Raw genomic sequence first — 114,946 nt, forward strand, 5'->3', positions numbered from 1 at the left:
TCTTAAGGCCTGTTTATTTCCCATCAATAATGAGAGACAAACAGACCCTAGTGCGTGAATCTGTCAACATACTTGTGTCCTCAAGACACATGGCAGGTTCGTGTCATTCGCTAGAATGGCATTGGCAAGACCTGAGGCAAATAACAACTCCATAGGCGGGTAGTTGTTATTTGCCTTTGGTTTTTATCCCGCCTGAGTACCCAAATCATGGAAGCTTTTTTTGTCTCAACCACCACCGTTGCTCTGGCGGAAATCGGTGATAAAACCCAACTCCTTTCGTTATTCCTGGCCGCACGTTTCCGTGCCCCCATTCCCATCATTTTCGGCATCTTAGTCGCTACCCTGCTTAATCACGGTCTCTCAGCCTGGCTGGGTGTCTGGATCACTGAGTTTATTTCTCCGCAAACTGGACAACTCCTGATCGGCATCAGTTTTATCGCTGTCGCGTTATGGATATTAATTCCAGATAAAGAAGAAGATGCTTCTTCAAACCTGAATCGTTATGGGGCATTTGTTGCGACGCTGGTATTATTTTTTCTGGCCGAGATTGGTGACAAAACGCAAATCGCCACCGTTATTCTGGCCGCCCAATACCAGCAGTTCTTTCTTGTTACATTGGGCACAACCATTGGCATGATGCTGGCAAATGTGCCAGTTGTATTATTCGGTAACCAGTTGATGCAAAAGTTACCACTAAATGCAGCTCGCTATGCGGCCAGTTCTGTCTTTATGGTTTTGGGGTTGCTTACTTTCATGTTTTGACAGTTTCACTGATAAATTCTTACAGTAAATATTTTTGAATCAACTTGATGGAGAATCCATGAGCCAGACTATCAGCTCGCCAGTCACTGAATTATTAACTCAGCACGCTGTTACCTTCGAAGTGGTTGAAATACCGCTAAGTGAAGATAAAAAACCAATCCGTAATCTGGAAGAGTTACTGTCAGGTCAGGGTCGCGATCCCAATTCCGTGGTACGCAGTCTGTTATTTAAAACTGGTTCGGGTCAGTTTTGCCTGCTGGCAGTAGCCGGTGGTGGACGTGCCGATTGGGCAGCTTTAAGAAAACAGCTTGGTGAGAAAAAACTGCGTATGGCCGAATTTGATGAAGTCTCAGAAGCCACTGGTTATGTAGTCGGTGCAGTGCCCCCCATTGCGTTGCCTGAAACAGTTATGGTTTTAGCTGATAACAGTGCATTCCAGTTTGATCAGGTGATTATTGGCAGTGGTGTTTTAGGCTATGCGCTGGCATTAAGCGGCAATGATCTACAAAAAGTCATGTCAGACGTACCCGTCAGCGAATTCGTAAAAATAGAGTAAAGCATTAACAGCTGGCGCCTTACACGCCAGCTTCCTCTCATCTTGTCCAATAATTGTTTATTCTGCAGCCCTAAACATCACCCCTGCTAATTTAGATTTATCTAATTTAGATAACACTGATATACTTGCTTCATATTTTTTGCAAGGACACACCATGAGCACAGCTCCCCAATCTTTTCCTGATATGCACGAGATGCAAACTCATGCAAAAAAAGCGGCTTATTTGCTGAAGCAAATGAGCAACGAGCACCGGCTGATGATCTTATGTGCATTGGGAAACCAGGAGCTGGCCGTCAGTGAAATAAATCATCTGGTACCGCTCAGTCAGTCAGCATTATCACAGCACCTTGCCAGTCTGCGTCATGCTGAATTAGTCAAAACACGCAAAGATTCGCAAACCGTCTATTACCGGCTTAATGGCGATGCCGCGCTGCGCATCATCGCCGTTTTGCAATCTCTGTACTGTCCTGAATATCAAACTTCTTCATGTGGAGAAAAATCATGAGTTATTCCATCGAAAAACCAAAAACTGTGTTTTTAAGTAAAACACCCGCCGATCTATGCATTGTCGATGTCAGAACCACTGCCGAGCTAAAGGCAAAAGCTTTACCCAGCGCCATTCATTTGCCATTGCAGAGCTTCACCACGGAATCATTCCAACAGGTAATTAACCAGCAAACAACACAACCGGAAAAGATCTACCTGTTATGTCATTCAGGACGACGTGCCGAAACTGCCGCCAAACAGATTGATGGCAAGTTTCCCAATCGTTAGTGGTGATTGAGGGCGGTATTCAGGCCGTTGAGAAGATGAATGCTGACTGGGTGATCACACAGGGAAAAGCTATTTCTATCGAACGCCAAGTTCGCATTGCTGCGGGAGGTTTGGTATTAGGCGGCGTAATTCTTGGATTTGCTGTGCATTCAGCCTGGTTTGCCTTGTCAGGATTTGTCGGCGCTGGTCTGATGTTTTCTGGTATTACCGATAGCTGTGCAATGGGCTTAATCATCGCAAAAATGCCCTGGAATAAATAATCTCGATGTTGCTGATAATTGGCATTGTGATTGGTTTATTGCTTGGCCTTACCGGGGCTGGTGGTTCAGTGTTTGCTGTGCCATTACTGATTATGCTGGGCGGCGTTTCAATCCATCAGGCCGTAACGTTATCGTTAGCTGCCGTTGCTGCGGTTACCTTGTATGGCAGTGCCCGAAATTTCAGTAATCAAACGATTTTATGGAAACCAGCTGCTTTATTAGCCGTTAGCGGAATGTTGGGGGCTCCGTTAGGACAAATGTTAGCCATCAGGTTAAGTGAGACGGTTCTGGTGACTGGATTTAGCCTGTTGGCAGTCATTATCGCTATTCGCATGTGGGTTTCAGCAACAACAATGCCGGAAGCCAGCAAAGTAGTTCGAAGCAGCCATCTATCATTGCAAAACGCCACCGGCGTGCTGTGTAAGTTTAGTCCGACCGGAGAATTTCAATTACGCCCACGCTGCATGAGTGGATTATTGCTGGGCGGCTTTTTGGTTGGCTTGTTATCCGGTTTATTTGGTGTGGGAGGCGGTTTTTTAATTATTCCGTTACTGCTGTTACTGAGCCAGGTCAGCATGATACAGGCCGTCAGTACATCTTTGATTGTTATCGCTGTGATCAGCAGTACAGGGTTTATTTCACATCTCACGTTTGGACAGATCAATTATCTCCCATTTGAATCACTGGCCTGGCTGATTACCGGAGGACTGGCCGGTATGTACGCGGGTCAACTTATCAGTCACAAAATAGCCAATGCCCTTTTACAAAAAATCTTTGCCATCGCCCTATTAATAATGGCCATAACGCTGTTTTTTCTGCATACAACATAGGAGCAAATCATCAGTATGTTATTCAGACAACTTTTTGAAAAAAACTCATCTACCTACAGTTATTTGATTGCAGATACCGATACCAAACAAGCTGTATTAATTGATCCGGTGATTGACGAAACGGAAAGCTATATACGCTTATTAAACGAATTTGGTTTAACGCTCAAAGTGGCGATGGATACGCATACTCATGCTGATCACATTACGGCGCTTGGCAAACTGCGTGAACTTACCGGGTGTGAAACCTATATGGGACAACAGGCAAATTCTTCGTGTGCCAATGATAGTTTTCATGATGGCAGTGAAGTCGTGGTGGGGAAAATTGTGCTCACCGCCTTACACACGCCTGGACATACTGATGATTCTTACAGCTTTGTATTGAACCATGAAGGGCAACAATATCTGTTCACTGGCGATACCTTATTGATACGCGGCACAGGCCGTACTGATTTTCAAAATGGCAGCGCCGCAGATCAATACAACAGTCTGTTCGACAAGTTATTGAAATTTCCAGAGGAAACCTGGGTCTATCCGGCGCATGATTATAAAGGCTGGATGGTCAGCACCATCGGTGAAGAACGCCAACATAACCCGCGCTTACAAGTGAAAGATGTTATTGAATACAAAAAAATCATGGATAACCTGAATTTGCCCAATCCGAAAATGATGGATGTTGCTGTGCCAGCGAATCGCGCCTGCGGCAATCTTTGATTCGTTAAGCAGACTGAATGCAGTTACGCCCTTTCTGCTTGGCTTGATAAAGCTGTTTATCTGCTCTTTCGATTAATTCAATATGATCGCCATTTTGCGAGGGAATCATGGTGCTAACACCGAGACTAATGGTAAGTAACTGACTTACTTTTGAATGCTCATGCGGAATTTGTTTTTTAAATAACGACTGCCGACAGCGTTCTGCCACAGCCCAAGCGGCATTTTCATCGGTTTCAGGTAACAACATAACAAATTCTTCACCGCCAAACCGGCCGAAGAAATCACGTGACCGTGCGGCGACGCCATTTAAGGTTGATGCCACCTGCTTCAGACAATCATCACCCTGCAAATGACCATAACAATCGTTATATTCTTTGAAAAAGTCGATATCCATAATGATCAATGACAAAGGCTGTTTATTCTGCCGGCCCTTAAGCCATTCGGTTTCAATAACATTATCAAACATCCGGCGATTCGCGACTCCGGTCAAGCCATCTTTGAAAGACAGTTCTTCCAACTCTTTTTGCAGCTTGAACAGTTCCTGTTCGGTTTTTTTACGCTCGGTGATATCAAACATAAACCCGATTAAGGAATCGACTTCACCATTTTGTTTTCGCACAACATGGACTACATCACGGATCCACACATAGTCCCCGTTTTTGTTCAGGGCCCGATAATCTGCTTCGTGATCGATACCGGATTGAGACTGCGAAACACAATAATCGACTACCCACTGCCGATCTTCCGGATGCATTCGAGTTGCCCAGTCTTCAACTGTTTGCCAGCTAGCCGGTTCCCAGCCAAGCAATGCCTCAATCTGCGGACCGATATAGGTAAATTGCAATGTTGACCAATCTATCTTCCACGGAATCGCTTTGGTCGATTCCAGTAGAGTTTTGTAAACATCGTTTACGGTGGGTACATCATTGATCAAATCAGTCATGGCAAAACTCGTTAAGATTTAACCCAAAGGATAGCTTTTTCCAACATTACATCAAGCACTGCTAACCTAATATTTACGTAAATTATCGAATCTTGCGTGCGCGAATTGCACGGCCTTTAACTTTGCCATCCGCCAGATAATTCATTGCCTGACGCAAGGCTGATTTGCTTACGGCTACATAACTCGACATATCAAAGATATCGATTTTGCCAATATCTGCTCCGTCTAAACCCGCATCGCCAGTCAAGGCACCCAGAATATCCCCGGGACGAAGTTTGTTTTTACGGCCTGCATCCAGCTGTATGGTCACCATATCTGCTTCAAGGGTAAAACTATCATCACGATCCAGCGAAGCTGGCACATCACAGCGACAAGGTTTCTTTTGATATTTCTCAATTGCCAGCATGCGTGGCACTTCAGCTTCGGCCACCAGACTCATTGCCAAGCCAGACTCCCCTGCCCGACCAGTTCGACCAATACGATGGATATACACTTCCGGATCACGTGGTAATTCATAATTGATCACCATTTCAATCGCTTTGATATCCAGACCGCGTGCGGCCACATCAGTAGCAACTAATACCGGACAGCTCTGATTGGCGAAGCGAACTAAAACCTGATCCCGTTCACGCTGTTCCAAATCACCATGAATCGGCTGAGCATCGATTTTTTTATTTCTTAGCATCTCAGCAACTTCATCACATTGTATTTTGGTGTGGCAGAACACAATGGCGTTCTTAGGTTTATAGTGCTGAAATAACATGATCAATGCATTGTTACGTTCATTTTTTTTGATTTCATAAAACAGCTGATCAATAACCGTTTGCTGGTGTTGTGACTCAACAGTAATTCTTGTCGGATCCCGCTGAATAGTACGACTGATCTGTTTGATACCGTCGGGAAACGTCGCGGAAAACAGTAAGGTTTGTCTGGAGTTTGGCGTCTGACCAATGATTTCCTGCATCGCATCAACAAAGCCCATATCCAACATGCGATCGGCTTCATCCAGCACCACGGTTTTGACTTTATTCAATTTGAGTGTGGATTTTTTAAGATGATCCTGAATTCGCCCCGGTGTACCAACGACGATATGAGCACCGTATTCCAATGACGCAATTTGTGGACCCAGCGGTTTACCACCACATAACATCACCAGTTTAAGATTCGGTATACCACGACCCAGACGACGTAATTCTTTACCGACCTGATCGGCTAACTCTCGGGTTGGACAAATAATCAGCGCTTGAACAGCAAAGAAATCCGGTTGGATGTTTTGTAACAGACCAATACCAAAGGCAGCCGTTTTACCACTGCCGGTTTTGGCTTGAGCAATGACATCCTTGCCTTGCAGAATTAACGGCAGGCTTTGTGCCTGGACAGCAGTCATTTGCTTATAGCCAAGAGAATCGAGTACGGCCAGTTGTTCAGCAGGTAAATTTAACGATGAAAAATCAGTAGCAGACATGGGGAGCTTTAAAGAAGGAAAGAAAGCGAGCATGATACCAAAAAGCTCGCTGAAACATTGCTTTACCTGAGTTTCGATCTCTGGCATTGAACCAACTATCTGACGGATAGTCTGATTTGCATCAGCCAGCCAATTGCGAGGTAATGGCTATGTCATTATTAAAAACTCTGTTTATCCCTCTATTTACCACCATACTGCTGGCCGGTTTAATGGTTTTAATGCCAAGTCAAACCAGTTATGCAGATGTGTCGGTCAATGTGCAACTCGGCCAGAATCTGCATCATCGACCTCATCCTGGTTTTTCCGGGCACCGCCATTATCGCCATCCCTCAGCTGGTATTACGGGCCATCGTTCTTTTGGACTGGATCCGCGACTGAATCGTCATCGCTACCCCATGTACAAACCTCACTATCGGCATTACGACACCACCCGGCCACGCCATCGCTCAGGTTATTACGGCTATCGAGGCAGTAACATCACCATCGTAGCGCCACTAATTTACTCACAAAGTTATCAAACCGTTGCTCCAGTCAGAAGCTATGCCAGTAGTCGACCTAATATGGTGACACAAACGAACGCTCTACCCCGTCATGCCATTGCGGATGGTTGGGAAGCTTTATCACGTTATGAATCTGGCAATGCCATCAACGCTTTTAAAGCCCAATCGAGTAAAGATCCCCAGGCTTCTCTGCCACAAGTTGGCTTCGCCTTGGCGACGGCATTACAAGGCGAACCGGAGAAGGCTGTTTGGGCATTAGATTTAGCTTTAAAGGCTGATACTCGTGAATTGCGTTATTTCAGCGCCGACCCCGGTTTGCAATTGGTGATCGATGATCTGTTGGATAATTATCAAAATGCCCCGTTGATGACCGCCACGCTGCTGTATTTAAAACAGGATTACCAGGCAGCTGATTCCGCTTTGCAAAAGGCTCTGAATGAATGTGATAACTGTACCGGTCCAAGGAATATGCAACACCTGATTCGGCAACGCATCAGTGGTTAGATAAAAAAACACCCTGCTGCTCTCAGCAGGGTGTTTCAATTAAAGCCTAATGCTCTTCGTCAAAATCTTCTTTATCTTTGGGATTGGCTTTTGAAGATTTTGAGTTATCTGTTTTTTCAGGTTTCTGTTCAAGCTGAATAGCTTGGTCAGAACCACCCACCATTTTTAATGGGGCCGGCGGTGCCGAACCATCTTTATCCTGACCGAAGTAAATAGTCATATGCGGGAATGGGATTTCGATTCCTGCCGCATCCAGATGCTGCTTGACCAAGCGGTTATAAGCACGGCCAACACCCCATTGGGTGCCCGGCAATGTTTTGATTCTTACCCGAATATTCACCGAGCTATCCGCCAAGGCTGTCACGCCATGCACTTCCAGTTCATCCACCAGAATTTTTTCACGCTGCTCCGGATCCGCCATCAACTCTGCAAATGCTTCGCGCAGATGCACAATCACTTGATCAGTATCCTCACGATAGGCAACACCGTACTCACCCACATGGTAGGCAAATTCACGCATAAAGTTGGACACGGTATCAACTGATGAAAACGGAATCATGTGATAAGTACCGGACAAATCACGTAAGCCTAACGAACGAATAGTGAGTTTTTCAGCGGTACCGGTAATACCACTAGCAGTGACAATATCACCTGTATTAATGGCATTTTCCATTTGAATAAACACACCAGTAATCACATCCTGCACCAGTTTCTGGGCACCAAAACCTATTGCCAGACCCAGTACACCGGCACCAGCCAATAACGGTCCGATATTGACGCCGATCTCTGCCAGCACAATCATCACCGTCATGATAATCAAGGCTATTGCCGCTGCATTACGGAAAATCGTCAGTAAGGTCTTGGCTCTGGCCGTAGGCAATTGGGTTTCATCATTAGGATTAAGACGATGTTCAATCCAGCTGGCTAAGCCGATCCAGATTGCCATTGCACCAAGCAGGATCGCCGCAACACTAATGACTGTGCCGATAGTATGCATCCCCGCATCGGAAGCCAGCCATGCCGAAAGACTGAAAATACCCCAGGCATCCAGAATCACGGCTGCAACAATAATGACTAACAAAATTCGCAGAGTTTTATAAATGTTTGGCACGAAACCATTGACCCGCTCTTCCAGCAAAGGAAAACGCATCCGTAAATCATCGGAAACATGCACTGGACGGCCAATGGTTTTGGCCATGAATTTTGCCACTACACCACCAATGACTAATGCCAGAATGGTCTGGAACGTAGCTTTTAGCATCATCGGCAAAGCATCTTCCGGACGCAATAGCAAGGTGGTAGCTAACACGGCAAAATACACAATACCCAAAACATGCCAGCTTCGCGCCAGGATGCCAAGACTGACACGGGAAAAACTAAACGTAGCCTGTTGGGCATGGAATAACAATCGCTGTTTAACTGAAATGCGGTTTTGCATGATGACCACAACCGCATAAATAAAGGCACTTAATACCACCAGCACGCTTACTAATTGCCCCACCACAGGGTTAATGTTCAGGTTAACTAATGGCACTACCAGTAACATGCCATAACCAATGAAGTTGGTCAGACGTGTCAACCAGATATGCCAGTAGGTTGCACTTTCTGCTGAGATTGGCAACAAACGTAAAGCATCATCACGACCGGCAAATACCGTGCGTAATATCACTTTGAAAATTTCAATTGCTAAAAACGCATTTAGAAACAACGACTGACTGACATTCATCTCACCGTTGCTGCCAATGGCAAACAATGCCACGGCATAACCGGCTACCCAGGCCAAAGCAACCGTCAATAAATCAACTACGGCTGCTAATAAGATGGCACTGATTTTCGAAAACCGGATACTCTCCATCCGCTTCCGCCCAGTTATTGGCTCGTCGAAAGGCGTGACGAGCTAAACTACGCAGCACATAAAACATTAATAATGTGCTGGCAATGACCATTAACAGCATGAAAATCTCATCCAGCATCTGCTGCAGGTCAAATGTACTTTCGTCTCCTGAACCAATAGAAGATAAGGCTGAAAATCCTGCGCCAATTGTCGAAACAATCTCCTGAGCAATTGATTGGGTTTTATTAGCAATCTGCCTGGCAAAAGTAGGTTGAGCCACTAAGTTGACTGATTCAGCATCTTGCTCCATTGTTCCAGCTGCCGCAGCCAAATCACGTAATTCAGCAATGAGTTTTTCTCTCGACTGCTCGTTTTCCAGTGTATCGGCCAATGCCGAATAATGTGCCTGGTTATTAGGTGTGGCAGCAGGTTCAGCAACAACGATTTCAGTCACACTGAAGCTTAATAACAATGTTGTCAGCAGAAATAAGCTGAACTTCCATTTCAAATCAAAAATCCTCACGATGCCGAGATCTCCTCTATTTGATTGTTTATATCTGATTGTCGGCCATACAGGCTTGAAGATAATGCAGGTAGTTTTTTACAGAATAGCGATGATTTCAGAGACTAGACTGATAATGGTGTCCCTTTTAGTGACTCTAACAGGCCTGAAGGGTTCATTGCAAAATTGATATGACCTCAATATCTCCAGTCTCATTGACTCCAACTATCAAACCTTCACCGGAAGACATGAATGTGTCTAACAGGCCAGAAATATTGACTTGATGAGTGATATAGATGCGCGGCTTATCGGTTTTATGCTCCACAATATGTGCCTGCCAGTCTTGCAGAAACTGGTCTTTCAAACCTCGATTGATTGGATGAAAAAATGAATTCAAAGCCTGCAGTTTTTGTGGTGGACCAAAGCCTAATAATTCAGCTGTTTCAAGACAACGACACCATTCACTGGAAAACACTTCTGCCTCTTTAACACCCATTTGCCGCAGTTTATTGCCCATCTCGATGGCTTGCTGACGACCTTGCTCAGACAAATTTCGTTGGGTCTGACAATTTTTCAGTTCAAACCCTTCAGGGTCGCCTACACCAGGCGCAAGTGCATGCCGGAAAATAATGATTTGATCGGCAATAACCTGCGTAGGCAAAAACATCATAAGAAAAATTAACCGCTGAAAAGTCGAAAACATCCTGCAGGGCACCTGTCATTTGATTGCCAAATTGAGATTATTGCTGAACAACCTTAAGTTATAGGAATCTCAATGTCTGATTCCTGTCAGACCTAGGGTATATTGACCTTTTAGAGTTGCCTCTTTCGTGCTTTGAAAGATCAATAAAACCTAGACAGTTGATAACTGAATTAATTGCGAATACTCCGGAGCCTCTATGCCCAGTAAATCCATGCCACGAAGACTCACACTGGTATTACAGTTTCTGTTATTTGTCGGGCTTGCCGGGGCAATTTGGGAACAACAATGGCTAAATGCCGTTATTACCACTGGCATCATTATCATTACCCTATTTCCCATATTGTTAGCCAAAAAGTTTAATGTGCATGTACCTTCGGTATTTCAGTTAATGGCCATTGGCTTTATCTTTGCGTCGATTTTTTTAGGCGAAGTTCATGGTTATTACACCAAGTTTTGGTGGTGGGATATTGCCTTACATACTACTTCCGGATTTTTGCTTGGCATCACCGGTTTTCTTTTAGTCTATTTGATGAATGAAAATGACAGTATCCATATGCATATGCAACCGGGTTTCGTGGCATTTTTTGCTTTCATGTTTGCTCTGGGTATGGGGGCATTATGGGAAATATTTGAATTCTCAATGGATCAGATTTTCGGCACTAATATGCAAAAGCCCATGTTCAGTGATGACTCCGGATTAACTGACACAATGTATGACCTAATCGTTGATGCAATTGGAGCTTTGATTATTTCCGTACTTGGATATGGTTATTTAAAAAAGGCTGAGGCTAAATCTTTTCTCGAACGCTGGATCTGGGCATTTATTGTTAGAAATCCACGATTCTTCAATAAAAATAAAAAATCAAAGCATGAATCCAATTTACCAGACTAAATTCACTATCTGGGACATCTTCCTTAATAAATCAGGACGAACTCTGATGTGCTTTTAGCCATAGGGATCTACTATGCCCAATGGTTGCCGTTCTCCGGCAAAACACTATTGGAGTCTTTATGTTTGTTCGAACCGTCTCATTTTCATCTTTAAAGTTAATCTTCTGTTTATCTTTTATATTCTTACTGGCGGGATGTGACCAAGAGAATGCCCCACAAATGGATGCCGTGGCGGTTGTTGATGAATCAAAGATTCCCTTATGGCTGGATGGACAGGTTGAAATGTCGCCACAGGAATGGTTAGTGAAACGCAGCCATGCTGAAGTGACCGATGAAAAAGCGGAAATTGAACGTACCGCAGAATTGCTGGTTATCGCGGCTGACCGGTTTGATGAAAGTCACCGGATGATCGCCAATCGGGCCGCCCAACTGGAAGATATGCTGCTCGAACATCGCATTAATGAAACCGCGGTAGATCGATTGGAATGGTTCACCAAACTTCCAACGCTACAAACTCCACATAGCTTCTCGGCTCTTTGTCAGTACTATTACAACTTGCGCACCCAAGGTAAAACTGAAGACGAAATTATTCAAAATCTGCTGCGTATTTAAATCACAAATTACTCTGAGATAAAGATGATTGGTAAATAACTAAGCCTCAGCCAGATAGTCGGACATCAGAATTGATGCCCGACTATTTTTATTTGAAGCTTAGTATGTCCAGGTCACCGAGCCTAGAGCACTTCTAGATGCACCATAAATTGCCTGTCCCCATTGTGGGCTTTCAAGATATTTTTCATTGCCGACGTTATACAGATTTAAGGCAAGCGAAACATTTTTGTTCAGTTGATACTGAGCAAACATGTCTACCAACGTGTAACTTCCCTGCACTTCAACATCGCCAACGTAAATTTCATTTTGCCATCTTACCCCGCCACCGACATTGAGTCCGACAACTTGAGGTACATGATAACTTGCGGCTACTTTGAATTGATTAGTGGGTATAAAGGTTCGAGTTTTATCACCGTTTTCATCCTCTATATCCAAGTGTGTGTAACCCATACTCAGATTTAATCGCTCTATGACTTCGCCAGATAACTCAATTTCATAACCTTTGCTCTCCATGTCAACACCACGGTAAATATTTAGTCCCGAGGCTGTATCACGATCAATCCATTCACCAAAATTTTCCTGTCTGGACTCAAAACGGGCTATGGTTAATACGGCGCGTCCATCATTAAATTCCTGTTTGATACCAATTTCTTTGCTTTCGCCTTTCACCGAACCTAACGGCGATAAATCTGCACCAACCCAGGTCTGGGCTTTGAATACTTCACTGTAGCTACCATAGAGCATGGTTCCGTCGATAATTTCATAGGTTACACCTGCATAAGGCACCGTCTCTGAATCAGATACTTTTTGTGGGGCTCCATAACTGAATCCATCCTGTTCAATCTTGACCGTTCTAGCACCTAGTAAAAAGGAAAGCCTGTCAGTGGCACGAAGTCTGGTTGAGAAATAGGCCGAGTCTTGGTCTTGATCAATATTGGTTGATTGGGTTGCTGCATCATAAACATCAAATGCTGGTCGAGGGGTGTAGCCTGCAGCCCAATTAGAACCAACCGGGGCATAATTCCATTCACTAGAGTAAATAGATCGTCCTGTAAGTTTAATATCAGCTTTATTGATGCCTACCACCAGATCATGTTCCCTGCCGGCTAATTCAAACTGACCACTAAGATAAAGATCGAATATTTTTTCTTTGTCTTGTGCATCATAATGACTGGCATGGGCTGTTAAACCTTCTTCAGTAAAGGCATCTGGGCTACCTGAAAGATAGAATGAATCCCACTGTTTTTCTTGCTTATTCTGGGTATAAATACCCTTTACGGACCAGTTCTGGCCTAACTCTTGTTCAAGTTCGATAAAACTTCGTGTCTGTTTTATATCCTGATAAGCCCAATCAGGTGCAGTGTTGGTAGAAACATCGTAATTGGTTAAAGAGCCATCACTATAAAAAAGTGGCAATGCACCAGATGAATTACCTTTGCTGTAGGTATCATTAACACTGTGGGCAAAAGTCAGTTCCGTTTTGTCTGTCAGATCGGCTGACACGATTCCATAAAACACATCCCGATCCGTCGTATAACGGTCCAAATAAGAGTCACCTTTTTCTTTTGCAACGACTAAACGTCCACGCACCCTATCATTAATTGGTCCTGAAATATCAGCATCGACTCGACGGGTATTCCATGAGCCATAAGATGCTTTCGCCGAAGCCTGGAATTCATCAGTGGGCCGTTTGCGAACGAAGTTAATCGTGGCTGAAGGATTAGCCAGACCGGTAATCAATCCACTCGCGCCCTTAATGACTTCCACTTTTTCATACATTGCCGTGTCATCATGACCTTGTGTTAAACCAAAGGAAAAAGGCAACCCGATACCATCGTATTGAAAGTTCACAATATCAAAACCACGTGCGGTGTAATAAGTTCTTCCGGTTTCAACCTGTTCAACCGTTACACCCGGCGCATATTTCAATAATGTATTTACATCCCGTAATGCAAAATCCTGTATTTGATCATTCGAAATAACCGATACGATTTGAGGTGTTTCAAAAACGGTCAAATTCAGCTTTGTAGCCGATTTAGTCTCATCTGGTTCACCATAGACATGAAGAGAATCCAGACTGACATTGTCAGACGTTTCTTGCTGTTGTAGCTCTGTAATTGGTTGCTGCTCAGTATCTGCAATTGCCATTCCGCAGCAAAGTGATGCTAGAGAAAATGTGAGGACTCGTCGTGTACCAATTTTCATAAATTTACCTGAAATAAATTTAAAAAAGTTTACACACTGATAATTGCTAATACAAATCATTTGCATTTGTATTAATGTAAATCATTGTAAGCAAGCACTCTTTGGAATTTCTCAGCCATAATTCAATGACTAACAAGTAATTTAATCAGGCGGGATGGTCATTTAAAGCTGAATGATGTTATCAAAATAATTTTGTCGATTTGAGCTATAAAGATTCTGGATTATGCATTTACCAAGCTAATAATGTTCGACAGAAACGGATTTAACCCGTGCCTAGAATTTAAGTAGTTTTATCACCAGGCTAGGTTTAAGTTGATTAGCCTGTACTTGGTTCAGTGCTTTATAATTTTCCAACCATAGACTTTCCCATCCTATGGAACACGTCACTCTGCTTATCTATAACAAACGGAATCTATGAATTCTCCTCAAGCAAACAGTTATTTCAGTTTGATCCGCAATCAATTTGGTCTGTTGGCCATTGGCTTTGTAGCACTGTTTACCGGCAACCTTGGGCAAAGCTTTTTTATTGGCCTGTTTCAGTCTGACATTGCCAACTCATTAAATTTATCTTCTGGTGAATTCGGTGCGGTGTATGCCGCGCTTACTATGGCAAGTGGCTTTTTGGTATTACATTACGGCCAGAAATTGGATTGGATTGCTCCTCGCCGCTATGCCTTATTAGTACTGACTGCATTACTGACTGGTGTAATTTTGTTGACCACCTCGCCATGGTTAATTCCAGCTGTTATCGGCTTAGGTTTGGTTCGCTTATGTGGCCAGGGTTTGATGACCCATTTTGGTAGCACCTTGGCTGGGCGAGAATTTACCCTTAATCGTGGCAGGGCTCTCGGCTTGGTCAGTCTGGGTATGCCATTGGGTGAAATTATCTTAGCGCCAATAATCGCTTTATTGATTGGCTGGTTGAGCTGGCAACAAATCTGGTGGGCAGTAGCAGCAGTTATTTTGCTGATTTGGTTGTTGTTATTGTTTATGGCGCCCTGGCCCGAGGCACCTGAAATAAAGCGGGATAGTAGTGGCAACAAAATTAAAGGCCCCAACCCCATGCTGGAAAAAAGGTTTTGGCTGATTATTCCACTGACCATGGCTTTGCCCGTAACGCTGACCGGTATTTTTATTTTCCAAGCACAAATGACCATGGATTTAAATGCCTCCACCACAGCCTATGCTCTTGGTCTGACGGCGATGGGCATTGCCCGCTTTCCTGGTTCTTTATTGGGTGGTCGTTGGGTGGATGAATGGGGAGTGGCAGTGTTAGCAAGACTTTATCTTATTCCTTTTGCGTTAACGATCATCCTGGCAGTTTTGATCGGCGGCAATGCTGGCATTCTAATTTTAATGATTGGTGCCGGTATTTCTCTTGGCATGTCTTCACCAGTGGTAGATAGCTTACTGGTGGTACTGTGGGGACGAGAACATCTGGGCCGGGTTCGCAGTGTCAAATCAGCTTTTATGGTGTTTTCAACGGGTCTGGCACCTGCAGTTTTAGGCTTCTTAATTGATGGTGGTGTGCAATTTGAAGCCATCCTGATGGGAATGCTGGTATTTATGGCTATTGGCTGGTGCTTGGCCTTGGCACCGATACGTGAAGCAGAGAAAGCTTTCAGCGATGCTGCGAATTAAAATTAAAGTCCATATTTAACGGGCCGCTAACCTTAGCGTAGTTCCATTTGAGGACAATAATATGACTATTAATACTGCCCCGTTCGGCCAAACCGTCAGCTCAATGGCAAAGGATCCCGTCAATAAGCAGGATGTTCCTTTGGGCCAGCAGATTTCAGCTATGGCGCAGGAAAAAAAGTTTTCTGTTGCCGATTCCAACAGTGAGCTAAACCTGTCTATTCTGAAAGTGTCGTTCAACATCAGTGAAGCTAATGGTGACGGCGCGATGGCTTTGCTTTACAAAACGGCTTTAGAAGGTATCAATGATTCTTTAAAAGCTGAGTTTGGTGATAATGCTATTCAAAAAGCCTACGACCAAGGTATTGATGTATCACCGGAAGCCACCTCGGAACGTATCGTGCAGATGAGCACGGCGTTTTTTGATGCTTATTACAGCACCCGGCAGAATATGTCGCTGGATGAAGCGCTGGAATCATTTGTTAAAGTGATTGGCGGTGGAATCGATCAGGGCTTTAAAGAAGCTCGTGACATTCTCGGTGGATTGAATGTGTTGCAAGGTGATATCGCCAGCAATATCGATAAAACCTACGATTTAGTGCAGCAAGGTTTACAGTCCTTTTTGCAAAATTACCAGTCTTCACGCGAAGCTTAAAAAGCTTTTTACCGCCATCCATTATGGGTGGCGGTATATCCCCGTCCCCGTTTTCCCCCTCTTGAGTTCTGCCTGATACTCGTCATACTCTGTTTTATTAATTTGCTAGTTCATTCCTTGTCTTAGACAAAGGAGTTAGAGATGGATAAAACACTTGTGATCGGTGCTAATGGTCAAATCGGCAAGCTATTAATTCAAATGATGACTGAGCAAAAACTGCCCGTTAAAGCTATGCTCCGCAAAGCAGAACAAGCTGCCGAATTTGAAAAGATGGGTGCTGAAGTTGTGATTGCAGATCTGGAAGCCGACTTGCCAGATGCAGCATTTGCCGATTGTGACAAGGTTGTATTTACAGCTGGTTCAGGTGGCAAAACCGGTGCCGATAAAACCATACTGGTGGATTTATGGGGAGCCTGTAAAGCCATTGATAAGGCAAAACAACATAACATTATGCAATTTGTTATGGTCAGTTCCCGCGATGCAGGCGATCCCGAACACGGCACACCAGCCATCAAGCATTACAACATCTGCAAACATTTCGCCGATAAACACCTTATTGAAAGCCATCTGCCCTATACCATTCTGCGCCCCGGCAGATTAACCGATGGTCCATTAACCGGCACAATCACCACCACTCGCCCAACAGATCAAGAACAACAATTTATCTCTCGTGCAAATGTTGCAGCCTGCATTTTGCAATGTCTGGATCATTCAGAAACGGTTAATCAGATTGAAGAGTTATATCAGGGTGACATGCCGATTCAGCAAGCTTTTATAAAATCTGTAAAAGGACGGTTGGGTTAATTAAGACCCGCTTTCAAGTGCACATATGAAACCGTTGCTCGATCAAATTTATCACACAGAGTCACGGCAGATTCTTAGTACCTTAATCCGCTTGCTGGGTGATTTTGATCTGGCCGAAGAAGCCATGCATGAAGCCTTTGCAATTGCACTGCAGAAATGGGAAGTCGATGGCGTTCCAGATAATCCACGTGCATGGCTGATTTCCACAGCGCGCTTTAAAGCGATAGATCATCTGCGCCGACAGGCACGTTTTGATTATTCCCTTGATACCATCACTGACGAACTGGCTGCAGAAGATATTTTGCTCGAAGAGCAGCAGATTGAAGATGATCAGTTACGACTGATATTCACCTGCTGTCATCCGGCATTGGCCGAAGAAGCTCGATTGGCACTGACACTACGAGAAATATGCGGCATGACCACCGAAGAAGTCGCCCGGCTTTTCTGCAGAAACCAACCACAATTGCCCAACGCATTGTCCGCGCCAAAAATAAAATCCGCGAAGCCGGTATTCCTTATGAAGTCCCTGATGCAGACCAGTTAGCAGAACGTCTGCAATCGGTGCTACAGGTCATTTATCTGATCTTTAATGAAGGTTATTCTGCCAGCAATGGCGAATTATTGGTTAAACATGATTTAGCCAGTGAAGCGATTCGACTTTGCAGATTATTAGCACAATTATTGCCCGAACCAGAAGTAAACGGTTTGCTGGCGTTAATGTTGTTACAAGACTCAAGGCGTCATGCCAGAGTGAATGCCCATGGCGAACTGGTTACGCTGGAAGATCAGGATCGCAGCCTGTGGGATCAGCAGCAGATTCAGCATGGCTGTGAGCTGGTTATTCAGACTTTGCAAACTCAGCGTTTTGGCCCCTTTACTCTGCAAGCCGCTATTGCTGCAGTTCATGCTGAGGCCAGATCATTCGACCAGACTGATTGGCAGCAGATCGTTGGTTTATATGATGCATTGATACAACACGTCGACTCACCCGTTGTACGGTTAAATCAAGCTGTCGCAATTGCCATGTTGGATAGTCTAGAGGCAGGACTGGCTATCATTGAGCAATTGTTTGCTCAAGGTGAACTGAATCACTATCACCTGATTTATGCTGCCAAGGCGGATCTATGTCGCCGTCTGCAGGACTTTGATACTGCTCGCCTTTGTTACTTAAAAGCACTTGCATTAACTCAACAAGGCCCTGAACAGCGTTTTTTACAAAAACGTTTAGATGAATTGCCAATGTTGTCGATTTAGCGGTTTCCCATTCGACTAGTTAATAAGGCCAGATATTCGAGCCTTTCAATATGGAGAAAGTTATGAATGTGAAAACTGAAGTTGAACAACAACTAGAAAACTGGAAACAGGCCGTAATCAGTCAGAATGTCGAAAATATCATGCCTTTTTATGCTGAAGACATCCGGGCATTTGATGCGATTGCCGAATTGCAATTTACTGGTCGCAATCAATATAAGGCGCATTGGCAACGTTGCCTGCAGACGTGCAAGATGACTCACTTTGAAATCGGCCAGATTGATATCAAGGTTGATGGGGAACTGGCGGTGTGTTTCTTCCTTAATCAGTGTGGTGGTATTGATGAAAAAACCGGAGAAGAACAAGTCGGTTGGGTTCGCGGCACTCAGGTATATCAAAAGAATCACGGAAAATGGTTGATTATTCATGAGCACTTTTCCTTGCCGTTTGATATGGCAACAGGCTCAGCGTTGTTTCAGCTTACCCCTGAAACTGAATCTGCCTGGTAAGGAGCACACAATGAAATTCATGATTTTACGTAAAGCCGATACCGATACTGAAAAAGGTGTAATGCCCAGCGAACAATTATTATCAGCCATGGGTGACTACAACATGCAAATGGCTCAGGCAGGAATATTAAGAACAGGTGAAGGCTTGAAACCAACCCGTGATGGGACCCGCATTAAATTTCAGCAAGGTAAGCCAATTATTACTGATGGCCCGTTCACTGAAACCAAGGAATTACTCGCCGGGTACACCATTATTGAAGTCAATTCCAGACAGGAAGCACTGGATTGGGCCAAACGCTGGCCGGTTGAAGATGCTGATGGCAATGCTGAACTGGAACTCAGACAGCTATATGAAATGTGTGATTTTGCTGATGGACCGGGTTTGCAGAAACATATCGAGCTTGATCAAAAACTCCGTAAACAACCGCTTTCCACCAGCTCTTATTTGTTATTTGATGGCAACTGCCGTGAAGCTTTTGCGTTTTATGCCGAGGTGTTGGGTGGCGATATAGTCATGATGATGATCGGAGGCGAATCCCCGATGGCGGATGAGATGCCTGCCGAGTTCGCTGACAAAGTCATGCATGTCTCTCTTCAAGTCGGCAATTGGATGATAATGGGATCGGATTGCCCTCCCGGCATGTTTGAAAAACCGCAGGGTTTTAATGTGCAGATAGCCTTTGAAGATGAGCAGCAGGCAGAGACCACTTTTAATCAACTAGCCGAAGGTGGCATGGTGCAAACGCCGTTTGAGCCCACATTTTGGGCAAAACGGTTTGGCATGCTGGTGGATCGTTTTGGCACGCCATGGATGATTAATTGCGGTCAATGTATTGAAGGAGCTTGAGATGAAATATCTGGCTTTGGTGTATTACCAAGAACAAATCATGAATCAAATGTCCCAGCAGGAATGGGACAGTCTGAATCAGGAATGCATGGCCTGTGGTGAAAAACTGCAAAGCAGTGGCCATATGCTGGATGGTTCAGCGTTGCAGTCGGTCGAGACGGCCACTACTGTTCGGGTTCGCAATGGCAAAGTGACAGTGACCGATGGGCCTTTTGCCGAAACCAAAGAACAGCTGGCCGGGTTTTATCTATTGGAAGCGCGGGATATTAACGAAGCCATTCAATTGGCCGGCAATATTCCCCCCGCCAGATACGGCAGTATTGAAATTCGCCCCGTGCGTGAATTGCAGACTGAACACAATAGCAGCGGTGGCAAAGGAAACTGATATGCAAAAGATCAGGCCCTGTTTATGGTTTAACGACAATGCTCAGCAAGCCGTTGAGTTTTATCTTTCGGTTTTTGGTGGTGAAGAAATTGATCGCCTGTATTACAACACTGCTGGACCTGGTCCGGCTGGCTCTGTGCTTTCGATTACCTTTCAGATCGAGGAACAGCAATTTATTGCTTTGAATGGTGGCACTGATGTGGCATTTAATCATGCGATGTCATTGTTAGTCAGCTGCGTGAGTCAGGCTGAAATCGACCTTCTTTGGGATAGATTGCTGGTCAATGGCGGCAGGACATTGCAATGCGGTTGGGTTCAGGATCAATTTGGTGTGTGCTGGCAGATTGTACCGACGATGCTGGATAAAATGTTGCAGGATAAACAGCGTGCTCCGGCAGTCATGTCTGCATTACTGACAATGAATAAGTTGAACGTTTTTCAGCTGGAACAGGCTTACAAGCAAGCCAAATAACATTTTTTTGTAATGACCTGACAACCTTTACTTAGAGAATGGTTTTAATGTTTTATAGCTCATTTATCAGCAAAAAACTGCCTGCTGGCGTACTATAGCGCGCTATGTCAACGCAGTCTGAGGTTTGAAATGAGCAATTTACCCAATTGTCCGAAGTGTGATTCCGAATATACCTACAAAGATGGAAGTATCCTGATTTGTCCGGAATGTTCTTATGAATGGTCGGCAGTTACGGCGACAGACAATGGTGAAAGTTCAGATGAGATTCATGATGCCAATGGCAATGTTTTACAGGATGGCGATACCGTAACAGTTATCAAAGATCTGAAAGTGAAAGGTTCTTCGCTAGTGGTAAAAGTCGGAACCAAGGTCAAAAACATTCGTCTGGTTGACGGCGATCACGATATTGATTGCAAGATTGATGGCATTGGTGCGATGAAACTTAAATCGCAGTTTGTTAAGAAAGTCTAAGAAGTCGACACTCGCATTAGTCAAAAAGGGCTCTAAACGAGCCCTTTTTTGTGGGAATTATTTATCCGCTACTTTTTTCATGTTTTCATTGATTTTGAATAGTACGATTAGCAGTTCACACCAGATACGTGCACCCACAGCACCTGCAAGCATGGTAAATATTCCCATAATGAAACTACCAAAACCACCAGAGAACATCATTCCGATGCCTGAAACCACTACCGCTACTAACAACAACCAGTAAACCAACGTAATGATTTTTGGCGTTAACATCGAATCAAAAAACAGAATATCTCTCACTTCTTTCTCTCCTAGATAAATCAGTGGATGCAGTATTAGGGCTTGTTTATCTTTCATCTCCGCCTCTGTTGTGGGCTGAAAAAGTATCAATCAAGGCACGAAGAGCGCCTTTTAGTTGTTCTAAATAAGCGACGAGCAACGCAGACCGGCGCGCGCCTCCCTGGCGCGCCGGCATACAGTCCATCCGTGGACATAAGTGATACTTTTTCAGTCACAACCCGTAGGGCTGGGACTATTTTTGCGGCCGACTGTGTTGTCAATCACTTATGTAGGAAGAACTACACGGCGTGCTTTCCGCCTTGTCGGACACAAAAATAGCCGCCAGCAGTGGTGGATATGAAAGATAAACAAGCCCTAGTTAACTAACATCCATTTCAGTTTTTCAGTGTATGAATACACCCCAAACAGGCAATAAATGAACATCGTTTTTAATTAAAGGTCATATCAACAGAGCTGAATTTCCTATCTGTCTACTGATGCCCAACATATCTATTGCCAATGCGTATAATGCCAGCTATCGCCTTTCCTTACATGAACGACGTCACGGAAAACTGATTTGAAGCAACCCGCTACAATCGAAAACATACCTGCTGATATTGCTCCGTATTCACCGGAAAGCCGTATTTCACTACGCAGAATGCGTGCCTGTCATGAGTGTGACTGGGTAGTGGTTTTGCCTGCATTACGGGGCGGCGAACACGCTACCTGTCCCCGTTGTGGTCATATATTGGTACGCCGACATTTCCGCCCGGCACAACGCAGCATGGCATTAGCGATAAGTGCCTTGATTGCACTGATTCTGGCGATATCGTTTCCGTTTGTCAGCTTTGAAGCCAGAGGTATTGGTAACAATATCGAGCTCACCCAAACTGCCACCAGCATGATTGGTTTTCATCAACCACTGGTGGCGATCATTGTTGCGTTAACCATAATTGTGTTGCCAGCAGTCTATCTATGCGGAGTAATCTGGTTACAACTGGGGCTATTACGTGGCGTACCATTTCCGTTCAGTCGAGGCATTGCCCGTTCACTCACGCATCTGAATCCCTGGATGATGGCGGATGTATTTATTATCGCGGCACTGGTCAGCCTGATTAAAATTGCCGGTATGGCGCAGATTGTATTAGGCGTGTCATTCTGGGCATTTTGTGCTTTTGCCATTCTGTTATTAATGACAACCCGCTCCATTGATGCTGACTGGATGTGGTTTTCACTGGCGGGTGAACCGCAGGCTCCGAAGGGTATACGTACAGCGGAAACAGCAGCTTCACAAGGTCTGGCAGGATGTTCCACCTGTGGCTTGATTAACGAAGTGGATGAGTCGGGCCACGGTCATTGCCGCCGCTGCGGCGAACCATTACATCTTCGTTTACCGCATAGTCTGCAACGGACCTGGGCGCTGTTAGCTGCGGCAATCGTGATGTATATTCCAGCAAATGTGTATCCCATCATGACCACGACCCTGCTCGGGCAAAGTAATCCTGCCACCATTATTGGCGGAGTGATAGAGTTGATAGAAAAGGGCTCATGGCCCATTGCCGCTGTAATATTGTTTGCCAGCATTATCGTCCCGGTGGGCAAAATACTTGCGTTAATCTGGTTATCGCTGGTGGTACGGAGAAGTAACGAACTGGGAGCCAGCACCCGAACCAAGTTATATCGCGTTACGGAATTTATTGGCCGTTGGTCCATGGTAGATTTATTTGTTGTGGCTATACTGGTGGCATTGATTAGAGCCGGCAATTTAATGTCGATCACTCCCGGTCCAGCAGCATTGGCGTTTGGTGCGGTGGTGATTCTAACCATGTTAGCCGCAATGACTTTTGACCCACGGTTGATTTGGGATTCCCCCCAAACATCAATCAAAAAGCAGTCCAAGGAAACCATTAATGAGTGATGAACTATCACCGCTGAAGAAAAAGTCGTCGATCCACATCGAGCCAAATCCGGAAAACAATCCCGATTTTCGCCGATTTGGATTGTGCCGATTGTGGCTCTGCTGATCGGCTTATGGCTGATATACGACAATTACACTCGCATTGGGCCGAGAATCACCTTAACCATGGCCAATGCAGAAGGTATCGAGGCCGGTAAAACCATGATCAAAACACGTAATGTGGATATTGGCCAGGTAGAACAGGTTCGTTTATCCGATGATTTAACCCATACCTTGATTATTGCCCGTATTAATCCAGAAGCAGAGCCGATGCTGGTCGAGGATTCTCGCTTCTGGGTAGTCAAACCGCGAATTGGTCGTGAAGGCATAAGCGGACTTAATACGGTACTTTCAGGAGCCTATATTCAACTTCAACCCGGAGAAAGTAACATCGAAGAACGTGAGTTTATGGTGTTGGAACAACCACCCATTTCCACGCTCGGTATACAAGGTTTACGTATCAAACTTATCAGCCAATTGGGTAACTCATTGCGTGTTGGTGATCCCGTCACCTACCAGGGATTCAATGTGGGCCGTGTTGAAAGCGCTGAATTCGATAGTGAACGCCGTGAAATGCGTCATCAGTTATTTATTGAAAGTCCTTATGATGTTCTGGTTACCGAAGGCACACGTTTCTGGTCCGCCAGTGGTGTAGATTTAAAACTGGATTCTGAAGGCTTCAAGGTCAATATCGCATCGCTGGAAGCTTTATTAGGCGGTGGTGTGACCTTTGGCGTGCTGGAAGATTTACCGGTGGGTTCACCAGCACAGGCTGACAGTGTTTATACCTTATATGGCGACGAAGAAAGTGCACGTCAAGAAGCCTATACCCAATATCTGGAATACGTATTGTTAATTGAAGATACGGTTCGTGGGCTTTCCAAAGGCGCGCCAGTGGAGTTTCGTGGCATTCGTATTGGTACCGTTTCCAGTGTGCCGTGGAAATTTACTTCGCCGGAGCGTAATGCCCAGAGTGGCTTTGCTATACCAGTTTTGATTCGTCTGGAACCTCAACGCCTTGGTGGCAAAGAAAAAGTAAATATTGAGGAATGGGAGGCGCGGTTTGATCGCATGCTGAATGCCGGATTAAGAGCCACACTCAAATCAGGCAATCTGCTGACCGGTTCTTTATTTATTGATCTTAACTTCCAGCGTGATGGTACCTATGAATTCGTTGCCAGAACCTTCGAAGGCCATCAGGTTCTGCCAACCAGTTCAACAGGCTTGGCGCAAATTGAACTGAAGGTGTCGAATTTGCTGGATAAACTCAATCAACTGGAAGTCGAGCCGATTTTAACCGGCATGGATCGTAATCTGGAAAGCTCTGAAACCATGCTGAAAGAAATTCGTGATCTGACAGCCAGCATTCAGACATTGGTCAATGCTTCAGAAACCCAGGAAATTCCTGCCAATATCAATCAGACATTGGCAGAAATTCGTACCACGCTGCAAGGCTTGTCACCTGACTCATCAGCCTATCAGGAGATGACCGGCACCCTGCAACGACTGGAAAAATTACTGCGTGATATTCAACCCGTTGCCCGCACTTTGGGCGAACAACCCAATGCATTGATTTTTGATCGTCGTAACAGCAGCGATCCTTTACCTAGAGCCCCGACTGAATAATCAGGATGCCCCATGTTATTAACATTCTTTAAATCGTTATTGAGCGCTCTGCTTCTGCTAATTTTGGTGGCTTGCGCCACCAAAACTGTTAATACAGAGCGTTATAACCTGCCAGAAACTACGCAAGCCACAACACAGATTTCAACCAGTGCTGAGCAGGTTTTAGTCATCGGCTCGATCCGTTTGGCAGAATTTCTTGATAGTGATCGCATTGTGTTGCAACTGGATGATATTACTTTGCATCAGGCACGAGAAAATCTTTGGGCGGAAAATCTGGCCCAACAAATTCGCCGTGGTCTGCGTAACCGTTTGAGTTCACGGCTCCCGGATAGGCTGGTGGTTTCGGACAGTCGGGGATTGAAGCAAGACGCATTAACTTTACAGTTGGAGATTGAGCAATTTCAGGGGCATTTTAATGGCAATGCCGTGACCAGTGGACAATGGCAACTGCAAGACAGTCAGGGAAAACTAATCGTTATTGCCCATTCAATATTGAAACTACCCTGGCTTCCGATGGTTACCCCGCACTGGTTCGGGCATTGGGCAGCAATTTGGATAAGCTGGCAGAACAACTCGCATCGCAAATTCAGCAACGCTAAATTAAAGGGGGTGAACACCGTTGTGTCACCCCTTTTTATCAAATTATTTAATCCACACCTGTTTGGCGTTTACAAACTCACGAATCCCGTGTGGTCCCAGTTCGCGTCCATAGCCAGAACCTTTGATGCCTCCGCTAGGCAAGCGAGGATCGGTTTTGACGATGCCATTGATCGCGACTTGTCCTGATTGCAGTTGCATCGCCAAATGGGTGGCTAACTCAGCATTTTTAGTCCAGACACTGGCGCCCAATCCATATTCGGTGTCATTAGCCATTTCCAGTGCATGTTCGTGATCTTCTGCTTTTATTAACGCCATAACCGGACCAAAAGTTTCTTCTCGAAACGCACACATGGTTGGCGTAACATCAGTCAATAAAGTGACCGGATAGAAAAACCCGTTAGTATCCGGCAGTTCGCCTCCCAATAGACATTTGGCACCTGCGGCTACCGTGTCTTCAACCTGCCGATGTAAATTCAATTGCAGATCTTTACGGGCAATCGGGCCGATATCGGTATTTGGCTGCAATGGGTCACCCAATTGCAATTTGCTCAATCGCGCTGAAAGCAATTCAACAAAATGATCATAAATTTCTGCTTCGACAATAATGCGTTTGGCGGCGATACAGGATTGACCGGCATTAATCACACGTGAAAGACAGACCACATCGGCCGCTGTTTCCAGATCTGCATCTGCCAGAATAATGCTTGGATCCGAACCACCCAATTCCAATACACAGGGCTTTATTTCACTGCCCGCCATTTCAGCGACTTTTCTGCCAGCACCACCAGAACCGGTAAATGAAATAGCCATAATCCGTGGATCACCAATTGCTAATTCCACTTCAGGGGTTTCCAATGGCAGATTCACCATAATATTTTCCGGTACACCGGCTTTTAAAAAGGCATTGGCAATTGCCTGTGCCGTTTGCGGTACATTTGGATCATGTTTCATTACACAGGTATTACCCGCCATCAACGCCGGTGCCAGATAACGAAATGCCAGCCATAAGGGCGCATTCCACGGCAGGATCCCCAGTAAGGTTCCCAAGGGTTGATAACAAACATAACTGAGTGATGCATCCGATTCGATGGTTTCCCGACTCAGGAATTTTTCGGCATTATCGGCATAAAATTCCGCGCAGAACGCCGCTTTTTCAACTTCTGGTACACCTTCTTTAATGGGCTTGCCCATTTCTAATGCCATCAGTTGGGCCAGATCATGTTTTTCTGCACGTAATTGTTTGGCAACTGCTCGGAGCACCTCACCCCGTTCAGCAAAACTGCGATCACTCCAATCGGCAAAAGCCATATTAGCCTCACCAATGCGAGCATACATTTCATTTTTATCCAGGGTCGGGAAACTACCGATTTTTTCTCCGCTATATGGATTTGTTGCTATTAGCATGTGAACCTCAATAGATTAGCTGGCTGAATTCTGGGCGCGCTCTATTTGCTTGTCTGCCTTCGCTTCAATTTTTGCGCTTTTATCAACAGAAATGAGCTTTTGTTTGCCCTGATCGGCTTTCACCACAAAATCCCGATCCATAGTAAAAAAGGACTCGCAGCCATCTTCAGTTATGTGAATGGTGTCAGAAATACCGCAGGTTTTATCGCCATCAACACCCCACATCCACGGAATAATATGAAACGTCATGCCGGGTTTGAGTACCGCTGATTCACCTTGTTTAAGACTAACGATATAGCCCTCATCCCAGCTCGGTGGAAAAGCGATACCGATTGAATAACCAGAACGTGTCACTAACCGCGCACCGATATCATTTTTGGTAATGATATTGCGGATCATATTGTCGGCATCCGACACGGTCATTCCTGGCTGGAAATTGTTATGCACCGCATCCAGGGCCATTTTCATAATTTCCTGAGCCTTGTACATCGATGGACTAAGCTTTCCTAGAACTACAGTACGCATCATGGCGGTGTGATAACGCCGATAACAGCCGCCAACTTCCAGAAAAACATGCTCACCGGGTTGTACAATCCGTCCCTCCCAGGTGGCATGCCCAATCATGGTCCGTGGGCCGGAAGTCACATACGGCATTACGGCGGGCGGTTCACCACCAGCGCGAAACATCGCTGCACTGATAGCGGCGCCGATTTCATTCTCGGTGGCATCCGCCTGAACCGCATCAATACCGGCTTGCATACCGGCTTCGGTGGCTCTGGCTGCATTTTGCATCAAGGCAATTTCCATCGAGGATTTGCAGACCCGCCCTTCTTCAACGATGCCAAAACAATCCAGCAATTTGCCATCGGTCAGCGTGTTATGAATGCAATCCTGATGATAAGCCGGGAAGAAATAACTGTTACGTTCATAGCCAATGCGTTTTTTATCCAGACCAAACTCGCGCAGCGCATCGACCAGCATCTGAATCGCATCACCGGTATCCGGATAGGGCCGAGTAATTTCCACCCAGGTACGATGAATCACATTAGACTCTTCCAGCTTACGGGTGATCATAAATGGTTCGGCTTCCAGCGGCACGACCAGCGCCTGAAAGAATGAGTAACCGGTGGTCTGATAATCCGTCAGATACATAATGTTTTCCGGGTCAGAAATCACCACGGCGTCCATATGCCGTTCTTCAATACGTTCCCGCAACTCGCTTAGTCGTCGCTCGTATTCTTCAAACGGAAAAGTCATATCATCACGATGTCTCATGCGGCTTCCTCCATCTGCATGACTTTATCAGTCACTTCAACCAGAATATCCAAACCCGTCTTTAAGTCAGACTGAGGTGTGGTTAATGGCGGAATCAATTTGACTACCCGTCCACCAGTGCCGCAGCTGGCAATCATTAAGCCGGCATCAAAACACTGATTCACAATGGCTTTGGCTCTGTCACCGGTGCCAACATCCAGCCCGAGAATCATGCCTTTACCCGTCACATTCACATCCGGATATCGCTGCGCCAGCGGGGACAGTGCTGCAGCCATTTGTTGACCATTGGCTTTAACTTCTTTCATCAACTCATCGTCGTCAAAATAAGTCAGTGCCTGATCACCAGCGACAAAGGAAATATCCTGGCCTCTGAACGTACCGGTATGCTCACCGGGCGACCAGTGTTCATCGAGTTCCGGTTTCACCAGATTCATCGCCATCGGGGTACCCATGCCACCAATGCCTTTGGCAAGACAGATAATGTCTGGATCAATGCCCAAATCATCGAAACTGAAAAAGGAACCAGTACGGCCAACGCCAACCTGAATATCATCGACGATAAGTAATGCGCCCACTTCTTTGGCTAATTTCTCCAGTGCCTGCAGCCATTCTTTGGAAGCGACCTTAACGCCGCCTTCGGCCTGAATGGTTTCCAGCAAAAATGCCGCTGGTGGCGCAATCCCACTGGAACTGTCCTGATAAATTGCGGTTAACTGGTCAATGCTGTTCATTCCACAGCCTAAATCACAGCCAGGACAGACTTCCTCACAGCCAAAGGCAAAATGTTTGACGTGGTTGAGCGGCACACCGGCTGCATTGCGGAAATATTGATTGGCCGTTGCACTTAGAGCGCCCAGCGTCATGCCATGAAACCCATGGCTAAAAGCCACGATATCCTGACGACCGGTGACGCGTCTGGCCAGTTTCATCGCAGCTTCTACGGCATTGGTACCCGTTGGCCCCATGAACTGCATTTTATGCGGCATATTGCGAGGTTTAAGGATGGTATCGGTGAAGTGCTGCATAAACTGCCGCTTGGCCGTGGTATGCATATCAAGGCTGTGCGTTACACCATTGGATTGAATGTAATCGACGACCGCTTTAGTCATGCGTTGATTGTTATGACCGAAATTCAATACGCCGGCACCAGCAAAGAAATCGATATATTCCTTGCCGTTTTCATCGGTCTGCCTTGCATTGATCGCTGTATCAAACACTACCGGATACACCCGGCAATAGGCGCGGATCGCAGACTCTCTTTCTTCAAATATGCTCATTTAATTCTCCTCTTGAACACGTCACTGGGACGATTTAGGGCAGTTCCTCCGGAACAGGTACGCCAACTCCAACCAGGCGTGAAAACAATCGTGTGACCGCCGGTATCAGGCGATCGTTAAAGTCGTAATAAGGGCTATGGCATGGCACTTGATGATCCGGACCGTCATCACTGCCAATCAAAGCAAAGGCCCCGGGAATATGTTGCAGGTAATAACTGAAATCTTCGGAGGCCATAATCGGTGTTGCGGTGACAAAGTCCAGAGAGTCAGCACCGTTAAGTTCCTGCCATAAACTGCGCATTTGAGTAGCTTGCGCCGGGTGATTGATGGTCGCGTCATAGCGCGGGAAATTTTCAACTTCGGCAACAACGCCATAACTTGCTGCAGTTTGCTGGCTGATTTCAGTAATCAGTCGATAAATTTCATCACGGGTTTTTCTGTCAGGAACCTGATACTGCCGCCAAGCACTGCATTCTGCGGAATAACCGTCGGCGCACTTGGTGCTTCAATAGATGTCACGCTGATCACTGCAGCTTGTTGAGGAGCCAGTCTACGACTGATGATTTGTTGCAGATTTAAGGTAATTGCGCTGGCTGCTAACACCGGGTCACGGCATAGTTCTGGTTGACTGGCATGACCACCTTGTCCGTGTATGGTGATTTTAAAAGTGCCGTTCCCACACATCACCAAGCCATCCGGACACAGCATTTGACCAAAAGGAATGGCTGGCCAGTTATGCCAGCCATAAATTTCGTCAACACCATCAAGCGCGCCGTCATTGATCATTTCTCTTGCGCCATGACCACCTTCTTCAGCAGGCTGAAAAATCAAACTGACTGGTCCAGTTAGCTGAGCTTCATGATATTTAAGCCATTTGGCCGCAGCTAATAAGGTTGCGGTGTGGCCGTCATGACCACAGGCATGCATGCAGCCTTCATTCATCGAACTCCAGGCTTTTAACGTGGCTTCGTGAATAGGCAATGCATCCATATCACCGCGCAGGGCAATATGTGGTGCCGCAGTGCCATTGGGATTAAGTATGCCAACCGTGCCAGTACCGGCGCAGCTGCGCCATACAATATTCAGTGAGCTAAGGATCTCACGAACACGTTGCGCGGTGCGATGTTCCTGCCAGCCCATTTCCGGATGAGCATGAAATTCACGGCGTATTGTTTCAGCTGTGGTGATGGTGTCTTGCCAGACATCAGACATGAGCCCTCCCCTGTTTTGGATCTTGCAACACGATTGTTGGGTGATCCGTTGATAAACATATGCAGGTCACAATGTGACTCTATGGTGCAATTAAAAATTGATTTGATGGTATTACAGAATAGTTATCTCGCTTTAAAACCAACGAGCTGGTGCTATGCAATTTGTGACCGTTTATGACCTGTTTGGTTCAAATGACCTCGTTATCACCGTAGTTCGACCATAACAAGCGTTGAGATGAATTACCAATATTTTTCAATACTGATATGGCCGGGCTCACGTCGGCTGTGCTTTTTTAATCCACGCTCAATCAATACATCCATGGTGTCCTGCACCATATCCGGATTGCCGCATAACATCACATGGCAGTCAGAGTCAATTAGCGCACCAGCACGCAATTCCAGTTGTTTATCCATAATGGCTGCGGGGATCCGCCCAGGAATCGCATAATCACTAGGTTCTCTGCTAACCATCGGGATGTAACTGAATTGATGACTATGGTTTTCGGCAATGGAGCGAATCGTTTGCTGATAGGTCAGTTCTTTCGTAAAACGAACGGCATGTACCAAGCTTATCCGTTCAAATTGTTGCCAGACATCTGAAGTCTTAATGATTGATAAAAACGGTCCAATCCCAGTGCCGGTGGCCAGCAAGAATAATTTTTTGGCCGGCGGGAGCTGTTTCAGTGTTAATAAACCAGTGGCCTTGGTAGCCACTTGAATACTGTCTCCAGCTTTAAGTTTAGCCAGCTTGGTTGAAAATACCCCGCCAGGAACTTCGATAAAGTAAAAGTCCAAGATTTTTTCAGCGGGTGCATTGACCAATGAGAATGGACGACTCACTTCTTCACCATCAATTTCCATTGCCAGACGAGTAAACTGGCCGGCATCAAATGCATCAATTGCCGCATCAACTCTTATTGAATGTAAATTTTCTGTCCATTGCTTGTTTTCTATTACGCGGCCTTCACTCCACTTTGTCATTACTTACTCCTGCCCGCTAATTCAAGTTAATTTCTAAAAGACCATATCAGTAAGTTATAGCAAACAACAAAATAGATCTAAGCTCTTATCGGTTGCCGTTAACTGGCAATCTGATTGATAGGCTGTTTTGTATTATCATATGATGCTGTTTACTCTAAACTCCAAGCAGTATCGAGAACCTCATATGAATTCAGTACTGGATATGCAGGCCCTTAAGGCCGCCCCCGTCAATCGTATTCCTTTTCCTTTTTTTAAGGTGGAACGCTCGATCCGTTCGGATGTATTAGACCGTGTTATCGGTGACTTTCCGGCTATCGACGATGGTGGCAGTTTTAATGTTGATGATGTGCCGGTTAATGATGATTTCAAAGCTTTTTTGAATGCGATAGACAGTACTGAATTTCGGCAGATCATTTGCGATAAATTCGATGTGCAGGTCATGGATCTGCCGATGATGATGACCTTACGTGGTTATTCAAGACAAAAAGACGGCCGCATCCATACTGATTCGAAAACCAAGTTGGTGACCATTTTGATTTATCTCAATGAAAGTTGGGATGCAGCAACGGGGCGTTTACGAATTTTAAATAATGCTCACGACATGGAAGATTATGTGGATGAAATCATTCCTGGCCCAGGTTCACTGGTGGCATTTAAAGTGACGGATAATTGCTGGCATGGCTATCCGAGTTATGAAGGTACTCGCCGTTCTATACAGATAAACTTTCTGACCAGTGAAGCGGCTAGCAACAAACATCGTTTTTTTCACAAACTTAGTGCCAAACTTAAAAGCTGGTTACGCAAGCGAAAAGTGAAGGCGGCTTAGCTGATGTCTTATCTCCAAGACCCTCGTGTTTTATTTGCTGCAGAACGTACTTTGCTGGCTTGGAATCGCACGGGTTTGACCTTCATCATGTTTGGTTTTTTAATTGAACGCTCGGGACTATTAATTGAGATATTAGCCAACGGGCAGGAACTCCTGAATACCACCATGACCTTTGTCATTGGTTTAGCCTTTATTTTGTTAGGCAGTTTTACAACCGTTTATGCAGCCCGACAATTTCAGCGCGTATTAAAAACGTTAGGGGAATCAGAATTCCCCGAAGGTTATCGGACGCAATGGGGCGTCGTTGTAAGTTTAATCGTAGCTCTGCTTGGTAGCTTATTGGCTATCAGCTTATTTCTCACCTACAACTGAGTCCTCATCATGTCTAAATGGTTATTGCTAAGTATGGCAATTATTGCTGAAGTTTTTGGTACGAGCTTTCTTAAAGCTGCTGATGGTTTTACCAAATTCTGGCCATCGGTAGCAGTTGTGTTGGGGTATGTTGTTGCTTTTTATTTTTTATCCTTGTCGTTAAAAGTCATCCCTGTTGGTATCGCCTATGCTATTTGGGCGGGACTCGGCGTGGTACTGATTGCTTTGATAGGTTGGGTCGTTTTTAGTCAAAAACTCGATATGGCCGCCATCATCGGCATATCAATGATCTTGGGTGGCGTGATAGTGTTAAATGTATTTTCCAGCAGCGTTACACACTAGACTTACCTACTTAATCAAGCTTTTTTGCTTCAAATCGTCCACTGCAGGGCGAAATAACTTTCGGATTTTTTTATGAGCTCGTCGGACAAAACACACAACAAAATTGAAAATGGCCCATTAATGGATGCAAATTCCTTGGGTAATGCCATGCGTTATGTGTTTTCCGGTCGTTTAGCACTTCCAGATGGTCATTTACCCAAAGCTAAGCACCTTGTGCCAGAGGATTTTGTAGGTGTTGGCGTGACCACATCAGATGATCCTGCTGTTGATGATTACATCCTGCAACAACTTGAAGCATTAAAAATTAAACAGGTTCGTCTTGATTTTACCTATGGTGATGAAGGCGGACCGGTCACTCGTTTGTTGGAACGTTTACTAGCAACCGACATTCAAGTGCTTTTGCATTTAGTGCAACCGTTTACCGAAGCCCAGCAAATGAAAACCGGAAGTGCGCAATTACGCTGGCGTGAATTTGTGCAGACGGCTGCCAGTCGATTTGGATCTCGCGTCAGTGCGATTGAAATCGGTTCAACCAGTAACCGTCGTCGTTGGGCGGGTTATGATACTGAGAGTTTTTTTAATACTTGGCGCATCGCGTTTGAAGAAATCAAATCGCGTCATATCAAGATTGCTGGGCCAAACATTTCTGATTTCGAACCGCTGCACAATATTGCGGTTTTGACACGGTTACGGCGTGACAATCAACTGCCGGATATTCATACCAATAATTTATTCAGTGAACGTGTTACCGAACCCGAACGCTTTGACCATCGTATCTTCGGCACCAAACTGGCGATGCGGCTGAAAGTAAATCTGGTTAAAAAAGCCCGTATTCTGAAAAAAATAACTGACGATTTTGGTGTCAAAGAATTTATTTCACCAGCCGCGTTCTGGACTTTGCCACGGATCCGCCGGGTGTTAGTCAATGGTGAAGAAAAACAGGCTGATTACTTAAGTCGTTATATGACCTTACTGGCAGTCTCAGGTGCCATGCAGCAAGCTTATTGGGGTCCGTTCATCTGTCATCGTGAAGGTCTGATTGATGATGGTTACGAAACCTACCCTGAACTAGAAAGAATCACTCATTACCGTTCAGTATTGGGCCAACGTGAAGATTTCAGACTGCGTCCGGCTTTTTATGCGATGCAAAACTTTATCCAGCTGATTCCTGGCAGTTTATATGAGGGACCGTTGGCCACTGCAGAAGCCATTGAAGTACATGCATTTCGCAGTAAAGATAAACTCATTCATGTGTTGTGGACGGCTAATGGGCAGGCAATGCCAATGCATGCTTTATATGCTCCATCACAACTGGACGATGTTGAAACCATCACTCGGGATGGCGCTATTGCCGTTGAACAACCTGAATTTGTCACTGAATCTCCTATTTTTCTTTGCTGGCCCGCAAATGCAAAAATTGACCTCAAAGCCAGTCCAAAAGCACGGGAAAGGGTGTCGGTTTATCGCCATGCTCCCGGTAAGAATTTGTACGAGTTTGAACAAGATGGCTGGAAAGGCTTGTTGATTGCCGAAAACGCCGAGCAAGCGGATGAGTTTAAGCAGAAACTGCATCCGGCCTATTTACCAAAGGCTACCGAAGAAACCACTTTACGCAAGGCGCGTAATGTTATTTGGCGGATAGACGGGTTGATGGATAAAACCATTGTCGCCAAAAAACCTTTGCGTATGCCAGCTCATAAGCGACTGCTTGATAAATTCAAGCCATGTAAATCAAAACGTAGTTGGAACGCTGCAGCTGAATTATTACGTCGTGGTATTCCAACAGGTTTACCTATCGCCTATTTTGAACGGACCGATGATAAAACGCTGACTGAAAATTTTTATCTGTGTGACTTGGTTGATCATGATTTCTCCGCCAGAGAAATTCTCACCGCCTTTAATGACGGTGCGACCGAATACCAAGGTGTCAGTGAAGATCAGTTATATCAACAACTCAGTCAATTTTTGCTGGAAATGCATGGTCGCGGTGTGTTTTTCCGTGATCTGGCTGGCGGCAATATTCTGATCAAAAAGCAAGCGGATGAGAAACTGGAGTTCACCCTGATCGATATCAACCGGGCTCGCTTTTTCAACCGCAATGCAACCCTTTCAGAGCGTTTGTCTGATCTGACACGTATCTGCAATAAATTGCATTGGCAAGGCAGAGAAAAACTGGTCGGACTTTATCTACAGCAAACCAAATACAAAATACCATTCAACTTCCGTTGCCGTTTGCCGTTTTATCTTTATGATTTTAAAGTCAAATTCAAACGCCGTTATGGTCGCAAGGCTATCAAACGACTTTTCAACCGCTTAAAAAGCAGTAGTTAAAACTAACTGGCTTTTATTCCCCAGCTACTCGGCGTAAATTAGAGCTCTACTGTAAAGGGAGAGCCTGCAATGACGCTGGAGAATCTTACTTTTGTTTTGGGCTGGGCCACTGTTCTTAATTATCTGGTATTGACGCTGTGGTTCATCGTCTATGCTTTTGGCAATAAAAGCATATACCGGCTACATAGTCGGTGGTTCGTCCTAAGTCGCGAGCAATTTTCGCAATTACATTATTGCGGAATGATGTTTTACAAGCTCGCCATATTTTTGTTTTTGCTGGCACCTTATATTGGTTTGAAATTTGTGCCATCATAGGTCTGCCTGTTTTATTCCCACTATGACCCGAAAATGATGCTGTCAACTTTTGACGGTAGTTTTTGTGCGTCTTTAAATTTGTTGAATGGAGTTTATTGTGAATACGCAACCTGACATTATTATTTCCGAACTCGATTACACGCGTATCGAAAGTTTGCTGCAGTCTTCTACTGGCATTCCGGCGAATATTAAAGCGGCTTTGGAGACTGAATTGGAACGTGCTGAGCTGGTTGCACCGGAAAAGATGCCAGCCAATATCGTAACGATGAATTCGCAGGTTAAATTTTCTGTTATCTCCAGCGGGGTAACTTTTACGCTGAAATTGGTCTATCCAAAAGATATGGATGATTCTGGTAATACGATTTCCATTTTAGCGCCGGTTGGCAGTGCCATGCTTGGCCTGAGAGAAGGAGATGAAATCGACTGGCCGGATGGTAAAGGCGGCATGTTACAAGTCAGAATCGAAGCCATAGAATATCAACCGGAGCGAGCAGGTGAATTTCACCGATAGTTCCGGTGAACTAAAACCGGAGTTCGATATGTTAAAAAAATGCTTGTTTCTGATGTCGATTTTGTTTTTAAGTGCTTGTAGCTCTGAACAATCAGAAGAACGGCGTTTGATTATCGAAGATTTCCCAGTCAGTTACAGTGGCACATTGCCCTGTGCTGACTGCCCCGGTATTGATTATCGTCTCAATTTATTTGCCGATCAAAGCTATTATCTGCAGTTGCATTACCAAGAGTCGGGCGAGAATTCGACGTTTTATCAGCTTGGACAATGGCAGCAACAAACCGGCCAACTCAGACTGTTATCCGATCATCCTCAGCAAACTGCATTTCAAATCGAAAGAGATGGCAGTATCAGTTTGCTGGATCAGGAATATACGATCATCAACAGCTCGTTAAATTATCAATTGCAACGTGATGCCGAGTTTCATGCCGTATATCCCGCCATGCAATTTAATGGTAAGTACAGTTATGTGGCTGATAGTGGCATCTTTAAAGAATGTCTGACTGGTCAACGTTGGTTTGTTGCCCATGAAGCTGATAATGCTGCACTTGAATCGCTTTATCTGGAATATGTAGATGAGGTAAATCAGCCTATCTTGGTCGAATTGACCGGCTATATGGAACCTCGTCCAAATAGTGATACGGGTGAAATGCAGCCAACATTGATTGTTACTCAGGCCCGAGATATCTGGCCGGGAGAAACCTGTGGCGAGCTGGGTTATAACGAAAATTTAATCAATACCTACTGGAAACTGACTCGCTTAAATGACGAGCCAATTGAAGTTTATGAACAACAACGTGAACCCTCTTTAATATTAGCCAGTGAAGAAAACCGGCTATCCGGATCTGATGGCTGCAATAGCATCATGGGCAGCTTCCAGCTGCGGGAAGACAAACTTAAATTCAACCGGATCGCCAGCACTATGATGGCTTGTGCCCAAGGAATGGAAACGGCACAGGCAATGCATTTTATGCTGGAAAAAGTGCGTTATTGGAAGATTGAAGGCCAACATCTTGAGCTAGCAGATGTGAATGGCAACGTTATGGCAAGGTTTGAAGCAGTACATCTGCAATAGTTATGCAGTTAATCTTTCGCGGTTCTAATATCCTGGAAGCCCACATAGTAGCGGGATTGCTAGACACTCATGGCATTGAAACCTATGTTGGCGGGCATTATCTGCAAGGCGCGGTCGGTGATTTGCCAGCCAGTGATTTTGCTCATGTATTTGTAAACGATGATGATGTGTCTGCGGCAGAACAACTGATTGCGGATTATGAAGCTGGCAAGTTCAGCAGAACAGACGACTATTCAGAAAAATAGTGCCTAGCTTGGGCGGAATCAATATGAATCTGCGATATCAATTGATCCAGATCAGCAAATTTATGTTCATCGCGCAGTTTCTTCAGAAAATATACCTGCACATGCTCCCCGTAAATATCGCGTTCAAAATCAAACAAATGTACTTCAAGCAACGCCTTATCACTTCCTGATACTGTCGGTCTGACTCCGATATTGGCCACCCCATTGACCGGTTCTTCATCAATGCCATACAACTGCACAGCATAAACACCTTGCAACGGCACTTTGGCGCGATGCAAATGAATATTGGCGGTCGGATAACCCATTTTACGGCCGCGTTTATCGCCATGCGCTACTCGTCCGCTCATCCGGTAAGGACGTCCTAACAGCCTCTCTGCCACCGCTAAATCTCCCTCTCGCAAAGCTTCTCGAATGCGGGTACTACTTACTCGCATCTCATCAATGGCAAAAGTATGCATATTGACCACTTGAAACCCGCGCTGTTTGCCAACTTTCTGTAACAAGGCAAAGTCACCCTGACGATCCTTGCCAAAACGAAAATCGTCACCCACCACCAAATAGCGTACGTTCAATCCCTCTATCAATAACTTCTGAATAAAGGTTTCGGCCTGCATTTCGGCAAGCTGACGATTGAAACGCAATACACAAAGCTTTTGAATTGAATAAGCGCGCAATGCTTCAACTTTTTCACGAAACCGCGACAATCTGGCCGGGGCTTTTTCCGGGACAAAATATTCATAAGGCTGAGGTTCAAAGGTGATTACCACGGCTGGTAAATTCAGTATGTCCGCTTTCATTGCTAACTGAGACAATACGGCCTGGTGACCGAGATGTACTCCATCAAAGTTACCAATTGTCGCCACACAACCTTGAGCGGGGTCAGGTAAATTGTATAAGCCGCGAATGATTTTCGGCATGGACAAGTTCAGTGTTAGAAGAAAACGCAACAGACTAACGGGAAATCAGCAAACATTCCAGCGGGCATGTCTGCTTCGATTCACTTATAATGTGTCGTTAACGCGAGATTTGTACAGAGGCCAATATGGTGGCAAAACGCAAAAAACTGGATTACGAGGCAGCAGTCAGTGAATTGGAGTCACTGGTCGAGCGTCTGGAAAAAGGTGATATCAGCCTTGAAGAATCTTTAAAACTCTATGAACGCGGAGTATTGCTTACTCGCGATTGTCAGGAAGCTTTGCAAGCTGCGGAACAAAAAGTACAAATGTTATTACAACAGTCTGGCCAGTCTGATTTAGTGGATTTTGATCCCGATTCCGAGGTCTCGTGACACAACAGCTCTCTTTAACTGACTGGATGCCTGCGCACCAGCAACGTATCAGTTTAGCTCTACAGCAACGCTTACCCTCCACCAGCGATGTCACGGCAGCAAAATTAAACGAAGCCATGCATTACGCTACGTTAAATGGTGGAAAGCGCTTGCGTGCAATGTTGGTCTATGCAACGGGAGAAGCATTTAATGCCGATGCTGATGCGCTGGACTCAGCCGCCAGCGCAGTTGAAATGATTCATGCATATTCACTGGTGCATGACGATATGCCAATGATGGATGATGATGACCTGCGTCGCGGTAAACCTACCTGTCACAAAGCCTATGATGAAGCTACAGCGTTATTAGTCGGCGATGCTTTACAAAGTCTGGCGTTTGAATGCCTGTGTGATAACCAGCTTTCACCTGCTCAGCAAATCGCAATGGTTAAGTGCCTGGCACATGCATCTGGAGCTGCAGGTATGGCTGGTGGTCAGGCTATCGATTTAGCTTCTGTGGGCAAACAATTGAATCAATTTGAACTTGAAGCCATGCATCAGTTAAAAACCGGTGCATTGATTAAGGCCAGTGTGGCGTTGGGTGCGCATTGTAGCTCAACTTGTACCGCAGCCGATTTCCAACATCTTGATAATTATGCGGCAGCTATTGGACTGGCATTTCAAGTTCAGGATGATGTGCTGGATGTGATAGCAGATACTGAAACCCTGGGTAAACAACAAGGTGCAGATATTGCCCGTAATAAACCCACTTATCCGGCATTAATAGGGCTGGAAGCCGCTCAGAAAAAAGCGCAATCACTGGTTGCTGAGGCTTTGGCTGCTCTGGATAATATTGAAAAAAACTGTTTAGCACTGCGCGCACTGGCAACGTTTGTCGTGCAACGAACCTTTTAATTTCGCTGAATCAACATGACAAGCCTACTTGCGCAAATAGACTCCCCCGCCCAATTACGTAAATTGGAACGAAAACAACTCGATCAATTAGCGGTTGAAATCCGTGAATTGATCGTTGAAAAGATTCAGCAAACCGGCGGCCATATCTCGTCGAATTTAGGTGTCGTTGAACTGACATTGGCTTTGCATTACGTGTTTAACACTCCTGAAGACCGCTTGGTCTGGGATGTCGGTCATCAAAGTTATGCTCATAAAATTCTTACCGGCCGTCGCGATCAAATGCATACCATGCGGCAACCTGATGGGCTCTCTGGCTTTCCTAAACGTAGTGAAAGTGAATATGACAGCTTTGGCGTTGGTCATTCAAGCACATCTATTAGTGCCGCTTTAGGTATGGCGATTGCGGCTCGTGCTAGTGGTGAGTCCAGACGTTCAGTAGCCATTATCGGTGATGGAGCGCTTACTGCAGGCCAAGCCTATGAAGCTCTGGCTCATGCCGGTGACTTGGGTGCTAATTTGCTGGTGGTGCTGAATGATAATGAGATGTCTATCTCTAAAAATGTCGGCGGTATGGCCAATTATCTGGCTAGACTACTGTCTGGTCGTTTTTACCGTTCTGCCCGTGAAAGCAGCAAGAAAATGCTGGAAAAAATCCCACCAGCCTGGGAGTTTGCAAGGCGAACTGAAGAGCATGTTAAAGGCATGATGATGCCTGGAACCTTATTTGAAGAAATGGGGTTCAACTATATCGGTCCCATCGATGGCCATGATTTGGACACCTTGATCACCACCTTGAGCAACTTGCGCAACAGCAAAGGCGCGCAGTTTCTGCATATTGTCACTAAAAAAGGCAAAGGCTTTGAGCCAGCTGAGCAAGAACCGTGTAAATATCATGGTGTCAGCCCTGCCAACAGCAAGAACAAGAAAGCTGGTCCGACCTTTACTCAAGTTTTCAGCCAATGGCTATGTGATATGGGTGCCGCATCTGAAGATCTCATCGCGATCACTCCGGCAATGTGTGAAGGATCAGGGCTGAACGCCTTTGCTGAACGGTTTCCGGAAAGATATTTTGATGTTGGCATTGCCGAACAACACGCGGTGACCTTAGCTGCAGGTATGGCCTGTGAGGGCAAAAAACCAGTAGTCGCGATTTATTCGACTTTTTTGCAACGTGCTTACGATCAATTAATCCATGACGTCGCATTGCAAAACCTTCCGGTGTTATTTGCGATCGATCGGGCCGGCTTAGTCGGTGCGGATGGCGCAACACATGCAGGCAGTTTTGATCTAAGTTATCTGCGTTGTATTCCAAATATGCTTATCATGGCTCCCAGCGATGAAAACGAGTGCCGGCAAATGCTGACAACCGGGTTTCAGCATAATGGCCCCGCTGCAGTCCGCTACCCTCGTGGTTGCGGCAATGGAACGGCCATTGAACCTCAATTGGATAGCTTACCCATATGTAAGGCTCAAACCCGCCGCAATGGTAAAAAAACAGCCATTCTGGCATTTGGAACCTTATTACATGCAGCGCTTGATGCCGCTGAGCAAGTGGATGCAACTGTGGTGAACATGCGCTTTGTCAAACCATTAGATACAGCGATGTTGGATGAGATTGCCGCCAATCATGAACTGATAATAACCATTGAAGAAAATTCCGTGCTTGGCGGCGCTGGCAGTGCAGTCAATGAGTATTATCAGCAACAAGGGTTAAAGACTAACTTGCGAATGATGGGACTGCCAGATCATTTTATCGATCATGGCGATCACGGCCAAATGCTAAGTGCTTGTGGCCTGGATGCAAGTGGCATTATCGATTCCATCAATCGTTATTTTGCGTAATAATGGCCTATTCGATAGGCTAATTCCCGAGTATAATAGTCAACATTATGAGCGCCACTTATACCTTAAAAATTCTGGCTGATTTTGCCTCTGCACATACCCTGCGGGATTACCCTGGGGATTGTAAACGCATGCACGGCCACAACTGGAAACTGGAAGTCGAAGTCACTGCCAATGCGCTTAATCAGCATGGTATGGGCATGGATTTTAAAGCAATTAAAACGGCGACTCGTGAATTAGCCAAAACACTGGATCACCGATATCTGAATGATATACCTCCGTTTGATGAGATTAATCCGACGGCCGAAAATATCGCCCAGTTTTTTTATCAGCGCCTTAGCAATACGCTAAACACCGACACCGCCAAAGTTTCTGGTGTAACGGTATGGGAAACCGACCGTGCTTGTGTCAAATATAGTGAGGACTAACCCGAATCATGACTGAACAAAACAAGCCTGTGGCAGCAGCAGAAATCGAAGACGTACAGAACATTAAAGACAAACGTCATATCGCGATTGATAAAGTCGGCATTAAAGATATCCGCCATCCGGTAGTGGTCAGTGACCGCACCACCGGCGAACAGCACACTGTCGCCAACTTTAATATGTATGTGAATCTGCCGCATCAATTCAAAGGCACACACATGTCGCGTTTTGTTGAGATCCTCAATCAACATGAGCGTGAAATCACCGTTAAATCGTTTCATACCATGTTAGGTGAAATGACTGAACGTCTGGATGCGGAATCTGGCTATATCGAAATGAGCTTCCCTTATTTTGTGAATAAAGAAGCGCCAATTTCAAAAGTCCGCAGCCTGATGGATTATCAAGTGAGCTTTATTGGTGAAATTGTTGGCAAAAAAACCAGCATGACCGTTAAAGTCATCGTACCGGTCACTAGCTTGTGCCCATGTTCAAAAAACATCTCGGATTATGGTGCTCATAACCAACGTTCACACGTTACTTTAACGGTAAAAACGGATAGCTTTATCTGGATTGAAGATTTGATTGATTTGGTTGAAGACGAAGCCTCTTGCCAGATTTATGGATTACTTAAACGTCCGGATGAAAAATATGTCACCGAACATGCGTATGACAATCCGAAGTTTGTAGAAGATATGGTCCGTGATGTAGCGGCCAGATTGAATGCAGATAATCGCATTAACGCTTACACCGTTGAATCAGAAAACTTTGAATCGATTCACAATCACTCTGCTTATGCATTGATTAGCAAAGGTTTCGATTGATAATCAGATTTATATATACAAAAGCCCGGTTAATCCGGGCTTTTTTATGTTCAAAATTTACGGCGTAAATCCAGCCGTTCCCCTTTGCGTTCCATATCAAAGGCATTGAGAAAGCTCATGCCCAATAAAGCGCGTTGCGGTTCCGGGCCATCAATCACAACTGCATCAACATTATCCAGTGAGATATCACCAAGCTGCACGGTTTGCAATTGAATACTGTATGCGAGTTCAACACCAGAAGCCGTTCTTACTCCAATCTGGTTAGCACCTAAATAGTCCACGCCTAAGCGTTTAGCAGTTTCACCATTTATCGCAATTACTGTTGCGCCGGTATCCACCATGAAGTCGACGGTATAACCGTTGACTGAGCCACTAGCCAGATACATACCGTTGGTCGGCCAAATACTGACCACCGGCATTTCAGCAGGTGCCAAATAAACGCCCCCCACCCGATTATTCAATTCGAATATGCTTCGTTGACCAGCAATATCCATGACCGCCTGATTACTGTTAGCACTGATTAATATTACCCCTTCCGGCGTTCGTTGGCCGACGGCTAAAAAATGCTGTTTCCGGTTAATTTCAACCACAGCATGATCGCGATACAGAGCCATGACCAGAATTTGTAAATCCTCTGACCACGCGTTAAGTGGAATACACAGTATAATGAGCACAGAAATCGTTAATTTACGCATTGTATCTACTCAACAAAAAGCCGTTTACTGCAAATAAGCATGACTAATTTTTCTTACCCTACCGTGACCGGTGTCATTCTCGCCGGTGGCGAAGCCCGTCGTATGGGCGGTCAGGACAAAGGCCTGATAGCATTTGCAAATCAGCCGTTGGTTGCTCATGTTATTAATCACATAGCACCCCAGGTTGAGCAGTTGCTGATAAATGCCAATCGTAATATAGAGCGTTATCAACAATTTGGCTATCCTGTTATTCGCGATTCGCTCTCCGACTTTCAAGGGCCGCTAGCGGGTATGCTGGCAGGTATGCTCGCCGCCAAGACCGATTATATTCTGACGGTACCCTGTGACAGTCCAGCACCTAGTAAAAAATTAAGACAGCGTATGCTGGAATGCTTGTTACTTTCAGGTAAAAAAATCGCTGTCGCCACTGATGGTAAGCGTATTCAACCAGTATTTGCATTAATACACTGTGAACTGGCAGACGATTTACATAAATATCTTGCTGCAGGCGAACGGAAAATTGATCGCTGGTTTGCCCAGCATCCGATGATTGAAGTGGATTTTTCTGATCAGCCGGAGAGCTTTAAGAACCTTAACCATCCCGAAGATCTTCTTACCAGCGCTTATAACATGCCAGTACCGATGTTAGGCATTGCGGCATACAGCGGTACCGGCAAAACCACTTTACTTACTCAATTAATTCCCAGACTGCGTGAATCCGGTTTAAACGTCGCTGTCGTTAAACATGCCCATCATTTATTTGATATTGATCAGCCAGGTAAAGACAGTTATCGGATCCGTGAAGCCGGTGCCAGCCAGGTGCTGGTGGCTTCCAGACGTCTATTGGCCTTGATGCAGACCAGCGACAATGAACAGGCAGAGCCCCAATTAACAGATTGTTTAGCGCGATTGGATATGCAAAAACTGGATTTGATTCTGGTTGAAGGATTTAAACACGAAGCTTTTCCGAAATTAGAATTGCACCGTAGCAATATCGGTAAACCACTGATTTATCCGAACGACCCTAATATTATTGGTATTGCCACTGATTCTGTTTTGTCTGATCAGCCCAACATTCCCGTGTTGAATCTGAATGATTTAGCCGCCATTCTGCAGTTTATTACTACTTTTATCCGGCAATACCATCATGACTGAATTCACTCCTCAACCAAGTTGCGCCACCCCTGAACCCACAACCACTTTAAGGGTGGATGAGGCCAGACAGCGCATCTTGCAGCAAATCACTGCGATTAACTGCTGGCGCAAAGTCGCACTGCGTGATGCGTTGGGACAGGTTTTACATGAAGATGTGATTTCTCCATTATCGGTTCCGCCTCATGCGAATTCAGCTATGGATGGTTATGCTCTTCGGGGCGAGGATCTCAACAATCAAGCCATCACACTAAAATTGATTGGTAGCGCGTTTGCAGGCCGCCTTTTAAAAATGCCGTTAATGCTGGTGAATGCGTGCGCATTATGACCGGCGCAATGATGCCGGAACACTGCGACACCGTGATCATGCAGGAACAGGCGGAAATACAAGATGATTTAATCGTATTCCATGGTGAACATCATCCCGGTGAAAATGTTCGACTAGCGGGCGAGGACATTCAAGCCGGTTCAGTAGTATTACGTGCCGGAAATCGGATTATTCCTGCAGATTTAGGCCTGCTGGCTTCGCTTGGCTTGGCTGAAATAAAGGTTCGCAGAAAGATTCGTGTCGCGTTTTTTTCCACCGGTGATGAGTTACGTTCCCTTGGCGAGAGCTTAACGCCAGGTGATATATACGACAGTAATCGTTATACGCTGTTTGCCATGCTCAAACGCCTGGATGCCGATGTAATTGATATGGGCGTGGTCAAAGATACCCCTGATGATTTGCGTCAGGCATTGTTGCAAGCGGCGGCTGAAGCCGATGTCGTTATTACCTCTGGCGGTGTTTCGGTAGGTGAAGCAGATTACGTAAAACAGCTTTTAGCTGAACTCGGCCAAGTAGATTTCTGGAAAATAGCAATGAAACCCGGCAGACCACTCGCCTATGGCAAAATAGCCGACGCCCACTTTTTTGGTTTACCCGGTAATCCAGTATCAGTCATGGTGACTTTCTATCAGTTTGTACAACCGGCATTAAACAAACTGGCAGGTGCACTTGAGCAAACTCCATTGCTGTTACAGGCTGTCGCTGCTGCTGATATCCGTAAGCGTCCCGGTCGATTTGAATTTCAACGTGGATTATTGCGCAGTAATGCCACCAATCAATTGGAAGTGAGCATGACCGGTGAACAAGGCTCTGGCATTTTGCATTCGATGAGCCATGCCAACTGTTTTATTTTATTGGATGAAGATTGTGATGGTATCGCTGCCGGTCAATCGGTCACTGTCCAACCCTTTGCAGGTTTAATCTAATGTCTGAAAATCAACTCAAACAACAACACGAATTCAACAAACTCAGCAAGCGCCTGCGTCGACAGGTTGGTCAGGCGATTGCCGATTACGACATGATTCAGGATGGCGATAAGGTCATGGTATGTCTGTCAGGCGGAAAGGACAGCTATACCATGTTGGATATTCTGTTGAATTTACGCGATCACGCACCGATTAATTTTGAGTTGATTGCCGTCAATCTGGATCAAAAACAACCCGGGTTTCCAGAGCATGTGCTACCCGAGTATCTCAGCAGTATAGGCGTACCGTTTCACATCATTGAAAAGGATACATACAGCATCGTCAAAGAAGTAGTGCCGGAAGGGAAAACTACCTGCGGCATCTGTTCGAGGCTGCGCCGTGGTTCGTTATATGGTTATGCTCGTCAACATGGCATCACTAAGATTGCTTTAGGCCACCACCGCGATGACATTATCGAAACGCTGTTTTTGAATATGTTTTATGGCAGCAAAATAAAAGCCATGCCGCCTAAACTTTTAAGCGATGATAAAACCAATATTGTCATTCGACCGCTTTGCTATGCCAAAGAAGCTGATATCACCCGTTATTCTGAAGCGAAAGGGTTTCCAATCATTCCATGCAATTTATGTGGTTCTCAGGAAAACTTGCAACGACAGGTGATTAAAGAAATGCTGCAAAGCTGGGAAAAACAACACCCCGGCCGTGTTGAAAACATCTTCCGCAGTATTCAGAATCTTTCTCCCTCTCAGCTGGCAGATCAACAACTATTTGATTTTAAGGGACTAGAAAAATTGCGTAGCGAGCCGACAGGTGATGAAGATAGCGCATTTGATGATCAACTCTACCCTGCTTTAGCACGTGTGTAGATTTTCTACCATGGTTTTTTAAAGTTATTCACTTTTTATTAAATTGTTTCATTATTCTTACAGCTAGCATTCATATGTTATTCAACCCATACAATACACATGTATATTACTGATATTAATGGGTTTTTATATTTGGTTAAAAATTAACCATTTTAAGCTGCCCCGTTACAGATTAACGACTTAGCGTTTTTAACCAATGTTAACCACAGACTTATCCACAGAAAATGTGAGTAACTCGCTAAGCTATTGATTGTCACTTTTAAGTGACTGACTTGGCAGAATCGATACCTAAAAAAATCACAACTCATGGTTGAGTAAATGTCGATTTCACTGAATTAATTAATGATAAAGAAAATTTAAACATCACCAAATAATCGAAAGTTTTTTGGCACACTATTTGAAATTTTGTCAACCGAATAGGAAAAGTTATTCACTTCCTTCTTCATTGTTACAGTATTCTTACAATAAGCATCGCTAAGTCCTTGAATCAACAAGATTCAATCTTAAGTAACTGATATTTATGTATTTTTTAAAATGGTTAAATTTTAACCATTTTGAACAGCTCTATTAAAGATTAATAACTTAGCGATTTTCAACATTGTTAACCACAGACTTATCCACAGAAAATGTGAGTAACTCGCTAAGCTATTGATTGTTGCTTTCAAGCACCTGAATTACTGGCTAGCTGGAGTGAAATCTTCAGCGAACTCCAACGCATTGCCGTCAGGATCTCGACAGAAAAAAGCCGCTCTACCAGACTTGCTGCGAGAGAACTCAACGCCTGCCTGTTCGAGCCGTTCTGCCAAAGCATCAAGATTTTCCACCAGCAAAGCAACATGCCGATCCCGACCTCCATGTTCCGGACGACCATCTGTCGAATCAGGGTTGGGTAATACCATCAGATGCAATTGTTGTTTGTTGTCCAAATCCAGCCAAGCTCCGTCATAGGCAAACTTGGGACGGTTTGGATTTAACGGGATCTGCAATACATCACAATAAAACTTCAGTGATTTGGATAAATCTTCCACCAGAAAGCTGGCATGGGCAATTGACTTAATCATAAATTTTTCCTGCAAGATCAATAATAAAAAGTTTAGCTATTGTGCTTTTCAACGCGGGCAATACCAAACGCCGCAGCAAAGATTAACGCCCCACCAAGCCATTCCGGCAATGTCATTATTTCAGTAGTTAATAATGCTGATGAAATCGCAGCTACAATCAGTTCAAATAACATTATCACAGCCGCTAAATAAACTGGCATTCTGGCCAGCCCATATAACACCGCAACAGTCATGGCGATGATGATACCGCCACCAATAAATACAGCACTCAACCAAACTGTAACGTCGACTACTGGCAATGAAGCCTGTTGCAGTAACAGAACCACGATCGATACGGCAACGACGCCCCACAACACAATGGTAGTTTTTAATGCCATCGGTACACTGGCAAGTTTGCGGCTTAAGACATTGTTTACCGCAAAACACATACTGGCAAACAAAGCCAACCAATCAGCCAAGCCATGGGCCAGGGAAAACCTACCTCTGGACGCCATAACATTAAAATGGTGCCTCCCATTGCCAGCAAAAACATGGCGATGGCTGCCAAAGACAACTTTTCACCCAACCACCATCGACCAAGAATCACTGACCACAGTGGCGATAAATAAAATAACAACATAACTCGCATCACCTGCCCTTCATTCAAGGCAACCAAAAAGGCCAAGTTAGTCATGCCAGCGGCCAAAGCCAGCCAGAGCAAATCGGCAGGGATCTGCTTCCAGTGATAACGTTGCTTGAAGAAAACCGGTAAGCTGGCTACTGCTGCCGTAAAATACATCACCAAGGTGACCCAAATCACCGACATGCCTGCCTGTTCGAACAAACGCATCGGATACCAGATGAAGCCCCACATTGAGGCGGCAAATAGCAGACTGAGAATAGCGAGTTTGGATTCGGTTTGTTTTACTGTGCTCATGCTGATGCTTATAACACGAGCAGCAATTGAAGCGTTATAATGGGCGGATTTTTCTGACCCGGCGATATGTTTTAATGAATCCAGATCTGGCGCGATTACATCCTTATCCCTTTGAGAAACTTGCCGAACTGCAACAAGGCTGCACCCCTCCAAAAGCCTTGGCGCATATTTCGTTATCCATAGGTGAGCCAAAACATCCAACTCCCGGCTTTATTACTGAAGCGGTCATCAGTCATTTGCATGGCTTATCAGTGTATCCAACGACTGCTGGAAGTATCGAGTTACGTCATACTATTGCCAATTGGTTGGATCAACGGTTTCAGCTTGCGGGACATATTGATCCTGTTTCACAGATTCTGCCTGTTAACGGTACCCGCGAAGCATTGTTTGCTTTTGCCCAGGCGATAATCGATCGTCGTAAAGACCCACTGATTGTGATGCCTAACCCGTTTTATCAAATTTATGAAGGTGCAGCCTTTCTGGCTGGCGCCGAACCGTATTTACTGAATTGCACCGAAGAAACAGGTTTTGTACCGGACTTCGATGAAGTACCACCCAGCGTCTGGTCTCGTTGCCAGTTGTTATATCTGTGCAGCCCAGGCAATCCGACTGGTGCTATCGTAGATGCTGAAACACTGACAAAGCTGATTCAGCTAGCCCATGAGTATGATTTTATTATTGCGGCAGATGAATGTTATTCGGAAATCTATTTTGATGAAGCTTTGCCACCCGTCGGGTTGTTACAGGCAGCAGTAGCTGCAGGCTATACCGATTTAAGCCGCTGTGTAGTTTTTCATAGTTTATCCAAGCGTTCTAACGCACCGGGTTTACGTAGCGGGTTTGTGGCGGGTGATGCCAATGTTATGAAATCCTTTTTACGTTACCGTACTTATCATGGCTGTGCGATGCCGCCCTCTACCCAGTCTGCCTCAATCTCAGCATGGTCTGATGAAGCGCATGTTGCACATAACCGGCAGCTGTATCGAGAGAAATTCGATGCCGTTTTGGAAATTTTATCCCCGGTTATGAATGTGACTCAGCCCGAAGCGAGTTTTTATCTGTGGGCGGAAACCCCGATTGCCGATACTGATTTTGCTCGCGGCTTATTTGATCAATATAACGTCACCGTGTTACCGGGGCGTTTTTTAGCCAGAGATACCAAACAAGGTAATCCTGGCGTTAACCGGATTCGTATGGCATTGGTTGCACCACAAGATGAGTGCGTCGAAGCGGCTATGCGGATCCGTGATTATATTGAAACCCTATCTTAAATTATTTGGAGAAACCGATGAGCGATATCCAGCAGATTATCGAAACGGCATTTGAGCGCCGTGCAGAAATCACCCCAGCCAATGCCGACGCGGAAGTACGTAATGCTGTTAATGAAGTATTGGCGTTGCTCGACAGTGGTAAAGCCCGTGTTGCTGAAAAACAAAATGGTGATTGGGTCGTTAATCAATGGCTGAAAAAAGCGGTTCTATTATCGTTCCGCTTGAATGACAACCGCCCTATGTCGGGTGGTGAAACCCAATACTTCGACAAAGTTGAGCCAAAATTTGCCAACTTTACCGAAGCTGATTTCAATACCGCCGGTGTGCGGGTTGTTCCTCCAGCTGCGGCACGTCGTGGCTCATATATCGCGCCAGGCGTGGTATTAATGCCTTCTTACGTGAATATCGGTGCTTATGTTGATTCCGGCACCATGGTCGATACCTGGGCTACTGTTGGCAGCTGTGCACAAATTGGTAAAAACGTACATTTATCTGGTGGCGTAGGCATCGGTGGCGTGCTGGAACCATTACAAGCAGGCCCGACTATTATCGAAGATAACTGCTTTATCGGTGCCCGCTCTGAAGTGGTTGAAGGCGTTATCGTTGAAGAAGGCTCAGTGATTTCAATGGGCGTATACATTGGTCAAAGCACCAAAATTTTTAACCGTATGACAGGCGAAATCAGCTACGGTCGCATTCCTGCTGGTTCAGTTGTGGTGTCCGGTAACCTACCATCAAAAGATGGCAGCTACAGCTTGTATTGCGCCGTTATCGTCAAACAGGTAGATGAAAAAACCCGTGGTAAAGTCGGTATCAACGAATTACTGCGTGATATTTAAGCTATAAAAGATGCTGTTGACGGTGACGATACGCCAGTGTCGTTACCGTCTTTTCAGTGCCAATTTACGGTGTAGTCAGTAATGCAAAAACCATTGATATACTGTATCATTTCACGTCTTTTAACCCACATGGTGGGTTCTTCCAGGTGAGACGGCAACGATGAAACTATTTGGTATTAAGAATTGTGACACCGTCAAAAAAGCCCGGCACTGGCTGGATGAACATCAAGTGTCTTACCAATTTCATGATTTTCGAAAAGATGGACTCGACCAGCCCACTGTTGAACAATGGTTGAACTCCGTCAGTTGGGAGCAGCTACTCAACAAACGTGGCACTACTTGGCGTCAGTTAGATGATCCCCGCAAAGACCAGCTTGATCAACATGTCGCTATCGAATTAATACTTGCCCATCCCACCCTTATCAAACGCCCGGTCATTGAAGATGAATCCGGTGTATCGATAGGTTTCAATGAATCTGATTTCCAGGCCCGCTATGCAAAATAATTTCTCTGAAACTGTTCAGTTAACTATTGATTTGATTCAGCGTGACAGTGTTACGCCAGCCGATAAAGGTTGTCAGGTTATGTTGGCAGAGCGCTTAGCGAACAGTGGATTTAATGCTGAATATTTACGGTTTGGTGAAGTGGATAATCTGTGGTGCCGCCGAGGCCATAATGGTCCGTTATTTGTTTTTGCTGGTCATACCGATGTTGTGCCTACAGGTCCTGTAGATAAATGGACTCATGAGCCTTTTGCCGCCAAAATTGATGGCGATATCTTGTTTGGTCGCGGCACAGCCGATATGAAAGGCAGTATTGCTGCTATGGTGACTGCTTGTGAGCGCTTTGTGGTTGAACACCCTCAACATGCCGGTAGTATTGCTTTTTTACTGACCAGCGATGAAGAAGGTCCGGCCACTGATGGTACGGTTAAAGTCATTGAAACCCTGCAGCGCGCCAGGATCATATCGATTGGTGTGTGGTCGGTGAACCAACCAGTACTGACAAAGTAGCTGATGTAGTTAAAAACGGTCGCCGTGGTTCGTTAAATGGTTATCTGACAGTTAAAGGTAAACAAGGTCATATTGCTATCCACATCTGGCAGATAATCCGGTACACAATCTTGCCCTGCTCTGGCTGAACTATGTGCAGTGCAATGGGATCAAGGCAATGCAGATTTTCCGCCCACCAGCTTTCAGGTATCCAATCTAAACAGCGGTACCGGTGCAACCAATATCATTCCCGGCACAGCAGAAATGATTTTTAATTTCCGTTATTCCACCGAAGTCACTCATGAAGAGTTGCAACAACAGGTTGAGGCGATTCTTGATAAACACGGTGTGGCATATCAATTGGATTGGATTTTATCTGGTAAACCATTTCGTACAGCTGGAGGCAAATTGCTAGAAGCCGTGCAAATAGCGGTTAAAAATGTAACCGGTTACGACACAACATTATCAACGTCCGGAGGTACATCCGATGGTCGTTTTATCGCACCAACCGGTGCACAGGTGATTGAGCTTGGTCCGTTAAACGCCACCATTCACCAGATTGATGAACATGTGTCGATTGCCGATCTGGATACCTTGTCGGCTATCTACCAGCAATTACTCATCGAATTGTTGGTGAACTAAAAAAATGCAACTTCGGCACACCAAACATCTGTTATGGCTTTTTGCAGCAGCATTCTTGCTGATGCAATCCATAGCTGTTTGGCATGATGCCGAGCATGCTTTTCACGAGCATATTGCATTATGTGATCAGTTAAATGTTGTTAGTCATACCCCTTCAATTGATGCTAACCATCAACTTAGCATCGGTGTATGGCAACAACGTTTCCAGCTTGATGCTACTGTTTATCCCCCTGCTCGTTTTGAAAATACTTATCTCTCGTTCGCGATCCGCGCCCCACCCGTTATCTCATAGCGTTCTGATTTTGATTTATTGTCGTTTTCTTATTTAGAAAATGGCTGCTGATTTCTGCTATGAGGATTATTCGTGATGAATAAAAAACCACTTGTAGTGCTGCTTGCCGCAGCACTTTCCACTATGGCTTCTGTAGCGTTTGCTGCTGAAGATACTGTTGATATTCCACGTCTGGTGGTCACTTCCGACCCTTTAGGCAACCGGACATCTGACGAATTGATTCAACCTGTTACCGTCATTGCCGGTGATGAACTCAATCAAAAACGTGCCAGTACATTAGGTGAAACATTAGATGGTCTGCCAGGTGTACATAATGCTGACTTTGGTCAGGGCGTAGGCCGTCCTGTTGTGCGCGGTTTACAAGGCTCACGCGTGCAGGTTCTGGAAGATGGCTTGAGTACCTCGGATATTTCTGGAGAAGGTGCTGATCACGCTATCGGACTGGATACAGGACGTGCCGATCAAATTGAAGTGTTTCGTGGCCCAGCCACTCTGTTGTATGGCAGTGGCGCAGCTGGTGGTGTTATCAACGTCCGCAGCAACCGTTTTAACCCGGAATTTGGTGACTCTCCAAGAGTGGATGGCCAAATGTCATACGGTTTAAATGGTCATGACCGTCAGGGTCGACTGGGATTAGAACTGCCAATGGGCGACAGTTTTGTTTTACGCACCGATTATGGTGTGCGCCGCAGCAGTGATTTTGATATCGATGGTTATCAGGAAAAAGGTCAACGTTTCGGTCGTAAAGACAAGTTGCAAAACAGTGAAGTTGAAAATGATGTGTTCTCAATCACTGGGCTATATAAAGGTGATTGGGGTTTTGCTGGATTAGGTTATAGCACTTGGAAAACTCAATACGGCATTCCTGAAGTGTTTTTGGGTGACGGCGAAGAAGAGCAGGAACAAATTCGCGCAAAAAATGATCGCTTTGATTTCCGCAGTGAATTCAATGATCCTTTACCAGGCTTTAAAACTGCTCGTCTGAAAATGGCATATACCAGCTATCGACAGCAGGAAATCGGTTCTGAGTTTGATGATGGTGCATTCGTTGAAAGTGAAGTTGAAACCCGCTTTAACAATAACGAAACCGAAATGCGTCTGGAAATGGTGCATAACCCGATAGGTGACTGGCAAGGTGTTGTCGGTTTGCAGTTTAATGATCGTGATTTTGAAGCTGAGGGTGAAGGTCATAGCCATGGTGGTGGTGGCGGTCATAGCGATGGTTTTTATATCCGTGGTAATGATACACGTACCGTCGGTTTGTTTATTCTTGAAGAACGCCCGACACACTTTGGTCGGTTTGAAGTCGCGGCTCGTGTTGATCACGTCCGTTCCAGCTCAGATAACCTGAGTGAAGACCGCGAAATTGATCTCCCTGATGGTAGTGAAGAAGAACAAGCAGCCAGTTTGAGCAGTCGTAGCTTCACCCCGTTCAGCTTATCCGCGGGCACAATCATCGATGTGGATCCGGCTCATCATTTAAGAATGTCAGTCACCCGCTCACAACGTGCTCCTTCGGCTGAACAACTTTATGCCTTTGGTCGCCATGCAGCAGCGGGTACAGTTGAGATTGGTGATCCTAACCTTGGCAAAGAAACCTACACTAATTTTGAAGTCGGTTTTGATCGTCATATCGGCGCATTTCGCTATGATCTGACCACCTTCTACAATTATGTAGATGATTTTATTTACTTGGCTTCACGCGATGATGGCACCGGTCAGGCCGTTGAGATTGAAGGCGATACATTGGTTGTCAACGAACAGCGAAATGCCAAATTTTATGGTGTCGAATTTGGTGCCATTACCGATCTGGTAGAGGGCCCTATTCCGCTCAGCATGCGTCTCTCAGCTGATCATGTACGCGGCAAACTCAGTGGTGGTGAAGATTTACCACGTATGAGTCCGACTCGGGTTGGTATCGGTTTTGATACTTCCTATGCTGATTGGGATTTCAGTCTCGACTATCGTCGAGTCTTTAAACAAACCAAAACCGCTGTCACTGAAAACAATACCAGCGGCTATAACCTGGTTTCCTTTGATGCAAGTTGGTCACCAGCTAGCTTAAAGGGAGCTCAAATCTTTCTTCAAGGGCGTAATTTGCTTAATGAAGATGGTCGCCGGCATACCAGTTTCTTTAAAGATGAATCACCGATTCTGGGCCGTACCCTATACACCGGTATCCGCTTTGATTTTGGCGGTTAATCGCTAATTCGATCTTTGCAGTATTAGGCCCGGCATTGCCGGGCCTTTTTTTTGTGGAGCAAAAGTAAGGATCCTGCTAGATTGAAACCTTTTTAATGAGTAACCACAAATGGCTTTAATTGAAACTGGCGACGATATCAGCAGTATTAAACTGATTTACATCTTCAATTTAGTCGGCTCACTGATTTACCCAATGCTAATCATGGGCGCCTTAGTTGCTTATGAAAAAAAACCTAAAGCAGCAGACTGGTTGCAATCACATTATTTGTTTCAAATTAATGGTTTCTTTATCAGCCTGATCTTACTGATGGTTTCATGGGGACTGTTGTGGATGGGTAATTTATACGGTTTGGCCGTAATGGTAGTCTGGATTGTCTGGAATATCAGCCGCAGTGTAAAGGGTTTAAAAACGCTTAAGGCTCAACAACCCATTGCCAATCCTAAAAGCTGGTTATTAGGCTGACTAGCCGCGAAAAATAGCTAATGGCCCGGTTGCTTGTTGGGTAGGCATAATCTCCATTGTGGTGACATTCATATGCACCGGGGTATTGACCAGCCACCAGATGGTATCCGCAATATCCTGAGCGGTAAGCGCAACAGTGTTTTCATAAACCTTGTCCGCACGCTGCTCATCGGCTTTAAAGCGCACCATGGAAAACTCGGTTTCCGCATTTCCAGGCTCGATATTAGTTACCCGAATCTGTGTGCCCAGTAAATCTGCGCGTAAGGCCAATGAAAACTGTCTGACAAAAGCTTTACTTGCGCAATACACGTTGCCGCCCGGATAAGGCCAGTTTCCAGCGACAGAACCGATATTTATGAGATATCCCCTGTCTCGTGACTGCATGCCCGGTAAAACCAGTCTGGTGCATCGCATCAAGCCTTTAATGTTGGTATCGACCATGCGTTCCCAATCTTCCGGATCAGCAGCATAAGCCGGCTCCAGTCCCAACGCTAACCCCGCATTATTGACCAACACATCAATCTGTTGAAATTCCTCAGGGAGATCAGCAAATGCCTGTTCTGTCGCCTGCCGGTCACTGATATCAAAACAACTGATACAGGTCTGTTTTGAGCCGCCCAGTTCCGCCTGCAAATTCTGCAGACGTTCCAAACGGCGGCCAGTAATAATCAAACGCCATCCGGCTTTGGCAAACAGCCTGGCACAGGCTTCACCAAAGCCAGCGGTAGCACCGGTGATCATAATTACCGGAGATGATAGATTTGTATTGAAAGCGTTCGTCATAATTTCTTTCAGACTCAGTTTATAGGCAGCAGGAATAGATTATCAGGCACCTTCTGCAAACACGATAGTGCGACGGCCACTGACAATAATGCGATGTTCAATATGCGCTTTCACTGCACGTGCCAGGACTAAGCGCTCGATATCCTTGCCAATCATGACTAAATCTTGCGGGCTATTATCATGACGTACGCGTTCAACATCCTGTTCGATTATTGGACCTTCATCGAGTTCGGCGGTCGCATAATGTGCGGTGGCGCCAATCAGTTTAACCCCGCGCTCATAAGCCTGGTGATAAGGTTTGGCCCCCTGAAAAGCCGGTAAAAATCCATGATGAATATTAATAACCTTACCGGCAAATTCTTTAACAAACTGCTCAGACAGAATTTGCATGTAACGTGCCATCACCACCAGATCAATCTGATACTCTGAAAGTAAGGATTTAATCTGTGCTTCCTGTTGTAGTTTGGTTTCTTTGGTGATAGGTAGATGATAGAACGGTTTATTGAACTGCCGCGCCATATTCTCCAAATCGGGATGATTACCGATAATGACGGGAATCTCGCATTTCAACTCGCCTTCCAGTTCCCGCAACAATAAGTCATAAGGACAGTGCGACGCTCGGGTGACCAGTAAAGCCACACGGTAAGGTACATCAGTAAAGTGAACTGACCAGGTCAATTGTAAGCTGTCTGCTAACGAGCTGAATTGTTGTTGTAAGGCTTGATTAGGCATTTGCCCCTCATCTTCCACCTTGAGGCGCATAAAATAACGACCATGCTCAGTATCGGTATATTGCTGACAGTGCAGAATATTGTAACCTCGTTCTGCAAAAAAACCGGTGATGCCAGCCAGCAACCCTTTTTGATCGGCACATTGAATCAGCAACACGATGGCTTTCATGGAGAAACGACCTCTACTGGCTTAAAATCAAAGCGCAGATGCTAGCACTTTGTGGCTGTTTTATGAATATTCATTATATTTGTCAGCCCGACCTTTAACTTTCTCCACCGGGTATTTCGCAGCGTTTTTATCCATTTTTCGTTTAATCGCCTGCTCAAGGTCAATATTCAGGTCGTAGCACAAATAACTCAAATACACAGCGACATCAGCGATTTCATCTTCCAGGGCTTCGCGCTTATCCGTCTCCAGCATTTGCTGAATTTCCGTCTTATCGCGCCATTGAAACCATTCCAGCAGCTCAGCCGCTTCGATAGATAACGAAATCGCAATATCTTTGGGATTATGAAATTGCTCCCAGTCACGTTCACGGCGAAATTCAATTAATTGTTTTAATAACTCAGCGTTAATCATCTGCAAGAAACCTATTTACTTGCTCAACAAAAATATCCGGTTGATCTGCATGCACCCAATGTCCGGCATTATCGATCACTACATGCTCGGCGTTAGGATAAAAAGATTTAATCTGCTGCCAATCATTATCCGTGACATAGTTTGATTTTTCGCCACTGATAAACAGGCTGGGCACTTCAACAACTTCAATTGACTCAACACTTTGCAGCAACCCTGGATAACTACAAAACAAAGCCTGCAGATTGATACGCCAGTTAAATTCTTGATCATCTTTTTGCAAATTCAGTAATAAGAATTGACGTACCAATGGATCTGGCAATGTTACCGATAAAGCTTCGCTCACTTCCGTACGTGATGAAAATTTTGATAAATCTAATGCTAATAAAGCTTTGAAAATAACACTGTGTTCATCGATATATTGTCGTGGGGCAATATCTACAACAATAAGTCTGTTTACTCGATTAATAAAATTCTGGGTAAATTGCATGGCGGTTTTGCCGCCGAGCGAATGTCCCAGCAGATCTATTGTTGGTAAGCTTAAATCGTCTAGTAAATTCAGCAAATCCTCGGCCATTAAATCAAACGTTTGCTGAGGATGATGAAATGAGCGGCCATGATTACGCAGATCAACACTAATAACCTGTCGCTCGGATGAAAGGGTTTTAGCTATACCTCGCCAGTTATCGGCTGAACCAAATAAACCATGCAGGATAACTAAGGGTGGACCTTGGCCAATTGATTGATAGTGTAATCTCATAATAGTTAAGTTATCACGTTATAATGCGTGATTGAAAAGTTTGGAGAAAGTGAACGTGGATGAAGCAATTTTGATGATACTGGTCAAGCAATATGCCGATCGATTTGGCATAACCTTCAGTTCAAAGCATTTGGACGATGAAGTGAAAAAACAACAGTTAGTCAGTTTGATGCAGGAAGCGTTAGCAGGAAAACGTGGACCGGTTACAGATGCGGATTTAAGTTAAAAAAAACACCCTTAGCATCACGCTAAGGGTGTTTTAATTGTTAAATTAGATTTTCTCAAATACTAGACAGGCATTGGTACCACCAAAACCAAAGCTATTCGACATCACAGCCTGCAACGCTGCATTATCTTTCCGCTCCAATACGATAGGCATACCTTTAGCTTGCTCATCGAGATTATCGATATTGGCAGAAGCAGCAACAAAGTCATTTTCAAGCATCAACAAACTGTAAATCGCTTCCTGTACACCAGCTGCACCTAATGAGTGACCAGACAGTGATTTAGTGGAGCCAACCAGTGGGATTTGGATTTCAGAAAAGGCTTGCTTGATAGCACCTAACTCAGCTAAATCGCCAACCGGTGTACTGGTGCCATGAGCATTAATGTAATCGACCTTACTGTTACGCATTGTAGACATGGCCATTTGCATACAACGTTGCGCACCTTCACCTGAAGGCGCCACCATGTCATAGCCATCAGAAGTGGCAGCATAGCCGGTTAATTCTGCATAAATTTTTGCACCACGCGCTTTAGCATGTTCGTACTCTTCCAGTACTAATACTCCACCACCGCCAGCGATAACAAAACCGTCGCGGTCAGCATCATAAGCACGTGATGCTTTTTCAGGTGTGTCGTTATATTTGGTCGACAAAGCGCCCATCGCATCAAACAATGAACTCATGGTCCAGTGTTCTTCTTCCGCACCGCCAGCAAAAACAATATCTTGTTTACCTAGCTGGATTTGCTCCATCGCATTACCAATACAATGCGCACTGGTTGCACAGGCAGAAGACATTGAATAGTTGACGCCCTTGATTTTGAATGGTGTGGCCAGACAGGCTGAAGTTGTGCTTCCCATGACCTGAGTCACGCGATATGGACCGACTCGTTTTAAGCCTTTTTCACGCAAAATATCAGCTGCTTCAACTTGATTTGAAGATGATGCTCCACCAGAGCCCATGACTAGTCCAGTTTTTGGATTGGACACATCACTTTCACTCAATCCCGCATCTTGAATTGCATGTTTCATCGCAATATAAGCATAAGCTGCGGCATCGCCCATAAAACGTAAAACTTTACGATCAATAAAATCTTTAAAATCAATATCAAAAAACCCGCGACATGGCTACGAAAGCCCATATCAGCGTACTGCTGTTTAAAATGGATACCAGAACGACCGGTGCGAAGTGATTCGGTAACGGTGGCAAGATCCAATCCTAAACAGGAGGTGATCCCCATACCAGTAACAACTACACGTCTCATTGTCTTGTCCTAAAAGTTGTCAGTTGATGTAAACAGACCAACTCGTAAATCTTTGGCGAAGTAGATATCGCGACCATCCACTGATACTGTGCCATCAGCAATGGCAAGTACTAGTTTGCGTGAAATTACTCGTTTCAAATCAATACGGTAAGTCACTTTTTTGGCGCTAGGTAATACTTGTCCAGTAAATTTCACTTCACCGGAACCCAGCGCTCTTCCTCTACCGGGATTACCATCCCATGCCAGAAAAAAGCCAAGTAATTGCCACATAGCATCTAGGCCCAGGCAACCTGGCATGACCGGATCACCCGGGAAATGGCATTTAAAAAACCATAGATCCGGATGAATATCCAGTTCAGCAATGATTTCACCTTTTCCATAGGCACCACCATCATTGGAAATATGACTGATACGATCCATCATCAGCATATTGGGGACTGGCAGTTGGGCATTGCCCGGGCCAAACATTTCTCCGTGGCCGCACTGCAAGAGTTCCTCGAAGGAAAAAGATGATTGCTTACTCATGAAATTCTAAAATAACCCTACAAATTAAGCACGACATAATAGCATGATAGTTTGATTGCAGAAAAAGTTGCAGCTATCCACGTACAGGTTCTAAAAAAAAGCCATACCCCACGGGCATGGCTTATCGTTTGATTAAACTATGGAAAATCTAGTTTCGACTATCAGCAACAGTTGTAGCGGCTGCTGGTGCAATAATTTCTAAACTTTCCAGCAGTGCTCCAATACTGTTAAGCACCCGGTATTTGGTGAAAAGCTCATCGTACTGCGCGTTGGTCAACGATATCCGTGCTCTGAACAATTCGTTTTCAGAATCCAGTAAATCCAATAATGTGCGCTGACCGATGTTGAACTGCTGTTGGTAAGCATCACGGGTTTTTTCTGCTGCATCAGCATATTGTTCGAAATAGGACATCTGCCGGCGAACGGTTTCTAATGCATTCCATGATAAACGGACACTTTGCTCAACTTGTCGATGTGTATTGTTACGAATTTCAGCAGCTTGATTGATTAGAAATGCGGTTTCTTCTCGGCGTGCTTTATCTCTACCGCCATTAAGCAAGTTATAACGCAAGCGGAACATAGCTGTAACATCTTTATCAGTTCCTCGAACCCCATCGATATCATGATCGTTTCGAGTTCCTAATTCAAAATCCACACGTGGTAAAAATGCTGCTCTGGTCACATCATGCTGCGCATTGGCTGAAGCCACATCGGCTTGAGCAGAGCGCAAGGTTGGATGATTTTGAAGCGCTATGTTCACAGCTTCTTCAATACTCGAAGGCATAAAGGGGTCAGGCGTCGGCGGTTCTGATAGTGAGCTTGGCGCTGCGCCAATTACTCTTAAATAATTAGTCTCGGCATCACGCAAATTGCTTTGTTCGGCCATTAGATTTGTTTCAGCCAAAGCCAAACGGCCAAAACTTTGATCCATATCGCTCGCCGACCAACGCCACGTTCACTACGTAAAGTTATCTGATCGTGAGTGCGTTGATGAGACTCAAGATTGGTTTGAGCTAACTCAACCAGTTGTTGACGCCGTAAAACATTGAGATAGGCTTCTGTGGCTTCTAAAGCAGTATTCTCTGCCACACTGTAAACTGAATGAGCGCGTGAGTCTGTTCTTGCTTTATGGCGCTCTACCTCATTTTTAGTGAGACTGCCATCGTAAAGCATTTGCCTGAGATTCAAACTGGCTTCATCACGATTCAAATGTATTTCACCATCACCGCGATTACGGGTTGCTGGACTGTCAGTTGATTCCCAACCAGTTCCAACACCTAAGTCAATCGTCGGAAAATATCCGGCTCTTGCCTGATCAATTTCTTTAGAAACAGCCTGACGTTCACTGACCGCAGCCAATACGTCTGGGTTGGTTTTTAAAGTGGTGTGAATTGCTTCCTGCAAAGTTTCAGCTTGCACTGAACTAAAGCACAGCAATGTCGGGATTATAAAAAGCGCTTTGTTCATAATCTTTTCCTAATTCAAAGCAGTAATCGGTATTTTTAGGGTTAATAACCGCTTACAGCTCCCCCCCCCCAAAGCAATACCTTCCTATTCCATTCGATTCTGATTGTAGACAAAACAACTCAACTACACAATGCGAGCTTATCTCAGATCGCGAAACACAATCGCGAGTGAAAGGCGATCCGGTAAATTCATTTTTTGAAAATGGCGGTTAAATGTGCTTTAACCGTTCTTTCAGTAATATTCATATTTCGGGCAATCATTTTATTGGTTGCTCCGTGACTTACCATTTTGGCTACTTCTAATTCTTTAGGGGAGAGCGTTTCTGCCGCTCGACGCTGCTTTTCACTTACTTCAGGGAGATGACTAATTTCATCAATCAAACCGGAAATAACATGACGCTCTACCCAAACCTCGCCATTAGTAATCAGCAATAAGGCTTCCTGAAGTTTGCTCATCGGCAGGTTTTGGTTGAAATAACCGCGAGCCCCTTGTTTTAAGGCTGCAATTTGTACTGGGATTGGTCGTGGAGGTCCTATCACCAGAATACGGCTATCCGGACATAATTTTTTCAGCTGTCCGATGATTTGTGAAGGATTATCATCTAGTAAAAATTGATGACAGAGCACCAACTCCGCTGTTTGTTTTTTGAGTGCCTCAAGTAAACCATTAATATCTTTGTACAGACTGACATCGTAAATAGCTGGCAACGCGTCAGTTATAACTCGCGCCACATCATTATCTGCTGTTGCCAGATAAAGACTTTTTTCAGTCTCTGTAATTACTGTCATGGTTCAACCTTAGCCTCAACGTTCTCTCAACGCTTCATTTTTAGCTTTAAGTATGGGCTTTAATAGGTAATCAAGCACGGTTTTTTCACCCGTAAGAATATCCACTGTCACCGTCATCCCTGGAATTATTCCTAATTCGCCCAAACTACTTTTTATATAATTTTGTTCTGTGCGTAAATAGATAAGATAAAAACTTTCATCTTCATCATTTGTTATGGTATCGGCACTAATACGCTCCAACTTAGCTTGCAAACCACCATAAATGGAAAAGTCATACGCTGTAAACTTTACCATCGCCTCCTGTCCAGGCCTTAAAAACGCAATATCCGCCGGACGAATCTGTGCTTCAATTAATAAATTATCTTCTAACGGCACAATTTCTACCAGATCCATACCTGGTTGTATAACCCCGCCAATGGTATTAATCATCAAGCGCTTAATAGTACCTTTCATCGGCGAGCGAACATTGGTGCGGGTAACTCGATCTGCCAGTGCCGATACAGATTCTTCGGTTCTTGCCATTTCAGCACGGACATCACTTAGTTCTCTGGCCGCTTCAGATTTAAAACGGGTAGTGGCTTCATTTATTTTCTGTTGCACTTCATCCATTGATGAGCGAATACGCGGAATGGCCAATCTGTTTGAATCCATTTCACCTCTCAAATCATTGACTGTACGCCTCAGTCTCAACAACTCGACTTCGGACATAACACCAGCCGCGACCAATGGCTCTGACATTTGCAATTCCTGATTGCTAAGCTCAAAACTGCGACTCAGTTGTTCTTGTCTGGCCTGTTTTTCAACTAATTCTTGTCTACGCTGTTCAGCTTGCCGTTTTAAAACATCAATTGTGGTTTGCAACTGTAATTGTCGTGATTGATAAAGTGATCTTTCTTCTGCAACCAATGCTGGTTGCGCCTCGATCAGAGCAGCGGGAAGCTCCAAAGGTTTACCTTCACTTTCGGCAGCTAATCTCGCTGTCCTGGCGACTAACTCCCAATATTTAAGTTGTGATTCACGAAATGATGAGGAGAAGCGCGTATCGTCTATTCTTAATAAGATGTCATCTTTTTCAACCAATTGACCTTCACTGACCAGAACGTCAGCCAATATTCCACCTTCCAGGTTTTGTATCACTTGAACTTTACTGGAGGGAACCACCTTACCCTGACCACGGGTGACTTCGTCAATTGCCGCGACACTAGCCCACCACAATGCTGTACCAATAAATGCCGCTATCAACAACAACAAAACATGTCCGCCCCAGTGAGTTGACGCCATGGTCGCCGCACTGATTTCAGACATAAAACTGATATCTTCATTATTTTTTTTAGACCAGGCCATCCATTTATCCTTTAGAAACCCGGATATGACCACTTTTCAATGCAGCCAGAATTTGCTCACGTGGCCCATCCGCCACTAATTTTCCTTGATCCATAACTAACACTCGATCTACCAGACTTAACAACGAAGCACGATGTGTAACCAGAATAAGGGTTTTATCTTTGATAATGTCATTGAGCTTTGCTTTAAACCGCTCTTCACTGCTGTTATCCATAGCATTAGTTGGCTCATCCAACACTAAAACCGGGGGATCCAATAACAAGGCTCGCGCCACAGCAATACTTTGCCGTTGGCCACCTGATAGGCCTTCACCACGCTCACCTACTGGCATATCAAATCCTGATGGATGTCGATTAATAAACTCCGTCACGCCAGCAATCTCTGCTGCGCGAAGCACTGCTGAATCTTCAGCAAAAGGTGCTCCTAATGCGATATTGTCTCTGACACTCCCATAAAACAGCATCACATCCTGCGGCACATAACCGATTGAGCGACGAAGATCGATTGGATCGATCTGCCGAAGATCAGTTTCATCTAATAAAACAGCACCGTCAGCGGGCTCATATAACCCCAGAATAAGTTTTTCTATAGAACTTTTACCTGAACCTATCCGCCCGATTATCGCTACTTTTTCACCTGGAGTGAGCTTGAAAGAAACATCGGTTAATGCATCTATTGCTTGTTCGGGATAGCGGAAACTGACTTGCTTGAATTCAACACCACCTTTGAATTTTTCTCGATGCAAAAACTCCCGGCCATTTGGTCGTTCAACCGGTAAATTCATCATATTATTCAAAGAACCCAAAGCAGCTTTTGAATGGTGGAAACGGGTTAAAATACCCGCCAGTTGCCCCATCGGTGCCAGCGCTCTTCCTGCCAGTATGGTGCTGGCAATCAATGCCCCCATACTGATTTCGTTTTCACTGATTTTATAAACACCATAAACCACCACAGCGATAGTGGTCATCTGTTGTACAAAAGTCGTTAAATTCACCGCTGCGGAAGAGAGCAGTTTTGCTCTTTGACTGTATTTGGAAATTGAACCCGCCGTTTGCTCCCATTTGCGTTGCAAAGGTGTTTCAGCCCCGAGACTTTTTATAGTTTCTAGCCCAGTTAAAGTCTCGATAAGCGTGGCGCTTTTTTGGCCGGCATGGCGAAACAATTGTTTGATGGCTCGTCCAAGCGGGATCTGAATAATCAAACTAATCAAAATAGTGATTGGAATTACTGCCAGCGGAATATAAGCCAAATCGCCGGCAATCATCCAGATAACTGCAATAAATAAGAAGGTAAACGGCAGATCGATTAATGTGGCAAGGGTGGCTGAAGTAAAAAAGTCTCGAAAGGATTCGAACTCTTGCATGCTGTTGGCAAAACTGCCGACTGAGTTTGGCCGGGCAGCCATTTTTATACCCAACACTTTTTCAAAAATCGTGGCCGATAAAATAACATCGGCTTTTTTGCCAGCAGCATCAATAAAATAGCCGCGTAAAGTGCGCAGCAATAAATCAAATACAAACACGATAGCCAAACCAATCGCCAACACCCAAAGAGTTGCCAGCGCATGATTCGGTACCACCCGATCATAGACATTCATGACAAATAATGGTGAGGCAATGGCAAATAGGTTGACCATGATAGAGGCTAGAAACACTTCGCTATAGATAGGCCAGAATCGCGTCAAGGTTCCCCAGAACCAATGTCTTGCACGAGGAATACTCGAAATTTCACCGCGTTTATCAAAATGCTGAACCGCTTTTATAAAAATTGCGTAACCAGTGTAATGAGCTTGCAGATCTGCCAGATCGACAAGAGATTCCGTTTCGCCACTCTCGGGATAAATCACCGTGGCTTGCTTCCCATCTAACTTCAGCAAAATACAGGCATTACCATCATTCAGTAAAAGTACAGCCGGAAGCACTAGAGGAGAAATTTTTCGTAATGTGCGCTTAACGACTTTTGATGATAAACCAGCGCGCTCTGCTGCTCTGGAAAACAAATCTGGTGTCAGTCGATTATCAACCAACGGAATACCTGCAACCATCGAGTCTGGACTGTGGGGTTTTTGTAGCAGTTTCGTCAGAACGGTAAGACAGGCTAATAAGGGATCGTCATGGGTTAAATAGGTTGCCTCCGCATCCCATTGCCGAGTTTGTCCTTGTTGATTGGTTGCTTTATGTTCCATGTAATACGACGACGCTATCCAACTCAAAATGTGAGGAGTTTCACAGTTTTTTTCTTTACTGTAAACCTATGACCGCTTAATCTTGCTCAAAGTAGCACAATCCAGAAATAGCGGGAACAATTAAGATGGTATACATCGAGCGCGATGAGAATGGCCAAATAATCGGAGTATTTAACGCTCCGCAGAGCGATAGCAGCCAATATATTTCACCGCAGGCACCCGAATTACTCGAGTTTCTTGGACAATCCAATCGTCATGAAGATATTCAAACCATTCTCACTGCTTCAGATATGGCGATGGTTCGGGTTATTGAAGACTTAGTGGGCACACTGATAGATAAAGGTGTGATTTTATTTACCGATCTGCCTGAGGCGGCACAGCAAAAGCTAGTTCAACGCAAAAAAATTCGCCACCAGCTTAATTCATTGGAAAATTTAATGAACGAAGATGAGGGCTTACTCTAGGGGCTGCTGATGTTTCTGAGATGTCTCTGAAAAGATCATCAAACCCTCTACTTTTTAAGTCTCTCTCTTCTTTGCTCGACTCGCTATTATCCGCTTGCGCTTTTCCTGTGGAGTTTCGGGTTGCTTTTTTTTGCGCTCTTGGAACGGATTTTCACTGGTTTTGAACTCAATCATCACCGGTGTTCCCTGCAATTTAAGTGCAGTGCGGAAATAATTTTCCAAATAACGTCGATAGCTATTTGGTGTAGCTTCAGTCTGGTTTCCATGGATAATTATGCGTGGGGGATTTTTACCGCCCAAATGAGCATAACGGTATTTAATCCGGCGTCCGTTAACCAAAGGCGGCTGATGATCGGCAACAGCTTCTTCTAAAACTCTCGTCAATTGTGGCGTCGGAATTTTAGCTAAAGCCGAGCCATACGCTGTTTTTACGGATTTAAGTAATAAGCCAACACCACTGCCATGTAAAGCAGAAATAAAATGGGTTTTGGCAAAACTTAAAAATGGCAGACGACGTTCAATATTGGTGGCGACCCACTCACGTTCCTGTTTTTCAAGACCATCCCATTTATTAACCGCGATAACCACAGCCCGGCCGCTTTCAATAATCAAACCGGCCAAATGCAAATCCTGATCAACAATACCTTCATGTGCATCCAATACTAACAACACCACATTGGCGGCTTCTATAGCTTGTAATGTTTTAACAATACTGAACTTTTCCAATGCCTCTGAAACTTTGGATCGACGTCTGACACCGGCAGTATCAATCAAGATGTAGTTCGTCCCTTCTTTCTCGAAGGGAATATAAATACTGTCACGAGTGGTGCCAGGCTCATCAAAAGCAACAACACGATCCTCACCTAACAGACGATTAACCAACGTCGATTTACCAACGTTTGGTCGCCCAACAACGGCTAGTCGGATATCACCCGAAGTATCATCTTCAGCCTCTTCCTCTTCCGTTTCAACAATGCGGATAGCAGGTAAGTCGCGCATCAAGGTATTCATTAAATTACTGATACCACGACCCTGGGTTGCTGAAATAACTTCTGGCTCACCCAATCCAAGCCGATAAAAGTCGGCGGCTGCTAGTTCACGTTGTTCGCTCTCAGTTTTATTAATTACCAATAAAACCGGTTTGCCGACATTGCGTAATTGCTTGGCAATGAGTTCATCTGCCGGCACCACACCAGCTTTACCATCCACTAAAAATAAGATCAGATCGGCTTCAACAATCGCTAATTCGGCTTGTTTACGCATCAGATCTGACATGTCGTCACCCTGTACGGTCAAGCCACCAGTGTCGATAAGAATAAATTCAGCTTCATCATGCCGAGCATTGCCGTAAATGCGATCACGGGTCAAACCCTCATGATCTGCCACCAAAGCATTACGGGTTTTGGTCAGACGATTGAATAATGTAGATTTGCCAACATTCGGCCGCCCAACAAGGGCAATAACAGGTTTCACAGTTAAGGGATCCGGATGGCGGTTAACTTGCCGCCTGTTGTCATCACATAAAGCACACCATCGCGAACGATAGGTTGGCTGCGTATAGCATTTTTATCAATTCGTTGGCGGGCAACAAAACGTCCATCAGAACGCGATACCCAATGCAGATAGCCTTCAAAGTCACCTACTACAACATTATCACCAGCAATTACCGGCGCAGAAATTGAGCGTCTTAATAATAATGTTTGACGCCATAATGAATCACCGGTGCCATCAGCAATAGCCCATAAATAACTCTGGTCATCACTGACATAAACTGCATTAAAAGGATCAACGGCAATTCCGGAAGTAGATGACATTTCTCTATCCCAAAGCGTTTGTCCGGTATCAACATCCATGGCAGCGAGATTACCTTGGAAAGCTACAACATAAACAATACCATTATGAATAACTGGGTCCGCATCAATATCAACCAATCTTTCGAGTTCAGTTCGACCACTAGGAATTGCGACACTTCTATCCCAAATAACTTTGCCATCATTAAGGGAAAGTGCAACTAACTTCCCATTGTCATAACCCGCTAGAACACTTTGACCTTCAATGATTGGGGCACTTACCCCACGTAAACTCAATAACGGTACTGCCCGCTGGTAATTCCAGAGAACGTTGCCATTACTAGCTGATAGAGCTGTTAAACGGCCATCAGCAGTTCTAACGACAGCACTACCACCACCAACTTTTGGTGGAGCTAATACCTCGCTACTGAGTCGTTGACGCCAGAGCTCTTTACCGGTGGATTCATCTAAAGCCACAACTTCACCGGACTGGCACCAACTACAATGAGTCCTTCTCCACCACCGACACCGCTGGCTACTGAAATATTTAATCGAGTACGCCATTCGCGTCGACCATTTTCAATGTTATGGCTACGAACATCTCCTTTATGATCAACCGTTACAATTGAGTTGCCTTGCAACCAGGGAGCCATATTTGCATAGGCCGTATTTGCCCCATCGCCAGTATTGGTGGACCAGATATTTTTCGGTTCAAATTCAACTTGAAATTCCGTTAGTTCTGCAGGAGGTGCTTCATAGGCATCTGCAGCAAAAAACTCTTTAATCGTTCCACATCCAGCCAAAGCTGTAAGAACTATCCCGATAAACAGGTTTTTTAGTAAATTAGCCTTCATTGATAACAGCCGCATCATCTCGCTTCATTTCCAATAGAATCTTACGGGGATCATCGGCATCCATGCTTGAGATAGCATTACGATAAGCTTCATAAGCTTCTGCTTTATTCTCCTGGACGAGATGAATATCGCCCTCCAGTTCGGCAAACAGAGAAGTAAAGCCTGCTGAAGCTGACTGCTGGGCTAGTTGCATGGCTTGTTCATATTCACCTTGATCAATCAAAACCCGCACCATACGTAATCTGGCTAAATCTTTTTGGCCAGTCAGCTTTGCTTTATCTGCTGTCCATTTCAAATATTCCAAAGCAGCGGCGGCTTGATCATTGCGGACTTGTTCTGCGGCAAGTTCAATGACAGCAAATGCTGCATAAGGCGTTTTGGAATGAGATTGCATGAGCTCTTGAGTCAGATCTTCAGCAGCAGTCAAATCCGCTTCGCTAATATTGAACTGAACTTGCTGATACATTGCTGCAGCTTGCTCAGTTTTAGCTTGTTGGAAATTTATCCAATATCTGCCGCCAAAAATAACAGCCCCACCTAATACCACACCGGTAACTACTGAGCGGCCATTTTCACGCCACCAATTTTTTATCGCTTCGCCTTTTTCATCATCCGATGCGTAGATATCCATCGTTTACTCCTTGCATACAGCAATTATGTGTAAAGCCATCACTGTTTTATAAGTGAATCAAAGTGCCAGATTATACGTGTTTCTTCGCTGATTGTACTAACCAGCTCTGACTCAGTTCTTTTGCATCCTATAGACACATAAAAATTAAGTTGTATTGTTTAAAAGTTCAGTTAATGAATATTTTGAATTAAGTAAAACATCTGAAATTTATAAACATCAACAATAAGATATTTTTTTCTTAATGAGGCGTTGAGTTTTTCTGTTAACTGATTCGGCTTTAATATCACGTAGATTGTTTGGATGATTATTCTGCCGCTTGCATAGGGTACTATTGCAGTCAGGATTTCCGGTCAGAACATTTGCAGCATAGATGAGTCTACCGGAGTAGATTTGGGCATGCATACTATCCTTTCGATGCATGCTAACGACTTAATGTCGTTACAAAGGAAATTCAGCTTCTAGTTATACTAACGGATGATTCCACCTTGTTGTTTATCCAGAAAGTCAATGAAGATCTCTAACTCAGCTGCTTCCTGTTGGATATCCTGCAACTTCTCACGAGCCTGCTCCATTCGTAAGCCTGAACGGTAGACCAATTTATATGCCTGTCGAATATTGCGGATTTGTGTATCGGTGAAAGAACGTCGACGTAAACCTTCTACATTAATACCGACTGGTTCAGCCATATGACCTGAAACCAAGACATAAGGCGGTACATTTCGTGAAATGACACTGCCCATAGCACTAAAACAATGCGAACCAAGGTGATTGAATTGGCTAACTAAAGTGAAGCCACCCAAAATAACCTGTTGATCAACGATCACATGTCCGGCTAGCGAAGCATTGTTGGCAAAGATATTGTCGTCACCAATGATACAATCATGGGCAATGTGAACATAAGCCATGATCCAGTTGTTACTGCCAACCTTAGTAATACCTCCACCTTGTACCGTACCACGATTGATAGTGACTGATTCACGGATCAGGTTATTATCGCCAATCTCAAGTAAAGTAGGTTCGCCATGATATTTCTTATCCTGAGGCTCTTCACCTATAGAAGAAAATTGAAATATCCGGTTATTGCGGCCGATTCTAGTAGGACCATTAATCACCACATGGGAGGCAATTTCTGTACCTGAAGCGATTTCAACATTCGCTCCGATTATGCTATACGCACCGATAACTACGTCATCGGCAATTTTCGCACTGGGATCAATTAAGGCTGTTTGATGAATCACGAAGGCATTTCTTGGTTAACACACATAATATCCGCACTGACAACGACCTCTCCGTCAACAGTCGCCTGTCCGTAAAACTTCCATAAATTACGCTTATTTTTAATTAACTTTACTTCTAGACGAAGTTGATCGCCAGGTTCAACGGGTTTTTTAAAACGGGCATTATCAATACCTGCGAGGTAGTAAAGAGCCTCATCGGAACGAATTTGATCAGCTGTTTTAAATGCCAGCAGTCCTGTAGCCTGGGCTAAAGCCTCAAGGATTAAAACTCCTGGCATAATCACGCGTTGTGGAAAATGTCCGGTAAAATGTGGTTCATTAAAGGTTACATTTTTAATACCAACCAGATGTTCACCCGGTGTAAATTCAATCACCCTGTCAATTAATAAAAATGGATACCGATGCGGCAACAGGCGTTGAATTTCATGTATGTCAATGGTGTTCAATCTGATTATCCTTTAGGATTTATATTTTTGTTTGCAGTAATCTTACGTTGAGACACTGTTGCGGTAAAGCCGAGTCTGTATGCTTACAATGAAAACATTCATTGATTCAACTTGGCTTCTAATTGTTTTATTTTGTCGTTTAACTTATCTAGTTGTCTGTAACGAACTACGTTTCGATGCCAATCTCTGGTAGGTTCTACCGGAATTCCTGAAGAATAGGTCCCTGCAGTCATAATTGACTTTGTCACCATGCTCATACCTGTTAATTGAACCCCATCAGTGATTTCAATATGCCCGGCTATCCCAGTCCCACCACCAATAGCACAATGAGAACCAATACGAGTACTCCCTGATATGCCTACACAACCAGCAATCACAGTGTGCTCACCGATGAAAACGTTATGACCAATTTGAATTTGATTGTCCAATTTGACCCCATTGCTAATGATAGTGTCATCAATTGCTCCACGATCAATAGTTGTGTTAGCACCGATTTCTACATCATCCCCGATAATAACTTTACCTACCTGAGGGATCTTTAACCATTTGCCCTTATCATTAGCTATACCAAAACCATCTGCACCAATAACCACTCCGGGATGAATACGAACTCGTTGACCAATGCTAACTTTTCGGCATAACGTCACATTTGACATCAAACGGGTATCAGCACCAATTTTGACATCATTTTCAACAATGCAGCCGGGACCTATAACAACATTGTCACCGATCTGAACATTGGCGCCGATAAATACCTGTGCAGCAATCCTGGCAGAATTAGCGATATTACAGTTATCGCCAATCACCACACTGGAATGAATACCGTTATCAGGCAGTTCTTCAGGGTATAACAACGAGGCAACTCTAGCATAGGCAACATAAGTATCATCAATGACCAACGCATTGGTTTTCACCTCAGCCAAATCATCTGGTGAGACAATCACACAACCGGCAGAAGTAGATTTAAGATATTGACGATACTTGGTATTGGCTAAAAAGCTGATGTCGGTATCCTTTGCATTTTGCAAGGTACCGACACCTGTTATCTTTTTGTCCGCATTTCCTACCAGCTGCGCACCAATTTCAGATGCTATTTGTGCTAACGTCCAAACCACACGATGACTCTTATTTCGCTTTCAATCTTTCCAGCACTTTAGCGGTCAAATCTGCCCGTTCACTGGCAAAGATAACGCCTTGATAAAGTACCAAGTCATAAGATTCTTTTTTAGCAAGTTCGACGATAGTTTCGGCGATTTCTTCTTCTAACTTACGCAACTCTTCGTTACGACGGATAGATAAGTCTTCACTGTATTCATCTTGCAAACGTTTCAATTCACGTTGGTCGTTAATAATTTTACGTTCTTGGGCCTGACGTTCGTCATTGCCTAGCACGGCTGCATCACGATTCAATTTATCCTGAGCTGCACGAACTTCTCTGAGCTTATTTTCGAGTGATTTGCTGCGAGTTGAAAATTCTTTTTCCAATCTTGCTAAAGCACGTTCTTTCTGTGGAGACTGATCTAATACAACACTGGCGTTAACAACGCCGATTTTCATTTCAGCTGCATAAACAGGGCTGACCATTAAAGATGCCAATAACAGGCCAACAATCTTGATGTTTTTCACTCTTAACTCCGATAGTTAAATTTAAAATGTCGATCCCAGAGAAAACTGGAATATTTCGGTTTCATCATCAGGCTGATCACGGAACGGAGCAGCAATACTAAACGACATTGCGCCAAATGGTGAAATCCAGATTGCTGATAAACCGGCAGAATATCTTAATAAATCAGCATCAAAGCTTTCATCGACATCATATACGTTACCCACATCCACGAAGGTGCTCAAGCGGAAAGAGCGTAAAGCTTTTTTCATAAATGGGATTGGGAAAATAACCTCTGCTCCACCAGTAACCATCAGGTTACCACCGAGAGGGCGATCGTCTTCTCTGACGCCCAAAGTGTTCGCTCTAAAACCACGTACACTCCGGATACCACCAGCATAAAAGTTCTGGAAGAAAGGAAATTGTTCCGTGTCACCGTACGCTTTACCGTAACCAAGATCTGCTTTCATGGCAAAGGTAAAGGTTTCGTTTAAAGGGGTATACCAGTTATTACGGTAGCGCAGCTTGTAATACTGTAAATCACCGATTGGAGTGGCAACTTCTGCAGAAACACTTTGCGACATCCCTCGGGTCGGTAAGATAGCATTATTGCGCGTATCACTTGACCAACCAACTGTCACAGGAAACGCATGAAATGAATCACCTTCCTGTGCAATAAAATCATCATAACGGGTTATGAGATTATCACTCGGTATATCCAATTGAGTATTTTCATAACCAAACGCAAGGTTAACGCGGTTATTCTCAGAAATCGGAATACCAAAGTTAATATCACCACCAAACACGTCAGTAGTATAGCTGGCTATATTAGCCTCAAAGGCATCTGTTTCACGATAGAACAGGTTAAAGCCCTGACTGATGCCATCAACCGTAGCAAACGGGTTGGTATAACCAAAACTGTAAACCGTGTTCACTCGGCTGTTGTTAAAACCAAAACTAACGTGTTTACCACTACCAAAGAAGTTTCTTTGGGTCACGTTGGCGTTAAAGATAATGCCGTCAGATTGCGAATAACCAATACCAGCAGACAAACTACCTGATGCCATTTCTGTCACATTAAAATCAAGATCAACTTGATCGGATGTTCCTGCTACAGGCAATGTCTCAACGTTAACATCTTCAAAATAGCCTAAACGGGCAATTCGTTCACGCGAACGCTCGACCTGTCCGGTTGAGATCCATGCCGATTCCTGTTGACGCATTTCCTGACGTAAAACTTCGTCACGGGTTTTACTATTACCAGAAATATTAATGCGGCGAACATAAGCACGACGACCTGGGTCAACAAAGAAAGTGAGATTAACTTCGCGGGTAGCGCGATCAATGTCCGGAACAGCATTTACGTTGGCAAACGCATAACCATCATTACCCAAACGATCTGTCAATCTTTCAGAACTTGAAGTTATTGCTTTTCGAGAGAACACAGAATTCTTACGAATGGTGACCAGATCAAATAACTCTTCTTCCGGCACAATAAGGTTACCGGCTAGTCTTACTTCATTAATTTTATAACGTTCGCCTTCTGCAATATTAATGGTAATGAACATCTGTTTTTTGTCATCAGAAATCGTTACCTGCGTTGACTCTACGGTGAAGTCAACGTAACCACGGTCCAGATAAAATGAACGAAGTGATTCAAGATCAGCAGATAGTTTTTGGCGCGAGTATTGATTGTCTTTGGTTAATGAAGATAACCAGCCACCGGTAGTTGACTCAAATTCACCGAGCAGCTCTTCATCATCATAAGAATTATTACCAACAATATTAATTTCACCGATGGTGGCAACCACGCCCTCAGCCATATTGATACGAACGGCTACTCGGTTGCGCGACAAGGGAGTAACTTCAGAATCAATGGTGACGCCGTATTTACCACGGCTGAAATACTGACGTTGCAATTCCAGCTCAACCCTTTCCAGCATGGCTTGTTCAAAAACTTGACCTTCTGCAAAGCCAATCTGACGTAATGATTTAGTCAGTTCATCACTGTCCAAATCTTTGTTACCGACAAACTCAATACTGGAAATCGCAGGACGCTCGCTGACTTTGATAACCAAGACACCATCATCACGCTCAACTTCAACATCATTAAAGTATTTTGATTTAAACAGTGAGCGAATAATGCCTCTGACATCATTCTCTGTCAGTTCATCGCCAACCCTAACTGGCAAGAAGTTAAAAACCGTGCCTGCGGAGATCCTTTGTAAACCCTCCACCCGGATATCTTTGATGATAAATTCCTCGGCCCAAGCTGCGGAGGATAACCAGATGAGCGTCAATGCTGTGATGATTTGTTTCATTGTTATTTTACAGTCAGTCAGCCGAAGAAATCGTAAGTGTACCTGCAATGTGCGCATTAGCCAATGAGTCGAACGATGTCATTTGTAAAAGCGAATACCATTAGCAGCAAAATCAAAAATAATCCTATTTTTTGTCCTTGGATTTGTACCGACTCCGGTAAGGGTTTACCGCGGATCCATTCAAAAAAATACATCAGCAAATGACCACCATCAAGTACTGGCACTGGTAATAAGTTCAAAATACCTAAACTGATACTTATCATGGCTAAAAAACTGATAAAGGCAATCAAGCCCTGCTGCGCTGAATCGCCGGCAAACTGTGCGATGGCAATGGGTCCGCCAAGATTATCACTGGAAACAGTACCGACTAACATGCCCCACAGGCCACTCAACGTCGTAACACTAAATTGCCAGGTTTGAGTAAAAGCCTGCGGAATAGCTGCCAATGGGCCATAGCGTAATTCAGATCTTAATTCAGCGGGAATTTCATATGCATCCGTATTGACTGCCGCCCCTATTCGACCAATACCATTTTCATCTGCTACAGGGGTAATAACGAGTTGCTGAATCTCGCCATTGCGAAGAATTTCAATATTCATCGCCTTACTTGCATTGCTTTGAATTAAGCTGACCCAGTCCTGCCAGCTCGACAGTGTTTTGCCGTCGGCTGAAATTAATTCATCTCCCGCTTGGAGACCGGCTTTTTCTGCGGGGCTATCGGCCACAATATTACCTAAAACCGGTGGCATTTCAGGTTGTACAGTGGTTATGCCAATCTGATTGAATAATGACCCTGCATCATCTAATCCAAGCTTGGGTAAAGTCAGCTGTTTATTCGTTTCGACATCAGCACTACGAGTGGTCAGGGTGATAGTCTCACCGGACTGGGCCAATCTTAACCATTGCTGAAACAAGCTATTGACGGTTGGGGTAGCTTTACCATTGACGGCAATGATCTCTTCGCCCGCATACAATTGCGCTGCAGCGGCCGGTGAATTTGCAGTGACTTCTGCAATAATCGGTTTCATACCCGGCACACCGATGACCATAATCATCCAGTAGGCAAACACGGCAAATAACAGGTTAGCAATAGGTCCAGCAGAAACAATCGCCACTCTGTTTCTCAAAGGCTGGCGATTAAAGGTTTGCTCCAGTTCATTCTCGGCTACTGGCGCTTCCCTTTCATCCAGCATTTTTACATAGCCACCTAAAGGAAGGGCTGCTATAACAAATTCAGTGCCATTTTTTAATTGTTTTGACCAGAGTTTTTGTCCAAAGCCAACCGAAAAACGTAATACTTTTACCCCGCAGCGCGTGCCACCCAGTAATGTCCAAACTCATGGATAACGACCAGCAAGCTCAGTGCGATGATGAAAAATATCAGTGATTGCATAAAACCTGCATTTGTTGATGAGCCACTTTTCTGGCCATTTCATCGGCTGACAATATTTGCTCCAATGAATCTGCAGCTGTTGAGGGAATTATCTCTAAAACCTCAGCGATAATCCGAGCAATATCGGTAAATTTAATCTGACGATTCAAAAATGCTTCAACAGCCACCTCATTGGCAGCATTGAGGATAGCGGTACTGGTTCCACCAGCCTTTAAAGCTTGATACGCGAGAGCCAAGCAGGGAAAACGTTCAAAATCCGCTGCTGCAAAATCAAGTCGTCCTGCTTTGACTAAATCCAGCGCCTCGACTCCTGAGTCAATACGTTCCGGCCAGGCCAAAGTATTGGCAATAGGCGTGCGCATATCAGGATTGCCCATTTGCGCTAATACCGATCCATCAACGTAATCCACCATTGAATGAATAATACTTTGCCGATGTAATACGACTTCAATCTTGTCACTCGACATTCCAAACAGCCAATGGGCTTCAATGACCTCTAGCCCTTTATTCATCATGGTGGCGGAATCAACTGAGATTTTCTGCCCCATCGACCAATTGGGATGCGCTACAGCTTGTTCAGGCGTTACATCTTCTAAATCAGCAATATTCCAATCACGAAACGGTCCACCAGATGCTGTAAGGATAATGCGGCGGATGCCTTTATTTTCAAAATGATACTGCTGAGTATCGCTTACTGGCATACATTGCCATATAGCATTATGTTCACTATCAACAGGCAACAAAACAGCATTATTCGCCTGGACTTCACTCATCAATAAGGCGCCGCTCATTACCAGAGCTTCTTTATTGGCCAGCAAGATTCGTTTACCTGCTTTGGCTGCGGCCAACGTCGGCAGTAAACCGGCAGCCCCGACTATTGCGGCGACCACAACATCAGTTTCTTCAGTGCTTGAGATCATTTCCAGCGCTTGCATGCCGCTTTGCACTTTAATGGCTAATCCAGCATTGCGAAGCTTCTCTTCGAGCTGTGCAGCCGACTCAGGGCATAACATCACGGCGACTGCAGGTTTAAATTGTTGGCATTGTTCAAACAATCCATCAACTGATTTATTTGCTGCAAGTGCGTAGACACGATATTTATGAGGATTACGTTGTAATACGTCTAAGGTGCTGATGCCAATTGACCCTGTAGAGCCAAGGATAGTAACGCGCTGCATCAGAATTGACCTGTCAGCCACATTAATGCGGCAAAGAATGGAACTGCGGCTAACAAACTATCAACCCGATCCAGCATTCCGCCATGACCCGGTAGTAAATGACCACTGTCTTTTATCTGATAGCTGCGTTTAAACAGACTCTCAAATAGATCCCCACTGACTGAAATCAGTCCAGTTACCAGACTGATACCTATCCAGACTATCAGTGATAAATTTGCAGCAATACCCATGAGATAGGCTATCACGCTCCATACAGCGACCAATATCATTGCTCCAGCCAGTCCTTCCAATGTTTTATTCGGACTAATGGCAGTAGCTAAAGCGTGTTTTCCCCAACGTTTACCAGCGAAATAGCCTCCAGTATCTGCCAGCCAAACACTGACCAGAACATATAGCACTAAAACTGGCCCATTGTTGGCCAGTCCATGCAGCCATACCGCGCTATAAACAAACAACAGCGCGACCAGCATACTTAGCAGATAGGTGAATAATTTGTTATGAAAGCAGCGTGCTAGAAATCCAGGTAAAGGTCGATGAGCAAATAAAACAATGATGAGGCTGGTGAGTAACCAGAAAACTAAACCAGTCAGCAGAACATTTTGTATGTCTGCCATGGTAAACAACACCACTAGCACGGCAAGAAACGACACACTTGATAAAACTTTAGTAAGAGGCTTCATTGCTGCCATGGAAAGCCATTCCCACATTGCCATCAAGGCAATAACAGCTAATAAAGCGATAAAGCCAATACTGGGTAATAACAATATTGCCAAAATAACGATTGGGATTAGCACTGCGGCAGTTAATAAACGCTGTTTAAGCATCTTCTTGCCCCGTAAGTTGTTCTGATGTTCGACCAAAACGACGTTCGCGACTGGAAAAAGACTCAATTGCTGCGTCCAAATCCTGCGCGTTAAATTCAGGCCAAAGCTTCTCAGTAAAATACAACTCGGTATAAGCGAGTTGCCACATCAGGAAGTTACTGATGCGTTGCTCCCCACCAGTACGAATAAACAAATCCGGTTCAGGTAGTTCAGCAGTCACCAGATGACTGGCTATAAGCGTTTCATCAATTTGTTCGGGTTGTAGTGCGCCAGACTTAATTTTGTCAGCAATCTGCCGAACCGATTGAGTAATATCCCATCGTCCGCCATAGTTGGCAGCAATGTTCAAAATCAAACCGTCATTAGCAGCGGTTAACGTTGTTGCATCGGCAATTTGTTGTTGCAATGAATCCGAAAACCGGCCGATATCACCAATAATGTTCAGACGGATATTATTTTTATGCAGACGTTTGACCTGGTTATCCAAGGCGTGACTGAATAACTCCATCAACAAATTAACTTCTTTGCCGGGCCGACGCCAGTTTTCACTACTGAAGGCAAACAGACTAAGGACTTCAACACCGGTAGCAACACAGTGCTTAACAATCCCTTCCACTGCTCTGACACCTGCACGATGTCCCATAAAACGGGGTTGTAGCCGTTGTTTTGCCCAGCGACCATTGCCATCCATGATGATGGCAATGTGTCTGGGGATAGAACGGCTGGAAGATTTCATCAATAATGGCTAAACCGAAATGGCTTAGACCGCCATCAAATCAGTTTCTTTTTCTGCCAGCACTTCGTCAATCTGTTTGATGGTGCTATCGGTTAACTTTTGAATGGCTTCTTCTGCCCCACGCTGTTCGTCTTCAGAAATTGCCTTGTCTTTTAATAAATCTTTCAAGCTACCATTGGCATCACGACGAATGTTACGCACCGCAATACGAGCATTTTCAGCTTCAGATTTAGCAACTTTAACTAAATCTTTACGACGTTCTTCGGTTAATGGAGGGATCGGAATACGAATGGTCATGCCAGCGCTATTTGGATTGACGCCCAAATCAGATGTCATGATGGCTTTTTCGATCACTGACACCATATTTTTTTCCCAAGGTGCCACTGTAAGTGTTCTTGAGTCTTCAATACCAACACTGGCAACCTGACTTAATGGAACGTCAGAACCGTAATATGGCACTGTGACATGATCTAATAAACTGGTATGTGCTCGTCCGGCACGAATTTTCGCCAGTGCAGTGCTCAGAGCGGAAACACTTTTTTGCATCCGGTCTGCTGCATCTTTTTGAATATCATTAATCATGATTTGTCCTATTTAACCAATGTTCCAACATTTTTTCCGTACACAATGTCAGTCAGATTGCCGTAACGATGAACATCAAATACCCGTAAAGGCATTTTCTGTTCCTGACACATGACTACAGCAGTAGTATCCATCACGCCGAGACGGTTATTAATGACTTCATCGTACGATAAAGTATCGTAACGAACAGCATCTGGATTTTTCCGCGGATCCGCATTGTAAACACCGTCAACCTGGGTGGCTTTGAGCATCAGTTCAGCACCAATTTCAACCGCACGTAAACTGGCTGCTGAATCGGTAGTGAAAAATGGATTACCAGTACCGGCAGCAAAAATCACTACACGGCCTTTTTCCAAATGACGAATCGCCCGACGACGCAAATAATCTTCACACACTTCATGTATACGGATTGCAGACATGACACGACAGAATGTTCCATTACGTTCCAAAGCATCCTGCAGTGCCAGCGCATTTAATACCGTTGCCAACATGCCCATGTGATCGGCACTGACTCTATCCATTCCACTAGCCGCAAGGCCAGCACCACGGAAAATATTGCCACCACCGATCACAATACCCAGCTGAACACCTTGGGCATTCAGTTCAGATATTTCTTGGGCAAATCGGGAAATCACCTCGGGTTGAATGCCGTATTCGGCACTTCCCATTAAAGCCTCACCACTCAGCTTGAGCAGAATACGCTTGTAAACTGGCTGACTTCCCGATGTTGTCATAATTTAATTTCCTCGTGCCTGAGCCATAACCTCTTCAGCAAAGTTATCTGCTTTTTTCTCGATGCCTTCACCAACTTCAAAACAGGCAAAGCCTTCAACTGTTGCACCAGCTTGTTTGACCAGTTTTTCAACGGTAACATCTGGATCTTTAACAAACGCTTGGCCCAGCAGGCTGATTTCGTTAACAAACTTGCTCATCCGGCCTTCGATCATTTTTTCAACAATCGCTTCAGGCTTGCCGCTTTCACGTGCTTGAGTTGCCACGATATCGCGTTCTTTTTGCAATAATTCTTCTGGCAATTCAGCAGCCGAAACTGCTTGCGGGCGGCTGGCAGCAACATGCATTGCCAAATCTTTCGCCAGACTTTCATCGCCACCGTTTAATTGAACCAAAGTACCGATGCGATCACCATGACGGTAGGCACCAATGACGCCAGCTTCTGCATTCATCAACGTAAAACGACGAATTTGAATGTTTTCACCAATTTTTGCGACTAATGATTGGCGAACAGTATCGATGCTTTCACCATTGCTTAATGATAATTGCAATAACGCGTCTAGATCAGCAGGTTGAGCTTCAAGCACTTTCTTCGCAACAGCATCAACGAAATTAACAAAATCATCGGCTTTTGCCACGAAGTCAGTTTCTGAGTTCACTTCAAGCATTACTGCTTGTTTGTTATCAGCACTGGTTTCGATTGCAATAACGCCTTCAGCAGCAACACGATCTGATTTTTTGTCGGCTTTAGCCAGACCAGATTTACGCATTTCTTCAATCGCTACTTCGATATCGCCGTTAGATTCTACCAATGCTTTTTTGCATTCCATCATGCCGGAGCCAGTACGCTCACGCAGTTCTTTTACTAAAGCTGCAGTTATAGCCATTTTTTGTAACCCTTAAAAATCAATTTTTGTGAACGGTCTTTTTCAGACCACACATACGACACAGGCCCGCTTTTCAGCGAGCCTGCTTAAGTCATTAGCCGAGCTTATTCAGCTGCAGCTGGAGCATTTTCTTGCGCAACTTCAACAAACTCATCACCAGCATCAGCGGTGGTGACAGATGCACGGCCTTCCAGAATGGTATCAGCAATGTTTGCTGTATACAGGCGGATAGCGCGCATTGAATCGTCGTTGCCAGGAATAACGTAATCAACACCATCAGGATTACTGTTGGTATCAACAACTGCGATTACTGGAATGCCAAGTTTGTTGGCTTCTTGAATCGCGATGCGTTCATGATCAACGTCGATTACAAATAAAGCATCCGGCAGGTTACCCATTTTCTTGATACCACCGATGCTTTTTTCCAGTTTCTCTTGTTCGCGAGACAGGTTAAGCACTTCTTTCTTTTTCAAACCTTCAGTTTTACCTGATTCAATCATTGCTTGAATTGCTTCAAGACGTTTGATTGATTGGCGAACGGTTTGATAGTTTGTCAGCATGCCGCCTAACCAGCGACGGTTGACGTAAGGCATGCCACAACGTTCAGCATCTTCACGGATAGCATCCTGCGCAGCACGCTTGGTGCCAACGAACAGAATACGGCCTTTTTTTGAAGCCAGTTTGCTGACGTAGTTGAGTGCGTCGTTGAACATAGGCAGACTGTGCTCTAAGTTCACGATATGAATATTGTTACGTTTACCAAAGATGAAAGGACCCATTTTTGGGTTCCAGTAACGTGTTTGGTGACCGAAGTGAACGCCAGCTTCAAGCATTTGGCGCATTGTAATTTTAGCCATTTTTATACCTATATATATGGGGTTAAACCTCCACGTACCCCAGCTATCGACTGATCTGAATTTTCAGACAGCACCCCGAAAACTGTGTCGGCACGTGTGTGATTTTGCCTTTGCTAAGGCGCGCATATTATTCCACAGTTAGCAACTAAAACAAAGCACCATCACTATATCGCTTTGATTCCGCCACTTAGCTGGCAGTTGACTGGTTTTTACGGCAAACTATGTCTTGTCTTTTTACCGTTAACAGCAATCAGGATCTGGCATGGGCGTGACCATTAAAACAGCCGAAGAAATTGAAAAAATGCGTGTGGCAGGCAAACTTGCCGCGGATGTTTTGACCATGATCGAACCACATGTGGTTGCGGGCATTACTACCGATGAACTAAATACCATTTGCCATGATTATATTGTTAACGAGCAAAAGGCCATTCCTGCCCCGCTGAATTATCACGGTTTTCCAAAGTCTATTTGTACCTCGGTCAACCATGTGATTTGCCATGGTATTCCCGGAGATAAAAAACTCAAAGACGGCGATATCATAAATATCGACATCACTGTTATCAAAGATGGTTATCACGGTGATACCAGCAAAATGTTTCATATAGGCAAAACCTCTATTCTGGCTCAACGTCTATCTAAAGTCGCCCGTGAATGTATGTTGATCGGAATTGATATGGTCAAGCCGGGCATCAAATTAGGTGATATTGGTCATGCTATTCAACAGCACGCAGAGAGAGAGAATTTTTCGGTTGTCAGAGAATATTGCGGGCATGGTATCGGTCAGGTGTTTCATGAAGAACCTCAGGTTTTACATTATGGTTCGCCAGATACCGGAATGACTTTACAAGCTGGCATGACTTTTACTATCGAACCGATGATTAATGCCGGTAAACGCCATGTCAGACAGTTGCCCGATGGATGGACCGTGGTTACCAAAGATCGTTCTTTGTCCGCACAATGGGAACACACTATTCTGGTGACAGAAGACGGTCATGAAATCTTAACCCTTCGGGATGAAGAACGCTCATAGGAGCCTCCAATAATGGCAATTTCTGCACAATCTGTTTGGGAATTTGGCCAGACAGATAATGCAATTGGCTGTCGAGATATTCTCGCCCAAGCCTCACAGCATTTAAAAAAATGCTTTTTTGAAGACCAAGCTGATATTGATTGGCTGGTTCATCAACAATCGCATTTTGTCGATGAAGTGCTGCAATTTTTATGGCAAAAAAATCTGGCGTCGGAAACCACGGTCAGTTTGATCGCTGTGGGTGGTTATGGTCGCGGCGAATTACATCCCCACTCTGATATCGATTTACTGGTTTTATTAGATGATTCAGTAGCCGAAACACCACCAGCTGAATTATCAACTTTTCTGACTCAACTATGGGATATTGGCCTGGAGATAGGTCACAGTGTTCGCACCATTAGTGAATGCCGTCAGCAAGCCGAAGATGACATCACTATTGCCACCAATCTACTGGAAGCACGGTTTTTATCCGGTAATAAAATCTTGTTTGAGCAGCTGCAACAATTGACGGTTTCTAACAAAACCTGGGATAACCGGCTTTTTTACGAGCGTAAAAAACAAGAGCAAATCCAGCGCCATCATAAATACAACGATACCGGCAATAATCTTGAACCCAATCTCAAAGAATCACCCGGCGGGCTGCGAGATATTCAGGTCATTAATTGGGTGGCCCAACAACACTTTGATGTTCGTAACCTGCAAGGTCTTAAATCAAAAGGTTTTCTTGCAGAAAGTGAGTTCGACATTCTGCAGCAATCACGCCGCTTTCTATGGCGGGTACGTTTTGCATTGCATCATCTGGTCGGCCGAAAACAAGAAAAAATGATGATTGATCATCAACGTGAACTGGCGAAACAGTTAGGTTACGTTGAAACCAACAGCCGGATGGCCGTTGAGCATTTCATGAAAGATTATTACCGGACAGTTCGTGCGGTAAGTCAGATGAATGCCTTGCTGTTGCAGCTGTTTGAAGAAAATATCATTCTGGCTGACGAGCCACGGGATATTGAACCGATAAACCGTCGCTTCCAATCGCATAACGGCTATCTGGAAACCATCAATTCCGGTATGTTTGCTTACTATCCCTATGCATTGCTGGAAGTGTTTTTAATCCTGCAACAAAATCCACATATTAAAGGTATTCGCACCTCGACCATCCGTCAGATCCATGCGCATCTGCATTTAATCGATGAACGCTTTCGTGCTGATATCAAAAATCGCAGCTTGTTTATGGAAATCATTCGTCAACCTAAAGGCGTGACCCATGAATTTCGCAGGATGAATCAGCTCGGTGTATTAGGTGCTTACTTGCCAGAATTTGGCAGAATTGTTGGCCAGATGCAGCATGATCTATTTCACGCTTATACAGTCGATGAACATACCTTGTTTCTGGTGCGTAATTTACGGCGTTTTTCCTGCCCCGAATTCAAAGATGAATTTCCATTATGCTCCGAAGTATTTCATCAACTGCCTAAACCCGAATTACTCTACATTGCCGGTATTTATCACGATATTGCCAAAGGGCGTGGTGGGGATCACAGTATTTTGGGGGTGCAGGACGCAGAACAATTTTGTACTCAGCATAATTTGAGTGATTACGACACCAGCTTAGTCACCTTTCTGGTTCGTCATCATTTAGCGATGTCCTCTACTGCCCAAAAGAAAGATCTGGAAGATCCCGAAGTTATTCAGGACTTTGCTGCACTGGTCGGCAGCGTCAATCGCTTAAATCATTTATATCTGTTAACCGTCGCGGATATTCGGGCAACCAACAATAACTTGTGGAATGGCTGGCGTGATTCACTGCTCAAACAGTTGTATCACAGTACCTATCAATGGCTTGAACACACAGAAGTCCAAGCCAAAAACACCCAGGAAAAGAGTCTCAAAAAATACCAGCTTGCTCTGGATAAGCTGGTTGAAATGGGCTGGGCTGATGAAAAAATTACAACTTTATGGCATGAATACGATCTGGATTATTTTCTGCGACACACAGTTGATGAAATCGTCTGGCAGAGCAATGGTCGCTTAGAAAAACCCGATCAAGAACCACTGATTCTGGTACGCCAACATAATGATCAACACACCCTCGAATTATTTATTTTCGCAAATGATCGTTGTGGCTTGTTTGCCGCTATGACCGCCTGCCTGGAACAATTGCAGTTGAATATTCTGGATGCAAAAATCAATATCAGCAGTGACGGAAAAGCACTAAATACCTTTATCCTGAATGGGGCTCAACAACGCTACGAAGACATCATTAGTGCGCTAAACAAACAACTTGCCCGTGAAGAGCTGACCTCTGGGTACAAACCGCAACTAATGCCGCGTATTTCCAAATTGTTTAAAACTGAACCCGTTATAAATTTTTCGACCAACTCACAGCTAGACCATACCGTTATGGAGTTATATACCCACGATCGGCCAGGATTACTCTCTGCCGTCGCACAAGTTTTTCTAACGCATCAGATTCAAGTTATAAATGCCAAAATGGTGACTTTGGGGGATCAGGTGGAAGACGTATTTTTCATTACCAACAGCGATGACCATGCTTTAACTGAAGCAGAAAAGCAAAACCTGAATGAAGACCTGAAAGACAAGCTGGTGATACAAGCGGAATCGGTTGTCTCTACATCTGTCGCTTTTTAAACTCACATAAAAAAAGGTGAGGTATTTAGCCTCACCTTCTTCAATCTTAATAACTATAGTTCAGTCAGATACCGTTACCTGCTCTGCTAAACCAGCCACCTTCTTTTCACCAACGCCTTTAACATTCACCAGCTCTTCGACACTGGCAAAAGCGCCATTTTGCTCACGATATTGCACGATAGCATTGGCAGTAGATGGTCCCACACCATTCAGCAACTGTAACTCATCAGCTGATGCTGTATTGATATTGATTTTATCTGCTGCAAATGCAGCGAATGAAGATAGTGAAAACGCCAACAATAAAGAAATAATCCATTTCTTAAACATCTTTCCATGCTCCTTGTATTAATTGAATTCAGCTCATCCGAGCTGCAATCAAAGAATAAAATAATTTGTTAGATTTATTCCATAGGGGAAATTGGCAAAAATATTAAATAGGAAATAATCCTGTCCAATTTTGAGATGTGGTTCACATGAAAAATTGCAGTGCAAATGGTTTTCGTTAAGAAAGTCCATTCTTATGTTTGCTAACAAATTAGTTGCGATTCGCTCTTCGTAATGAAATGAAACCTACAATGGGCTTACTTAATATTTTGACGATCAAATTAATGACTACGAGTTATAAGCCAGTTCATGACCATTGCTAGTGATTTTTTCCAACTCTATCGCCCGTCCCTTTCCCTGAAACCGTCTGAAGGATAAGACTTAGATAATACATGACACTCATGTTCTGAATCATCTGAGCATCTGTTTTTGCCAGTAATTCTGGCGTCGACATATCTATATCATTTACTTGAGCTAAACCGGTGATACCTGGTCTTACTTTAAATACACCTCTTGTATCTCGCTCCTCAATCAATTCAATTTGATTGAACAAACATGGTCTTGGACCAACCAAACTCATTTCACCTTTCAACACATTCCATAATTGAGGCAATTCATCTAGCTTGGTTCTGCGAAGAAAACGCCCAAAGGAAGTAATTGATGATGCATTTGCCAGATGACTGGCGACATGGGCAGTATCTTTCTGCATGGTGCGAAATTTGACCAATGTAAAAGGCCTTTGATAGCGACCTACCCGTTGCTGACGAAAAATGGGCGAGCCAGTATCGAACCAACCAACAACGATCAGAACTAATAAAATTGGCAAACCAATCAATAATCCAACCATAGAAAAAACAATATCCAGTAAACGGATAACTACTTGGGTCATGAAATACTCGTGTTAGTGTTTTTGAAAGGAAGAATTTCTATTTAACTCAGCCATTTTGTTAAGTTGTTGTTTCATGGTGATCACTGGCTTCCACCCTAATAACTCTCGGGCTTTACTAGTATCGATCTGCAAATTGCCAAACAAACGATCAGTGATCATCTGTTTGCCAATAAGTCTGGCAAAAAAATTCATCCAAGATAGGGGAACAGGTATTAGTCTTGGTGGACGCATATACGCTTCAGCTAACCGTCTCAACAATGTCGTTGTAGAAACATCTTCCCCATCAGCAATCAGAAAAACCTGATTAGTTGCTGCAGGGTGCGTCATGCAGAGTCTTATAAAGCTCACTAGATTATCAATAGCCAACATGGATCGTTGATTGGAAATAGCACCAAAAGGAAGAGGTATACCTTTATTAATGATTTTAATCATACTGGCGAAGTTAGCTTTCACACCCGGACCATAGATGAGTGGTGGCCGAATAATCACAACTTCCATGGATGTAGTCTTAGCTAGATCCAATAATAATTTTTCTGCTTCAAGCTTTGATTGTCCATAGGCATCTTCAGGAGCGGGATCATCTGTTTCACTAAAAGGCTGTCGATTATCTGTTGATTCGCCGTTAACTTTAATCGAGCTTAGATAAATGAACCTTTTTACCCCTGCCCTGGCCGCTTGCTGGGCAAGTTCCACAGTGGCGTATACATTTATTTTCCGAAATTCTTCTATGGGATCAGCCGAACTATCTTTCATGATATGAACACGTGCTGCTGTATGAATAACCATATCAATATTATCAAGAACATTGATGATAGTATTTGATTCACTCAGAAAGCCAAAATCACCTACCCGTTTTTGCTCAACTTTAGTCGGTAATACTTTCGAATACTCTCGAACTGCCGCAACGACATGATGGCCTTCAGCAACGAATTGAGTCACTAAAGCTTTTCCGACAAATCCTGTCGCACCAGTAACAAAGATTCGCATCAGCTCTGAATGATCTTTTCAATTTCGGCCACTTTGGCTTTCATCAACGCTTCATCAGCCCGAGATTCAACATTCAGACGTAAAAGTGGTTCTGTGTTGGAAGAACGGAGATTAAATCGCCACTGAGGAAATTCTAGGCTGATTCCGTCAGTTCTATCAATCACTGGGTTTTCTGTAGAAAAATGTTTCAGAATTTTATCGAGAATGACACTGACGTCTGCTACTCGATAGTTGATTTCACCACTGCATGGATATTTCGCCATACGCTCATTGACCAGTTCAGATAAAGGCTTACCTGCTACGCTGATTAATTCAGCTACCAGCAACCATGGAATCATGCCGCTATCACAGTAGGCAAAATCCCGGAAATAATGGTGAGCGCTCATTTCACCACCATAAACCGCATTTTCAAGACGCATACGCTCTTTGATAAAGGCATGGCCGGTTTTGGATTGAATAGGTTTGCCACCCGCAACTTCAACCTGATCGATGGTATTCCATGTCAGTCGGGGATCATGAATGATTTTTTCACCTGGTGACTTGAGCAAAAAGGCTTCAGCCAATAACCCGACAATGTAATAGCCCTCAATAAACCGGCCATTTTCATCAAAAAGAAAACACCGGTCAAAATCCCCGTCCCAGGCAATTCCCATATCGGCCTTATTACTGATAACTGCATCAGCAGTTGCTGCCCGATTTTCCGGTAACAATGGATTGGGAATACCATTCGGAAAACTGCCATCGGCCTCGTGATGTACTTTAATAAATTCAACCGGCACGTTAGCGGATTTAAACTGGTTTTCAATCGCATCGATGACATGTCCGGCCGCACCATTACCCGCATTCACAACCAGTTTTAATGGGTTGAGTTTTGTCAGGTTAATATAGGTCAGTAGATGCTCAACATATGGATCCAAAATGGATTGTTGATGATAAAGTGCTTTGTTCGGCAATTCTTCAAGCGGAGACTCTTCAGACGATGAAGCAGCTTCACTAGTAGTAATAACTTCTGAACTGTCCTGCTCGTCCCAATGAAAGCTGTAGTCCATTTTTTTACTGTTTATCGTCTTGGCGTCAGATGTTGGTACAGCAGCAGCTTGACCAAAAGGTGAAACTAACTTCTCAGCCAAATCACGAATATCATTCAAGCCACTGTCACCACTTATCGGTAAGGCACCTCGACCAACCAGCTTCATGCCGTTGTAGTCCATCGGATTATGGCTAGCTGTTACTTCAATACCGCCATCAACATCCAGATAAAATGACGCAAAATAAATTTCTTCTGTGCCAACCATTCCAATATCTATAACCTCAGATCCAGCATCCATCAAGCCCTGAGCCAAAGCCAACTTAAGCGGCTCACTGGTGTGCCTGATATCTCCGCCGACAACCACTTTTTTTGCATTGAGATGTTTCGCATAAGCATGCCCAATTCGATAGGCTACATCCGGGTTAAGCTCTTCTCCCAACTTGCCGCGAATATCGTAGGCTTTAAAACATTTTAGTGTATTTTCAGTAACCATATTTGTTCCTTGGTTCGTCTAATGACGTCAGGTAATACGAAGATTTATTTAGCAACTTTTTTTCAACCCCATGCCACATAACATAAGCTGCGAATAGAACCGCAATAATTGTGACAAGCATCGCTAAAATAGGCGATACAGTAAACAGTTGATAGGCAATAAAGGTTTGTAGTATTGGAAAGTGCAGAATATAAATACCATAAGAAAAATCGCCATATTTACCGAAATTACCGAGGTATTTGAAAACAAAACCAAAATACACTACACAGATGGCTAATGCCGCAGCATATAAAAGACCAGTTTGAAACAGACTCTCAAAGACATAAGCTGTTATGGCAATTAGCAAAAGCAGAGTCGCGTTTTTTTAAAAATCAAATGAATAATACAGAGCTCCTCCAGCAATAAAAAACATCAGCTGACCAGGAAGCTGCCTTTGTAATTCAATAAAAATACCACCATGCTTGTTAATAAGTAGTTGCATGCAAAAGCTATAAATAAAGGATGCAAAATATAAAAGTGTCAGTCCCTGCCACAGACCAATCTTACGAAACAGCCAAACAAAGATCGGCACACTTAAATAAAACATGACTTCGATTTTAAGGGTCCACAGCGCGCCATTCACAGCAGCTAATGAATTTTCTGAAAACACTCCTGGCAGATCTGGTTGAATAAAATTCAAGAACACCAAATTAGCAATTAGGTAACGGTAAAGCTCAGAACTGAGAAAATACTCTGAATAACTGTAAGTGCTTAGTAACGAGCCAAATATGGCACAAATCACTACCACGGAAAAATAGGCTGGATATATCCGTCGGACTCGCTTTTCGAAGTATCGATTCAAGCTACTGGAATGCTCGTAGCTCATAAAGATTAAAAATCCGCTCACTACAAAAAAGCACTCAACAGCCATTTTTGCTGAAAATAAAGTGTCAAATAACGAAAGACTCGCGACATCAGATAAATGATAGGCATGTACTAGAAAAACAACAAAAGCAAAACTGAAACGTAAAAGATCAAGGTTATTGTTTTTCGGTATATTTACTCGATAGACCGATCTCGCATTAGTTTGCCTTGCTTTAGCTAAATCCATTGAAAGCACCTTCCTAATTTCGCGTGAGGGTTTTAGGCAAACGACCAGTGTGCTTGATAAAAAAACGAAGCATACTTACAAGGTGCCAACGTAAATATTTTAACTGCTTATGGCTCTGTCTTTGGGCCTGATGGATCACCTGTGTTTGTGGTAATACGGCAATAGGAAAGTCTTTTTGCCATAACCTCACACAGATATCTACATCCTCATAATAAAGAAAATAACCTTGATCAAAACCTTTTACTGCCTGATAGGCTTTTCTATCAAATAACATAAACATTCCACCGACCCAGTCAGGGTAAAACACTTCATCTTTTTTGAAAAAAGAATAAGTATCATGTTTACCATTAATGAGACGTTTTATTAATCGTCCAACTGTTGGAAACTTTCGAACACTGTCTTCGGGATGCCCCTTTGAATCAACTATCATTGGCGCAATCATACCAAGCTTTAATTCTTGAATATTTTCTAACAACACTAAAAAAGGATTATCAACCAAACGTATATCCGGATTAAGAACACAAAAATAATCTCCAGTTGACCGATCGAATGCAGTATTGTGATTTGAGGAAAAGCCTTTGGGGAAACTATTGTAAATGATTTGAATAGGCAAATTTGCGACTGTAAATTCTGCTTCTTCTGGCATATTCAATGTAAGAATGATTTCTTTTATTACAGTTTTGTTGACCAACCCATCCAAATCAGCCAAAAGCTGTTTAACGAGTTCTGCTTGGCCATGACTGACAATAGAAATACTGATTGACTGAGACATTTATCTTGTTTCTTTATTTTTGCGGACAGACTTATGATCATAAAAAATTTTATGATCATAACCATACTACTGTGTTTAGATATTAACTAAAATTACTTACCAGTTTATTTGAATAAAAAACATTACTTTTTAAATGAGACTAATAAATATCTCAGATTATTAACGTACTCTGATAAACAGCATATAAACAATTACCTAAATAAGTGCACAATCAATAACCGTCTAAAAAACTTAGCTAAAGAAAAACATTGCAAAAGAGCATACTGGTAAAACTTAATCTTTTTCTTATGGTAAAGGTATTTGTAATTAAAAAGTTCTGCTTTCTCCATCAGCCACATATTCGAACTTAGTCCAGATGCCCCATACATTGGTTTATATACTGCGGCCAAGTCAGTGTTTAACTTAATGGTCAATAAATCTGCATAAATTATTTCAATCCAAAGAAGATGATCATCTAAGTGACGCTTTCCTTCAAAAAAACGAAAAGGGATGTCACGTTTTAACATCACCGAAGGAGTTACGAACGGATTTCTTACTAAAATTTGAGACCAAGTAATTTTTTTTTCAGAAGTCAGTTCAACAGGCCAATTTAAGCTATCAATTGCATTATATGACATGTCCCGGAATAAATGGCCACTCATGGCAATATCCGGGTTATTAATCATGTATTGGTATTGGATCTCAATTTTTCTATTGTGCCAAGCATCATCAGAATCTAAAAAAGCAATATACGGTTGGGTAGCAAAAGACCAGCCTTTATTACGTGCCGTTGCAGCACCAACATTTTTTTGAAGATCAACAATTTTAATCCAGCCACCATATTGACTTTTAAGCCGCATAATTACATTAATAGTATTGTCTGTGCTGGCATCATTTACTAAGATTAATTCATATGGCCTGATGGTTTGATTGACAACTGAAACCACTGCTCGCTCAATCGTTTTACTACAACAGTAACAAGGAATGATTACACTAACTTTGGCTGTCATTTTTCACCTGCAAGTTAAAAATTGAATACATAAAAATAAAACTCGCAAGGATCCAAAAGTGCCAATAGCTTATATCAGGCTTTTCTCTCTGTAATCCCATAAAAATAACCATTAATACCATACAAGCTGTCGCAATTAAAATTCGCGAAAAATCTCTATCTACTAATATCATTTTTTTATAAATACCTAATATCACCCAGGTCGTTAGCGCCCCTAAAAGAATGAAAGATATCAGATACAATAGCCCACCAATCACACCGGAATCAGCAAAGACATCGACGTAGCCTATAGATATCGAATTATTTAATAATTTTTTAGCTCCTCCAATACCAGTTCCATAAGGGTTTTCATATAAATACTCAAATACTTCCTTAGCTTCAGTAACCCGCTGTGAGAAAGAATCACCTTTATTCTGAACGATTGGTGAGCTTGTCATTGAACTTATAGTTGTAGTTATTATAAATTGCGGGACTATACATAATAAAAAAACAAAAATAAGTTTATATTTTTCTGTTTTACCTATAACTTTATTATTAAGCAATAATAATAATATAATTAACATGCCTAGCACCACGCCAGCAGACCAGGATGCAGAAATTCCACAAGCAACAATCAATGCTTTATAAAAACTTTTCTGTGTCAGAATCAACCAATAAAGTGCAACTGATGCTGCCATTGCATAAGCGGCAGGCTCGATTGAAAAGGACTGAAGACGATACAAACCAACTTGAGGGACAACTGCATATAAAAACCCACCAAAATTGATGTTAATGACTCTTTTTAATTCAAGCCCTTCTGTAATCGATATTTGATAAAAATCTAACCAACCAAAGTAAACCCCGACGATACTTACAAGCCCGATAACAGTCAAAAAAACCGTTAAATTTGAGTAAATATTAAAAAGTATTGTTGTTGATTTAATTGTTAAATTTTTTAATAAATATATAAAGAAAAATAACTTGACAATGTAGCTTAATAATACCCAACTATTGGTATAGTTATGAACTGTGAATGGGCCCACTATGACATTGAGAGAATACAATGCATAGATAAATGCTATTAAAGTTAGACCACTATTAAATTGATATGGGCTTTTTTTAAATGGTTTAATTATTAACACTAAAGCTGATACACACAATAAAGTTAAAACAATAATTCTAACTGTTACGGGAAAAATCCAACTTATTGCGTATGGATAAAGTAACCATGTAGATATGACAACCAAACATAATGATAAAGAATATTCAGTTTGACTAAATATTATTTTTTCTTTAAGCAAATCTTCGTCCCTTGATCTTAAAGTAAACTTTAGTTATGACTGATTTTGGTAATATTGCCACTAAATATAAAATTAAAACCTTTATGGTTTTATCTTTTAAAAATATGCACTTATTTAAATGTTGAAATGCTTTTATACGATTTCTACCACTCCAAATATAAAGTTTGGCAACCTCAAAATGGTAATCAAAAATCGCCTTTGATTTATCTATTTTTTTGCTTCAAGCTGTAATTCTTTTAACCTTTCTTCACTAACATTAATTCCTGCAATTTCATCTTCAATGATTTTGCTCAGTAGGTTTCTGAATACCGCTGGTTTACGACTCATAGAACCAGGTATAAGTCTGTAATAGATTAAAGGCACATTTAAATTATGAAGTTTGCCAATCCTGGACATACGTTCAAATAATGTGACATCCTCCCCTCCCCACCTCATTTTTTCTGTATATTTGCCAGAATTGTAAAAAGCCTCTTTTGAGAACATCACGGAAGGATGAACGAAGGGAGAGTCAGGGAATTTTTCACGTAAAACTTTATCTTCCGTGTCAGGAAAGTAAGTACAAATCATTCTTCCATCTTGGTCGATATATATAGCCGCACTACCAACGGCAACAACGTCCGAATGATTTAAAAGAAACTCCATTTGAATTAAAAATCTATCAGGATGACAGATATCATCTTGATCCATCCTCACGATATATTTACCTTGAGAATTCTCTACTGCTTCATTTAAGGTAGCTGGTAAACCACGATTTTCGCGTGAAATAACATGAATTCTAGAATCACGCTGTAAATAGCTTTCTAGAATTTTTAACGATCCATCTGTGGAAGCATCGTTAATAATTATTAATTCAAAATTAGTATAGGTCTGTAATAAAACAGACTCTATTGCCTCCACTAAATATTTTTCACCGTTATAAACTGGCAAAATGACGGAGAGAAGGGGGCGTCCATACTGTTGTTCATCGTTTCCAATCATTTTTGCAGTTCTTTTATCCACTCAAAAGTGGTATCAATTCCGTCTGTAAAGTTCACTTTTTTATTCCAACCAGTATGTTTTTGCAGCTTTGATGAATCAAGCACATTACTTTGCACGTCAAAAGAGCGCTCTGGAAGATTTTCAATATGCACTGATAATCCAATGTTTTTTAATATAGGAGTGAATAATTCAATTACATCCAGATTACTTAAACCCACTCCTGATCCTAGATTGTAAAGCTCAGATAGTCTGCCATGTTCTAAAGCGCTCACAATTCCAGAGGCGAGATCCGAAACATAAATGTAGTCCCTGACAGTTCCACGCTGGCCAAATATTTTAATTGGGTTATGAGCTAATACAGAAGCAATTGCCGTTGCAATAAAGCCCTGTCCAGTAAATGGATATTGACCAATACCATATGCATTAGCTGGTCTGACACATACAAATTTCAGTCCATGAGTAGCCGCATATAAATAAGCGTAATTTTCAAGGGTTAATTTTGTTACACCATATGGCGATATGGGTTTGGTTTGATGTGTTTCATCGATAGGTAGTTGTCTGGCTTCCCCATATACTGTACCTCCGGAACTTACCAATATAAGCTTTATGCCCCTATCCGCCATCTCTTTAAATAATTGGACAGAAGGTGGTAAATTTTGTAATAAATCTGACAATGGGTCATCAAATGAAGTATTTGGCACAGTTGCATATGCTAAGTGGATAACTTCTTGATGCTTATCTAATAAATTACAAATTAACTCGAGATCGGAAAAGTCGCCTTGGACGTACTTTGCACGTTCAGGCAATAAATAACGAGGTAGTTTTTTCCTGCCCAATACAGTCACAGTCCTTCCCGAATTGATTAATTCTGGTACCAGATATGAACCTATAAAACCCGCCCCGCCTATAACCAAAGTTTTTGTTTGAGACATTTGACTCATAACTTAATCCATTTCGCTGGGATGAGATCGTTAGTGTCAGTTTGCTTGTTAAACCAGCGTTTGGGCGCAACAACTATCTTAGTTTGGCTTTGATTCAACCAGGCCCCCCACCAACTAAAAGAACTATTTGCAATAATGTTATGTTTGCATAGGCTCATTAAACGCATATCGTTATAACTTTCAGGGCCGTGGTTATGATCAATAAAGTGGGTGGGGAAATCTATCTTTAAATTACCTTTTACCCATTCAATATCATCAGAAAAAATGAAAAACTTGGGCCGCTCTACTTGCTCGGAAATGAGTTGGATCGCCGCATGATAATACTCTAAAGAACATAGTCCATGGGTCACGAGCGTAGCAGCATCTTTAACATAATCACCACGTCTTATATGTAAGCTAACTGCATTATTTTTTACTATTTCTTCCGCTATTTTTCTATTTTCTGCTGACATGGGCTGTTTAAATTTGAAATCTTCACGAATTACGGACTCAATCGATTTAAAATATTTCTCTGATTGCCAATACCCTGATAAATAAGCATTGCTTGGAATCCCCTCGATACCGTCCCAATATTGAAAGTGTGGCTCTATTACGAATTGTTTACTTCTTAACCATGAAAACTCGTTACGAAATAAAAATCTTTTAATTATGGGTTTAGATTGCCACCCAAGCACTTGCTGTAAATCGTCTTTTGTTGCTATTTCTTTCGGGCCAGCAAAAACGCACGATAACTCAAATCCGTTATGCAGCTTATAATTTGAAAAACCGGATACGTCTAACAGCAATGTTTCATCCATGTTTTCAGCCACTGCACGGGCAGTTGCATATTGAAACATCTGGTTTCCTAAACCACCGATTATATGAGTAATAATCATAGCATTGACTTACTGTCGTTTAACTTAACGGTTACCAGCCTTTGAAGGGCATTATTATTTCTAAATAATAATGCTAATAGTAAAACTCCAAATAACCCAATAATCATCAAAACAATGCTTGCCTCTATAAGCCCAAATGTTTGTGGCAACCAATAAGCAGGTAAAATAAACATAAACATCATTAAAATGGCTACAAACCAGGTTTTATAGTCTGGATGGAATTTCACTTGGCGAAGCATCACAAACCACATCACGGTCAACATAACTAACGCAGCTATAGCTAAGCCAACTGCAGCCCAAATTATAGAATAATGATATTCCCCACTAACCGTTAACATGACAATTACCGTTAATGCCCCAATAGCATATGGCCATATCACCGATTTTGTTTTTTTAGTCACTTGCGCTGCGCTACTGAGTAAATTCGCAGTTACACGACAAAATTCTAATATGATGCCTAACTTCACATAAACTTCAGCGTTAGCATACTGAGGCGCGACTAATAACTTGAGTAAATATGGGGCACTAATAAAGGTAATACCTATCAATACAACATAAATGGGCATCACGACATTCAACAGGTCAGAAAGCGCATCGCTAAATATCATTTGATTGGATGATTGCTTATCCCCCATGGCGATCCGTTTATAAAAAAACGGATAAAGAAATTGCTGTACCAAGCTTTCAGTTAATGCCCATATTTGGTTTGCTAGTGCAAATCCAAGTGCCAAAAAACCGAGTACTGTTAGTCCCCAATAATACTCCACTACTATTCGATAGCCACTTAACTGTAACCACATGAGGCCAGCCCCTAACGCTAGGGGTAAACAATACGTTGTAATGACATTCAAATTTAATAATCTATGAGGTGTGTTGTCCTGTTTCGGTCTCACCCCTTGACGAAGCATCAAGCTTGCGCCTAACGCCCCAATACTGAAGCCAATAGCCTGGCCAATAAACCAAGTAACTGATGATGGCGATATAACACACAAGGACACGGAAGCTACCAAGGCCATTATACTTGTTACTAACGACCAACTAACAGAAACACCGCGTTGCCCCACCATGTTTAATATCGGGATGTAGGTTGCATTCCAAGTAGCACTATTGATCATTATTACCATGGCAAAAATTGCTAAGCCAACCTGGGCTAACGAAAGATCTTTAGTAACCCATATTGTGACAAGCCCACCTATCAAGGAAACAACGAAAATATATTTCCTGTAATCCGTCAACCGTGAAAATAATGTTCCTGCTTCCCACCATTCGTGTGTGTGACGATTTATATGTTGTCCAACAGGATTAACCAAAAATAAACCACAAAAAGTTTGCACCACTACTAATAAAGCCAGCTGACCAAATTGTTCAGGGCTTAATAGTGTAGTTACAGCACGAATTGCAACCAAACCTAACAAAGCTGTTGCAATTCTACCGCCACCGATAATTAGTAGATCTCGTCTAATCTTCAAGATCTTTTACTATCCTACTGACAATAGTTTCAGCAAAAGCTTCTGAACTAAAAGGTTTTGCTGCATCACTTGATAAGAATGATGCAATGCGTTCTTGATATCCTCTGTATTCATGCTCACTTATGGATTTTAGATATTGGAATAAAGATTCTGTGTCTTTAAACTGGCGTCGATCTACAAAACAGTCCGCAGGTATATAATCTTTCACATTGTTTGCCCCCCAATAAACAGGCACGCAACCAGAAAAAAAACTATCAAAAATCTTTTCGGTGATATAACCAGGTAAATCACGTACATTTTCGTAACAGATAGAAAAACGAGTTTTTATTAATACATTACGTTTGTGCTCAATCTTGCCGCGATAACTTGGGAATGGTCGAAATTTTTTAACCGGCTTTAAAACACAATATAAGCGGCGCAAAACTTTTCCAGTGAAACTATTTCCAAAAGCTGGGGCATCCCAACCTATTCCATATAAATTGAAATCATCAGCCGCATTCTTTTCAAACCAACGTATTGTCTTAATGCGTTCTTTATATAAATCCCTTTCATCATTAACAGGCAGCGATTTATTACCAGCGATAACACAACAAAAACGATCTCTATTACGCCAGCCATCTACCTGAGGAATAACTATTGAATTAGGGAAGTTAATTTTAATAAAGCGGTTGCCATCCACTAAATCATCACGCCAAGTAAATATCTTACGATAATGCTTCCAGTTTTCTGGCTTCCCATTTGCAGGTAGTACCTGTGGCGATTCAAGCATCAATAAGTAACATGGTCCTCTAGCGTCAACCGGTTGCACATCCATTTGAAGGTCAAAAACTGACGATTCACCTTGACTAATATCAGGCGTATCAATTTGAATACTTTGATGTTTGAACTTTTCACGTAATAAATGATAAGGAAGAAAACAATTATCTCGATTCAATTCATTATTTAAATCGAATATAGCGTTCTTTTGGATTTTACTCGCAAAAAATCGAGCGTAAATCCCAACACTCAACTGTAATTATCCCTAAGTTTCCAGCTTTCCCACACAAAATCATAATTCCACATTTCAGTATGAGTAAGTGCGAGCTGATTGCGTATTTTTATTCGTTTATCTTCGGCAGAAGCAATAAAATTATGGAATTGTATTTGAAGATAATTGATATTTTTTATATCGCTCGATTCTATAATTGCAGGGATGATATCAAACTCACCACCTTCAATATTAACTTTCAGAAGGTCGATTTTTTCAATCGGTAACTCTCGGATACAATCAACAATTGAGCGCAGTTGAACAATTTCCTTTTTATCATCTGTGTGTGGTGAGTTGAAACTGGAGGCGTTATCTGCCAACCCAATTTCCAATTGGCCTTCGGCTGATGCTAATCCATGATTAAAACAAATTACTTTCTCGTTGTTTGCAAATCGCGCAACACAACTTTGATAAAACTCTACTACCGGTTCAAATACATAAACTGTACAACCATATTTTTTGTGGATATCTGAAGCAAAATCACCACGATATCCTCCAACATCAAAGACAACACTGTTAGAAGTTAATGGATAATCCAATCGAAGAGTCTCATCTCCTTTGTCCTTGAACCAACGTTCTATCTCAATTAAAAAAGGTTCACGCAAAATATACCTTCGAAACCTAATTGCTAGTTTATTTTTAAGCTTTGAAATTAGATTCACAATTTGTCCTTAAATGTTAGCAAGCACGTGGAATGCTTCAGGTATAGGATAATGATGATTTCCCACAAACAGCCCATTTTGATCAATATGTTCTGCGTTCTTCAATGTACCGTGCACTTCTGAATTGAAATATTTAACTACTTCATTTTTCGCAAAGTTGCCGGCCACAATAGGGCGACATTCAAAACCCAATTCATTCAATTTTGCTACTAAAGCTTTGCGAGTGAGCTTGCTATTAGGACGTATCACCAGGCTAAAACCGAACCAACTACTCTCGCCAATTTCTTTTTGAATAATCAGATCTGGGTGATTGGCCATTGCAGCTTGTAATAGCTTGCCATTCTTACGCCGCTCATCAATCAACATTGGTAAGCGTTTAACTTGCTCAATACCTAGTGCCCCCTCTATTTCAAGTGGCCGAACGTTATAGCCCGGCAAAACAAAGCGGAAAGACTCCTCAAACGGATCATCGCTTTTTTCACTACACACAAGGTTATGTTTGGGTAGGTTTCTTGTCCAGCCATGCGCCCTCAGCGATAAGAGAATTTGATATAGCTCTTCGTCATCCGTGACAATCAGCCCACCTTCCATTGTTGAAATATGGTGGCTAAAAAAAGAACTATACCCACCCATCACACCAAATGTTCCCGCTTGTTTGCCCTGAAAGGTTGCTCCCATCGATTCACAATTATCCTCTAGCAAGACAATATCTCGATCGGCAATAATTTCATTAATCCGGTTAAAATCATTGGGGTTGCCAAGTAAATTAACCGCCATAATTGCACGGGTTTTGTCAGTAACGGCAGTCTCTAGCTGATTCAAATCGTAATTCAATGTTTCTAAATCAATATCTACAAACTTAATTTTTAATCCATACTGATACAAAGGGTAATAAGTGGTACTCCATGACACCGCAGGGACTATGACTTCATCACCACGGTTTAATTTTAATTTTGGATTTTTTGTGTAGCATAGCGCAGCAACCATCAGCAATATGGCTGATGAGCCTGAATTAACCATTACGCAATGCTGACTGCCTACATGGTTAGCAAAATCATGCTCAAATGTTTTAACATTTTCGCCCATTGTATACATCCCCGATGCAATAACTCGCTGCATCGCTGCTTGTTCTGCTTCACCCCAAGTGGCTGTGGCTAATGGATATTTAAAACTCATTACAAACATTGCTCCAAATAATACTCATACGTTTTTGCTATGCCTTCGCGTAAAGTGTGTTGGGCCTTCCAACCCCATTTATCTTGACGTTTTGTACTGACTAATTTACGGGCCATACCCACAGGTTTAGTAAGATCATGCGTAAAGGTTCCTCCATATCCCAAAACATCAGCAACTACTTCATAATATTCGTTGATGGTGTAGTCATGTCCCAAACCAATATTCATCAAATCAGGGATTGTTTCAAACTGATTTATTGCATGAACTAATGCATCTGCCAAATCACCTGCATACATAAATTCTCTGCGTGCATTACCGTCACCCCATATCTCGACCGATGCCTGTGCTGACTGCTTAGCTTGGTAGATTTTGTGAATTATGGCGGGAATGAGATGCGAGTGAAGAGGATCGAATTTATCATGCCTCCCATAAAGATTGCAGGGAATAAGTGTTTTATAGTGAAAACTAGCGTCTTCACGCATAATGTATTCGCATAGCTTTGCTGTCGTTATTTTAGCTAAAGCATAACCCTCGTTCGTAGGCTCTAATTCGCCTTTAAGAATTAAGTCTTCATCTAGTGGCTCATCATGATTTCGTGGGTACATGCATGAACTTCCCAAATTTATAAGCTGTTTAATGCCAAATTCATAGGAAGCCAAAACAATGTTACGCCCCATATCGAGGTTTTCCATCAGGAAGGCTACAGGTTGGCGCAAGTTAGCTTGAATACCGCCAACCTTGCCCGCAGCATGAATAACCATATCAGGTTTAAATTTATGCAAATACTTTTGTACTGCACTGAAGTCTAATAAATTGAGCTCTGAGCTACGAGGTGCCATCACTTCAACATCAGTGAGAGCAGAATGCTCAAGCAGATTCCGCCCAACCATGCCGCCGCCGCCGGTTAATAATATTCGCATGTTATTCATTGTTTATTCGTGGTAGTTTTGAACGTTATAACCATGTTTTTTTACAAGTTCATCACGTTCTGCAGATTTTAGGTCTTCACGCACCATTTCACTAACTAATGCATCAAAACTAATTTGTGGTGTCCAGCCTAGTTTGCTTCTAGCCTTACTTGCATCTCCTAAAAGAGTCTCTACTTCAGTAGGACGGAAGTAGCGTTCATCTACAGCAACAATACATTTACCCATACTGTCATAACCCTTTTCCTCGATGCCTTCTCCCTTCCAAGTAATGTTCATACCTAATTCTTTAGCTGCAGAATTGACAAAATCACGCACACTGTATTGAACACCAGTAGCAATCACAAAGTCTTCCGGTTGCTCTTGCTGTAACATCAGCCATTGCATTTCAACATAATCTTTGGCATGTCCCCAGTCACGTAACGCATTCATATTTCCAAGATAGAGGCAATCTTGTAGGCCGAGTTTAATACGAGTCAAAGCCCTAGTTATTTTACGGGTTACAAATGTCTCGCCACGAAGGGGGGATTCATGATTGAACAAAATGCCATTGCAAGCATAAATACCATAGGCTTCACGATAATTAACCGTAATCCAATAGGCGTAAAGTTTAGCGACGGCGTAAGGACTGCGTGGGTAAAAAGGCGTAGTTTCTTTTTGAGGTGTCTCTTGCACTAAACCATATAATTCAGAAGTCGATGCTTGGTAGAAACGGGTTTTTTTTTGCAAACCAAGAATACGGATTGCCTCCAAAATCCGTAGTGCTCCCAATGCATCAGAATTTGCAGTGTACTCTGGCTCTTCAAACGAGACAGCAACGTGACTCTGTGCTGCTAGGTTATAGATTTCATCTGGCTGAACTTTTTGGATAATGTGCGACAAACTAGATGAGTCCGTCATATCGCCATGATGCAAAAAGAAAGGCAAACCCTTTTCATGCACATCGTGAAACAGGTGATCAATCCGTGCCGTATTAAATAAAGAACTACGTCGTTTTATGCCATGGACTTCATAACCTTTATTTAATAAAAATTCTGCTAAATACGCCCCATCTTGTCCGGTGACACCAGTTATTAATGCAATTTTACTCATATGAATCTCTACTTAATTTTGTCGATATAAATTCAATATATGTCATTCAACCGTCACAGATTTAGCTAGGTTACGTGGTTGATCTACATCTGTACCTTTGATCAAGGCAACATGGTAACTTAGCAACTGAAGGAGAATGTTGTAAGTTATTGGCGCTGTAATACGGCCAACATTGGTGGTGGCTTTCACGACTTTAAAGCCTGACTCAGAGCTGATATCCGAACGCTCATCTTCAAACACGATCATCTGGCCGCCACGGGCTTTAACTTCCTGAAGATTGGATTTGAGCTTTTCCAACAGATCATCCAATGGTGCAATAGCAATGACAGGCATGTTCTCATCAATCAAGGCTAAAGGACCATGTTTGAGTTCGCCAGCGGGATAAGCCTCCGCGTGGATATAACTGATTTCCTTGAGCTTTAGCGCGCCTTCCAAAGCAATTGGATACATCGTGCCTCTACCCAGAAATAGAGCATGATTTTTATCAGCAAAATCTTGGGCAATATTCTGAATTTCCTGCTCATGCATCAAGGCATTCTGGATCAGGTTGGGTAATTTTTGTAGGCCCTGAGTAATGTGTTTTTCACGTTCCCGGGAAATGCGTTTTTTGACTTTACCTATACAAGTTAGCAATAACGCCAGTGCCACTAATTGTGTAGTGAACGACTTGGTGGAGGCGACACCAATTTCCGGACCGGCATGGGTGAGATAACTCAGATCGGCTTCACGTGTCAGGCTACTTTCAGCTACATTACAAATGGATAATGTCGGAATATTTTTTGGTGCAAAAGCTTCGGGACTTTCTGCTGCATGCGCTTTAATTTGCTGTAATGCTGCTAGGGTATCAGCAGTTTCACCCGACTGGCTAATGGTCACAAATAAGGTGTTATCTTCAATAACGGGATTTCGGTAGCGAAACTCACTGGCCACTTCAACCTGGCAAGGTAATCGTACAATATCTTCCGCCCAGTATTTCGCGACCATGCCGGCATGATAACTAGTGCCACAGGCAATGATATGCAGTCGTTCAATACTCTTAAAAATGGATTCTGCACCAGGACCGAATGTTGAGACTAGCACTTTATCCTGTGTTACCCGCCCTTCGAGAGTGTCGATTACTGCTTGCGGTTGATCAAATATCTCTTTGTGCATGTAGTGGCGGTGTTCACCAAGCTCTACTGCTGTGATATTCAGCGTTGATTGTTTTACAGGACGTTCTACCCTTTCGCCAGTCAATGCACTGAAAATTTCAATACTATCGCGCGTCAATTTAGCGACATCACCATCTTCTAGGAAAATGAAGTTTTGGGTCACGGGTAATAGTGCAGATACGTCAGAGGCAATAAAATGTTCACCAATACCAATGCCAATGACTAAGGGGCTGCCTTTGCGTGCTGCAATTAACGTATTGGGATCATCGGTGGCAATTACTCCAAGAGCATATGCCCCTTCAAAATCTTGGGTTGCTTGCATTACCGATTCAAGTAATGAAAGGCTGCTGCGTTCAGCGGTTGGAGAAGCGTCTCCGTATAAATATTGATAGATAGAGTGAGCAGCTACCTCAGTATCTGTCTCAGAGGTAAAACGATATCCCTGATTGATCTGTTGTTGTTTAAGAACCTGATAATTCTCGATAATGCCGTTGTGTACAACGGCAATTCGATGGTTACAAATGTGTGGATGGGCGTTATTTTCGGACGGGATTCCATGTGTCGCCCAGCGAGTATGCGCAATGCCCATTTGTCCAGAAAAGCTGGTGTTTTCCGCATCTATCTTGGCTTCGAGCTGCTTGATTTTGCCAAGCGATCTGACACGATGAATATTGGCATCCGAATTCAGCAAGGCTACGCCAGAAGAGTCATACCCTCGATACTCTAGCCGGCGAAGTCCTTCCATTAAAATTGGGGCTACATTCCGCTCAGCAATACCACCGACTATTCCACACACTGATGGTCGTCCTCCAAAAAAGCAAACAAGGATTATACATCAGCTAGGAGTCGAATAATTCCCGTTGTTAATACGTTTTGTAAATATAACTAATCCTGACCAAATAGATCACGAGTATAAATTTTGTCTTTGACGTCTTGAATATCATCCGTAATACGATTGGCGATAATCAATGAGGATTGTTGTTTGAATGCAGCTAAGTTATTTACCACTTTAGAACGGAAAAATTCGGTTTCTTCTAGTACTGGTTCGTAGACAATGACTTCTATACCCTTAGCTTTGATGCGTTTCATAATTCCCTGGATGGCCGAGGCACGAAAATTATCCGAACCTTGTTTCATCACCAGTCGATAAATTCCAACCACAGCAGGGTTTTTCTTAATAATTTGATCAGCAATAAAGTCTTTGCGGGTCGTATTAGCATCTACGATAGCTCTAATCAAACTGTTAGGCACGGTGTCATAGTTGGCCAATAATTGCTTGGTGTCTTTTGGCAGACAATAACCGCCATAACCAAACGATGGATTATTGTAATGATCGCCAATACGTGGGTCCAACCCAACGCCTTCAATAATTTGCCGGCTATTCAGATTATGGGTTTCGGCATAACTATCGAGTTCATTAAAGTAGGCAACACGCATTGCCAGATAGGTATTTGAAAATAATTTAATTGCCTCAGCCTCAGTGGCATCGGTGAATAACACCGGTACATCTTTTTTTACTGCACCTTCTAGCAATAAATCTGCAAACAACTGGGCGCGTTCACTTTGCTCGCCAACAACTATACGTGACGGGTAAAGGTTGTCATATAAAGCTTTGCCTTCACGTAAAAATTCTGGTGAAAAGAAAACATTTTCCGTGTTGAACTTGGATTTGACACTACTAGTATAGCCAACGGGAATAGTTGATTTAATAACCATTACCGCTTTTGGATTAATGGCCGTAACATCTTGAATGACAGCTTCAACCGAATTGGTATTGAAGGTATTGGTGACAGAATCATAATCTGTTGGCGTGGCAATAATGACAAAATCAGCGTTTTCATAGGCACTGTTTTTATCAGTAGTGGCTGTTAAATTTAATGGCTTATTGGCAAGAAAATCTTCAATCTCTCTGTCCACGATTGGAGATTTTTTAGCATTAATCAGATCAACCTTCTCAGGAACGATATCCAGAGCGGTAACTTTATGATGTTGTGCCAATAAAACAGCAAGAGACAATCCAACATAACCTGTTCCAGCAACTGCAATATTGAGTGTTTTTTCCATAATCCGTCTCTAAATAAAAGGTTAATAAAATAGGGTCACTTTGTTTACTGGTTCACGACAACCTTCTGACTCAGCCAATCTTCAATTCCACATTGGGGCATAAAGCCATCTACATATTTACCAAGAATAGTCCTAAGATTCTCATAATCAGAAACACTCACAGCATGTTGCAGATCCGTCAATATGAGTTGTAGATCTTGCCATGGAATAACATTTTCTTCTGCCCGCATAATTTTTTGATGTGCCGTTTGACTGACATTTTCACCAATTAACAGCTCTTCAAATAATTTTTCACCGGGACGCAGACCAGTAAACGTTATTTCGATATCGCCATCCGGATTTTCACTGTTTTTTACAGTAAAGCCACTGAGATGAATCATCCGCTTTGCTAAATCGACAATTTTTACTGCCGAGCCCATATCCAGCACAAATACATCACCACCTTGACCCATAGCGCCTGCCTGAATAACCAGTTCAGCAGCTTCGGGTATGGTCATGAAATATCGAATGATTTGGGGATCAGTAACAGTAACAGGGCCACCTTTGGCTATCTGTTCACGAAATAACGGTACAACCGATCCGGAGGATCCTAAGACATTGCCAAATCTTACCATGGTGAAGCGCGTTACTGAGCTTTGTGCTAAAGCCTGCAAAACAAGCTCTGCCATGCGTTTGCTGGCTCCCATAGTATTGGTTGGTCGAACGGCTTTGTCAGTCGAAACCAATACAAATGTTTCAACCTTAGCGGCAATGGCTGCTTGAGCACAATGTAATGTACCAAATACATTGTTACGAATGCCCTCACCAACATTCTTTTCAACCATCGGTACATGTTTATATGCTGCCGCATGATAGATAGTTTGTACCGAAAAATGCTGACAGATTGATGTCAATCGAGCGCGATCGACCACAGACCCCAATAAAGCGATTACTTCTACCTGTTTTTCCAGATGGCTTAACTCTTGTTCAATTTGATATAAAGCAAATTCACTGATTTCGAAAAGTAATAATCGGCTTGGGTTAAGCTTGATGATCTGTCTTGACAATTCAGAGCCAATCGACCCACCCGCGCCAGTTACCATCACACATTTTTGGCTGATATTCGCTGACAACAAACTTGGGTCTGCAGCTACAGCTTCTCTTCCCAGTAAATCAGCTATATCAACTTCCTGGATATCCGACACTTCCAGTTTGCCTTCAGCAATATCGGTTAAATCCGGTAACGTGCGAATATGAACCGGGAATTCTTCCAGCGAAAGCAGAATCTCACTTCGTCGGCTTCTAGAAGCTGAAGGGATTGCCAACAACACATCCCGCACATGAAATTTATCGATCAATTTCACCAGATCACGAGGACGGTATACATTCAAACCATTTATCTGTTGGCGGTAAAGCGTTGGCTCATCGTCAATAAATGCAACTGGACGCAATTGGCGCCCCATTTTTAATAAAGCAGAAAGTTGTACTCCAGCACGACCTGCCCCATAAATAAGTACTGGTGGAATAAACCGTTGATTATCCAACTCGGCCAATGTACTGCGTGTTGTGCTAATAAATAACCAGCGTGCATATAAACGAAGTCCACCTACAGCTAAAAAGAGTAATAGCGCATTGATGATATAAATTGTTCTGGGTACTAACCCGGCAAACGATCCAGATAACACGACAACAGTGGCAAAAATCACTGTAAATAGACCAATTGCTTTAAAAATAGTCCATAGTGCATCAAGACCAATATATCGGACAATTGCCCGGTATAAGCCCAACTTGATAAAGATCGGTATTGCGATCAGCGGGGCAAGAAAGAATAACCATAACTGGGAAACCGGCGGTTCATACAAAGTACTTAGTCGTAGAGAAAATGCCATCCATAAAACCAGCATAACGACGATATAATCGATGAAAATACTCAGTATTCGTTTTGTGGTTCGTGGACGACTCAAAAACCACTGCATTAATTTGTTATAGGAGGTTTGTATCACTGACTTTCCCCAATACGGCAAGCTAAGCAGAATCTATCTTGACTATTTATGACTGCATAACCCATTGTAAACTTTGCTGCCAATCAGGTAACTGCAGCCCAAAATGCTGCTGTAATTTTGAGTTATCCATAAGAGAATTTAAAGGACGTTTGGCAGGAGTAGGATAATCTGTGGTTGGAATACCATTCACCTTGGGTACTCGTCGTCCATCTTTTTCTGCTAACTTAAATATCGCTTCGGCAAAGCCTTTCCAGCTTGTTTGACCTGCGGCACTTAAATGATAAATACCACTGTTTTGCTTCCAAAAAGCTTCATTATGATGCTGCTGAGCCAATGCAAGGGCTGTTACGTCAGCAATATGCCGACTCCACGTTGGTGTGCCAATCTGATCATCCACAATGTTCAATTGGTCACGTTCTTCAGCCAATCTCAGCATGGTGTTCAGAAAGTTGTGACCACGCCGGTCATACACCCAACTGGTCCGGAAAATCAGATGATCACACTCGCTTTCGAGGATAGCTTGCTCACCTTCTAATTTAGTTAAGCCATAATGGCTTAACGGTCCAGTCACATCCGTTTCTATCCATGGCGAATTTTTACTGCCATCAAATACATAGTCAGTAGAATAATGCACCAGCGGGATAGCTAATTTTTTGGCTTGTTCTGCAAATATCGCAGGTGCAATGGTATTAATTTGTCTGGCTAATTCGGTTTCTTGTTCAGCTTTATCAACCGCCGTGTAGGCAGCAGCATTTACAATCAGATCCGGCTTTACGTCATTAGTCAAAGATCGGATTGCTGAAATATCCGACAAATCCAGATCCAGGCGAGTTGTGCTGTGCAACTGTCCAAGGCAGGCAAGGCTTCGCTGTAATTGAAAACCGACCTGCCCTTGGGCACCTATCAACAATATCTTCACTTAAAACGTCTCGGCCAGTTTAAAAGCTGTGCCTTGCTGATCCTTCGCGGATAAAACTGGCGTTAAATCAGCTAACGGCCAGTTAATAGCCAAATCGGTATCATCCCAGGCGACTGTTCGTTCATATTCTGGTGCATAATAATCAGTAGTTTTATAAAGAAAATCAGCGCTATCGGTTAATACTAGAAAACCATGTGCAAAACCAGCTGGAACCCAAAACTGCTCCTGGCCTTCTGCGGTTAAGACCGCCCCAGTCCATTGACCATAGGTTGCTGAATCACGACGCATATCGACGGCCACGTCAAACACTTTTCCTGCCGTAACCCGAACCAGCTTGCCTTGGGGTTGCTTGATTTGATAATGCAAACCGCGTAGTACACCTTTAGCTGAGCGAGAGTGATTATCCTGAACAAACTCAATATCTAAGCCGAGCAAGTCTTGGAAAGTTTTTTTGTTATAACTTTCCAGAAAAAAACCACGTTCATCACCAAACTTCTTGGGAGTCAGTAATTTAACATCGGGAATATTGGTATCAGTAACTAACATCAATAAATAGTCTCGTTGATGATGTTTAACAGGTATTTTCCGTAACCACTTTTTAATAATGGTTGGGCCAATGCTTCAAGTTGCTCAGCGTTAATATACCCCATGCGATAAGCGATTTCTTCCGGACACATGACTTTTAAACCCTGCCGTTGCTCAAGCGTTTGAATAAACATTGACGCATCAAGCAAGGAATCATGGGTTCCGGTGTCGAGCCATGCCATGCCTCGGCCCATCACCTGAACATTTAGTTTACCGTTATCCAGATAGGCTTGATTGACATCGGTAATCTCAAGTTCGCCACGGGCGGAAGGTTTAAGATTGCGCGCAATCTCCACCACCTGATTATCATAGAAATACAAGCCAGTTATCGCATAACGTGATTTGGGTTTTAACGGTTTTTCTTCAATACTTAAAGCTTTACCATTTTCATCAAACGCGACAACACCATAACGTTCTGGATCACTGACAGGGTAAGCAAAAACTGTCGCACCGTCTTTATTATTATCGGCATCTCGCATCATATCGGCCAAATCATGGCCGTAATAGACATTATCGCCCAGTACCAAAGCACAATCATCATCACCGATAAAATCAGCGCCAAGAGTAAATGCCTGAGCAATACCCTCCGGTTTATCTTGAACAATATACTGCAGATTCAAACCCCATTTACTGCCATCACCTAGCAATTGCTCAAGGCGTGGTGTGTCTTGTGGAGTCGAAATGATGCAGATGTCACGCATACCAGCCAGCATCATGGTGGCCAGTGGATAATAAATCATCGGTTTGTCATAAACCGGCAATAACTGTTTGCAGATAGATTGGGTTACCGGATATAAACGGGTGCCGCTTCCACCAGCTAATACAATTCCTTTGCGACTCATTTATTCTCTCCCAAACCAAGTCTTTGTTGCTGATAACTGCCATCCATGACGTTTTCACACCATTTCCGATTATCCAGATACCACTGAACGGTTTTCCGCAAACCTGTAGCAAATGTTTCCTGAGGCTTCCAGCCCAGTTCACGTTCAATTTTGCTGGCATCAATGGCGTAGCGGGCATCATGCCCAGGACGATCTGTCACAAATTCGATTAAATTTTTGTGCGGACGATGCGGTGATTCCGGCAATAACTCATCCAGAATCTGGCAAATGGTTTGCACAACATCAAGATTGGTATGTTCGTTAAAGCCACCAATATTGTAGCTTTCACATAATTTCCCTTCGGCAAGCACCAACCTTAATGCTCTGGCGTGATCGTCGACATATAACCAATCACGGATATTTTCACCTTTGCCATAAATTGGCAGCGGTTTACCCGCCAAAGCGTTATTGATAACTACAGGAATGAGTTTTTCCGGGAATTGGTATGGGCCGTAGTTATTGGAACAATTGGTCATTAATACCGGTAAACCATAGGTATGATGCCATGCACGAACCAGATGATCGCTGCCTGCTTTGGTAGCAGAGTAAGGAGAGTTCGGTTGATATGGAGTTGTTTCAGTGAAAAGACCCGTTTCACCTAATGTGCCATACACTTCATCGGTAGAAATATGGTGGAAACGGAAATTGTCGGCATCAGTTTCAGATAAGGTTTTCCAGTATTTGCGGGCGGCTTCAAGTAAAACATAGGTACCGACGACATTGGTTTGCACAAAATCTGCGGGACCATCAATTGAACGATCAACATGCGATTCAGCCGCCAAATGCATAATGGCGCTCGGTTGATATTGGCTGAATATCCGATCCATAGCTTCGGCGTCACAGATATCAGCTTGCTCAAAATGATAATTTGGCGAAGCATCAATCTCGGTCAGCGATTCAAGATTCCCTGCGTAGGTAAGCTTGTCGATGTTAATGACCGTGAAGTCGGTTTCAACGATTAATTGACGAATCAAGGCAGAGCCGATAAAACCGGCACCGCCAGTTACGAGCAGGGTATTTTTATTCACGTTGCTGAGTTCACTATTAAGTTTGGGAAATTCAGATATGCCGTCCTTGGTTCGGTGAAAGTTAGCATCGACAAGGCCTAAAAATCAACTCGAAAGTTTGGTCACAACGTATTTAAGGAGAGGAAAAGATGGTACGCCCGGCAGGACTCGAACCTGCTACCCTCGGCTTAGAAGGCCGATGCTCTATCCAGATGAGCTACGGGCGCATTAATAACTAAGTGAGGCTGAAGCAGTCAAAAAGTGGTCGGGGCAGAGAGATTCGAACTCCCGACCCTCTGGTCCCAAACCAGATGCGCTACCAGACTGCGCTATGCCCCGACTTTTCCAAGGACAGACATCCTCGAAGAAGGCGAAATAATACGCTTATGCCGATAGCGAGTCAACAGCACATTTATATTTTTTGCCGTGGTTGGCGCAACGTGCGATCATAGTCGCTTTTGAAAGGCCGGAACCAACAGAATGACTGCTCAAATCATTGACGGAAAGACTATCGCTGCCGAGCTGAAACAGAAAATCAAAGCAGCTACCCAAATGCGCCTCGCTACTGGAAAACGCTGTCCTGGGCTTGCTGTGATATTGATTGGTGATAACCCTGCTTCACAAGTTTATGTCGGTAGTAAACGTCGCAGCTGTGAAGAAGTAGGTTTCAAATCCGAATCCTTTGATTTACCAGAGTCAGCCAGTGAACAGGAATTACTCGATCTGATTACTCAACTTAATCACGACGATGAAATTGATGGCATTCTGGTGCAGCTACCTTTACCTGCACATTTCAATACTGATGTGGTGATTGAACATATTGCACCACATAAGGATGTGGATGGTTTTCATCCCTATAATATCGGCCGGTTGGCTCAACGTAATCCCCAATTACGTCCTTGCACCCCCAAAGGTGTGATTACCATGATGCAAACGACTGGTATCGAGTTAAAGGGCAAGGAAGCGGTGGTGGTTGGCGCATCTAACATAGTTGGTCGCCCAATGGCACTGGAATTATTGCTGGCAGGATGCACCACAACGGTTTGTCATCGTATGACTAAAGATCTGGAATCTCATGTTCGTCGAGCGGAAATTTTAGTGGTTGCTGTAGGCAAGCCAAACTTTATTCCTGGTGATTGGATCCGTGATGGCGCAATCGTAATTGATGTCGGTATTAACCGTTTAGCGGATGGTAAATTAACTGGTGATGTGGAATTTGATAAAGCCAGCGAAAAGGCAGCCTGGATTACACCTGTTCCAGGTGGTGTCGGTCCGATGACTGTGGCTACATTGCTTGAAAACACGTTATTTGCTGCCGATCAGTTGCATCAATAACAGCTAAGGTCAGTCCTGATGCCCCTCCAACTAGGAGGGGCAGCCTTTAAACTTTAATTTAACCATTCCATTGCCAGTCACGGATTTCTGGTAAATCCTGACCATGTTCACGAATATACTCATGATGCTCAGCAAGTTTCTGCTGAATAAATAACTCGATTTCCGATACCTTTTCACTCGGCAGTTCAGTTAAATTTTTCACAGCATTTTCCATTAGATGGAAACGATCCAAACCGTTAATCACCGCCATATCAAACGGCGTGGTCGTTGTGCCCTCTTCCTTGAAGCCATGGACATGCAGGTTTTTATGATTGGCGCGACGATAAGTCAACCGATGAATCAACATCGGATAACCATGATAGGCAAAGATGATTGGTTTATCCTGGGTAAATAAATCATCGAATGCATCTTCCTCCAGCCCGTGTGGATGTTCGCTGGGCGATTGCAGTTTCATTAAATCCACCACATTAATTACCCGGACTTTCAACTCTGGTACAAACATATTCAGTAATTTCACTGCCGCCAGCGTTTCCATGGTCGGCACATCACCACAACAGGCCATGACCAGATCCGGTGTCTGGCCGTTATCATTACTCGCCCATTCCCATACACCTATGCCTGCCGTGCAGTGTTTAACAGCGGACTCCATATCCAGCCATTGTGGCGAAGCTTGCTTACCGGCCACCACCACATTGACATAATTGCGGCTACGCAGGCAGTGATCTGTGACAGACAACAGGGTATTGGCATCAGGTGGCAGATAAACCCGAACTACTTCGGCTTTTTTATTTACCACATGGTCGATAAATCCCGGATCCTGATGCGAAAAGCCATTGTGATCCTGGCGCCAGACATGTGATGACAATAGATAATTTAATGAGGCAACAGGTTTGCGCCAGGGGATCTGATTACAGATTTTCAACCATTTGGCATGCTGATTAAACATGGAGTCGATGATATGAATAAAGGCTTCATAACAGGAGAAAAAGCCGTGTCGACCAGTTAACAAATATCCTTCCAGCCAGCCCTGACATTGGTGCTCACTTAGCATTTCCATCACTCTGCCATCTTTGGAGAGCTTGTCATCACCCGGAATCATTTCCCCCATCCAGGTTCTGCCGGTCACATCCAGAACATCCTGCCAGCGATTGGAATTATTTTCATCGGGACTGAACAAACGGAAATTCCTGGCATCAAGATTCTTTTGCATCACATCGCGCAGAAATTTACCCATTACCCGAGTAGCTTCGCCTTTGGTGGCTCCAGGTTTTTTGACTTCCACGGCATAGTCACGAAAATCCGGTAAAGCTAGATCCTGGAGAAGCTGGCCACCATTAGCATGTGGATTTGCGCCCATCCGTCGAGTACCCTCAGGCGCTAATGCCGCCAGTTCTGCTTTGAGTTTACCTCTATCATCAAACAATTCTTCTGGTCGATAACTTTGCATCCATTTGTTAAGGATTTCGACATGCCCTTCCTTATCCATATCGCCCATTGGAACTTGATGAGAACGGAATGTGCCTTCCGTTTTTTGC

120 protein-coding genes, 2 tRNA genes and 5 pseudogenes are annotated in these 114,946 nt (G+C 43.6%); 53 read left to right on the top strand and 74 right to left on the bottom strand.

The features are described from left to right. Positions 1 to 207: 207 nt before the first annotated feature. The 7 genes from E8Q33_RS00905 (at position 208) to E8Q33_RS00935 (ending at position 3,893) form a co-directional block, all read left to right on the top strand. Positions 208 to 762: a TMEM165/GDT1 family protein gene (locus tag E8Q33_RS00905; protein WP_136552205.1), complete on the top strand. Its 555-nt coding sequence runs from the start codon at positions 208 to 210 to the stop codon at positions 760 to 762. Between the two features lie 58 nt (positions 763 to 820). Next, positions 821 to 1,318, top strand: coding sequence for an aminoacyl-tRNA deacylase (locus E8Q33_RS00910; protein WP_136552207.1), 498 nt, complete (start codon positions 821 to 823; stop codon positions 1,316 to 1,318). A 154-nt stretch (positions 1,319 to 1,472) separates the two neighbouring features. Beyond that, positions 1,473 to 1,823, top strand: coding sequence for a helix-turn-helix transcriptional regulator (locus E8Q33_RS00915; RefSeq protein ID WP_211116059.1), 351 nt, complete (start codon positions 1,473 to 1,475; stop codon positions 1,821 to 1,823). After that, the gene (locus tag E8Q33_RS00920) at positions 1,820 to 2,092 is read left to right on the top strand and encodes a rhodanese-like domain-containing protein (protein ID WP_168800112.1); all 273 of its coding nucleotides are present in this window, start codon (positions 1,820 to 1,822) and stop codon (positions 2,090 to 2,092) included. Before E8Q33_RS00915 ends, E8Q33_RS00920 begins: the two co-directional genes overlap by 4 nt. Before the next feature lie 35 nt (positions 2,093 to 2,127). Next, a complete protein-coding gene (locus E8Q33_RS00925) occupies positions 2,128 to 2,352 on the top strand; it encodes a DUF2892 domain-containing protein (RefSeq protein ID WP_136552211.1) in 225 nt (74 codons plus the stop codon). A 5-nt stretch (positions 2,353 to 2,357) separates the two neighbouring features. Then, entirely contained in the window at positions 2,358 to 3,182 is an 825-nt protein-coding gene (locus E8Q33_RS00930; protein WP_069295687.1) for a sulfite exporter TauE/SafE family protein, read from the top strand. 15 nt (positions 3,183 to 3,197) lie between these two features. Beyond that, on the top strand, positions 3,198 to 3,893 hold the full coding sequence (locus tag E8Q33_RS00935) for an MBL fold metallo-hydrolase (protein WP_136552212.1): 696 nt from the start codon (positions 3,198 to 3,200) through the stop codon (positions 3,891 to 3,893). Positions 3,894 to 3,897: 4 nt separating this feature from the next. On the opposite strand, the gene E8Q33_RS00940 is transcribed toward E8Q33_RS00935, so the two are convergent. Together E8Q33_RS00940 and dbpA are read right to left on the bottom strand one after the other, a co-directional pair. Next, a complete protein-coding gene (locus E8Q33_RS00940; protein WP_136552214.1) occupies positions 3,898 to 4,836 on the bottom strand; it encodes a sensor domain-containing diguanylate cyclase in 939 nt (312 codons plus the stop codon). Positions 4,837 to 4,918: 82 nt separating this feature from the next. Next, positions 4,919 to 6,301, bottom strand: a complete 1,383-nt coding sequence (gene dbpA / locus E8Q33_RS00945; protein WP_136552475.1) for an ATP-dependent RNA helicase DbpA — start codon at positions 6,299 to 6,301, stop codon at positions 4,919 to 4,921. A 149-nt stretch (positions 6,302 to 6,450) separates the two neighbouring features. On the opposite strand from dbpA, the gene E8Q33_RS00950 reads away from it, so the two are divergent. After that, on the top strand, positions 6,451 to 7,305 hold the full coding sequence (locus tag E8Q33_RS00950) for a hypothetical protein (protein ID WP_136552215.1): 855 nt from the start codon (positions 6,451 to 6,453) through the stop codon (positions 7,303 to 7,305). A gap of 46 nt (positions 7,306 to 7,351) precedes the next feature. On the opposite strand, the gene E8Q33_RS00955 is transcribed toward E8Q33_RS00950, so the two are convergent. The 3 genes from E8Q33_RS00955 to E8Q33_RS00960 form a co-directional block, all read right to left on the bottom strand. Beyond that, positions 7,352 to 9,160 (bottom strand): mechanosensitive ion channel domain-containing protein, encoded by a 1,809-nt coding sequence (locus E8Q33_RS00955; protein ID WP_247869851.1) that lies wholly within the window; start codon positions 9,158 to 9,160, stop codon positions 7,352 to 7,354. Further along, positions 9,105 to 9,662 carry a hypothetical protein gene (locus tag E8Q33_RS15815; RefSeq protein WP_247869852.1) on the bottom strand — a complete coding sequence of 186 codons (558 nt, stop codon included), beginning with the start codon at positions 9,660 to 9,662 and terminating at the stop codon, positions 9,105 to 9,107. Before E8Q33_RS15815 ends, E8Q33_RS00955 begins: the two co-directional genes overlap by 56 nt. 154 nt (positions 9,663 to 9,816) lie before the next feature. Continuing rightward, positions 9,817 to 10,311 (bottom strand): histidine phosphatase family protein, encoded by a 495-nt coding sequence (locus E8Q33_RS00960; protein ID WP_168800113.1) that lies wholly within the window; start codon positions 10,309 to 10,311, stop codon positions 9,817 to 9,819. Positions 10,312 to 10,540: 229 nt separating this feature from the next. Between E8Q33_RS00960 and E8Q33_RS00965 the strand changes: the two genes are divergently transcribed. Then, positions 10,541 to 11,236 carry a hypothetical protein gene (locus E8Q33_RS00965; RefSeq protein ID WP_136552219.1) on the top strand — a complete coding sequence of 232 codons (696 nt, stop codon included), beginning with the start codon at positions 10,541 to 10,543 and terminating at the stop codon, positions 11,234 to 11,236. 119 nt (positions 11,237 to 11,355) lie between these two features. Next, the gene (locus tag E8Q33_RS00970; protein WP_247869853.1) at positions 11,356 to 11,847 is read left to right on the top strand and encodes a hypothetical protein; all 492 of its coding nucleotides are present in this window, start codon (positions 11,356 to 11,358) and stop codon (positions 11,845 to 11,847) included. A 99-nt stretch (positions 11,848 to 11,946) separates the two neighbouring features. Here E8Q33_RS00970 and E8Q33_RS00975 read toward each other — a convergent pair whose 3' ends face one another. Continuing rightward, positions 11,947 to 14,052 carry a TonB-dependent siderophore receptor gene (locus tag E8Q33_RS00975; protein ID WP_168800114.1) on the bottom strand — a complete coding sequence of 702 codons (2,106 nt, stop codon included), beginning with the start codon at positions 14,050 to 14,052 and terminating at the stop codon, positions 11,947 to 11,949. Between the two features lie 414 nt (positions 14,053 to 14,466). On the opposite strand from E8Q33_RS00975, the gene E8Q33_RS00980 reads away from it, so the two are divergent. The 10 genes from E8Q33_RS00980 (at position 14,467) to E8Q33_RS01020 (ending at position 21,084) form a co-directional block, all read left to right on the top strand. After that, positions 14,467 to 15,693: an MFS transporter gene (locus E8Q33_RS00980; protein ID WP_136552223.1), complete on the top strand. Its 1,227-nt coding sequence runs from the start codon at positions 14,467 to 14,469 to the stop codon at positions 15,691 to 15,693. A gap of 61 nt (positions 15,694 to 15,754) precedes the next feature. After that, the gene (locus E8Q33_RS00985; protein WP_136552225.1) at positions 15,755 to 16,345 is read left to right on the top strand and encodes a DUF5610 domain-containing protein; all 591 of its coding nucleotides are present in this window, start codon (positions 15,755 to 15,757) and stop codon (positions 16,343 to 16,345) included. Positions 16,346 to 16,486: 141 nt separating this feature from the next. Continuing rightward, positions 16,487 to 17,149 carry an SDR family oxidoreductase gene (locus tag E8Q33_RS00990; protein WP_136552227.1) on the top strand — a complete coding sequence of 221 codons (663 nt, stop codon included), beginning with the start codon at positions 16,487 to 16,489 and terminating at the stop codon, positions 17,147 to 17,149. 25 nt (positions 17,150 to 17,174) lie between these two features. After that, a complete protein-coding gene (locus E8Q33_RS15820; protein ID WP_247869854.1) occupies positions 17,175 to 17,693 on the top strand; it encodes a sigma-70 family RNA polymerase sigma factor in 519 nt (172 codons plus the stop codon). A gap of 17 nt (positions 17,694 to 17,710) precedes the next feature. Next, positions 17,711 to 18,403: an RNA polymerase sigma factor gene (locus E8Q33_RS16600; protein WP_371413247.1), complete on the top strand. Its 693-nt coding sequence runs from the start codon at positions 17,711 to 17,713 to the stop codon at positions 18,401 to 18,403. A 62-nt stretch (positions 18,404 to 18,465) separates the two neighbouring features. After that, positions 18,466 to 18,909 carry a nuclear transport factor 2 family protein gene (locus tag E8Q33_RS01000; protein ID WP_136552228.1) on the top strand — a complete coding sequence of 148 codons (444 nt, stop codon included), beginning with the start codon at positions 18,466 to 18,468 and terminating at the stop codon, positions 18,907 to 18,909. Positions 18,910 to 18,919: 10 nt separating this feature from the next. Next, positions 18,920 to 19,756, top strand: coding sequence for a YciI family protein (locus tag E8Q33_RS01005; RefSeq protein WP_136552230.1), 837 nt, complete (start codon positions 18,920 to 18,922; stop codon positions 19,754 to 19,756). A gap of 1 nt (position 19,757) precedes the next feature. Continuing rightward, positions 19,758 to 20,141, top strand: coding sequence for a YciI family protein (locus tag E8Q33_RS01010; protein WP_136552232.1), 384 nt, complete (start codon positions 19,758 to 19,760; stop codon positions 20,139 to 20,141). A gap of 1 nt (position 20,142) precedes the next feature. Continuing rightward, the gene (locus E8Q33_RS01015; protein WP_136552233.1) at positions 20,143 to 20,613 is read left to right on the top strand and encodes a VOC family protein; all 471 of its coding nucleotides are present in this window, start codon (positions 20,143 to 20,145) and stop codon (positions 20,611 to 20,613) included. Positions 20,614 to 20,742: 129 nt separating this feature from the next. Beyond that, on the top strand, positions 20,743 to 21,084 hold the full coding sequence (locus tag E8Q33_RS01020) for a zinc ribbon domain-containing protein YjdM (RefSeq protein WP_136552235.1): 342 nt from the start codon (positions 20,743 to 20,745) through the stop codon (positions 21,082 to 21,084). Between the two features lie 57 nt (positions 21,085 to 21,141). Here E8Q33_RS01020 and E8Q33_RS01025 read toward each other — a convergent pair whose 3' ends face one another. Next, positions 21,142 to 21,441 (bottom strand): DUF4282 domain-containing protein, encoded by a 300-nt coding sequence (locus tag E8Q33_RS01025; RefSeq protein WP_247869855.1) that lies wholly within the window; start codon positions 21,439 to 21,441, stop codon positions 21,142 to 21,144. A 499-nt stretch (positions 21,442 to 21,940) separates the two neighbouring features. Between E8Q33_RS01025 and E8Q33_RS01030 the strand changes: the two genes are divergently transcribed. The 4 genes and pseudogenes from E8Q33_RS01030 (at position 21,941) to E8Q33_RS16605 (ending at position 25,545) form a co-directional block, all read left to right on the top strand. Beyond that, positions 21,941 to 23,281: a paraquat-inducible protein A gene (locus tag E8Q33_RS01030; protein ID WP_247869856.1), complete on the top strand. Its 1,341-nt coding sequence runs from the start codon at positions 21,941 to 21,943 to the stop codon at positions 23,279 to 23,281. Between the two features lie 6 nt (positions 23,282 to 23,287). Beyond that, entirely contained in the window at positions 23,288 to 24,946 is a 1,659-nt protein-coding gene (pqiB, locus tag E8Q33_RS01035) for an intermembrane transport protein PqiB (RefSeq protein ID WP_136552237.1), read from the top strand. A 12-nt stretch (positions 24,947 to 24,958) separates the two neighbouring features. Further along, positions 24,959 to 25,366 (top strand): annotated as a pseudogene (locus E8Q33_RS01040) (membrane integrity-associated transporter subunit PqiC); the annotation flags it as partial. A 20-nt stretch (positions 25,367 to 25,386) separates the two neighbouring features. Then, positions 25,387 to 25,545, top strand: coding sequence for an ABC-type transport auxiliary lipoprotein family protein (locus E8Q33_RS16605; protein ID WP_211116060.1), 159 nt, complete (start codon positions 25,387 to 25,389; stop codon positions 25,543 to 25,545). Between the two features lie 43 nt (positions 25,546 to 25,588). Here the strand turns inward: E8Q33_RS16605 and E8Q33_RS01045 are convergent, their stop codons facing one another. The 6 genes from E8Q33_RS01045 to E8Q33_RS01065 all read right to left on the bottom strand — a co-directional run bounded on the left by E8Q33_RS01045 (position 25,589) and on the right by E8Q33_RS01065 (position 31,694). Continuing rightward, the gene (locus E8Q33_RS01045) at positions 25,589 to 26,950 is read right to left on the bottom strand and encodes an NAD-dependent succinate-semialdehyde dehydrogenase (RefSeq protein WP_136552239.1); all 1,362 of its coding nucleotides are present in this window, start codon (positions 26,948 to 26,950) and stop codon (positions 25,589 to 25,591) included. Positions 26,951 to 26,965: 15 nt separating this feature from the next. Next, positions 26,966 to 28,225: an ectoine hydrolase gene (doeA, locus tag E8Q33_RS01050; RefSeq protein WP_136552241.1), complete on the bottom strand. Its 1,260-nt coding sequence runs from the start codon at positions 28,223 to 28,225 to the stop codon at positions 26,966 to 26,968. Then, positions 28,222 to 29,502, bottom strand: coding sequence for an aspartate aminotransferase family protein (locus E8Q33_RS01055; RefSeq protein WP_136552243.1), 1,281 nt, complete (start codon positions 29,500 to 29,502; stop codon positions 28,222 to 28,224). Before E8Q33_RS01055 ends, doeA begins: the two co-directional genes overlap by 4 nt. 34 nt (positions 29,503 to 29,536) lie before the next feature. Continuing rightward, positions 29,537 to 29,803: a M20/M25/M40 family metallo-hydrolase gene (locus E8Q33_RS16610; protein WP_371413236.1), complete on the bottom strand. Its 267-nt coding sequence runs from the start codon at positions 29,801 to 29,803 to the stop codon at positions 29,537 to 29,539. 107 nt (positions 29,804 to 29,910) lie between these two features. Next, on the bottom strand, positions 29,911 to 30,714 hold the full coding sequence (locus E8Q33_RS01060) for an amidohydrolase (protein WP_371413237.1): 804 nt from the start codon (positions 30,712 to 30,714) through the stop codon (positions 29,911 to 29,913). A 239-nt stretch (positions 30,715 to 30,953) separates the two neighbouring features. Further along, a complete protein-coding gene (locus E8Q33_RS01065) occupies positions 30,954 to 31,694 on the bottom strand; it encodes a ferredoxin--NADP reductase (RefSeq protein WP_136552245.1) in 741 nt (246 codons plus the stop codon). A gap of 184 nt (positions 31,695 to 31,878) precedes the next feature. On the opposite strand from E8Q33_RS01065, the gene E8Q33_RS01070 reads away from it, so the two are divergent. The 8 genes from E8Q33_RS01070 (at position 31,879) to E8Q33_RS01105 (ending at position 37,711) form a co-directional block, all read left to right on the top strand. Next, a complete protein-coding gene (locus tag E8Q33_RS01070) occupies positions 31,879 to 32,520 on the top strand; it encodes a 2OG-Fe(II) oxygenase (protein ID WP_136552247.1) in 642 nt (213 codons plus the stop codon). A gap of 3 nt (positions 32,521 to 32,523) precedes the next feature. Continuing rightward, complete coding sequence (locus E8Q33_RS01075) at positions 32,524 to 32,892, top strand: YidH family protein (protein WP_069295664.1); 369 nt, start codon at positions 32,524 to 32,526, stop codon at positions 32,890 to 32,892. A 9-nt stretch (positions 32,893 to 32,901) separates the two neighbouring features. Continuing rightward, positions 32,902 to 33,234, top strand: coding sequence for a multidrug efflux SMR transporter (locus E8Q33_RS01080; protein ID WP_069295663.1), 333 nt, complete (start codon positions 32,902 to 32,904; stop codon positions 33,232 to 33,234). 72 nt (positions 33,235 to 33,306) lie between these two features. Then, the gene (locus tag E8Q33_RS01085) at positions 33,307 to 35,565 is read left to right on the top strand and encodes a lipopolysaccharide kinase InaA family protein (RefSeq protein ID WP_136552249.1); all 2,259 of its coding nucleotides are present in this window, start codon (positions 33,307 to 33,309) and stop codon (positions 35,563 to 35,565) included. A gap of 69 nt (positions 35,566 to 35,634) precedes the next feature. Then, on the top strand, positions 35,635 to 35,880 hold the full coding sequence (locus tag E8Q33_RS16615; RefSeq protein ID WP_136552251.1) for a DUF6868 family protein: 246 nt from the start codon (positions 35,635 to 35,637) through the stop codon (positions 35,878 to 35,880). A 97-nt stretch (positions 35,881 to 35,977) separates the two neighbouring features. Beyond that, entirely contained in the window at positions 35,978 to 36,391 is a 414-nt protein-coding gene (gene rnk, locus E8Q33_RS01095) for a nucleoside diphosphate kinase regulator (RefSeq protein WP_211116061.1), read from the top strand. 28 nt (positions 36,392 to 36,419) lie between these two features. Beyond that, a complete protein-coding gene (locus E8Q33_RS01100) occupies positions 36,420 to 37,466 on the top strand; it encodes an META domain-containing protein (protein ID WP_136552253.1) in 1,047 nt (348 codons plus the stop codon). 2 nt (positions 37,467 to 37,468) lie between these two features. Then, a complete protein-coding gene (locus tag E8Q33_RS01105; protein WP_136552255.1) occupies positions 37,469 to 37,711 on the top strand; it encodes a DUF2007 domain-containing protein in 243 nt (80 codons plus the stop codon). Here E8Q33_RS01105 and ribF read toward each other — a convergent pair. Further along, positions 37,696 to 38,628 (bottom strand): bifunctional riboflavin kinase/FAD synthetase, encoded by a 933-nt coding sequence (gene ribF, locus E8Q33_RS01110; RefSeq protein WP_136552257.1) that lies wholly within the window; start codon positions 38,626 to 38,628, stop codon positions 37,696 to 37,698. The two genes, E8Q33_RS01105 and ribF, sit on opposite strands and share 16 nt — an antisense overlap. A gap of 125 nt (positions 38,629 to 38,753) precedes the next feature. Here ribF and E8Q33_RS01115 point away from each other — a divergent pair, with 125 nt between their 5' ends. Genes E8Q33_RS01115 through folE2 form a run of 5 tightly spaced genes read left to right on the top strand, consistent with a single transcriptional unit; the run spans position 38,754 to position 42,980 of the window. Next, positions 38,754 to 38,999 carry an exodeoxyribonuclease VII small subunit gene (locus tag E8Q33_RS01115; RefSeq protein ID WP_084002961.1) on the top strand — a complete coding sequence of 82 codons (246 nt, stop codon included), beginning with the start codon at positions 38,754 to 38,756 and terminating at the stop codon, positions 38,997 to 38,999. A 26-nt stretch (positions 39,000 to 39,025) separates the two neighbouring features. After that, complete coding sequence (gene ispA, locus E8Q33_RS01120) at positions 39,026 to 39,892, top strand: (2E,6E)-farnesyl diphosphate synthase (protein ID WP_136552482.1); 867 nt, start codon at positions 39,026 to 39,028, stop codon at positions 39,890 to 39,892. Positions 39,893 to 39,907: 15 nt separating this feature from the next. Beyond that, positions 39,908 to 41,734: a 1-deoxy-D-xylulose-5-phosphate synthase gene (gene dxs, locus E8Q33_RS01125; RefSeq protein ID WP_136552259.1), complete on the top strand. Its 1,827-nt coding sequence runs from the start codon at positions 39,908 to 39,910 to the stop codon at positions 41,732 to 41,734. A 47-nt stretch (positions 41,735 to 41,781) separates the two neighbouring features. Further along, positions 41,782 to 42,162, top strand: coding sequence for a 6-carboxytetrahydropterin synthase QueD (gene queD, locus E8Q33_RS01130; RefSeq protein ID WP_069295656.1), 381 nt, complete (start codon positions 41,782 to 41,784; stop codon positions 42,160 to 42,162). 8 nt (positions 42,163 to 42,170) lie between these two features. Next, entirely contained in the window at positions 42,171 to 42,980 is an 810-nt protein-coding gene (gene folE2 / locus E8Q33_RS01135; RefSeq protein WP_069295655.1) for a GTP cyclohydrolase FolE2, read from the top strand. Between the two features lie 50 nt (positions 42,981 to 43,030). Here folE2 and E8Q33_RS01140 read toward each other — a convergent pair whose 3' ends face one another. Further along, positions 43,031 to 43,675: a TIGR02281 family clan AA aspartic protease gene (locus E8Q33_RS01140; protein ID WP_247869858.1), complete on the bottom strand. Its 645-nt coding sequence runs from the start codon at positions 43,673 to 43,675 to the stop codon at positions 43,031 to 43,033. Positions 43,676 to 43,714: 39 nt separating this feature from the next. Between E8Q33_RS01140 and mobA the strand changes: the two genes are divergently transcribed. Genes mobA through ttcA form a run of 4 tightly spaced genes read left to right on the top strand, consistent with a single transcriptional unit; the run spans position 43,715 to position 46,947 of the window. Next, positions 43,715 to 44,830 (top strand): molybdenum cofactor guanylyltransferase MobA, encoded by a 1,116-nt coding sequence (mobA, locus tag E8Q33_RS01145; protein WP_136552261.1) that lies wholly within the window; start codon positions 43,715 to 43,717, stop codon positions 44,828 to 44,830. Then, entirely contained in the window at positions 44,823 to 45,155 is a 333-nt protein-coding gene (locus tag E8Q33_RS16620; protein WP_371413238.1) for a hypothetical protein, read from the top strand. Before mobA ends, E8Q33_RS16620 begins: the two co-directional genes overlap by 8 nt. Then, positions 45,152 to 46,081, top strand: coding sequence for a gephyrin-like molybdotransferase Glp (glp, locus tag E8Q33_RS01150; protein ID WP_371413248.1), 930 nt, complete (start codon positions 45,152 to 45,154; stop codon positions 46,079 to 46,081). The genes E8Q33_RS16620 and glp overlap by 4 nt, the downstream gene beginning before the upstream one ends. Beyond that, a complete protein-coding gene (gene ttcA, locus E8Q33_RS01155) occupies positions 46,081 to 46,947 on the top strand; it encodes a tRNA 2-thiocytidine(32) synthetase TtcA (protein WP_069295651.1) in 867 nt (288 codons plus the stop codon). Before glp ends, ttcA begins: the two co-directional genes overlap by 1 nt. A 674-nt stretch (positions 46,948 to 47,621) precedes the next feature. Here ttcA and E8Q33_RS01160 read toward each other — a convergent pair. Genes E8Q33_RS01160 through E8Q33_RS15830 form a run of 3 tightly spaced genes read right to left on the bottom strand, consistent with a single transcriptional unit; the run spans position 47,622 to position 48,924 of the window. Continuing rightward, a complete protein-coding gene (locus tag E8Q33_RS01160) occupies positions 47,622 to 48,008 on the bottom strand; it encodes a VOC family protein (RefSeq protein WP_069296371.1) in 387 nt (128 codons plus the stop codon). 32 nt (positions 48,009 to 48,040) lie between these two features. Then, positions 48,041 to 48,466, bottom strand: a complete 426-nt coding sequence (locus E8Q33_RS15825; protein WP_247869859.1) for a DMT family transporter — start codon at positions 48,464 to 48,466, stop codon at positions 48,041 to 48,043. After that, a complete protein-coding gene (locus E8Q33_RS15830) occupies positions 48,421 to 48,924 on the bottom strand; it encodes a DMT family transporter (RefSeq protein ID WP_247869860.1) in 504 nt (167 codons plus the stop codon). Before E8Q33_RS15830 ends, E8Q33_RS15825 begins: the two co-directional genes overlap by 46 nt. Before the next feature lie 74 nt (positions 48,925 to 48,998). Here E8Q33_RS15830 and dapC point away from each other — a divergent pair, with 74 nt between their 5' ends. From dapC to E8Q33_RS01200, 7 genes and pseudogenes are all read left to right on the top strand, one after another. Next, entirely contained in the window at positions 48,999 to 50,195 is a 1,197-nt protein-coding gene (gene dapC / locus E8Q33_RS01170; RefSeq protein WP_069296373.1) for a succinyldiaminopimelate transaminase, read from the top strand. A gap of 17 nt (positions 50,196 to 50,212) precedes the next feature. Beyond that, positions 50,213 to 51,034, top strand: a complete 822-nt coding sequence (gene dapD / locus E8Q33_RS01175) for a 2,3,4,5-tetrahydropyridine-2,6-dicarboxylate N-succinyltransferase (RefSeq protein WP_069296374.1) — start codon at positions 50,213 to 50,215, stop codon at positions 51,032 to 51,034. Between the two features lie 160 nt (positions 51,035 to 51,194). Then, positions 51,195 to 51,539, top strand: a complete 345-nt coding sequence (locus tag E8Q33_RS01180; protein ID WP_136552263.1) for an ArsC family reductase — start codon at positions 51,195 to 51,197, stop codon at positions 51,537 to 51,539. Further along, positions 51,529 to 52,668, top strand: a pseudogene (gene dapE, locus E8Q33_RS01185) (succinyl-diaminopimelate desuccinylase). Before E8Q33_RS01180 ends, dapE begins: the two are co-directional and overlap by 11 nt. A gap of 4 nt (positions 52,669 to 52,672) precedes the next feature. Next, positions 52,673 to 52,960, top strand: coding sequence for a hypothetical protein (locus E8Q33_RS01190; protein WP_136552265.1), 288 nt, complete (start codon positions 52,673 to 52,675; stop codon positions 52,958 to 52,960). A 75-nt stretch (positions 52,961 to 53,035) separates the two neighbouring features. Further along, positions 53,036 to 55,162 carry a TonB-dependent receptor gene (locus E8Q33_RS01195; RefSeq protein WP_136552267.1) on the top strand — a complete coding sequence of 709 codons (2,127 nt, stop codon included), beginning with the start codon at positions 53,036 to 53,038 and terminating at the stop codon, positions 55,160 to 55,162. A 109-nt stretch (positions 55,163 to 55,271) separates the two neighbouring features. Continuing rightward, complete coding sequence (locus tag E8Q33_RS01200; RefSeq protein ID WP_069296379.1) at positions 55,272 to 55,625, top strand: hypothetical protein; 354 nt, start codon at positions 55,272 to 55,274, stop codon at positions 55,623 to 55,625. On the opposite strand, the gene E8Q33_RS01205 is transcribed toward E8Q33_RS01200, so the two are convergent. Genes E8Q33_RS01205 through E8Q33_RS01220 form a run of 4 tightly spaced genes read right to left on the bottom strand, consistent with a single transcriptional unit; the run spans position 55,626 to position 58,476 of the window. Next, positions 55,626 to 56,408, bottom strand: coding sequence for an SDR family oxidoreductase (locus E8Q33_RS01205; RefSeq protein ID WP_136552269.1), 783 nt, complete (start codon positions 56,406 to 56,408; stop codon positions 55,626 to 55,628). 42 nt (positions 56,409 to 56,450) lie between these two features. Then, positions 56,451 to 57,308 (bottom strand): formyltetrahydrofolate deformylase, encoded by an 858-nt coding sequence (gene purU / locus E8Q33_RS01210; RefSeq protein WP_136552271.1) that lies wholly within the window; start codon positions 57,306 to 57,308, stop codon positions 56,451 to 56,453. Between the two features lie 60 nt (positions 57,309 to 57,368). After that, positions 57,369 to 57,719, bottom strand: a complete 351-nt coding sequence (locus E8Q33_RS01215) for a nucleotide pyrophosphohydrolase (RefSeq protein WP_136552273.1) — start codon at positions 57,717 to 57,719, stop codon at positions 57,369 to 57,371. Then, positions 57,712 to 58,476: an alpha/beta fold hydrolase gene (locus E8Q33_RS01220; protein ID WP_136552275.1), complete on the bottom strand. Its 765-nt coding sequence runs from the start codon at positions 58,474 to 58,476 to the stop codon at positions 57,712 to 57,714. Before E8Q33_RS01220 ends, E8Q33_RS01215 begins: the two co-directional genes overlap by 8 nt. Positions 58,477 to 58,531: 55 nt before the next feature. On the opposite strand from E8Q33_RS01220, the gene E8Q33_RS15400 reads away from it, so the two are divergent. Beyond that, positions 58,532 to 58,702: a hypothetical protein gene (locus E8Q33_RS15400; RefSeq protein ID WP_168800108.1), complete on the top strand. Its 171-nt coding sequence runs from the start codon at positions 58,532 to 58,534 to the stop codon at positions 58,700 to 58,702. Positions 58,703 to 58,747: 45 nt separating this feature from the next. On the opposite strand, the pseudogene fabB reads toward E8Q33_RS15400, so the two are convergent. The 7 genes and pseudogenes from fabB to E8Q33_RS01250 form a co-directional block, all read right to left on the bottom strand. Next, positions 58,748 to 59,964 (bottom strand): annotated as a pseudogene (gene fabB / locus E8Q33_RS01225) (beta-ketoacyl-ACP synthase I). A 9-nt stretch (positions 59,965 to 59,973) separates the two neighbouring features. Beyond that, entirely contained in the window at positions 59,974 to 60,489 is a 516-nt protein-coding gene (gene fabA / locus E8Q33_RS01230; protein WP_041354415.1) for a 3-hydroxyacyl-[acyl-carrier-protein] dehydratase FabA, read from the bottom strand. 148 nt (positions 60,490 to 60,637) lie between these two features. Then, complete coding sequence (locus E8Q33_RS15835) at positions 60,638 to 61,420, bottom strand: TolC family protein (protein ID WP_247869861.1); 783 nt, start codon at positions 61,418 to 61,420, stop codon at positions 60,638 to 60,640. Next, on the bottom strand, positions 61,375 to 61,956 hold the full coding sequence (locus E8Q33_RS15840; RefSeq protein ID WP_247869862.1) for a TolC family protein: 582 nt from the start codon (positions 61,954 to 61,956) through the stop codon (positions 61,375 to 61,377). The genes E8Q33_RS15835 and E8Q33_RS15840 overlap by 46 nt, the downstream gene beginning before the upstream one ends. Positions 61,957 to 62,144: 188 nt before the next feature. Continuing rightward, a complete protein-coding gene (locus tag E8Q33_RS01240) occupies positions 62,145 to 62,744 on the bottom strand; it encodes a response regulator transcription factor (protein WP_247869863.1) in 600 nt (199 codons plus the stop codon). 15 nt (positions 62,745 to 62,759) lie between these two features. Continuing rightward, entirely contained in the window at positions 62,760 to 64,088 is a 1,329-nt protein-coding gene (locus E8Q33_RS01245) for an HlyD family type I secretion periplasmic adaptor subunit (RefSeq protein WP_069296387.1), read from the bottom strand. 4 nt (positions 64,089 to 64,092) lie between these two features. Beyond that, on the bottom strand, positions 64,093 to 66,273 hold the full coding sequence (locus E8Q33_RS01250) for a type I secretion system permease/ATPase (RefSeq protein ID WP_136552277.1): 2,181 nt from the start codon (positions 66,271 to 66,273) through the stop codon (positions 64,093 to 64,095). 125 nt (positions 66,274 to 66,398) lie between these two features. On the opposite strand from E8Q33_RS01250, the gene E8Q33_RS01255 reads away from it, so the two are divergent. After that, positions 66,399 to 66,737 (top strand): hypothetical protein, encoded by a 339-nt coding sequence (locus E8Q33_RS01255; protein WP_136552279.1) that lies wholly within the window; start codon positions 66,399 to 66,401, stop codon positions 66,735 to 66,737. Positions 66,738 to 66,791: 54 nt separating this feature from the next. Here E8Q33_RS01255 and der read toward each other — a convergent pair whose 3' ends face one another. The 17 genes and pseudogenes from der to rpsB form a co-directional block, all read right to left on the bottom strand. After that, positions 66,792 to 68,210, bottom strand: a complete 1,419-nt coding sequence (gene der / locus E8Q33_RS01260; RefSeq protein ID WP_136552281.1) for a ribosome biogenesis GTPase Der — start codon at positions 68,208 to 68,210, stop codon at positions 66,792 to 66,794. A gap of 2 nt (positions 68,211 to 68,212) precedes the next feature. Further along, positions 68,213 to 69,004 (bottom strand): outer membrane protein assembly factor BamB, encoded by a 792-nt coding sequence (gene bamB / locus E8Q33_RS01265; protein ID WP_247869864.1) that lies wholly within the window; start codon positions 69,002 to 69,004, stop codon positions 68,213 to 68,215. Then, the gene (locus tag E8Q33_RS15845; RefSeq protein ID WP_247869865.1) at positions 68,995 to 69,381 is read right to left on the bottom strand and encodes a hypothetical protein; all 387 of its coding nucleotides are present in this window, start codon (positions 69,379 to 69,381) and stop codon (positions 68,995 to 68,997) included. Before E8Q33_RS15845 ends, bamB begins: the two co-directional genes overlap by 10 nt. Further along, complete coding sequence (locus tag E8Q33_RS01270; RefSeq protein WP_136552284.1) at positions 69,371 to 70,012, bottom strand: tetratricopeptide repeat protein; 642 nt, start codon at positions 70,010 to 70,012, stop codon at positions 69,371 to 69,373. The genes E8Q33_RS15845 and E8Q33_RS01270 overlap by 11 nt, the downstream gene beginning before the upstream one ends. Positions 70,013 to 70,479: 467 nt before the next feature. Beyond that, positions 70,480 to 71,250, bottom strand: coding sequence for an acyl-ACP--UDP-N-acetylglucosamine O-acyltransferase (lpxA, locus tag E8Q33_RS01275; RefSeq protein ID WP_069296393.1), 771 nt, complete (start codon positions 71,248 to 71,250; stop codon positions 70,480 to 70,482). Continuing rightward, complete coding sequence (gene fabZ, locus E8Q33_RS01280) at positions 71,247 to 71,696, bottom strand: 3-hydroxyacyl-ACP dehydratase FabZ (RefSeq protein ID WP_069296394.1); 450 nt, start codon at positions 71,694 to 71,696, stop codon at positions 71,247 to 71,249. Before fabZ ends, lpxA begins: the two co-directional genes overlap by 4 nt. A gap of 98 nt (positions 71,697 to 71,794) precedes the next feature. Further along, positions 71,795 to 72,811, bottom strand: a complete 1,017-nt coding sequence (gene lpxD / locus E8Q33_RS01285) for a UDP-3-O-(3-hydroxymyristoyl)glucosamine N-acyltransferase (RefSeq protein WP_136552286.1) — start codon at positions 72,809 to 72,811, stop codon at positions 71,795 to 71,797. A gap of 10 nt (positions 72,812 to 72,821) precedes the next feature. Next, positions 72,822 to 73,322, bottom strand: coding sequence for an OmpH family outer membrane protein (locus tag E8Q33_RS01290; protein WP_069296396.1), 501 nt, complete (start codon positions 73,320 to 73,322; stop codon positions 72,822 to 72,824). Positions 73,323 to 73,343: 21 nt separating this feature from the next. Next, the gene (gene bamA / locus E8Q33_RS01295; protein ID WP_136552288.1) at positions 73,344 to 75,620 is read right to left on the bottom strand and encodes an outer membrane protein assembly factor BamA; all 2,277 of its coding nucleotides are present in this window, start codon (positions 75,618 to 75,620) and stop codon (positions 73,344 to 73,346) included. A 56-nt stretch (positions 75,621 to 75,676) separates the two neighbouring features. Continuing rightward, positions 75,677 to 77,013, bottom strand: a pseudogene (gene rseP, locus E8Q33_RS01300) (RIP metalloprotease RseP). Continuing rightward, the gene (ispC, locus tag E8Q33_RS01305; RefSeq protein ID WP_136552290.1) at positions 77,001 to 78,191 is read right to left on the bottom strand and encodes a 1-deoxy-D-xylulose-5-phosphate reductoisomerase; all 1,191 of its coding nucleotides are present in this window, start codon (positions 78,189 to 78,191) and stop codon (positions 77,001 to 77,003) included. Before ispC ends, rseP begins: the two are co-directional and overlap by 13 nt. Beyond that, entirely contained in the window at positions 78,191 to 79,015 is an 825-nt protein-coding gene (locus tag E8Q33_RS01310; protein WP_136552292.1) for a phosphatidate cytidylyltransferase, read from the bottom strand. Before E8Q33_RS01310 ends, ispC begins: the two co-directional genes overlap by 1 nt. Further along, on the bottom strand, positions 79,008 to 79,751 hold the full coding sequence (locus E8Q33_RS01315) for an isoprenyl transferase (RefSeq protein WP_069296400.1): 744 nt from the start codon (positions 79,749 to 79,751) through the stop codon (positions 79,008 to 79,010). Before E8Q33_RS01315 ends, E8Q33_RS01310 begins: the two co-directional genes overlap by 8 nt. A gap of 24 nt (positions 79,752 to 79,775) precedes the next feature. Then, positions 79,776 to 80,333 carry a ribosome recycling factor gene (gene frr, locus E8Q33_RS01320; RefSeq protein WP_069296401.1) on the bottom strand — a complete coding sequence of 186 codons (558 nt, stop codon included), beginning with the start codon at positions 80,331 to 80,333 and terminating at the stop codon, positions 79,776 to 79,778. Between the two features lie 8 nt (positions 80,334 to 80,341). Next, positions 80,342 to 81,067, bottom strand: a complete 726-nt coding sequence (pyrH, locus tag E8Q33_RS01325; protein ID WP_069296402.1) for a UMP kinase — start codon at positions 81,065 to 81,067, stop codon at positions 80,342 to 80,344. A gap of 3 nt (positions 81,068 to 81,070) precedes the next feature. Beyond that, positions 81,071 to 81,952 (bottom strand): translation elongation factor Ts, encoded by an 882-nt coding sequence (gene tsf / locus E8Q33_RS01330; protein ID WP_069296403.1) that lies wholly within the window; start codon positions 81,950 to 81,952, stop codon positions 81,071 to 81,073. A 104-nt stretch (positions 81,953 to 82,056) separates the two neighbouring features. Then, complete coding sequence (rpsB, locus tag E8Q33_RS01335; RefSeq protein ID WP_069296404.1) at positions 82,057 to 82,809, bottom strand: 30S ribosomal protein S2; 753 nt, start codon at positions 82,807 to 82,809, stop codon at positions 82,057 to 82,059. A 262-nt stretch (positions 82,810 to 83,071) separates the two neighbouring features. Between rpsB and map the strand changes: the two genes are divergently transcribed. Both map and glnD read left to right on the top strand, forming a co-directional pair. After that, the gene (map, locus tag E8Q33_RS01340; protein WP_136552293.1) at positions 83,072 to 83,839 is read left to right on the top strand and encodes a type I methionyl aminopeptidase; all 768 of its coding nucleotides are present in this window, start codon (positions 83,072 to 83,074) and stop codon (positions 83,837 to 83,839) included. A gap of 12 nt (positions 83,840 to 83,851) precedes the next feature. Further along, on the top strand, positions 83,852 to 86,488 hold the full coding sequence (gene glnD / locus E8Q33_RS01345; protein ID WP_136552295.1) for a [protein-PII] uridylyltransferase: 2,637 nt from the start codon (positions 83,852 to 83,854) through the stop codon (positions 86,486 to 86,488). Positions 86,489 to 86,548: 60 nt separating this feature from the next. Here the strand turns inward: glnD and E8Q33_RS01350 are convergent, their stop codons facing one another. The 27 genes from E8Q33_RS01350 to E8Q33_RS01480 form a co-directional block, all read right to left on the bottom strand. Further along, the gene (locus E8Q33_RS01350; protein ID WP_136552297.1) at positions 86,549 to 86,815 is read right to left on the bottom strand and encodes a ComEA family DNA-binding protein; all 267 of its coding nucleotides are present in this window, start codon (positions 86,813 to 86,815) and stop codon (positions 86,549 to 86,551) included. 316 nt (positions 86,816 to 87,131) lie between these two features. Continuing rightward, positions 87,132 to 87,701, bottom strand: coding sequence for a sugar transferase (locus tag E8Q33_RS01355; RefSeq protein WP_136552299.1), 570 nt, complete (start codon positions 87,699 to 87,701; stop codon positions 87,132 to 87,134). Positions 87,702 to 87,713: 12 nt separating this feature from the next. After that, on the bottom strand, positions 87,714 to 88,688 hold the full coding sequence (locus E8Q33_RS01360; RefSeq protein WP_136552301.1) for an SDR family oxidoreductase: 975 nt from the start codon (positions 88,686 to 88,688) through the stop codon (positions 87,714 to 87,716). Beyond that, a complete protein-coding gene (locus tag E8Q33_RS01365) occupies positions 88,688 to 90,211 on the bottom strand; it encodes a phosphomannomutase CpsG (protein WP_136552302.1) in 1,524 nt (507 codons plus the stop codon). Before E8Q33_RS01365 ends, E8Q33_RS01360 begins: the two co-directional genes overlap by 1 nt. Next, positions 90,201 to 90,557, bottom strand: coding sequence for a hypothetical protein (locus E8Q33_RS01370; RefSeq protein ID WP_136552304.1), 357 nt, complete (start codon positions 90,555 to 90,557; stop codon positions 90,201 to 90,203). The genes E8Q33_RS01365 and E8Q33_RS01370 overlap by 11 nt, the downstream gene beginning before the upstream one ends. Before the next feature lie 18 nt (positions 90,558 to 90,575). Then, complete coding sequence (locus tag E8Q33_RS01375; RefSeq protein WP_136552306.1) at positions 90,576 to 91,301, bottom strand: acyltransferase; 726 nt, start codon at positions 91,299 to 91,301, stop codon at positions 90,576 to 90,578. A 13-nt stretch (positions 91,302 to 91,314) separates the two neighbouring features. Then, complete coding sequence (locus tag E8Q33_RS01380; protein WP_136552308.1) at positions 91,315 to 92,073, bottom strand: glycosyltransferase family 2 protein; 759 nt, start codon at positions 92,071 to 92,073, stop codon at positions 91,315 to 91,317. Between the two features lie 191 nt (positions 92,074 to 92,264). Next, positions 92,265 to 93,062: a glycosyltransferase family 2 protein gene (locus tag E8Q33_RS01385; protein ID WP_136552310.1), complete on the bottom strand. Its 798-nt coding sequence runs from the start codon at positions 93,060 to 93,062 to the stop codon at positions 92,265 to 92,267. Beyond that, on the bottom strand, positions 93,046 to 94,341 hold the full coding sequence (locus E8Q33_RS01390; protein WP_136552312.1) for a hypothetical protein: 1,296 nt from the start codon (positions 94,339 to 94,341) through the stop codon (positions 93,046 to 93,048). Before E8Q33_RS01390 ends, E8Q33_RS01385 begins: the two co-directional genes overlap by 17 nt. A gap of 207 nt (positions 94,342 to 94,548) precedes the next feature. Then, positions 94,549 to 95,340: a glycosyltransferase family A protein gene (locus E8Q33_RS01395; RefSeq protein ID WP_136552313.1), complete on the bottom strand. Its 792-nt coding sequence runs from the start codon at positions 95,338 to 95,340 to the stop codon at positions 94,549 to 94,551. After that, positions 95,316 to 96,260, bottom strand: coding sequence for an NAD-dependent epimerase/dehydratase family protein (locus E8Q33_RS01400; RefSeq protein ID WP_136552315.1), 945 nt, complete (start codon positions 96,258 to 96,260; stop codon positions 95,316 to 95,318). Before E8Q33_RS01400 ends, E8Q33_RS01395 begins: the two co-directional genes overlap by 25 nt. Then, the gene (locus E8Q33_RS01405; protein ID WP_211116062.1) at positions 96,257 to 97,096 is read right to left on the bottom strand and encodes an alpha-1,2-fucosyltransferase; all 840 of its coding nucleotides are present in this window, start codon (positions 97,094 to 97,096) and stop codon (positions 96,257 to 96,259) included. Before E8Q33_RS01405 ends, E8Q33_RS01400 begins: the two co-directional genes overlap by 4 nt. A 35-nt stretch (positions 97,097 to 97,131) precedes the next feature. Then, positions 97,132 to 98,604, bottom strand: a complete 1,473-nt coding sequence (locus tag E8Q33_RS01410) for a lipopolysaccharide biosynthesis protein (RefSeq protein ID WP_136552319.1) — start codon at positions 98,602 to 98,604, stop codon at positions 97,132 to 97,134. Beyond that, entirely contained in the window at positions 98,594 to 99,613 is a 1,020-nt protein-coding gene (locus tag E8Q33_RS01415) for a glycosyltransferase family 10 domain-containing protein (protein ID WP_136552321.1), read from the bottom strand. Before E8Q33_RS01415 ends, E8Q33_RS01410 begins: the two co-directional genes overlap by 11 nt. Next, complete coding sequence (locus E8Q33_RS01420; protein WP_168800115.1) at positions 99,610 to 100,293, bottom strand: FkbM family methyltransferase; 684 nt, start codon at positions 100,291 to 100,293, stop codon at positions 99,610 to 99,612. Before E8Q33_RS01420 ends, E8Q33_RS01415 begins: the two co-directional genes overlap by 4 nt. A gap of 9 nt (positions 100,294 to 100,302) precedes the next feature. Then, complete coding sequence (locus E8Q33_RS01425) at positions 100,303 to 101,469, bottom strand: DegT/DnrJ/EryC1/StrS aminotransferase family protein (RefSeq protein WP_136552324.1); 1,167 nt, start codon at positions 101,467 to 101,469, stop codon at positions 100,303 to 100,305. Further along, positions 101,469 to 102,398, bottom strand: coding sequence for a GDP-L-fucose synthase (locus tag E8Q33_RS01430; protein ID WP_136552326.1), 930 nt, complete (start codon positions 102,396 to 102,398; stop codon positions 101,469 to 101,471). Before E8Q33_RS01430 ends, E8Q33_RS01425 begins: the two co-directional genes overlap by 1 nt. A gap of 3 nt (positions 102,399 to 102,401) precedes the next feature. Further along, positions 102,402 to 103,487, bottom strand: coding sequence for a GDP-mannose 4,6-dehydratase (gene gmd / locus E8Q33_RS01435; RefSeq protein WP_136552328.1), 1,086 nt, complete (start codon positions 103,485 to 103,487; stop codon positions 102,402 to 102,404). A 42-nt stretch (positions 103,488 to 103,529) separates the two neighbouring features. Beyond that, complete coding sequence (glmS, locus tag E8Q33_RS01440; RefSeq protein WP_069297046.1) at positions 103,530 to 105,434, bottom strand: glutamine--fructose-6-phosphate transaminase (isomerizing); 1,905 nt, start codon at positions 105,432 to 105,434, stop codon at positions 103,530 to 103,532. A gap of 89 nt (positions 105,435 to 105,523) precedes the next feature. After that, positions 105,524 to 106,702, bottom strand: coding sequence for a nucleotide sugar dehydrogenase (locus E8Q33_RS01445; protein ID WP_136552330.1), 1,179 nt, complete (start codon positions 106,700 to 106,702; stop codon positions 105,524 to 105,526). 44 nt (positions 106,703 to 106,746) lie between these two features. After that, positions 106,747 to 108,684, bottom strand: coding sequence for a nucleoside-diphosphate sugar epimerase/dehydratase (locus tag E8Q33_RS01450; RefSeq protein ID WP_211116063.1), 1,938 nt, complete (start codon positions 108,682 to 108,684; stop codon positions 106,747 to 106,749). Between the two features lie 46 nt (positions 108,685 to 108,730). Beyond that, positions 108,731 to 109,603, bottom strand: coding sequence for a dTDP-4-dehydrorhamnose reductase (gene rfbD, locus E8Q33_RS01455; protein WP_136552332.1), 873 nt, complete (start codon positions 109,601 to 109,603; stop codon positions 108,731 to 108,733). Beyond that, positions 109,604 to 110,149: a dTDP-4-dehydrorhamnose 3,5-epimerase gene (gene rfbC, locus E8Q33_RS01460; protein ID WP_136552334.1), complete on the bottom strand. Its 546-nt coding sequence runs from the start codon at positions 110,147 to 110,149 to the stop codon at positions 109,604 to 109,606. It lies immediately after the preceding gene. Then, entirely contained in the window at positions 110,149 to 111,030 is an 882-nt protein-coding gene (gene rfbA / locus E8Q33_RS01465; protein ID WP_136552336.1) for a glucose-1-phosphate thymidylyltransferase RfbA, read from the bottom strand. The genes rfbC and rfbA overlap by 1 nt, the downstream gene beginning before the upstream one ends. Beyond that, positions 111,027 to 112,097, bottom strand: a complete 1,071-nt coding sequence (rfbB, locus tag E8Q33_RS01470) for a dTDP-glucose 4,6-dehydratase (RefSeq protein WP_136552338.1) — start codon at positions 112,095 to 112,097, stop codon at positions 111,027 to 111,029. The genes rfbA and rfbB overlap by 4 nt, the downstream gene beginning before the upstream one ends. Positions 112,098 to 112,226: 129 nt before the next feature. Next, a tRNA-Arg gene (locus tag E8Q33_RS01475) sits at positions 112,227 to 112,303 on the bottom strand. Positions 112,304 to 112,338: 35 nt separating this feature from the next. Then, positions 112,339 to 112,415 (bottom strand) — tRNA-Pro (locus E8Q33_RS01480). 141 nt (positions 112,416 to 112,556) lie between these two features. Between E8Q33_RS01480 and folD the strand changes: the two genes are divergently transcribed. Further along, on the top strand, positions 112,557 to 113,411 hold the full coding sequence (gene folD / locus E8Q33_RS01485) for a bifunctional methylenetetrahydrofolate dehydrogenase/methenyltetrahydrofolate cyclohydrolase FolD (protein ID WP_069295790.1): 855 nt from the start codon (positions 112,557 to 112,559) through the stop codon (positions 113,409 to 113,411). Between the two features lie 58 nt (positions 113,412 to 113,469). Here the strand turns inward: folD and E8Q33_RS01490 are convergent. Beyond that, a pseudogene (locus E8Q33_RS01490) lies at positions 113,470 to 114,946 on the bottom strand (phosphoketolase); the annotation flags it as partial.

This window comes from Methylophaga sp. SB9B, assembly GCF_004832235.1.
Classification (GTDB): domain Bacteria; phylum Pseudomonadota; class Gammaproteobacteria; order Nitrosococcales; family Methylophagaceae; genus Methylophaga; species Methylophaga muralis.

Excerpts from the sequence above, each read along its gene's own strand:
- E8Q33_RS01380 (WP_136552308.1), bottom strand. The coding sequence starts at position 92,073 with ATGTCTCAGTCAATCAGTATTTCTATTGTCAGTCATGGCCAAGCAGAA.
- E8Q33_RS01100 (WP_136552253.1), top strand. The coding sequence starts at position 36,420 with ATGTTAAAAAAATGCTTGTTTCTGATGTCGATTTTGTTTTTAAGTGCT.
- folD (WP_069295790.1), top strand. The coding sequence starts at position 112,557 with ATGACTGCTCAAATCATTGACGGAAAGACTATCGCTGCCGAGCTGAAA.
- E8Q33_RS01405 (WP_211116062.1), bottom strand. The coding sequence starts at position 97,096 with ATGTTTCAATATGCAACTGCCCGTGCAGTGGCTGAAAACATGGATGAA.
- E8Q33_RS00925 (WP_136552211.1), top strand. The coding sequence starts at position 2,128 with ATGAATGCTGACTGGGTGATCACACAGGGAAAAGCTATTTCTATCGAA.
- doeA (WP_136552241.1), bottom strand. The coding sequence starts at position 28,225 with ATGAGACATCGTGATGATATGACTTTTCCGTTTGAAGAATACGAGCGA.
- E8Q33_RS01015 (WP_136552233.1), top strand. The coding sequence starts at position 20,143 with ATGCAAAAGATCAGGCCCTGTTTATGGTTTAACGACAATGCTCAGCAA.
- purU (WP_136552271.1), bottom strand. The coding sequence starts at position 57,308 with ATGAAAGCCATCGTGTTGCTGATTCAATGTGCCGATCAAAAAGGGTTG.
- E8Q33_RS01060 (WP_371413237.1), bottom strand. The coding sequence starts at position 30,714 with ATGTCTGATGTCTGGCAAGACACCATCACCACAGCTGAAACAATACGC.
- E8Q33_RS01240 (WP_247869863.1), bottom strand. The coding sequence starts at position 62,744 with ATGACAGTAATTACAGAGACTGAAAAAAGTCTTTATCTGGCAACAGCA.
- E8Q33_RS01105 (WP_136552255.1), top strand. The coding sequence starts at position 37,469 with ATGCAGTTAATCTTTCGCGGTTCTAATATCCTGGAAGCCCACATAGTA.
- E8Q33_RS00990 (WP_136552227.1), top strand. The coding sequence starts at position 16,487 with ATGGATAAAACACTTGTGATCGGTGCTAATGGTCAAATCGGCAAGCTA.
- E8Q33_RS01200 (WP_069296379.1), top strand. The coding sequence starts at position 55,272 with ATGGCTTTAATTGAAACTGGCGACGATATCAGCAGTATTAAACTGATT.
- bamA (WP_136552288.1), bottom strand. The coding sequence starts at position 75,620 with ATGAAACAAATCATCACAGCATTGACGCTCATCTGGTTATCCTCCGCA.
- E8Q33_RS01045 (WP_136552239.1), bottom strand. The coding sequence starts at position 26,950 with ATGCTAATAGCAACAAATCCATATAGCGGAGAAAAAATCGGTAGTTTC.
- E8Q33_RS01270 (WP_136552284.1), bottom strand. The coding sequence starts at position 70,012 with ATGGATATCTACGCATCGGATGATGAAAAAGGCGAAGCGATAAAAAAT.
- E8Q33_RS01255 (WP_136552279.1), top strand. The coding sequence starts at position 66,399 with ATGGTATACATCGAGCGCGATGAGAATGGCCAAATAATCGGAGTATTT.
- E8Q33_RS01205 (WP_136552269.1), bottom strand. The coding sequence starts at position 56,408 with ATGACGAACGCTTTCAATACAAATCTATCATCTCCGGTAATTATGATC.
- frr (WP_069296401.1), bottom strand. The coding sequence starts at position 80,333 with ATGATTAATGATATTCAAAAAGATGCAGCAGACCGGATGCAAAAAAGT.
- E8Q33_RS01355 (WP_136552299.1), bottom strand. The coding sequence starts at position 87,701 with ATGACCCAAGTAGTTATCCGTTTACTGGATATTGTTTTTTCTATGGTT.
- E8Q33_RS15840 (WP_247869862.1), bottom strand. The coding sequence starts at position 61,956 with ATGAACAAAGCGCTTTTTATAATCCCGACATTGCTGTGCTTTAGTTCA.
- E8Q33_RS01005 (WP_136552230.1), top strand. The coding sequence starts at position 18,920 with ATGAAATTCATGATTTTACGTAAAGCCGATACCGATACTGAAAAAGGT.
- mobA (WP_136552261.1), top strand. The coding sequence starts at position 43,715 with ATGACTAATTTTTCTTACCCTACCGTGACCGGTGTCATTCTCGCCGGT.
- E8Q33_RS01400 (WP_136552315.1), bottom strand. The coding sequence starts at position 96,260 with ATGAGTCAAATGTCTCAAACAAAAACTTTGGTTATAGGCGGGGCGGGT.
- glp (WP_371413248.1), top strand. The coding sequence starts at position 45,152 with ATGACCGGCGCAATGATGCCGGAACACTGCGACACCGTGATCATGCAG.
- gmd (WP_136552328.1), bottom strand. The coding sequence starts at position 103,487 with ATGAGTAAAATTGCATTAATAACTGGTGTCACCGGACAAGATGGGGCG.
- E8Q33_RS16610 (WP_371413236.1), bottom strand. The coding sequence starts at position 29,803 with ATGCGCAGTTTATGGCAGGAACTTAACGGTGCTGACTCTCTGGACTTT.
- E8Q33_RS15835 (WP_247869861.1), bottom strand. The coding sequence starts at position 61,420 with ATGGATCAAAGTTTTGGCCGTTTGGCTTTGGCTGAAACAAATCTAATG.
- E8Q33_RS01375 (WP_136552306.1), bottom strand. The coding sequence starts at position 91,301 with ATGGATTTAGCTAAAGCAAGGCAAACTAATGCGAGATCGGTCTATCGA.
- E8Q33_RS01220 (WP_136552275.1), bottom strand. The coding sequence starts at position 58,476 with ATGAGATTACACTATCAATCAATTGGCCAAGGTCCACCCTTAGTTATC.
- E8Q33_RS16605 (WP_211116060.1), top strand. The coding sequence starts at position 25,387 with ATGGCAACTGCAAGACAGTCAGGGAAAACTAATCGTTATTGCCCATTC.
- E8Q33_RS00935 (WP_136552212.1), top strand. The coding sequence starts at position 3,198 with ATGTTATTCAGACAACTTTTTGAAAAAAACTCATCTACCTACAGTTAT.
- E8Q33_RS01025 (WP_247869855.1), bottom strand. The coding sequence starts at position 21,441 with ATGAAAGATAAACAAGCCCTAATACTGCATCCACTGATTTATCTAGGA.
- dapC (WP_069296373.1), top strand. The coding sequence starts at position 48,999 with ATGAATCCAGATCTGGCGCGATTACATCCTTATCCCTTTGAGAAACTT.
- E8Q33_RS00930 (WP_069295687.1), top strand. The coding sequence starts at position 2,358 with ATGTTGCTGATAATTGGCATTGTGATTGGTTTATTGCTTGGCCTTACC.
- E8Q33_RS01360 (WP_136552301.1), bottom strand. The coding sequence starts at position 88,688 with ATGCGAATCTTTGTTACTGGTGCGACAGGATTTGTCGGAAAAGCTTTA.
- E8Q33_RS01430 (WP_136552326.1), bottom strand. The coding sequence starts at position 102,398 with ATGAATAACATGCGAATATTATTAACCGGCGGCGGCGGCATGGTTGGG.
- E8Q33_RS00915 (WP_211116059.1), top strand. The coding sequence starts at position 1,473 with ATGAGCACAGCTCCCCAATCTTTTCCTGATATGCACGAGATGCAAACT.
- E8Q33_RS01080 (WP_069295663.1), top strand. The coding sequence starts at position 32,902 with ATGTCTAAATGGTTATTGCTAAGTATGGCAATTATTGCTGAAGTTTTT.
- E8Q33_RS00975 (WP_168800114.1), bottom strand. The coding sequence starts at position 14,052 with ATGAAAATTGGTACACGACGAGTCCTCACATTTTCTCTAGCATCACTT.
- E8Q33_RS00920 (WP_168800112.1), top strand. The coding sequence starts at position 1,820 with ATGAGTTATTCCATCGAAAAACCAAAAACTGTGTTTTTAAGTAAAACA.
- E8Q33_RS01010 (WP_136552232.1), top strand. The coding sequence starts at position 19,758 with ATGAAATATCTGGCTTTGGTGTATTACCAAGAACAAATCATGAATCAA.
- E8Q33_RS16615 (WP_136552251.1), top strand. The coding sequence starts at position 35,635 with ATGACGCTGGAGAATCTTACTTTTGTTTTGGGCTGGGCCACTGTTCTT.
- E8Q33_RS01000 (WP_136552228.1), top strand. The coding sequence starts at position 18,466 with ATGAATGTGAAAACTGAAGTTGAACAACAACTAGAAAACTGGAAACAG.
- dapD (WP_069296374.1), top strand. The coding sequence starts at position 50,213 with ATGAGCGATATCCAGCAGATTATCGAAACGGCATTTGAGCGCCGTGCA.
- E8Q33_RS01140 (WP_247869858.1), bottom strand. The coding sequence starts at position 43,675 with ATGCGTAAATTAACGATTTCTGTGCTCATTATACTGTGTATTCCACTT.
- E8Q33_RS00980 (WP_136552223.1), top strand. The coding sequence starts at position 14,467 with ATGAATTCTCCTCAAGCAAACAGTTATTTCAGTTTGATCCGCAATCAA.
- E8Q33_RS01250 (WP_136552277.1), bottom strand. The coding sequence starts at position 66,273 with ATGGAACATAAAGCAACCAATCAACAAGGACAAACTCGGCAATGGGAT.
- E8Q33_RS00955 (WP_247869851.1), bottom strand. The coding sequence starts at position 9,160 with ATGGAGAGTATCCGGTTTTCGAAAATCAGTGCCATCTTATTAGCAGCC.
- E8Q33_RS01315 (WP_069296400.1), bottom strand. The coding sequence starts at position 79,751 with ATGAAATCTTCCAGCCGTTCTATCCCCAGACACATTGCCATCATCATG.
- fabA (WP_041354415.1), bottom strand. The coding sequence starts at position 60,489 with ATGAGTAAGCAATCATCTTTTTCCTTCGAGGAACTCTTGCAGTGCGGC.
- E8Q33_RS15820 (WP_247869854.1), top strand. The coding sequence starts at position 17,175 with ATGAAACCGTTGCTCGATCAAATTTATCACACAGAGTCACGGCAGATT.
- E8Q33_RS01365 (WP_136552302.1), bottom strand. The coding sequence starts at position 90,211 with ATGGTTACTGAAAATACACTAAAATGTTTTAAAGCCTACGATATTCGC.
- E8Q33_RS01310 (WP_136552292.1), bottom strand. The coding sequence starts at position 79,015 with ATGCTTAAACAGCGTTTATTAACTGCCGCAGTGCTAATCCCAATCGTT.
- rfbA (WP_136552336.1), bottom strand. The coding sequence starts at position 111,030 with ATGAGTCGCAAAGGAATTGTATTAGCTGGTGGAAGCGGCACCCGTTTA.
- queD (WP_069295656.1), top strand. The coding sequence starts at position 41,782 with ATGAGCGCCACTTATACCTTAAAAATTCTGGCTGATTTTGCCTCTGCA.
- ispA (WP_136552482.1), top strand. The coding sequence starts at position 39,026 with ATGCCTGCGCACCAGCAACGTATCAGTTTAGCTCTACAGCAACGCTTA.
- E8Q33_RS01245 (WP_069296387.1), bottom strand. The coding sequence starts at position 64,088 with ATGGCCTGGTCTAAAAAAAATAATGAAGATATCAGTTTTATGTCTGAA.
- E8Q33_RS01385 (WP_136552310.1), bottom strand. The coding sequence starts at position 93,062 with ATGACAGCCAAAGTTAGTGTAATCATTCCTTGTTACTGTTGTAGTAAA.
- dbpA (WP_136552475.1), bottom strand. The coding sequence starts at position 6,301 with ATGTCTGCTACTGATTTTTCATCGTTAAATTTACCTGCTGAACAACTG.
- E8Q33_RS16620 (WP_371413238.1), top strand. The coding sequence starts at position 44,823 with ATGACTGAATTCACTCCTCAACCAAGTTGCGCCACCCCTGAACCCACA.
- E8Q33_RS01190 (WP_136552265.1), top strand. The coding sequence starts at position 52,673 with ATGCAACTTCGGCACACCAAACATCTGTTATGGCTTTTTGCAGCAGCA.
- E8Q33_RS01425 (WP_136552324.1), bottom strand. The coding sequence starts at position 101,469 with ATGAGTTTTAAATATCCATTAGCCACAGCCACTTGGGGTGAAGCAGAA.
- rfbC (WP_136552334.1), bottom strand. The coding sequence starts at position 110,149 with ATGTTAGTTACTGATACCAATATTCCCGATGTTAAATTACTGACTCCC.
- E8Q33_RS01160 (WP_069296371.1), bottom strand. The coding sequence starts at position 48,008 with ATGATTAAGTCAATTGCCCATGCCAGCTTTCTGGTGGAAGATTTATCC.
- tsf (WP_069296403.1), bottom strand. The coding sequence starts at position 81,952 with ATGGCTATAACTGCAGCTTTAGTAAAAGAACTGCGTGAGCGTACTGGC.
- E8Q33_RS15830 (WP_247869860.1), bottom strand. The coding sequence starts at position 48,924 with ATGAGCACAGTAAAACAAACCGAATCCAAACTCGCTATTCTCAGTCTG.
- E8Q33_RS01115 (WP_084002961.1), top strand. The coding sequence starts at position 38,754 with ATGGTGGCAAAACGCAAAAAACTGGATTACGAGGCAGCAGTCAGTGAA.
- E8Q33_RS15845 (WP_247869865.1), bottom strand. The coding sequence starts at position 69,381 with ATGAAGGCTAATTTACTAAAAAACCTGTTTATCGGGATAGTTCTTACA.
- E8Q33_RS01195 (WP_136552267.1), top strand. The coding sequence starts at position 53,036 with ATGAATAAAAAACCACTTGTAGTGCTGCTTGCCGCAGCACTTTCCACT.
- E8Q33_RS01215 (WP_136552273.1), bottom strand. The coding sequence starts at position 57,719 with ATGATTAACGCTGAGTTATTAAAACAATTAATTGAATTTCGCCGTGAA.
- pyrH (WP_069296402.1), bottom strand. The coding sequence starts at position 81,067 with ATGACAACATCGGGAAGTCAGCCAGTTTACAAGCGTATTCTGCTCAAG.
- E8Q33_RS00960 (WP_168800113.1), bottom strand. The coding sequence starts at position 10,311 with ATGATGTTTTTGCCTACGCAGGTTATTGCCGATCAAATCATTATTTTC.
- E8Q33_RS01085 (WP_136552249.1), top strand. The coding sequence starts at position 33,307 with ATGAGCTCGTCGGACAAAACACACAACAAAATTGAAAATGGCCCATTA.
- E8Q33_RS00985 (WP_136552225.1), top strand. The coding sequence starts at position 15,755 with ATGACTATTAATACTGCCCCGTTCGGCCAAACCGTCAGCTCAATGGCA.
- dxs (WP_136552259.1), top strand. The coding sequence starts at position 39,908 with ATGACAAGCCTACTTGCGCAAATAGACTCCCCCGCCCAATTACGTAAA.
- rpsB (WP_069296404.1), bottom strand. The coding sequence starts at position 82,809 with ATGGCTAAAATTACAATGCGCCAAATGCTTGAAGCTGGCGTTCACTTC.
- E8Q33_RS01180 (WP_136552263.1), top strand. The coding sequence starts at position 51,195 with ATGAAACTATTTGGTATTAAGAATTGTGACACCGTCAAAAAAGCCCGG.
- E8Q33_RS00950 (WP_136552215.1), top strand. The coding sequence starts at position 6,451 with ATGTCATTATTAAAAACTCTGTTTATCCCTCTATTTACCACCATACTG.
- map (WP_136552293.1), top strand. The coding sequence starts at position 83,072 with ATGGGCGTGACCATTAAAACAGCCGAAGAAATTGAAAAAATGCGTGTG.
- glnD (WP_136552295.1), top strand. The coding sequence starts at position 83,852 with ATGGCAATTTCTGCACAATCTGTTTGGGAATTTGGCCAGACAGATAAT.
- E8Q33_RS01445 (WP_136552330.1), bottom strand. The coding sequence starts at position 106,702 with ATGGAAAAAACACTCAATATTGCAGTTGCTGGAACAGGTTATGTTGGA.
- E8Q33_RS01020 (WP_136552235.1), top strand. The coding sequence starts at position 20,743 with ATGAGCAATTTACCCAATTGTCCGAAGTGTGATTCCGAATATACCTAC.
- E8Q33_RS00940 (WP_136552214.1), bottom strand. The coding sequence starts at position 4,836 with ATGACTGATTTGATCAATGATGTACCCACCGTAAACGATGTTTACAAA.
- ttcA (WP_069295651.1), top strand. The coding sequence starts at position 46,081 with ATGTCTGAAAATCAACTCAAACAACAACACGAATTCAACAAACTCAGC.
- ispC (WP_136552290.1), bottom strand. The coding sequence starts at position 78,191 with ATGCAGCGCGTTACTATCCTTGGCTCTACAGGGTCAATTGGCATCAGC.
- E8Q33_RS01070 (WP_136552247.1), top strand. The coding sequence starts at position 31,879 with ATGAATTCAGTACTGGATATGCAGGCCCTTAAGGCCGCCCCCGTCAAT.
- folE2 (WP_069295655.1), top strand. The coding sequence starts at position 42,171 with ATGACTGAACAAAACAAGCCTGTGGCAGCAGCAGAAATCGAAGACGTA.
- E8Q33_RS00905 (WP_136552205.1), top strand. The coding sequence starts at position 208 with ATGGAAGCTTTTTTTGTCTCAACCACCACCGTTGCTCTGGCGGAAATC.
- E8Q33_RS01055 (WP_136552243.1), bottom strand. The coding sequence starts at position 29,502 with ATGAGCATATTTGAAGAAAGAGAGTCTGCGATCCGCGCCTATTGCCGG.
- E8Q33_RS01075 (WP_069295664.1), top strand. The coding sequence starts at position 32,524 with ATGTCTTATCTCCAAGACCCTCGTGTTTTATTTGCTGCAGAACGTACT.
- E8Q33_RS00970 (WP_247869853.1), top strand. The coding sequence starts at position 11,356 with ATGTTTGTTCGAACCGTCTCATTTTCATCTTTAAAGTTAATCTTCTGT.
- E8Q33_RS00965 (WP_136552219.1), top strand. The coding sequence starts at position 10,541 with ATGCCCAGTAAATCCATGCCACGAAGACTCACACTGGTATTACAGTTT.
- ribF (WP_136552257.1), bottom strand. The coding sequence starts at position 38,628 with ATGCCGAAAATCATTCGCGGCTTATACAATTTACCTGACCCCGCTCAA.
- E8Q33_RS01350 (WP_136552297.1), bottom strand. The coding sequence starts at position 86,815 with ATGTTTAAGAAATGGATTATTTCTTTATTGTTGGCGTTTTCACTATCT.
- E8Q33_RS00910 (WP_136552207.1), top strand. The coding sequence starts at position 821 with ATGAGCCAGACTATCAGCTCGCCAGTCACTGAATTATTAACTCAGCAC.
- E8Q33_RS01065 (WP_136552245.1), bottom strand. The coding sequence starts at position 31,694 with ATGACAAAGTGGAGTGAAGGCCGCGTAATAGAAAACAAGCAATGGACA.